The organism is Novosphingobium nitrogenifigens DSM 19370 (assembly GCF_000192575.1).
Classification (GTDB): Bacteria; Pseudomonadota; Alphaproteobacteria; order Sphingomonadales; family Sphingomonadaceae; genus Novosphingobium; species Novosphingobium nitrogenifigens.
This window is the reverse complement of sequence record NZ_GL876926.1, coordinates 408,994-524,336: the sequence shown is the minus strand read 5'-3', so window position 1 is coordinate 524,336 and position 115,343 is coordinate 408,994. Positions and strand designations below refer to the sequence as shown.

Sequence of the window (115,343 nt, the reverse complement as noted above, 5' to 3'; positions counted from 1 at the left end):
AGTGCAAATAAAAATCCAAAACTCTACGGAGTTACCGAAACTAACGCGAAATAAATCACATATCTAAAGTCTAAAATTATAATGCAATTACGGCCGCCGTGAAAAAATGTAGATAAAGTAATTACGCGATATTTTGCTTAAGCCAATTCAATTGCACCATATATTTTGCATGATTATTTTTCACGCATTCAATATGTGCATAATCTACCTGCTTTTTATAAGTATAATCACCTATTCATTATACTGCACCAGACCTGTATCTCTCTCACTTAAGAACCGAATCGGAATCGAGAATTGATTCAAATCCGGACCGGCACATGACCACGCCGACTTTGGGGGCAAATTTGAAAATTCTCTGCTCAAAACGCAACCACGAGACCAAGGAACGCCTCATGAACTAATTTTAATTCGCGGAGAGGGGGTTTTTGGAAATATTATTTCATTTCCTATCCGGGAATTAGAGTGAGTTTAAATGCATGACGCATGCGTCGCACCTTGCAAATTTGGCATTCCCTGAAGAAGGGAAAGAATACCCTGGCGAGATGATCGACCTTTTCTCTAAGGCCCTTCAAATTGACCAAGATGCTCGCCGGGAATTCAACCTGAGCCTTCTTAGTCACGAGTTCAGGCTTATCCTACAAGTTCTCGTGAACAAGTCCTTCATCATGAAGGATGCTTGGCTTTCATCGACCTTGTCCAACAGAGCATTCCATGAGATGATAAAAAGGTTGGAAAACAACAATATCGTGCAATGTGAAAAAAAGTCCGAGGACAAGAGGGCAAAGGAAGTAATGCTCAGCAAGCAGATTTCTGATTGGCTGAACCTTGAGATCGCAAAGAATACAAATAATTAAATAGTTTTGCGATTTACTTTTATGAATATGGAGGCTTTATAGTTACGGGGGACTGCAAATATGAAAAATGTCAAATTAGAAGATCAAGTAATTCATTTTGGATTGAAAAAAAAACAATTCCGTCCAATCCGAACCGAACGATAGTCAAAAGGACATATTTGCAGGCCTATCTGATTTGGCCGAAAAAATTTATTTGGAAAGAAGATTCCGGGAGAAATTTTTCCCTGGGTCCTTTTTTGGAGAGCCTGGCTGGGACCTCCTGCTCGATATCTATATGGCAACCACGCAAGACAAGAATATCAGCATCACAAGTGCTTGCCTTGGCGCCAACGTTCCAACGACTACCGCCCTACGCTGGATTTCACTCTTGGAACGTCATGACATGATAACCCGCCACGACGATCCGGCCGACAACAGGCGTTCATTCGTGCGCCTCACTCCGAACGCCTATCACCGGATGACGAACTTTCTCTTCGCGACATTGTCCAAGAGCAAGAATGGGTCCTGGCAATAATCCCCGCACTGCTCGCCATACTGAGAGAAGCAATGTCGCCATTGGCGGCGCGAGACGGCGTCGCGTGGCGACAGAGGCTTCATAGCGGGGCATAATATCTCCGCATTGGATGATGGCGCCATGCCTCCCCACCCAGGTGCGACGCTTGCCGCGAAGGCCATCAGGCTTCAGAGCCCCTCCTCCGTCCTTGCAGGAATTGCCCAACGCCGCCCTTGCGAGCTTGACACCGATCCCCTGACCACTACTGCCGCACAGCTCCTCGCGGACGATGTTCCTCAAGGCGGCGTGGAACCATCTTGGGGTACACACCATGCGCGGCACCTTGATCGCACTCGCGCGCAAACATCGTCCTCCCGTTGCGCCGGAATGAGCGTTCCGGCTTGACAATCGCACGATTGGCTGGTCTAGGGCCGCCTTCCACGCGAACCCCCGGCGGTCTTCCGTCCGGGACCAAGGTCCGATTGGCCCCGCAAACCCGGTGAAGCGGAGGCCGCATGATGTGCAATGGGCGTCATGGTGCGATTCCGGGTCTTCGTGTGCGACGGCAATGGGCCGTTGCCAAAAGCAAATGAAAGGAACCTCGCGTGTCGAAGCGTAAGGCCTCTAAGTACAAGATTGACCGCCGTCTTGGTGAAAACATCTGGGGTCGTCCCAAGAGCTCAGTCAACCGCCGCAGCTATGGCCCGGGTCAGCACGGTCAGCGCCGCAAGGGCAAGCTGTCGGACTTCGGCATCCAGCTCCGCGCCAAGCAGAAGCTCAAGGGCTACTACGGCGACGTGACTGAAAAGCAGTTCAAGTCGACCTATCAGGAAGCGTCGCGCATGAAGGGCGACACCGGTCAGAACCTCGTCGGCCTGCTCGAACAGCGCCTCGACATGGTCGTGTACCGCTCGAAGTTCGCTCCGACCATCTTCGCGGCTCGCCAGATCGTCAACCACGGCCACATTCGCGTCAACGGCGTGAAGTGCAACATCGCCAGCCGTCGCGTTCGCCCCGGCGACGTGATCACCCTCGGCACCAAGGCCAAGGAAATGGCCCTGATCGCCGAAGCGCAGGCTCTGCCGGAACGTGACGTTCCCGACTACGTCCTCATCGACGGCACCGACAAGGTGACCTTCGTTCGCGTCCCCAAGCTCGACGAAGTGCCCTATCCGGTGAAGATGGAACCGAACCTGGTCGTCGAATTCTATTCGCGCTGATCAGCGGTTTACATCGCACAAAAGCAGGAAAGGCGGGGTTTTCACCCCGCCTTTTTTTGTTGCCCGAAATCCTGCCCTGCCATCTATGGCCCCGCTGTCCGACATGATCCGCCCATGTCGGACCATGTCGGATAGTGGCCTTATCGCTGCAGGTAATCGCGCCGGAAATCGGCGACAAAGGCCGCAAAGCGTCCTTCGGCGATCGCCGCGCGCATCCCGGCCATCAATTGCTGATAGAACCAGATATTGTGCTCGGTCAGCAGCATGGCGCCCAGGATCTCGCCCGACCGGTGCAGGTGATGGAGATAGGCGCGGCTGTATTTCGCACAGACCGGGCAGCCGCAGCGCGGATCAAGCGGCTCGGTATCCTCGGCATGACGCGCGTTGCGCAAGTTCACCGGCCCGTTCCAGGTAAAACCCTGACCATTGCGACCCGACCGCGTCGGCAAGACGCAATCGAACATGTCAACGCCACGCTCGACCGCGCCGACCAAGTCGTCGGGCTTGCCCACCCCCATCAAATAACGGGGACGGTCGGCAGGAAGCTGTGACGGCGCGAAATCGAGCGTTGCAAACATCGCTTCCTGCCCTTCACCCACGGCGAGGCCGCCAATGGCATAGCCATCGAAACCGATGTCGCGCAGGGCGTCCGCGCTGTGCCCGCGCAGTTGTTCGTCAAGGCCGCCCTGCTGGATACCGAACAGCGCCGAATTTACGGCATGTTCGCCCCCGGCATCGAACCCGGCCCGGCTACGCCTGGCCCAGCGCATCGACATTTCCATCGAACGCGCGATCACGTCACGCGGCTGATCGATCCGCGGGCATTCGTCGAAAGCCATGACGATCGAGGAGCCCAGAAGACGCTGGATCTCCATCGAGCGTTCGGGGCTCAGCATGTGACGCGAACCGTCGAGGTGACTGGCGAACGTCACGCCTTCTTCGGTGATCTTGCGCAGCGAAGCCAGGCTCATGACCTGATACCCGCCGCTATCGGTCAGGATCGGGCGATCCCACCCCATGAACTTGTGCAGCCCGCCCAGCCGCGCCATGCGCTCGGCACCGGGTCGCAGCATCAGGTGATAGGTATTGCCCAGAATGATGTCCGCCCCGGCGGCACGCACATCCTCGACTTTCATCGCCTTGACCGTGGCAGCCGTGCCCACCGGCATGAAGGCCGGCGTGCGGATCTCGCCGCGCTTCATCCGGATCACGCCGGTGCGTGCCTTGCCTTCGGTGGCATGGATCGAAAAGGAAAAACGGGTCATGGTCAGGGCTCGAAAAACGGGAGGACTGCGGCCTTTAGGCTCGTTCGCCATGAGGTGCAAATGACCTTGCTCGAATTTCTCGCGCCCGTTCCTGTTGATCCCTGGCTTTACGGCGCACTCACGCTGGTGGCCGTGGCAACCGGAACAGTCGATGCCATTGCGGGCGGCGGTGGCCTCGTCATGATGCCGGTGCTGGTCTCGACCGGATTGCCGCCCCATCTGGTACTCGGCACCAACAAGCTGCAATCCATCTGCGGCACGGCGGTTGCGACATGGCGCTTCCGCCGTGCGGGGTTCCTCTCCCTGCGCAAGGGGGCCATGATGGCCCTGCTCGCCTTTGCAGGCGCTGTCGTCGGCGCCCTTCTGATCCGCCGGATCGACGCCCACGCCCTGCGCCTCATCGTCCCGCTGTTCCTGATCGGGGTGGCACTCTACACCATTTTCTCGCCGCGCATGGACGATGGCGAGCGACGCGACCTCTTGGGCGACAAGGGCTATGCACCGCTGGCGACGGGGATCGGCTTTTACGACGGTTTCTTCGGCCCCGGCGCAGGCCAGTTCTATGCCGCCAGCCTCGTATCCCTGCGCGGGATGGGTCTCACGCGCGCCATGGGCCTCACCAAATTGCTCAATGTCATGAGCAATCTGGGAAGTCTGGTGGTCTTTGCACTGGGCGGACAGGTGATCTGGCCGCTTGGCCTCGTCATGGGGCTCGGCGCCATGACCGGCGCCGTCATCGGCAGCCGCCTTGCGACGCGCCACGGCGCACGGGTGATCCGCCCGCTGCTCATTACGGTCAGCCTTGCCCTGACCGCGCGGCTGATCTGGAGCTGGTTTACCGCCTGACCCATCGCCAGCCTACCCCATTGCCAGAACGAGATTGCGCACTTGCGGATAGACCTGGTTCGCCCATTTCGAACCGGAAAAGACGCCGTAATGCCCGACGCCGGGTTGCAGGTGATGCCGCTTAAGATGGGGGCGCAGGCTGGTGCACAGAAGATGCGCGGCGGCGGTCTGCCCCACCCCGCAGATGTCGTCGCGTTCACCCTCGACAGTCAGCAGAGCGGTTTGCCGGATCGCCCCACAATCGACCCGTTCGCCGCGATGGATCAACTCGCCCTTTGCAAGCAAGGCCCGCTGGAACACACGATCGATGGTTTCGAGATAGAACTCGGCAGTCAGGTCGAGCACCGAGAGATACTCGATATAGAAATCGCGGATCTTGCGCGCGTCGGCCTGCCGATCCTCGGCCAGTGCCTGATAATATTTGCGGAACTGGTCGAAATGGCGGCCCATGTTCATCGACATGAACGCGGTCAGCTGGACGAAGCCGGGATAGACCCGACGCCCCCGACCGCGATAGCGCATCGGCACCTGCGAGATGAGATTGGCCTCGAACCATTCGAGCGAGCGTTGATTGGCGAGCTCGTTGACCACCGTGGGCGCCTCGCGCGTGTCGATCGGCCCGCCCATCAGGGTCATCGTGCGCGGCTGGCACGGATCGCGCTGTCCCGCCATGACGGCAACCGCCGCCAGGACCGGCACGCAAGGCTGGCACACCGCCAGGACATGGCTGCGCGGTCCCAGATGCCGCAGGAACTCGATCACATAGTCGGTATAGTCCTCGAGCCCGAAACGCCCCTCGCTGGTCGGCACTTCGCGGGCGTGGCGCCAGTCGGTGATATAAACGTCGTGATCGCGCAAAAGCACTTCGACGGTATGGCGCAGCAAAGTCGAATAGTGACCGGACAGCGGGGCGACCACCAGCATTTTGGGCTGGGGCGTGTTGACCGCATCCTTGGCGAAATGAAGGAGGTCGGCAAAGGGCAGCGAATTGACCACTTCCTCGCGCACCGGCACCATTTCGTTCCCGACCGGAACCGCCTTGATCCCGAACGCGGGACGGGAATTGAGCACCGCTGCCAGCGCATGGGTATCATGGAGCGCATGGAAACGGCGAAACCAGTCGTTCTCATCGGCATCGGGCCAGAGCCGGTCGCGCATCGAAAGGATACCCCGCGACAACGCGCGAAAGGGTTCCGTCGCATCGGTCAGGGCCTGATAAGGTGCATACACGCAGCGTCCCTCCTCAAGAGATGAGTCGGTAAAGGGCTGACAGATTGCCTGACCTCATGCTGCGCTGCATCAATGCGCTTGGCAAGGGCCGCGCGACATGGTTTCCTTCAAGGGTGGTACATCCCGGCAGCAAGGGGTCACGGTCATGGCGAGCATAAAGACGATCGACAGCGTCAAGTCGCGAGCAATCCTGACGATATCGAGCAAGACCTATTCGGCCTGGTCGCTGCGCGGATGGCTGTTGTGCCGTCTTGCCGGACTCGATGTGGAAGAAGACCGGGTCGAGCGCAGCGCCGCCGACCGCGCCGAACTCCTCCTGCTCAGCCCGTCGGTGCTGGTTCCCCGGCTGACGCACGAAGGGGCGAGCGTTTGGGACACGCTGGCGATCGCCGAATACCTCAACGAACTGTACCCAAAGGCTCACATGCTGCCCGCCGACCGGATTGCCCGCGCCCATTGCCGGTCGATCTCGGGCGAGATCCATTCGGGCTTCACCAACTTGCGTTCGGCCCTACCGATGAATCTCAAGGTCCGGCACAAGAGCTTCCCGATCTTCTCGGGCGCGAGACCTGACATCGAACGGATCGAGACGATCTGGCAGGAATGCCTTGCCCGTTATGGCGGCCCGTTCCTGTTCGGTGACCGCCCGACTATCGCGGACGCCATGTATGCCCCGGTCACTACCCGTTTCCGGACTTATGCGGTCAAGCTGAGCAAGCCGAGCGATGCCTATTGCGACACCATCGCGGTGTGGGAACCGATGACGATCTGGCAGGCCGGAGCCGAGGCGGAAGCGGAAGACCTCGAGGAACTGGAAGTCGAGTTCTGATCAAGCCCCCGTGCTTTTTCGTATGTGCAGAAACACTTTATAACAATTCAGACCATTACCTGAAAAACCCGATGGCTACCTCCGTCGTATTCCAACGAACGGAGCACTCATCATGATCGTCTCTCTGGTTGCAGCGGCATTGACCGTCACCGCTTCCCCGGCGGCCGCGCCCGCTTCCACGGGCCTGATCGGTTGCCATCCGCACCCCGGCAAGATCGTCGCCTGCGTCACCCCCTATGGCGGGCCGCGCATGGCACCCAAGCCCAAGGCAGCCAAGCCCGCAGTCGAAGCCCCCAAGGACCGCGAAGCCGAACAGGTCGCGCCGACCCCGGTCAAGAGCACCGAACAGATCGCAACGACGCCTGCCACGGGGGCGTGATGTTGCCCCGCATTCCGAAGGGGCGAACCGCCTTCGCCTTTCGGAAACGGGATCGCGACGAGGGCCATCCGTTGCAACGAACCCTCGCCATCGACCTTGCCTCGCCGAGCCGATTCCGGTCGGCCACAGACAAGGTCCATCCCGACACGGACTTTTGCGCATTCCCCGATGCGCTTTTGTCTCATGACCGGACCTGACCCGGTCATTGCGACCTGGACGCCGGGCTGATCCCCCCCTGCCGAACAGCCCGGCAACCAGGCCTTCAACAAGAGATCGCCGCGATCCCGTTCGCGACGCGTCTCTGACCTGGTGGCCGGGGAACGCTTTCCGGTCCTGTTCCCCGGCCGCCCTTTCCCATTCCCCTTTGTCCGCGAGCGTTTCCTCCCGATTGCGATGACAGCAAAATCCATTCTTCTGGTCGAGGATGATCCGGCCCTTCGCCTGCTCACCGCGCGCGCGCTTCGCGCGCATGGCTATGACGTCGGTACCGCCAGCACCGGCGCGGAAATGTGGGTCGCGCTCGAAAGCGGGGCCGTCGATCTCATCGTGCTCGACATCATGCTGCCCGGACAGACCGGCATCGAGCTGTTCCGACGGCTCCGCCGCGACAGCGATGTTCCGGTCATTTTCATTTCGGCGCGCGGCAGCGAGGACGACCGCGTGCTCGGGCTGGAACTGGGTGCGGACGACTATCTGCCCAAGCCGTTCGGAACACGCGAACTGATTGCCCGGATCGGCGCAGTGCTGCGGCGCGGGCAAGCCGAGGATGAACGCCCGGCTCGGGGACGCGATCTGGAATTCGACGGCTGGAGGCTTTCGCTCGGACGCCACGAATTGCGATCGCCCCAGGGCGCGCTTGTCGATCTGACCGGCGCAGAGTTCGATCTCCTCGCAACCTTCCTCAACCAGCCGCAACGCGTGATCGGACGGCAACGGCTGATCGAGCTGTCCCGCACACGCCAGTCCGACAGCTCGGACCGCAGCATTGACGTTCTTGTCAGCCGTCTGCGCCGCAAGCTGACCGGTCCGTCGGGCAATGCCCCGATCGTGACCGTTCGCGGCGTCGGATACATGTTCACTGCCGAAGTCGCGCGCCATTGACGCGCCTGCGTGCATGGATGCCAAGCGTGTCCGGTCTTCCGGCGCGGATGCTCGCCATTCTGGCGGTCGTCATGCTGCTCGATTTCGGCGTCAACGCCGTGCTCTTCCAACGGGCGGGCAACTTTGCCCTGCATGAAGAAGAAGCCCAATCGCTCGCCGAGCGTCTGGCGAGTGCCTATCGCACGCTCGATGCCGCCCCGACACGCGAACGCGCCGCGCTCGCTCGCGAACTCGGCAGTGAGACGCTTACGCTGCGCTGGACGCCGCGTGCCCCACGCCCGGTCGCATCGATCGATCTCGCCGCGCTCAAGAACCAGTTGATGCAATACGATCCGGTGCTCGCCAATGCCCGGCTCGAACTGCAACTTCAGCCGGTTCATATCCGCAACGGGCTCGACGGCAGCATGGGGCTGTCGGACGGATCGCTCGTGCTGTTCCAGAGCAAGGCGCACGACACCTGGCTGCTTCAGGTCGGGCAGATCGTGCGCATGTTGCTGCCGACGGTGGTTCTGGCAGTCCTTGCATGGTTTCTCGTCTTTGCCTCGCTGCGCCCTTTACGCCAGCTCGTCCGCGCCAGTCGCCACGTGGGGACCCCGCATGCGCGCCCGATCCCGCTTTACGGCCCGCCCGAAGTCCAGACTCTGATCCGGGCCTTCAACGCGATGCAGCAGCGGATCGACAATCTGCTCGACAGCAATACCCAGACGATGCTGGCCATTGCCCATGACATGCGCACCCCGCTGTCCCGTGTGCAGTTGCGGCTCGACGGCATTCCGATCGAACCGGCCGAACGTGCTTCGCTCGACGCGGACCTTGGCGAAATGCGCGACCTCTTCACCTCGTTGCAGGAATTCGTGCAGGCCGATCAGCCGGCCGCCGGGAAAACCGCGGTCGATCTTGCCGCCATGGCCCAGACACTTGTCGATGGCGCACAGGATTGCGGTCAGGACGCGCGCTATGAAGGGCCCGATCAACTGGTGACCGATCTCCGCCCGTTGCCGGTGCGGCGCGCGCTTTCCAACCTCATTGACAATGCCCTGCACTATGGCGGTTCGGCACTTGTCCGGATCGAGGCCCTGCCCGATGCCGTCATGCTGACCGTCGAGGACAGCGGCCCGGGCATTCCCGACGAAAGCCTCGGCAAAGTGCTGCAACCCTTCATCCGGCTCGATTCGGCCCGCGCGCGCAATACCGCCGGGATGGGGCTTGGGCTTGCGATCGTCGATCGGGTGGTTCGGGCCGAAGGCGGAGTACTTACCTTGTCGAACCGTCCCTCGGGCGGACTGAGCGCAGCGATCCGGCTTCCCCGCATTTCTTCGCACCAGCAATAATTCCTTACAGGACAGCGCATTCCCGGAAAAAACGAATCGGTATCTCATGGTCAACGCCCCGAACGCGGGGCCCTCTCAAGGATTGGAGAGAAGCCATGAATGAACTGATCGGTCGCGTCTTCAGCTTCGAGAAGCAGGTCTTTCCGGAAAGCGGCGAACTCTTCGCCAAGCTCGCCAATTTCGGCCAGAGCCCGAAGGCCCTGATGATTTCCTGCGCCGACTCGCGCATCGTCCCCGAACAGATCCTGCAGGCCGAACCCGGCGAACTGTTCGTGTGCCGCAATGCCGGCAACATCGTTCCGCCCTTTGCAACCATGAACGGCGGCGTGTCCTCGACGGTGGAATATGCCGTTGCCGCGCTTGGCGTGCGCGACATCATCGTCTGCGGCCATTCCGACTGCGGCGCGATGAAGGCTCTGGCCTACCCCGAAGGGCTCGAGCGCATGCCCAATGTCGCAGCGTGGCTGCGTCACGGATCGGCTGCCGAACACATCGTTTCGACCTGCCATCCGCACCTTGAATCCTCGGCCCGCATTCGCGCGGTCAGCCTGCAGAACGTGATTGCCCAGCTTGCGCACTTGCGTACGCATCCCTCGGTCGCGGCGGCGATTGCGCGCGGCGACATGGCCCTGCACGGCTGGTTCGTCGATATTCACGCCGGACAGGTTCTGGGCCTCGACGGCGAAACCGGCCAGTTCATCCCGCTCCGCGAGGATCAGCCGCTGCCGGTCGCCCTTCCCGCCCAGCGGCGGATCGCCACCGAACCCGCATTCGCCGAAGCGGCGGAATGATCATGCCGGGGCCGACACCAGTGTCGACAAGGCCCCGGCCCACTCTTGTCGGCGGTCCGGTCTGACGCGTCCCGCCGTCGACACGACCGGCCCCGTGGGCAAGCACGGGGCCGGTCACCTTGTTTCAAGCGTCCCTTGCTTCAGGCGTCCCTTGTTTCAGGCAAGGCTCACCGGAACGAGCCACTGAGCGACAGACCGAACGTGCGCGGATCGTTGTAGATCCCCGCGCGATAGTTCGACGTGTCGATCGCGCCCACCAGATTGCGCTGATCGGTCAGGTTGCGGGCAAAGGCCGCGATCTCGACGCGCCCGATGTCGTATCCCACGCGCAGCCCCAGTTCGTAATTGCCGTTCGCGGTATATTCGACCGTCTTGTACGGCACGAAGCTGGTGTAGCCCTGCATGTTGAAATCGCCCGAGACAAAGGCCTTTCCGGGCCCGGTGGGGATATCATAGCGCGCGCCGATGTTCAGGTTGTAATGCGGCGCATTGGGCAGCGGATTGCCATTGATCTGCGCATAGATGTTGTTGCCGACTTTCACCGTCGGATTGAGCACCGTTTCCGAAGCAACGCCTCCGGCGGCACCGACCTGCGCATAGACATTGGTGTCGTCGATTTCGGTGTGCAGCAGGCTGAACCCGATATTGAACCGCAGGTTGCGGGTGGGGTGCGCGTCGAACTCGGCTTCGGCGCCATACCCGACGGCCTTGTCCGCGTTGAACAGAACGCCGTTGCCGTTGCTGTCGTTGCCGTTGAGCTGGATGTCCTTCACCTTGTAGTAGAACCCGGTCACGTTGAAGTGTGCGCGGTTACCCCAGAACGCGCTCTTGATCCCGGCTTCGTAGCTCGTGTTCTTTTCCGAATTGGCGGTCGTGAACGGCGAGTTGAACACCGCCGAACGCCCCTGAATCGTGGGCCCGCGGAAGCCGCGCGCGACGCGGGCATAGAGGCTGACCTCGTTCGACACGCGATAGAGCAGGCTGCCGTCCCAGCTGGGCTCGGTATCGGCAAGACGCACGAACCGCGCGCCCGTGAAGGTCGAGACATTGGCGACCGTGTTGGCCGTCTTTTCGAGCGTGGTGCTCTTGGTATCGTTGGTGACGCGCCCGCCCGCAGTGACAGTCAGGCGATCGGTGATCGCATAGCTGACCTGGCCAAACACGGCCCAGCTGGTGTTGACGTCATGCAACAGGACCCAGTTGTTGGGATTGGGCGTGGTGCCGAGGGCATTAGAGGTCAGGAAATAGGCGCGCTGGTCGAACTCGGTCGCATCGCGCGTATCGAAATAGATCCCGCCGATCTGCCACTTGAACCGCCCCTTGTCGGGACTGGCGAGGCGCACTTCCTCGCTCCATTGGTTGAGTGAACGCAGGCGTCCTTGCGATTCCCCGCAACCGACCGAACAATAGCTGGGCGAAACCCCGCCGAAATTGGCTGCCGCACCGCCATCGGTATCGCCGCGGCTGTATCCGTGCGCCGCTTCATAGGCCGAAATCGAGGTCAGCCTGGCAAAGCCGAAATCATAGTCGGCTTTCACCGAGAAGCCGCGCGTGTGATAGGCCTGCGGATTGTTCTGCGCTTCGTCATAGGCGACCTGGCGCTGGTCGAAACCGGCGGGAACCGCATTGGTGCCGACCTTGATCGAACCGCGATAGAAGATCGAGGCATTGCCCGCATATTCGCGGACATGACCCGACAGGCGCAGGCTGAACTGGTCGTTCGGCTTGGCAAGGATCTGCAGGCGCAAGTCCCGCTCGTCAAAGCCGCCCATCACATTGTGCCCGCCGACCGTGCCGTCGTCGCTCGGCCCGGCGTAGGTATTGCTGATCCAGTTGTCGCGATGTTGGTAAAGGCCCGAAAGGCGGAAGCTGAGCTTGTCATCCTCGGCCAGCGGCCCGCCGATCCCGGCGTCGGCATTGATCGAATTGAACGTACCCCAGGTGACCGAACCCTGCCCCTGCCAGTTGGCGGTCGGCTGGTTGGTATCGAACTTCACGATCCCGGCAGTGGTGTTGCGCCCGAACAGCGACCCCTGCGGCCCGCGCAGCACTTCGGCACTGGCGACATCGAAAACCGGATTCGACTTGAGCACCACATGCTCTTCGATCACGTCGTCCTGAATAACCGAAACCGGTTGCGAGGCGCCGAGGTAGAAGTCGATATTGCCCAGACCGCGAATGTAGAAGCGCGGAAAGATGCGGCCCGTGCTCGATTCGACATAAAGATCGGGCACCTTGCCCGACAGCGACAGTAGCGTGTCCGCCCCCGACCCGTGGAAGTCGGACAGCGTATCGCCTTTCAGAACCGCGACCGAAACCGGCACTTTCAGGGTATCTTCCGACCGGTGCTGCGCAGTGACGACGATCGGCGCTTCGACCGAAGCGTCGGTCGCGGCCGCATCGGCCGGAGGCGCCGTCTCGGCCATGGCGGGCACGGTGAGCAGCACCGAAACACCGCAGAACAACGCGGCCCGAAATGGATTGTGCAACATGATAACCCCATGATTTTTGCCGGCCGCCGGATTTGCGGCGCGGTCCCCATCATGTCCTGCGGCTAGCCGCGCGGGGTTTCAGGTTTGTTGCAATTAATACCGGTTTTCAGGAGAGCAGCAGACTCGCGTCGCCATAGCTGTAGAACCTGTATCCCTCGCGGATCGCATGGGCATAGGCTTCCTGCATCCGGTCGAGCCCCATCAGAGCCGAAACCAGCATGAACAGCGTCGACTTGGGCAAATGGAAATTGGTCATCAGCCCGTCGATGGCGCGGAAGGTGTAACCCGGGGTAATGAAGATCGAGGTGTCCCCGGCAAAGGGACGGATGACCCGGTCCTCTCCCGCCGCGCTTTCGAGCAGACGCAGGCTGGTGGTGCCGACCGCGATCACGCGCCCGCCGCCAGCACGCACGGCATTGAGGCGATCGGCCGTTTCCTGCTCGATCCGGCCCCATTCGGGATGCATGGCATGGTCGCTGGTATCCTCGGCCTTGACCGGAAGGAACGTGCCCGCCCCCACATGAAGCGTCAGCGTCTCGTGCCCGATCCCGGCGTCGGCCAAAGCCTCGAGTAGACCGGGCGTGAAATGCAGAGCTGCTGTCGGAGCCGCCACTGCGCCGTCACGGGCGGCGAACATCGTCTGGTAATCCTGACGGTCAGCGGCATCGGTCGGACGCTTGCTCGCGATATAGGGCGGCAAAGGCATGCGCCCGGCCCGTTCGAGCAGGATCTCGACCGGCTCGTCCCCCTGGAAGGCCAGAGTCCAGCTGCCGTCGGGGTGGCGCACTTCAGCAAGCGCCATCACCCCTTCACCGAAGTCGATCGTGTCGCCGGGAGAAAGCCGTTTTCCGTTGCGCACAAAGGCCTGCCAGCGGCGAAGATCCTCGCGCTTGTGCAAGGTGGCCCCGATCCGGGCCTGTCCCCGCATGCCTTCGAGTTGCGCAGGAATGACGCGCGTGTCGTTGAAAACGAGCACGTCGCCCTTGCGCAGCAGGCCGGGCAGATCGCGCACATGCAGATCGCCGAGCGCCCCCTTGCCCGGAACATGCAGAAGCCGCGCGGAATCGCGCGGGCGCGCCGGACGCAGGGCTATGCGTTCGGGCGGCAGGTCGAAATCGAAAAGGTCAACGCGCATGAATCAGACAAGAATTCGGCAAAACGAGTGCCGCCTTATTGGGATCGCGAATGGTTGAGCATGTCGCTGGTGATCGGCGCGGCCGAAACCGGAGCCGCGTCTGCAGCGGGCGGAGCCTTGTGATCCGCCGCGATCGAGGCTTGCACGATCTTGGTCGGATGCTGCGGCGGCTCACCCCGGACGATGCGGTCGACCGCATCCATGCCCGAAATCACGCGACCGAAATTGGTGTATTTGTGGTCGAGCGCGGTGCGGGGATAGAACACGATGAAGAACTGGCTGTTGGCCGAGTTCGGATCGTCGGTCCGCGCCATCGACACGGTGCCGCGCCCGTGGGGCACATCGTTGAATTCCGCGTCGAGGTCGGGCAGCTTCGACCCGCCCTGTCCGGTTCCCGTCGGGTCCCCGGTCTGGGCCATGAAGCCGTCGATCACGCGGTGAAAGATGATCCCGTCGTAGAACCCCTGCCGCGCCAGCGTCTTGATCCGCTCGACATGATGGGGCGCCCATTGCGGCATCAACCGGATCGCGACGCGACCGCCATTCGAGAGATAGAGGACGAGCACGTTTTCGGGATCGTGGCTCTCGTCCGCATCGATCGCATAGGGGATCGTGGAGGAAGCCGTGAGACGGTCGATCTTGATCGGCTTGACCTCTTCCTTGCTGGGGTCCCTTTGCTGGGCAAGGACCGGCGTGGCCGCAAGCGAGGCACCAAGCGCAAGGGCGGCAAGAACACGCAAACGCATCAAGGAGTTTCCTGTCGATAGTCTCAACCCAGCGCGGATAGGGCACCGCTGCTGAGCCTGCAATGAACATTTGCCGGAATGCCCGCGCCCTTTCACAAGGGCAGCCCCGGCCCCACGCCGGGGGATACGATCCAAAGTCGGGACGCGCTCAATAGTCGCCGAGGCGCCCCTGCATCTCGATCCGCTCCACCACATCGTCGCGGACTTTGTCAGTGACGAAATGGCTGATGTCGCCACCGAACTGGGCGATTTCCTTGACCAGCTTCGACGCGATCGGCTGAAGACTGACATCGGCCATCAGGAACACCGTCTCGATCCGGTTGTTCAACTGCTGGTTCATGCCCGCCATCTGATATTCGTATTCGAAGTCGGCGACGGCCCGCAGCCCCCTTATGATCACGCTCGCCCCCTGCTTTTCTGCGAACTTCATGAGCAGGGCGTTGAAGCCGACCACTTCGACATTCTCGATCCCTTGCTCTGCCACTTCGCGCGTGACCATGGCGATCCGCTCTTCAGGCGTGAACAGGGGGTCCTTGGACGGGTTGGTCGTCACCCCGATGATCAACCGGTCGACGAGCTTGGCCCCGCGCCGGATGATATCGAGATGACCGAGAGTGATGGGGTCGAAAGTTCCGGGGTAAACCCCGATACGCTGCCGTTGTCCTGCCACGCTTTTCAGCCTTTCCATCCCCTTGACGGCCCGCCCCCTTGTCGCGGAGGCTGTGACCCTGGGCCGTAGAGAGCGTTCCCTTAGCGGTCACGCTCCACGATATAACGAGCGACTGCCCGCAAAAGCTCGGCTTCCTCACCATAGGAGTTGAGGAATTCGATCGCCTGATCGACGAGGACCCGGGCCTGCGAGCGTGCGCGGTCGATGCCGAGCAGCGAAACGAAGGTTTCCTTGCCTGCCTCGGCGTCCTTGCGCAGGGCCTTGCCCGCCGCTTCCTCGTCGCCTTCGGCATCGAGGAGGTCATCGACGATCTGGAACGCCAGACCGATGTTGCGGGCATAGCCGCGCAAATGCGTGCGGCCTTCGGGCGGAACGTGCCCGAGGATCGCACCCATTTCGACGGCCGCCGCCAGCAGGGCGCCGGTCTTGAGCTGCTGCAAACGGGTCACGGTCGCGAGATCGAACGAGGCGGTTTCAGCCGCGATGTCCATCATCTGCCCGCCGACCATGCCGTTGATGCCGCTGGCATGGGCCAGCGTGCGCACGAGTTCGATGCGAACGAAAGGATCGCCGACAAGGTCCGGATCGGAAAGGATTTCGAACGCCAGCGCCTGCAACGCGTCACCGGCCAGAACGGCCGTTGCATCGTCATAGGCAAGATGCACCGTCGGCTTGCCGTGGCGCAGCGAATCGTTGTCCATGCACGGCATGTCGTCGTGGATCAGCGAATAGACGTGAATCGATTCGAGCGCGGTCCCGACGCGTACCGCAACGGACCGGTCCACTCCGAACAGGCTCGCGACGGCCGTCACCAGCAAGGGGCGCAGACGCTTGCCACCGCCGATCGCGGAATAACGCATCGCTTCGTAAAGACGCGCGCGCGGATCCTCGGGAACCGGCAGCGTAGCATCGAAGCAGGCGTCAACTTCCTGCTGAATGCGCACGAGGGCGTCCTTGAGCAGGGAATCGGGGCGTTGGTTGGTCACGGTATCGCTCATGCCTGGTTCTCGTCGAAAGTGCGGGTTCCGGTCGCGCGGCCATCGCGATCGGCGACAATCGCCTCGATCCGTGCCTGGGCCGCGTCGAGGCGGGCCTGGCAATGCGCGCGCAGGGCATCGCCCTTCGCATAAAGTTCGATCGATTCGTCCAGAGGCGCCTCACCGCTTTCGAGGCGACGCACCACGTCTTCGAGAGCCTTGAGCGCTTCCTCGAAAGAGAGCGCGCTGATTTCGGATTGGGTTGTCATCGGGGCGACCATTGACGGGCCGCGCGCAAAGGGTCAAGCCCGCTGCCCGGACGCAAGGCTTCGCTGCGGGCAAACCACACCCCACAAACAAGCGCTCGACGATAAAAAACCGGGTGCCGCTTTGCCGCGTGATAGTCTAGAGGCGCTGGCCATGTCTGCCATCACGCCCGAAACCGTCGCCGCCCACGGTCTGACCGAGGAAGAATATGCCCGCGTGCTCCACGCACTCGGACGCGAGCCGAACCTTGTCGAGCTCGGCATCTTCTCGGTGATGTGGTCCGAACACTGTTCGTACAAGTCGAGCCGTGTTCACCTGAAGAAACTGCCGACGCAGGCCCCCTGGGTCATCTGCGGTCCGGGCGAGAACGCGGGTGTCATCGACATCGGCGACGGACAGGCCGCCATCTTCAAGATGGAAAGCCACAACCACCCCAGCTACATCGAACCCTACCAGGGCGCAGCGACCGGGGTCGGCGGTATTCTGCGCGACGTCTTCACCATGGGCGCCCGGCCGGTCGCCAACATGAACGCCCTGCGCTTCGGCCGCCCCGACCACCCCAAGATGAAGCATCTCGTCCAGGGCGTCGTCGCCGGGATCGGCGGTTACGGCAACTGCGTGGGCGTGCCCACCGTCGGCGGGGAAACCAATTTCCACAAGGCCTATGACGGCAACATCCTGGTCAACGCGATGACCGTGGGCGTCGCCGACACCGACCGCATTTTCTATTCGGCTGCAACGGGCCTCGGCAATCCGATCGTCTATGTCGGGTCCAAGACCGGCCGCGACGGCATTCACGGCGCAACCATGGCCAGCGCCGATTTCGACGACAAGAGCGACGAAAAGCGCCCGACCGTGCAGGTCGGCGACCCCTTCACCGAAAAGCTCCTGATCGAAGCCTGCCTCGAACTGATGGCAACCGACGCGATCGTCGCCATTCAGGACATGGGCGCGGCCGGCCTGACTTCCAGTTCGGTCGAAATGGCGAGCAAGGGCGGCGCGGGCATCCGTCTCGACATGAACAAGGTGCCCTGTCGCGAAACCGGCATGACGCCCTATGAAATGATGCTTTCGGAAAGCCAGGAGCGCATGCTCATGGTCCTCAAGCCCGGCAAGGAGCCGATGGCAGAGGCGATTTTCCGCAAATGGGAACTCGACTTCGCGGTCATCGGCGAAGTCACCGACACCGGCCGCATGGTGCTCGAATGGAACGGCGAGGTCGTTTGCGACATTCCGCTCGACCCGCTCGCCGACGAAGCGCCGCTGTATGAACGCCCGCACCTTTCGCTCGACGACTACAAGGTCTGGGCTGCGGTCAAGCCGCTCGGCGAAGTGCCTGCGAGCGAGGATCTCTCGGCCGATCTTCTCAGCCTGATCGGCAGCCCCGACCTTGCCAATCGCCGCTGGATCTTCGAACAGTACGACAGTCAGGTCGGCGCCGACACCCTGCAGAAGTCGGGTGGCGACGCGGCCGTCGTACGCGTTCACGGGTCGCAAAAGGCGCTCGCGATCAGCACCGACTGCACCCCGCGCTATTGCTATGCCGACCCCTATGAAGGCGGGAAGCAGGCGGTCGCGGAAACCTGGCGGAACATCTGCGCGGTCGGCGCGACGCCGCTCGCGATTACCAACTGCCTCAACTTCGCCAACCCGCAGCGCCCGGAAATCATGGCCCAGATCGTCGAAGCCCTGCGCGGGATGGGCGATGCCTGCCGTGCGCTCGACTATCCGATCGTGTCGGGCAACGTCTCGCTCTACAACGAATCGAAGGCGACCGGCGGCGGCAGCGCGATCCTTCCGACTCCGGCCATCGGCGGTGTCGGCCTGATGATCGACCACGAAAAGATGGCGACCATTCCCTTCAAGGCCGAAGGCGAAACGATCTGGCTGATCGGCGGAATGCCCGGCCATCTGGGGCAGTCGCTGTGGCTGCGCGAAGCCCATGGCCGTGAAGACGGCAACCCGCCGCCCGTCGATCTCGACGCCGAACGCCGCAACGGCGAATTCGTGCGCCAGTTGATCGCCGACGGCAGCGTCACTGCCGTTCACGACATTTCCGACGGCGGCCTGCTGGTCGCGCTTGCCGAAATGGCCATGTCCAGCGGCATCGGTTGTTCGGTCGAAGGCATTGCCGACGCCGCGACCGCCTTTGGTGAAGACCAGGGCCGCTATATCGTGACCACCCCGGCCGGCGTCGAACTGTCGGCCTCGGGCGTCTCGGTGCAGCGCCTCGGCGTGACCGGCGGCAGCGCGATCAAGGGTGCGGGAACGACTGTGTCCGTCGCCGCGCTCAAGGAACGCAACGAAGCGTTCTTCCGCGACTGGATGGAAGCCTGATCAGAAAGAGGGAGCCGCGACCGCGCGGCTCCCTCTTTCCGAAACTTCCCCATGAAGGCTCAGGCAGCCTGAGGCAATGCGCCCGAATCGCCGCCGGACAGATCGCGTCCGAGCAAATTGTAGGGATCGATTCCCATCCCCTTCCAGATCGCATGGGCACGCCGATACTGCATCGGCGGCGCGATCTTCAGACGGCGACGCACGTCCTCGATCGGCAAGGGCAGGAGATCGCCGATCGCCTGTTCGCACAAGCGCGGACATCCCTGCCCCGACTTGTGCGCCTCACGAACCGCACGCAGCACGGGCGCCGGACTTGCCACCGTCTTCCTGATGTTGAACGCGGCCATATAGCCGATGAACAAGTGTGCGGGGCTCGGCTGCTGCCCATAAGTGAACGCCAGCACGCATGCTTCGCCAAGCGCATCGCGCCCATAGCCGGTCAGGACATGCAGCAAGTCGTGCACGTCACGCACCCGGTTGAGGTACCATTGGAACCGGTCGTGGAACGGCGGCTTGCCTTTGGCGAATTTGGCGAATTCATCCGCCAGCCCTTGCGCGGTCAGCCCTTCGCTTTCCATGAAATCGCAATAGGCATGGGCAAGAGACCCCGGCGCCATGCGCCGCAAGGCCGCGTGATCGTCGAGCAGCGCCGGGAGGAACGGCTCCCGCCCGGACAAGTAGCGCCCCTGCGGACTGAGCAGAAAACGAGTCGCCGCGCCGCGCATCCCGCTCCACGGCAGAGCCTCGAAAATCGGAAAGACTTCCTCGGTCCGCTCCTTGTCCTTCAACAGGCGGCGAAAATGATGAAGCGCCTTGCCCGGGCGCATGCGCAGCACCGGGCGACGGTCATCGAACAAGGGCAAGTCGGCAAAGGGTAGGTCGGTTGCGGCGGTCATGACGGATCAACCTCTTGAACCGCCGCAACTTACATTGATGTAAGCAGATTCGTCAATCGCGGACCCAACGATCCTGCGGCACGCCGTAAAGATCGAGAATCGCAGTCAAATCGCCGCGATCGATGCGACCGTCAGCCGCCGCGCGGGCCTTTGCCTTGGCACGATAGGCAATCCCGTGAGTCGCCGCAACAATCATGGGAATGTCATTGGCGCCGTCACCGGTCGCAAGACTCACGGTCCCCTCGCCCAGACGCGCGACTTCTTCCAGCAGTACCGCGCGCTTGACCGAGCTGTCGACGATGTCGCCGATCACATGGCCGGTCAGGACGCCGCCTTCAACCGCAAGCCGGTTGCCGACCACGCGATCGAAGCCCAGCGCTGCCGCGACGGTGTCGGCAAAAGAGTGGAAGCCCCCCGTCACGAGCACGGTATGGGCGCCCAGCGATTTGAGCGTGCGCACCAGCGTCGCGGCACCGGGCATCGGGCGAATGCGTTCATCGAGACACTGCTCGATCGCCCCGGCCGAAAGCCCCTGCAAGAGACCGACCCGCTCGCGCAAGGCGGCAGCGAAATCGAGCTCACCCTGCATCGCGCGTTCGGTGATCTCGGCAATCTGCGCCTTGATCCCGGCGAAATCGGCGAGTTCATCGATGCATTCCTGCCCGATCATGGTCGAATCCATGTCCGAGATGAACAGCCCGGGCAACGTGATCGGCCCATTGGAAATCAGCAGGTCGGAATCGGGGAAATGCGCGTCGAGAATGCCGCGAACGGTCTCGGCATCGCTCTCGGCCACTTCGAGTTCGAGCACGTCGGGATTGGAATCGAGCATTCCGGCGCCGGTCACTTCGCCGCCTTTCTCCTCGATTTCCTCCATGGCGAGCGCAAGCCGGTCACCAAGCGTTTCCGTGTCTGCTATCAGGCGGGCAATGAGCACCGAATATTCCCCAGATCAAAATGGCCTGCACGCACGCGCACAGGGGCCGAAGCCGCGGCTCGCGCTCATCGCAGGGCCGACCGCCAGCGGCAAGAGCGATCTTGCCGTCCGCCTCGCTCTTGCCGAGCGCAGGCGAGGGCGAGAGGCCGTCGTCATCAACGCCGACAGCGCCCAAGTCTATGCAGACCTTGCGATATTGAGCGCCCGCCCGACCGATGCGGACATGCACGACATTCCCCATCGCCTGTTCGGCGCCTGGGACGGCGCGCAATCATGCTCGGCAGCCGATTGGGCCGACGCGGCACGACGCGAAATCGCCGCCGCCCACGCCATGGGCGCGCTCCCCATCCTTGTCGGCGGCACGGGCCTTTATATCCGCACGCTTCTCGACGGGATCGCGCCGATCCCCGCAATCGATCCCGCCATTCGCGACGCGGTCCGCGCGATGCCGGTCGCGCAGGCGTGGGAAGCCCTGCAAGGCGAAGATCCCGAACGGGCCGCACGCCTCGCGCCCGCAGACAGCACCCGTATCGCGCGGGCACTCGAAGTGGTCCGATCAACCGGGCGCCCCCTCGCCGCATGGCAGGCCGAGCGCGAAGGCGGGATCGGCGACAGCGTCGACCTTTCGTCCGTGGTGCTGATGCCCGAACGGACATGGCTTTACGCCCGGTGCGACCGCCGCTTTGCCGCGATGTGGTCGGATGGGGCGATCGAGGAAGTGCGTGCCTTGCTGGCACGACGACTCGAACCGGACCTGCCGGTCATGCGGGCGATCGGCGTGCGCGAAATCGCCGCCTTTCTCGCCGGAGAGACTTCTGCCGAATCGGCAATCGCATCCGGGCAACAGGCGACGCGCAACTATGCCAAACGCCAATACACCTGGTTGCGCCATCAGATGCCGGAAAGCTGGCCTCGCCTTTCGCACGAAGATTACGCCAAAAACGACCGCATGGAAATATTGTTTCACATTTAGCCGCTTGACATGCATGTTTATGTCACGTAGCACGCCTCTCAATTGCCCGGACAGGCCTTTGCGCCGGTTCGGGTGCCCGAGAGGGAGAGACGGCCCGGCGCTGCAACCGCGTGCGCCGGGCCGAAATATTTGGCTCTGCCGCCATGCGGACAGAGTCGGATCGCCCCTGCCTTGGGTGGAAACAATTGGCGTCGTTCCCGTTGCGTCGCCGTGGATTTTCACTGTTTTTCGCCAGCGGATGCGGCTATCGCCCCGCCTTCGCCTGAATTGAGGAATCTTGCCCGTGACTACCGAGCGCAGCGGCGCTGAAATCCTGGTCGAAAGCCTTGTCGCCAAGGGCGTCGAATTCGTGTTCGGCTATCCCGGCGGCGCGGTGCTGCCGATCTACGACGCGCTGTTCGGCGATGAACGCCTTCGCCACATTCTGGTCCGCCACGAAGCGGGCGCCGCCCATGCCGCCGAAGGCTATGCGCGCGCGACCGGAAAGCCCGGCGTCGTTCTCGTCACCTCAGGCCCGGGCGCGACCAATGCGGTCACCGGCATTGCCGATGCGTTCATGGATTCGATCCCCATGGTCGTCATCACCGGGCAGGTTCCGACCGGCCTCATCGGCACCGATGCGTTCCAGGAAGCCGACACCGTCGGCATCACCCGTCACTGCACCAAGCACAACTACCTGGTGAAGGACGCGTCCGAACTCGCCGCCGTCATCGACGAGGCGTTCCATATCGCGACCTCGGGTCGTCCCGGCCCGGTCGTCGTCGACATCCCCAAGGATGTCCAGATCGCGAGCGCCCACTGGACCGGCCACGCCCCGCAGCGTCGCACCCGCTATGCGCCGCAGACCGCAGGCAGCGCCGAAGACATCGCAACCGCCATCGACATGATCGCGAAAGCCAAGACTCCGGTTTTCTACACCGGCGGCGGGGTCATCAATGCCGGACCGGAAGCCAGCCGTCTGCTGCGCGATTTCCAGAAGCTGATCGGCGCGCCGGTCACTTCGACCCTGATGGGCCTCGGCGCGTTTCCGGCCGGCGATCGGGCGTGGCTGGGCATGCTCGGCATGCACGGCACGTTCGAAGCCAACATGGCGATGAACAAGGCCGACCTCATCATCGCGCTCGGCGCCCGCTTCGATGACCGCGTCACCGGTCGTCTCGATGCGTTCGCCCCCAACAGCCTGAAGATCCACGTCGACATCGACCGCGCCTCGATCAACAAGACCGTCCGCGTCGACCTGCCGATCATCGGTGACTGCGGAATTGTTCTCGAACAGCTGATCGAGGCATGGCTGGAAGCGGGCCACGCCAAGGCCGATCTCACCGAGTGGTATGCCCGCATCGATGGCTGGCGTGCGCGCCAGAGCCTGGCCTATCCTTCGCGCGGCAAGGAAATCATGCCGCAAAAGGCAATCGAGCGCCTTTACGAGATGACCCGCGACCGCGAACCGGTCATCAGCACCGAAGTCGGGCAGCACCAGATGTGGGCGGCCCAGCACTTCCATTTCGCCAATCCCAACAAGTGGCTGACTTCGGGCGGCCTTGGCACCATGGGCTATGGCCTGCCTGCCGCAATCGGCGCACAGGCCGGGTGCCCGGATGCACTGGTCATCGACATTGCCGGTGACGCCTCGATCCAGATGAACATCCAGGAACTGGGCACCGCGACGCAGTACCGCCTGCCGGTCAAGGTCTTCGTGCTCAACAACGAATGGATGGGCATGGTTCGTCAGTGGCAGGAGCTGACTTACGAAAGCCGCTATTCCAATTCCTATTCCGACAGCCTTCCCGACTTCGTGAAGCTGGCGGAAGCCTATGGCTGGAAAGGCATTCGCATCACCTCGCTCGACGAACTCGACGCCGGGATCCAGGCCATGATCGATCATCCCGGCCCGGTCTTCGTCGACTGCCTGGTGGTCAAGGAAGCCAACTGCTTCCCGATGATTCCCTCGGGCGCGGCGCATACCGAAATGATCCTCTACGGCGACGAAGTTGCCGGAACGATGGACGACGACGCCAAGGCGCTGGTCTGAAAGGTTGGAATAGAGCCATGAGCACCCCTCTCGCCGAGGCGCAGGAGCGCCACGTCCTGACTTTGACTGTCGATAACGAGGCAGGCATCCTGGCCAAGATCGCGGGCCTGTTCACCGCGCGCGGCTACAACATCGACAGCCTGACCGTGGCCGACATCACCGACGACCACGATGTCAGCCGCATCACCATCGTCACCCACGGTCCGCCCTCGATCATCGACCAGATCCGCGCCCAGCTCGAACGGTTGGTGCCGGTGCACAAGGTCGTCGATCTCACCGAAATGGGCCCCTACATCGAGCGCGAACTGGCGCTGATCAAGGTCGTCGGCACCGGCAACAGCCGTGTCGAGGCCCTGCGCGTCGCGGAAATCTTCCGTGCCAAGGTCGTCGACACGACGACCTCCAGCTTCGTGTTCGAACTGACCGGCGCGCCGGACAAGATCGACACTTTCGTCGCGTTGATGAAAGAGCTCGGCCTTGTCGAAGTGGGCCGCACCGGGGTTGTGGGCATGGTGCGCGGCAACAAGGCCGCCTGACCCAAACTCATCACATGATTTCAAGACCTTAAACGAACCATTCAAGAACGGATCCGACATGAAGGTTTACTACGACGCCGACGCCGATCTCAACCTGATCACCGGGAAGAAGGTCGCCATCCTGGGCTATGGCAGCCAGGGCCACGCCCACGCGCAGAACCTGCGCGATTCGGGCGTCAAGGAAGTGGCGATCGCGCTGCGTCCCGGTTCGGCCAGCGCCGCCAAGGCTGAAGGCGCCGGTTTCAAGGTCATGGCGAACGCCGAAGCCGCTGCCTGGGCCGACGTTCTCATGATTCTCGCGCCCGACGAACATCAGGCCGCGATCTATGCCGACGACATCCACGCCAACCTGCGCCCCGGCGCGGCGCTGGCCTTCGCACACGGCCTCAACGTTCACTTCGGCCTGATCGAACCGCGCGCCGACGTCGACGTGATCATGATCGCGCCCAAGGGCCCGGGCCACACCGTTCGCGGTGAATACGTGAAGGGCGGCGGGGTGCCCTGCCTCATCGCCATCGCGCAGGACGCGACCGGCAATGCCCACGACATCGCCCTTGCCTATGCTTCGGGTGTCGGCGGCGGCCGTTCGGGTATCATCGAAACCAACTTCAAGGAAGAGTGCGAAACCGACCTGTTCGGCGAACAAGCCGTTCTTTGCGGCGGCCTGACCCACCTCATCCAGGCTGGTTTCGAAACCCTGGTCGAAGCCGGTTACGCGCCGGAAATGGCCTATTTCGAATGCCTCCACGAAGTGAAGCTGATCGTCGACCTGATGTATGAAGGCGGCATCGCCAACATGCGCTACTCGATCTCGAACACGGCCGAATACGGTGACATCACCACTGGTCCGCGCCTGATCACCGCCGAAACCAAGGCGGAAATGAAGCGCGTCCTCGAAGACATCCAGGCCGGTCGCTTCGTCAAGAACTTCGTGCTCGACAACCGCGCTGGCCAGCCCGAGCTGAAGGCTGCCCGCAAGGCTGCCGCTGCGCACCCGATCGAACAGACCGGCGCTCGCCTGCGTGCGATGATGCCCTGGATCGGTGCGAACCAGCTGGTCGACAAGGCCAAGAACTGATCCTTTTTGCCCCGGGTTTTTCCCGGGGGATCAGGACCAGACGGAAAACCCCTCCCCTCCCGGGAGGGGTTTTTCTTTTGCGAGGCCCCCGCGTCCAAGAAATATCCCGCCAATTGAACGAGGCGCGCGTATTCAATCTGGACAAGTGAAACGCAATTGCCCATAGCCTGTCGCCATGGCGCGCGAACTGGACCTTACCCTGCGACTTATTCGCCCTTGGGCGTAAGCTGACGCGCCGGTCTCGCGGCGCGCACGGCGCCCAGGGGACTCGACTACCGAAAAGGTAGGCATCGACAAGGCAGATGGTCCGGGACCGTTGACTGGCGCACGCCGCTCTTCATTCCCGCTCCTGGCCATCGGCATATTTCCGCAACATTCCGGTTCCAGAGCACACACCCATGACCATGCTGAAAGACCCCTCGGTCAAGTATCGCCCGTTCCCGCAGGTTCCGCTGACCAATCGCCAGTGGCCCTCGCGCACGATCACCAAGGCTCCCCGCTGGCTGTCGACTGACATGCGCGACGGCAACCAGTCGTTGATCGACCCGATGGATGCCGAAAAGAAGTCGCGCTTCTTCGACCTGTTGCTCAAGGTCGGGGTCAAGGAAATCGAAGTCGGTTTCCCGAGCGCGGGCGCGACCGAATATGATTTCATCCGCGGCCTCGTCGACACCGGACGCATTCCCGACGACGTTCTGGTCCAGGTGCTGACCCAGTCGCGCGAAGACCTGATCCGCACTTCGTTCGAAGCCCTGGCTGGCGCCAAGCAAGCGATCGTCCATGTCTACAACGCGGTTTCGCCGTTGTGGCGCGAAGTCGTGTTCGGCATGACCCAGTCGCAGATCAAGGACATCGCCCGTGCCGGTGCGACGTTCCTGCGTGATCAGGCCGCCCGTTTCCCGCAGACCGACTGGCATTTCGAATACAGCCCGGAAACCTTCTCGACCGCCGAGATCGATTTCAGCATCGAATGCTGCGAAGCGGTCATGGAAATTCTGCAACCGACGGTCGAAAAGCCGATCATTCTGAACCTGCCCGCAACGGTCGAGGCGGCAACGCCCAACGTCTATGCGGACCAGATCGAATATTTCTGCAACAACCTGCCCGGCCGCGACCGTGCGGTGATCTCGCTGCACACCCATAATGACCGCGGCACCGGCGTTGCGGCGGCTGAACTGGGCCTGATGGCGGGCGCCGATCGCGTCGAAGGCTGCCTGTTCGGCAATGGCGAGCGCACCGGCAACTGCTGCCTCGTCACCGTCGCCCTGAACATGTACACGCAGGGCATCGACCCCGAACTGGACTTCTCGGACATCGACGAAGTGATCCAGACGGTCGAATACTGCAACCAGCTGCCCGTGCACCCGCGCCACCCCTATGGCGGCGAACTGGTCTTCACTGCCTTTTCCGGCAGCCACCAGGACGCGATCAAGAAGGGCTTCGCTGCGCAGGAAAAGCGCAACGACCAGATCTGGTCGGTGCCTTACCTGCCGATCGACCCGGCTGACTTGGGCCGCAGCTATGAAGCGGTGATCCGCGTCAACTCGCAGAGCGGAAAGGGCGGTTTTGCCTGGGTTCTGGAACAGGATCAGGGCCTGAAGCTGCCCAAGAAGATGCAGGCGCATTTCAGCCGCCATGTTCAGGCTCTGGCCGACGAACTGGGCCGCGAATTGCAGGCCGGCGACATCTGGCAGGTCTTCCGCCGCGTCTATCGCCTCGACGCACCGCAGCACTTGCAGCTGATCGACTATGAGGAAGCCAAGTCGGCTGACGGCACCCGCGTTTTCGCCGGCAAGATCAGCGTCGACGGCAATGTCCAGTCGGTCAGCGGTCGGGGCAACGGGCTGATTTCCTCGGTCGTCGCCACGCTCAAGGAAGGCTTCGGCATCGACATCGACGTCCGTGACTATTCCGAACACGCCCTGACCGGGGGCAGCGACGCCCGCGCGGCGGCCTATGTCGAATGCGTCACGCCCGATGGCCGGGCCGTCTGGGGCGTCGGCATCGACGAGGATGTCGCGACTGCCAGCGTCCGCGCGATCCTCTCGGCGGCAAACGCCACGCGCATCTGAAAAATCCTTCGTGACGGGGCGGCATCGCAACGACGTCGCCCCGTCACGAACACGCAATCATATCCGGTTGCAGAGCCCGCACATTCGGCCATAGTTCCCGCACCAGTCCCGCGCAGACGGGACCGTTAATACGGGAGTGACCATGCCGGAAGCCGTTCTCGAGCCGGATCTGCCGATCATCGATCCGCACCATCACCTGTGGGACTTGCGCCCACTCCTCCCCCAATTTCCCGAACCGCATCATCCGTTCATCGCGGCGATCGCACTGGCCCCCCATTACACGTTCGACCAGCTGCTTGCCGACACGTCGAGCGGTCACAACATCGTCGGAACCGTGTTCATGGAGTGCGGCGCCTTTTACGATGCCGACTGTGCCCCCGCATTCCGCAGCGTCGGGGAAGTTGCCTTCGTCAACGGGGTCGCGGCCCAAGGCGCAAGCGGACTGTACGGCCCGGGTCGTCCCTGCGCCGCGATCGTGGGCCACGCCGATCTCACGTCCGGAGATGCGGTTCGCCCGGTTCTCGAGGCGCTCGCCGCCGCCTCTCCGCGCTTTCGCGGCATCCGGCATCAGGGCGCCTGGGACGCCGACCCGACGGTGCTCGGTCCGCCCTTTCACGCGCCGCCCGGACTCTATGCCTCGGACGCCTTCCGCGCCGGGTTCCGTCACCTCGGCGAATTGGGGCTGACGTTCGACGCCTGGGTTCTCGAACCGCAACTCGACGACGTGATCGACCTCGCGCGGGCCTTTCCCGACCAGCCGATCGTGCTCGACCATTGCGGGACCCCGCTCAACATCGCGGGGTATCGCGGCCACTTGCACGAACGCTTCGACCTGTGGCGGGAAAAGATCCGCACACTGGCACAATGCCCCAATGTCTCGGTAAAGCTCGGCGGGCTGGCCATGGCCTTTTGCGGGATGCCGGAACAGGGCCCTGGCGCCGGAATGAGTTCGGAAGTGCTCGCCGCCTTGTGGCGCCCCTATCTCGAAACCTGCATCAAGGCGTTCGGGCCGGATCGGGCCATGTTCGAAAGCAATTTTCCGGTCGATCGCTGGGGCGCGGACTACCGCACTTTGTGGAACGCTTTCAAACGCGTGGCGGCGGGGTGTTCGGCGCCAGAGAAGCAGGCGCTGTTCGCGGGAACGGCGGCGCGGATCTACGGCCTTGGTTCCCTGATCGAAGCCCTTGGCGTTTGACAAGCGGGAGGTCGTCCGCCTAATGATTTAATCAGTCACTTAAAACACAAGCGAGAGAGTGTGCCGATGCCCCTGCCCCCCGTGTTCGCCAACTTGCGCCTGCCGGTGATCGCTTCGCCGCTGTTCATCATTTCCTGCCCCGAACTGGTGATCGCGCAATGCAAGGCCGGGGTCGTCGGCAGCTTTCCCTCGCTCAATGCTCGCCCGCTCAGCCAGCTCGACGAATGGCTGCATCAGATCACCGAGGAACTTGCCGCGCACAATCGCGCCCATCCCGATCGTCCGGCGGCCCCCTTTGCCGTCAACCAGATCGTGCACAAGACCAACAACCGGCTTGAGGACGACATCGCCCTTTGCGCCAAGTGGCAGGTGCCGTTGATGATCACCTCGCTCGGCGCGCGGGAAGACGTCTATCAGGCTGCCCACAGCTGGGGCGGGATCGTACTCCATGACGTCATCAACGACCGCTTTGCCCGCAAGGCGATCGAAAAGGGTGCAGACGGCCTGATCCCGGTTGCGGCAGGTGCCGGAGGCCATGCCGGAGCCCAGTCCCCCTTCGCGCTGGTGCAGGAAATCCGCCAGTGGTTCGACGGCATCATCGCCTTGTCCGGGGCGATCGCGCATGGGCGCTCGATCCTCGCGGCACAGGCCGTGGGCGCCGACCTTGCCTATATCGGCTCGGCCTGGATCGCGACGCATGAAGCTCGCGCGGCCGACACCTACAAGCAGGCCATCGTCGACAGTAGTGCTGCCGACATCGTCTATTCCAGCCTGTTTACCGGCGTTCACGGCAATTACCTGCGCTCGTCGATCGTGGCCGCAGGTCTCGACCCCGACCACCTGCCGGAAAGCGATCCGTCCAAGATGAACTTCGGTTCGGGCGGCAATACCGATGCCAAGGCATGGAAGGACATCTGGGGATCAGGCCAAGGGATCGGCTCCATCACCGCCGTCGAAAGCGTTGCCGAGCGCGTCGCCCGATTCACGAGCGAATACCGGGATGCCGCCGCCGCCCTTGCGAACAAGAGCGCGCCCTATCTCGCGTAAGAGAGATGCAGTCAGGCCATCGCCGGCTCGGTCTCCATCCACAGGGATTCAGCCATGCGGTCAAGGTGGCTGAAATCCAGGGCGGGGTCGCGTGCATTGAGCGTGCGCCCTCGCCAGCTGCCCGGATTGAGCAGGCGACGGCGCAAGGCGCGCTGCAACAGGTCGATGCGCATCAATGCTTCGACCGAGGCACGCTCGCTGCGCCGCCCCCGTCGCGCCTTTTGCCAACCGGCCTCGATCTGCCCCATCCGTTCAAGGACGAGTTCGTTATAGGAACGGTGCGGCCCCCGATGCAGCGGCAGGCCGAGCCGCAAGGCTTCCTCGTCCGTGGCAGGCAGCAACATGCCGTTCCGCCGAAAGTCGTGAAAGCCGATACGATCGGTGCCGAGACAATCGATCAATTGCCCGATCCCATGCCGCGCCATGGTTTGACGCGGCAAGACGTGATGGCGCTGCAGGCCCGAACGGTACCCACGTGTGCCAGGAATATTGACCGACCGGAACGACAGTTCCGTGCGCGTCGACCTCATGGACTGGTCATCTCCAGCCCCCCCGGATGCGGAAGTCACGCTGCGCATTTACGGTAAACAAAATATTGCCGGCGCCCGGGATATGCCGCTTGGCACCAAATCGGTTCTAAAGAACCCGGGCTTTGAGGCTGTTTCGACTGTCAGGCTCCACCCAAACGGGTCCGAAACCGACCAAAGTCACTTCGCGGGGCGCATCGACACGCCCATGCGCGACGAGCCAGTCGACCAGGCGAATGGCCACACGCAAGTCGCCTTCCCCCGGTTTTCCGTCCTTTCCGGAAAGGATAAATTCCTGACCGGTGAAATAGGCCAGCCCGCGACTGGCAATCCCGCCGTCCGCGCGGACAAGCCCGGTCAGTGCCAATGCGGGAAACGGACCGCCTTTAAGCCAGATCCCAACCGCCTCGACGAACCATTCCGGCCTCATGGCAATTTGCGCAGGGAGCCAGATCACGGCCCTGACCCCCGGCATCCGCGCCAATGCCATGACAAGCCCGGACAGGATCCTGACGACCGGTTGCAGGTTCCCCGATCCGGCCAGATGCGGCCCGGGCGCCAAAGTGACCTGCGCCAAAGTGCTCGCGGCAAAGTCGCGGGGCAACCCGATCAACTGCATGCCGCCCCGCACCTCGCCTGCTTTCGCCGGCGCCAGTCCGCAACAGTCGAAAGTCAGGCCATCGCAGAGAATCTCGGCCCAACCACCGGACGCATCCTCGTGACTGAGCGAGAAAGCCCGTCCGCGCTGGGACAAGGTTCGCAACCCGTCGATGCCGGGACGCGCGTCGGACGCGAACAGCAAGCCCGCCACGGGCGCAGCGCGCGACGAAACGGCGGCACGGTCCTCGTGTCCGCTGTGACGCTCCTGCTTGTCCCGTTCGTCGGCTGGCACCTTGTGACGACCCCGCGTAAATCCCGGCATTGTGCGACTGCACCGGCGATTGCTGTACCTGCGAGCAGAATGTCAGAAAATTCCAAGTTGCAAGCCCGCTGCCAGCGATCGTCCCAAATCATGACAGGTTGCGATTTCGTCGGGATGAACGGTCTTGGCCGCAAGAATGCTTTCCGCCGTGTCTGCGTGAAGGTTGACGATGAGCGAAGGCGCCACGCGCCGAAGTCGCCAACCGGTGACGATACGGTCGATCTGCGCCTCTGCCCCCTGCCCCGCCGAACCGGCGGCGATGGCCGTGGCATAAGGACGCCCCTCGATCCTGCCGATTACGGAATAATAGCTAAGGTCGAAAAAAGTCTTCATCTCGCCGGTCATCGACCCGAGATTTTCGGGACAGACGAAGAGGTAGCCGCCTGCCGACAGGATATCTTCCGGCCCGGCATGTCCTGCCGCGACCAGCCGCGCCGGACCTTCCTCCAGCGCGCCCGCAAAAGCTGCAGCAGCCATTGCCCGCGCGGCGCCGGTGCGGCTGTGCCACACGATCAGCAAGCCACCCGTGGCGGCCGGGGCCGGATTACCCACAGCCACCCCCACATCTTGTCCACAGGCCTGTCAACAACCGTCCCCGCTTCCCAATGCGCCACCGATCAGTCCACCCAGACCGCCAAACCCGCGCTTTTTCCGGGGCTGGCATGGCTGATCGGACTTCCGCTGGCGGGAATCGCCGTCATCCATCCCGTTCATGCCCGGCATTCCGGGCATGAAGCTGGTCATGGAGCGATGGCGAATGCGCGCTTCCCATTGAATATGCCAGACCGCACGCGGATCGGTCGGTCGCGGCGGATAGGCAAAGCTTTCTTCCGGTCCATAGGCGATCATCGTCGTCATCATGAAATTGGGGGCTGCGGCATGGACTTCGGCCGGGATCGTGCACGTCGAAGCCTGAGGCGGCAGCACGGTGCGCCCCGCGACCAGCGGCGCGACTGTCGCCGGAGACAACCAGTCGGAGAGGCCGCCGCCGAACTCGCGACTTGCCGATGACGTCCACCAGACCAGATCCTCGACCTGTCCACCGCCACTGCCTTTTCCACCCATCAGCGAGGCATAATAGCCCGTCGCATCGGCAAGTGGCGACCATTGCATGATGATGGCGCCCGAAGGTTGCCCCTGCGACGTCACGCGCAAGGGCGCCATGAAGTCATGCGTCAGGTTAAAATTCATGTCCGGCGCATAATTGGCAACGACGCGATGAGCGCCGGGCAGCGCACTGTCGGGCGAAAGCGTCTTGCGGTCGTCCGTATTGGGCCAGACGCCATAGGTGCGACTCGTCGTGGGACTGACCCAGCGATCAAGCGGCACTTGCGTCGACCACAGGTCCGCAGGCATCTGCCCGGCGGCAACCTTGGCGAAATCGATCACCACCGGCTGCCCGGCCGGGGCATGTTCCCCACATCCCCAGAAGATCAACATGCGGCCGCGCGGACGTTGAAACTCACGTTCGCCGGGCAGCGACGGCGGTGAACTCTTGACCGGCTCAGGCGTCCGCAGCGGAACGGACGGGCCGAGCCGGACTCCGGCGGGCATGAAATGATCGCCCTTGGGAGCCTGTCCCTGCGATGCGGTCGTCGATCCCAGTTCCAGCCAGAGTTCGTGCAAGGGGCCGCGTCCACCGCCTCCCCCCATGGCCATACCGAAACCGCCCTTCATCCCGCCACCCATCGCGCCCAAACCCGATGTCGTGCCCGCACGCATGTCGTACCGCGCGATCGGCCCCGTCGTACTTTGCGCCGCCTCGATCCCGTCGACCGCAGCAAGAATGCCCGCACCCGCCACCACGAATGCAGTGACAGACGCAACGGCCGCAATCGACCACTTCCTCTTTCCGGACATGTCGTTCCCCCTTCCCCCAAGATGCACGCGTCACGATCCGGCGACCGCATCGCAAGCGGTCGAAACGGTCCTGCACGCGTGGAACCTGTTCATCCGGCCCTGGTCCTGAGACTCCTGGCCTGTATTTCTATTGGAACGACCCGGGCGCGAGCATACAGCCACCGCCCCATCGAGCGCCATGCTCTTTTGCTTGGCGCGTTTAGGGCCTAACGCTGGGGGCGATGAAACCCGTTACAGCGATCGATCAATCCCTTTCCGGCCAGGCATGGCGCTGGCGCGGCGGCAATATGGACGTTGCCGCCGACAATCCCGGCAATCTCGGCGACAATCTGGTCGACCAGTTGCTGCTCGCACGCGGGGTCGAGCGTTCCGACCTCGACCGGCACCGCCGACCGACCCTGCGCGATTTCCTGCCCGATCCGTCAATCTTTCGCGACATGGACAAGGCTGCGACTCGCCTTGCCGACGCCATCGGCCGCAACGAGGCCATTGCCGTCTATGGCGACTATGACGTCGACGGCGCGACCAGTGCGGCCCTGCTCGTGCGTCTGCTCGCATCCTGTGGCGTCCGCGCGCGCCCTTATATCCCCGATCGCCTGCTCGAAGGATACGGCCCCACGGGAGAAGCCCTCGTCCGACTGGGAGCCGAAGGCGCCAGCCTGATCGTCACTGTTGATTGCGGCGCCATGGCCTATGAAGCGCTGGCGATGGCCGCCGATGCGGGCGTGGAAGTCATTGTCGTCGACCACCACAAGTGCGCCGCCGAACTTCCCCGCGCCATGGCTCTCGTCAATCCCAATCGCCTCGACGAAAGCGACGAAGCGGCAGCCTTCGGCCACCTTGCCGCCGTCGGAATGGCATTCCTGCTGGCCGTGGCGACTCTGCGCGAATTGCGCGCACGCGGCTTTTTCGGTGATCGTCGTCCGCCCGATCTCATGAGCCTGCTCGATCTCGTCGCACTGGGAACCGTGGCTGACGTGGCTCAACTCAGGGGCCTCAATCGCGCGCTCGTGGCCCAGGGGCTCAAGGTTCTGGCCCGGCGCGAGAACACCGGCCTTGCCGCGCTGATCGACGCCAGCCGTCTCAACCGCAGCCCGACGTGCAGCGATCTGGGCTTTGCTCTTGGCCCCCGCATCAATGCTGCAGGCCGGATCGGGGATTCCTCGCTCGGCGTGCGCCTGTTGACGACGGCCGATCCGGACGAAGCGCGCGACATCGCCGCACGCCTTTCCGAACTCAATGACGAACGCCGCGGTATTGAACAAGCAGTGCAGGAAGCAGCCGAAACGGCTCTTGCTCGTCAGGAAGGCCGCGCGGTTCACGTCCTTTCGGGCGAAGGCTGGCACCCGGGTGTCATCGGCATCGTCGCGGGACGTATCAAGGAAAAGACCGGCAAGCCGACCGTGGTCATTGCGCTCGACGCGGACGAGGCTGGAAACGGCAAGGGATCGGGGCGCTCGATCGCAGGCGTCGATCTGGGCGCGGCGGTCATTGCCGCACGGGAAGCGGGCCTGCTCGTTGCCGGTGGCGGCCATGCCATGGCCTGTGGGCTGACCATCGCGCCTGACCGGCTCGAAGAATTCCACACGTTCCTCGAAGAGCGGCTGACCCGCGATGTTGCGCGAGCCCGCGCGGCGCAGACCTTGCTCATCGACCTGTCTCTCACGCCCGGCGGGCTGACCCCCGATCTCGTCGAGACACTCGATGCGGCAGGACCGTTCGGCGTCGGCTGGCCCGGCCCGCGCGTGGCCGTGGGGCCAGTGCGCCTGATCAAGTGCGACCTTGTCGGTACGGATCACGTCCGCATGGTCGCTGCCGGACGCGACGGGCGCTCATTCAAGGCGATCGCCTTTCGTGCAGCGACGACCGATCTCGGGCAAGCCTTGCTCCACGGATACCACGGCCGCCATTTCTGGCTCGCCGGACGCGCGCGCATCGACGATTGGGCCAGCCGTCCGGCGGCCGAACTCCATGTGGAGGACGCGGCATTCGCCGATTGAGGTCGTCGCGACGGCCTCTCCCACGGCTTGTCTGTGGAAAACGATGTCGGCGTGGCGATAAAATGTCATGAGTTTGAAAACAGGGTTGACGGGGCAAGGAAGTGCCAATAGAGGCGCGGACCTGCCCTGCGGCACCAGCCCAGTGGCCCCTTCGTCTAGCGGTTAGGACGCGGCCCTTTCACGGCTGAAACACGGGTTCGATTCCCGTAGGGGTCACCATTACTTCCGATTGGAGCGACGGCTCTGCGGAATAATTGGGACGGTATTACAGTGGCATGCCTTCATGGCCCCTTCGTCTAGCGGTTAGGACGCGGCCCTTTCACGGCTGAAACACGGGTTCGATTCCCGTAGGGGTCACCATAGGCTTTTCGGATAGCGATCCGAAACACTCTCACCAAACGAGAGACCAGCCCCCATCTGGTGACAGACCCGAAACACTGCGGATGCGCGATACAACGCGCGGCGGGTTTTCCCGGTCCGGGTACGATCATGGATCTCCCAGCGTTCTTCGCCATCCATCCTTTTCTCGCCATCGGCATCGTCGCTGCACTCGTGGCGTTCGGTGCAGCTTTGCGCGACTGGATGAACACGCGCCGTCGCGATCTCGACAAAGTGTCGCTGATTTCCTGGGGCATGGTTTCGACGCTCGCCCTGATTCTGGCCATCGTCTGTTTCGCAGTCAGCCTCCGCTCGGGCATCTGATTCGCCAAACGATCACACGTCCGATTCGATCATCCGGTAATCGGGAAACAGGCGCGGTAAGAGAAAGATCGGAACGTTCGATTGCGCAAACGCGCGCGACGTGTTCCCGCCATGCACCTCGTGCAGGCACAGGCCCTGTCGATCGAGCAGATAGCCGCAACGGAAACGAGCATGGGCCGCCCGCGAAAAGGCGCCGTCCTCATCGAAATCCTGATCGGGAAAGCCGATCGCTTCCCAGACCGTCCGGCGATAGGCAAAACCGAAGCCCCAGCCGAGTTCGGTCCCCGCCAGGACCGTCGGGTCGTCGATCACGACCAGTTCGACGCCGATCCCATCACAGACATGAAACGCACCGCAAGGAACGGTCAGATCCCAATAGCCAAGGAACATGGCCCGGCGATCGAACAGGAACCATCCGCGCAAGTTGATGAAATCCGCCCCCATGCCCGAGATGGTATCGACCATCGTCGCCACGTAGTCCGGGCTGTAATAGTCGTCATCGTCGACATGGACGATGATCTCGCCACACGCCATGGCCACCAGGGCATTGCGCTTCGCCCCGATCGATCGGCGCCGACAATCATGAACATAGCGCAAGCGCGGATCGGCAATCTCGGTCAGGACTGGAGACGGCAAAGTGCTGTCGTCCAGAACCAGCCATTCGATATCGTCACAGGTCTGCGCCAGAACGCAATCGCGAAGGCGCGCATGGAAATGATGCCGCTCGTATGTCGGGGTGATGATGCTGACCTTGACCACGATGGAATGTCACTCCGCGCATCATGCCCCATTGCCCGATGCGGCAACGGTCTCGCCGTCCGCCCATTCCGTTTCAATGCGGAACCACCCGGTTTCGGTGGCGTATGACGCCCTAATCCTCGATCATGCGCGCCAGGGCCGCACTGATCGTTTCCGCAAAAGCCGGGTCCTGCCCGGGCAGGCGTTCGACGAAACGAGCGGCAATTCCTTTCCGATCGGCCAGCACCAGACCACGATCAGGGCCCAGTACGGTCAAGGCCGTGGCCCAGGCATCGGCAAGCATCGCATTGTCGTGAAGCACACTGACCGAGGCTATCCGGGATGGAAGCGGCCTTCCGGTCGAAGGATCAATCGTGTGAAGCCCCCGCACATAGTCTCCCGATGTCGCCACGGACGCCTGATGCAATCCGATCCGTAACGGCGCCAGAACCGCGCCGGGGGGCGATTCGAGATCGACCCACCACGGCTGTGCATCCGGCCTCAGCCCACGGGCGACCAGTTCGCCGCCGATTTCGACAAGCGCGTCCTCGATCCCCAGTTCGCCGAGCAGATCGGCCACCGCATCGACAGCAAACCCCTTGGCAATGCCCGAGAAGTCTAGCCAGAGCCCGCCGGGCTGACACAGGCGCCGCGTTTGCGGATCGAACGCCAACCGTTGCCACCCTGCCTGATCGAATGCGTCCTTGAGGTCGGTAGGGGACAGGTCCGCGCGCGCCGGTTCCGCACCGAACCCCAGCAGAGCCGCCGCCCGCCCATGGGTCGGATCGAAGGCCCCTTCGCTCCGCCCGGCAATGTCGAGCGCAGTCCCGATCACTTTCGCGAAATCGGTAGGCAGGACGATCTCTTCGCCCGCTTCCATCCGATTGAACCTAGAGAGAACCGATCCCGGCTCCCACTGGCTCATTTCCGCAACAATGGCGTCGAGACGGCGCCCGATCGCGGTCCGCACATCGTCGGGCCCGACCTTTCCGCGCGAGACGAACCGCACTTGCCAGAACGTCCCCAGGGCTTGACCCGCAAGCATCTCGACAGGCAGCTTCGGATCGCATCGTCCAAAGGCATCGGGCGCAACCTTGTCCGGCAATGCGATCCGAAGCTCCGTGACTGTCACGGGGTCATGACTTCCAGCGTGACGGCCGTGTCCATCTTGCGAACTTCGGCCTTCTTTTCCGACGGATTGTGGTCCTCGGCTTCGGCGCCAAGCCAGTACATCCCCGCGCTCGGCCACTTGATCGTAACCACGCCATCGGGACCGGTGGTGAAGTCGCGCTCTCCCAGATCCTCGCGATAGCGATCGCCACCGGGGATCACCGTCACTTTGACGTGCGCGGCCGGCTTGCCATCGACAAGGAAACGAAAGCGCGCCGTTTCCCCGGCCGCCAGTTCGTTGGGATGCGTGAGCGGATCGAATTCAAGCCCCTTGCCGACCGGCTTGAGCACGGTCGTGGTCGGCGCGCCGAGCGTCACGTATGTCGCGGTCGTGCGGACGACCTCGGTCAGATGGATGTCGGTTGCATCGGCGGGAATATCCTTGAACGCGACAGGAGGAAGACGGGGAGCCTCACCAGCCGGTCGCCGTTCGCCTTCCCCGCCACCGGGACCACCGGGACCACCGGGACCACCGGGACCACCGGGACCACCGGGACCACCGGGACCACCGGGCCGTCCACCGACGCGGCGCTCTTGTCCATTCTCCTTGAACGTTCCGGTGATCATCGTCTGATCGCTGGCCACTTTCCACGTACCCTGCTGATCGAGCTTCAGGTCGAAGACTGACCGGAAACGCCCCTGCATCGCATTGGCCAGCGCCGCCGCCGATCCGTCGGCCTTCCATGCCGTGATCGATCCGAGCTGGATCGGTCGATGATCGAAGAAGAACAGGTGATCCGATCCAGCCGCGTCGAACGTGACGGTTGCCCCCTCTCCTGAAAGACTGGTCGAAGAGGGAAGGATAAAGGGATCGTCGGCCCGCGCGATACCCGGCACGAACAGAGCGGCGGCCAGAATGGCGCCGAACAGAGGCTTCATGAATGGAACTCCTTACCGCGCCGACACGACAACAGCGCCCAGTTCGGTCTTGCCCGAACCGTGCCCACCACCACCGGGAACCGTAACCGGCACGCTCACCAGTTCGCGACCGCCATGTTCGCGCCCCGCTTCAACACTCACCACATAGTTCCCGGGGGCCAGTCCCGACGGCAACGGGATCGTGTACGTTCCCGGTCCACGCGTCGCGCCGCTCACGCCGTCGGCGGGCAGCTGCAGCATCCGGCCCGACTTGCGCCACCAAGAGCGCAGCTCCGAGAGCCATTTGGTACCCGGTTCGTTGCCACCGCGATGGATGTCATACCACACGAACAGGCTGCGCGCGGCGCCGCCTCCGGCCGGCTCGATCCACCCGGCGACATAGGGCTTCTTGTATTCCGCGATGGCCAGACGCGGCAGAGTGACCGTGACGGTCCCCGCATGGGCCGCCGGAACCGCGACGACCGCGCCCGCGACAAGAGTGAGCATCCGTGATTTCATGGGCGGCGATGCCTTTCAATGGACAAAGAAAATCAGCAAAAGCAGGGGAATCGCCACACCCGCGCCGACCAGAGGCCAGGTCTTCTTGCGGTGATTGGCGTGGAACTGGAGCAGCAACAGGCCCGTTCCCGAAAACAGCAGGACCGCCGCCGCGAACGCATCGATGAAGAGACGCCAGACCAGTCCGGTATTGCGCCCCTTGTGCAGGTCATTGAGCGACGCGATCAGCCCCTGATCAGTGGTCTCGGATTTGATCTCGCCGGACATCCGGTCGATGCTGACCCAGGCGTCCCCGCCCGCGCGCGGCATCGCCACATAGACTTCGCCTTCATTCCATTCGGCCGCCCGACCGGCAGGGTCGAGCCCGACTTCCCCCGCCACGGCTCGCGCCACGACAGCCGGGAGCGGTGCATCGGATGCGGACGGCGATTTCTGCACCAGCGACAACAGCGACGGTTGAAGCTTGCCCCCGCGATCGACGACCCGCGGCGTCGCCGGGATCAGGTCCGCATGATTGAGTGTCAGCCCAGTCAGAGCGAACATGAGCATTCCGGCCAGTGCGACTGCCGCACTGATCCAGTGCCATGTATGGATTTGCTTCAACCACCAGCCACGCGAAATGCGGCGTTTGCGGGGAGGCTGAGAAGGCGAGAGAGGCGCGTTTCCGTTCACACCGCACGCTTAGGCGCAAGGCCTTGTGCCAGCAATGCTATTGCAAGTGATTATCACAAACCGTTACACTTTTACAAACTTTGCGATGCCCCGACCGACAGATCCCCCTGCGCACGCAAACCCCCTGCACAGACGAAAGTCGCCCGGAGAAGGATTGTCAGAATTCGGTCATGAACGGCTTGTACCGAGCGGTCCCTCCTGAGACGATAAGCGGCCCATGAACGCGCTTCTTCCCAACAATTCCGAATCCGCGCCATCGAGCCAGCCCGCGTCAGGCGCCAAGGCTCATGCAGGCTTTCGCCTGTCCGGCCCCCCGTGGTCCGGGATCGTCGTCGCCCTGATCACCGGGGTGGGGATGCTGGTGGCCAATGCCGATCCCGTCCTGATCGTGGCGGTCATGATCCTCTGGCTCGGCTCGCTCTGGCTTTCGCAACCCGAACCGGTGATCCAGGTCCGCGTGGCACAGGAAGGCAGCGTGTCGAGGCAGGCCATGGTCGACCTGATCGAACCGTTCGGCGTTCCGGTCATGATGCTCGAAGGACAGCGTATCGTCGCGGCCAACGCCGCCTCGCGCGAGGAACTGGGGCAACATATCGTCGGACAGGACGCGCGCATGGCCCTGCGCCATCCCGAAGCGATCACACTGCTCGACAGCCCTGAAGGCACCGTCACCGTGCGCGGCCTCACCAGCCCGCGCAGCATCTGGCAGGTCCGTCGCGTCCCGATCGACAAGTCCTATTCGCTGATCGAGCTGGTCAACCGGACGGCCGAGGCCGACATCAGTCGCGCCCATACCGATTTCGTCGCCAATGCCAGCCACGAATTGCGCACCCCCCTCGCCTCGATCATCGGCTATATCGAAACGCTTTCCGATCCCGAGGCAAAGATCGACGCAGCGACGAGCGCCCGCTTTCACGCGACCGTCCTGCGCGAGGCGAAACGGCTCCAGCATCTGGTCGAGGATCTGATGTCGCTGTCGCGAATCGAGGCCGAAAAGCACGACATCCCGCGCGACCGCGTCGACCTCGGGCAATTGGCCGCCTCGATCGGTGCCGAAGTCGACGCGACCCTTGGCGAAGAACGCATCATCGTCTCTACCGACGAAGCGATCGTCCAGGGCGACCGCCAGCAACTCGATCAGGTAATCCGTAACCTGATCGACAATTCCATGAAGTACGGCGACCCCAAGCAACCCGTCGAAGTGCATGTCGCACGAGACGGGCGCGAAGCCGTCCTCAGCGTGACCGATCACGGCGAGGGCATTCACCCCGACCACATTCCCTATCTCACCCGTCGTTTCTATCGCACCGATCCGGGCCGCAGCCGCATGGCCGGGGGCACCGGCCTTGGCCTTGCCATCGTCAAGCACATCGTCGAGCGCCATCGCGGCAAACTCGACGTCACCAGCAAGCTAGGCAGCGGCACGACGGTCACGGTTCGATTGGGACTCGTCTCGATGCCCTTGAAAGATCAGGCCCGGGACGAGCAGACACCAGACAGGGAATTGTCATAACACCGTCACAATGGCACCGCATGCCGGGGCGTCTTCTATCACGAAGAGAACGTCCGCCGCGCGAACGAGGGAAAGTTATCCGGCGATGAAAGCTGATCTCCCCACTGGCAGGTTCCGCTCCGGGCAGCGCGCTTCGCGCGCGCTCTTCCCCGTTCTGGCAAGCGCGCTCACACTCGCGCTCTCGGGATGCGACAGCGGCGACGTCGTGCGCGATCAGGTGCGCGCTGTCGGCTCCTCCACAGTCTATCCCTTTGCCAAGGCCGTTGCCGAGGAACTCGCCCGGTCGGACAGCACGCTCAAGTCGCCGATCATCGAATCGACCGGCACCGGTGCCGGCATGAAGCTGTTCTGCGCCGGGGTCGGCCCGCAGTTCCCCGACATCGAGGACGCCTCGCGGCGGATGAAGAAGTCCGAATTCGACGAATGCGCCCGCAACGGCGTGCGCGACATCGTCGAGATTGAAGTGGGTCTCGATGGTGTCGCCTTTGCGCGGAGCCAGGCTGGCGGCGATCTGCCGCTGACGCCCGAACGGGTCTATCGCGCCCTTGCCAAGAACCCCTATGGCCACCCCAATACGGCGCGCACATGGCACGATGTCGATCCGGCGATGCCCTCGATCCCGATTCTCGTCTATGGTCCGCCATCCACGTCGGGGACTCGCGACGCGCTCAAGGAACTGATCCTGACCCGAGGGTGCGACAGCGACCCGGCGATGAAGGCGCTGGCGACCAGCGATCCGGCACGCCACGGCACCATCTGCGGCGAAGTGCGCGAGGACGGCGCCTATGTCGACGCGGGTGAGAACGACAATCTCATCGTGCAGAAGATCGAGGCCAATTCCGATGCCATCGGCATTTTCGGCTATTCCTACCTCGAACAGAATGCCGATCGCCTGACCGGCCTCACCATGAGCTCGGTTCGGCCCTCTTATGCGACAATCGCCGATTTTTCCTATCCCGGCGCCCGCCCGCTCTACATCTATGTAAAGAAGGCGCACTTGCGAGCGATCCCCGGACTTTCCGCCTATGTCACTGAATGGTCAAGGATGTGGAGCAAGGGTGGAACTCTCGCCCGGCTCGGCATGGTCATCGCGCCCGATGATGTTCTGGCCGGAAGCGCCCGCAAAGTCGCCGAATTGCCGTCACTCTCCTCAGCCGATCTGAAATAACCATTCGCATCCCGGAACTGGCCCGTTTCACCCGAAACAGTCCAGACGCCCGCACCAGATCAGGAAACGTCCGCAACCATGTCGCCAGCCATCCTTACCCTGCTTGCTTTCGGGCTGAGCCTTGTCGGCTGGCTGGTCGCGAGGGCTCGGGCGCGCGCATTCCGTCTGGCAAGCCCCACCGGACGAACCCATTCGCTGCCCGGCTTTCACGCCTGGTACGTCGGCCTGTGGATCGCGGTTCCGACGCTTGTCTTCGTGCTGATCTGGAACGGGGTTTCCCCCGTGCTGATCCGCCACGAAGTGCTCGCGACGCCTGCGGCCTCCTCGCTTCCCGCCTTCGGGTTCGAACGCCAGTCGCTCCTGTCCCAGGCCCATGCGGTCGCGACCGGGGCGGCACGGGCGGTCTTTGATCCGGCCGCCGAGGCATTTGTCATCCCGTTCCGGGCAGCGATCTTCCGCTATCAGGTGATCGGCCTTGTCCTGACGATCGTGATCGCCTTTGCTGGCGGCGCTCACGCCTTCCTGCGACTGCGCCCCGACTTTGCCGCACGCACCCATGTCGAACGGGCCGTCATGGGGCTGCTCTTGCTGGCCTCTCTGGTAGCAATCCTGACAACGGCCGGTATCATGCTGAGCCTTATCTTTGAAACGATACGGTTTTTCCGCCTCGTCTCCCCGACTGATTTTCTCCTCGGCCTGCATTGGGCCCCCGACCCGATGAGCGTGGGCGTTCCGGATGGACACCAGTTCGGCGCCATCCCGCTGTTCTGGGGGACGATCTACATCGGCGCCGTCATTGCCATGGTCGTCGCGATCCCGCTCGGCCTGATGAGCGCGATCTATCTCACCCAATATGCGACGCATCAGGTCCGCAGCGTGGTCAAGCCGCTGCTCGAAATCCTCGCCGGGGTTCCGACCGTGGTCTATGGCTATTTCGCGGCGCTGACCGTTGCGCCCAAAATCCGCGATTTCGCGCAAGCTGTCGGCATCAACGATGCCTCGACCGAAAGCGCCATGGCCGCAGGTCTGGTGATGGGCGTGATGATCATTCCCTTCGTCTCGTCGATGGCCGACGACGCCATTGCCGCAGTCCCCAACGACATGCGCAACGGCAGCCTCGCACTGGGGGCAACCCGCGCCGAAACCATCCGCCGCGTACTCATTCCCGCCGCCCTGCCCGGGATCGTCGCAGGCATGATGCTCGCCGTCAGCCGCGCGATCGGGGAAACCATGATCGTCGTCATGGCCGCCGGTGCCACCGCCAATCTGACGGTGAACCCGTTCAAGGCCATGACCACGGTCACGTTCCAGATCGTCGCCATGCTGACCGGCGAAGGCAGTTTCGATCACCCCGCGACTCTTTCCGCCTTCGCGCTGGGCATGGCCCTGTTCTTGGTCACGCTGGCGCTCAACTTCATCGCTCTGCGCGTCGTCAAGCGCTACCGCGAAGCTTATGAGTGAGGCCCCGTTGCCCCAATCCACCGCCTCGTCCCGCGCCCGCTTCGACAGCGAGGCCGCAGCACAAGCCGCCGCCGTTCGTGCGCGCCGTCACGAACGGATGCGCGCGGGTCTGGCGCGCCGCCATCTCGACGATCGGCTGTTCCGCTGGGCGGGATTTGCCGCCGTCGGCTTTTCCGCGCTAATTCTCGTCCTGTTGCTCGCCTCGATGTCGCTCAACGGCCTCGCCGGGTTCGAACGGTACGAGATCCGCCTCGATCTCCCGGTCAAAGGCGAATTGCTGGTCGATCCGTCGCGGCTGGCCCAGCCCCAGCCTCTCGACGCTCTTGAAGTCGGCGGCCTTCCCGCGCTGATCGATGCGGCAGCCGAACGGCAGTTGGGTGACGGAGGCTCCGCTCTCATCGCCGATACCGGCTGGCGCGACGCGGGCGCGGAACTGGTCGCCCATCCCGACCTTCTTGCCGCGCGCAGCATTCCTCTCACTGTTCCCGCAAGCGATGAACTGGCCAATGCGGCACGCGGCAGCGGTGCTCCCGAGCTTCAGGCCCGCGCGCGCAAGCTCATGGCTTCGGGCGTTCTCGTCCACAGCTTCGACTGGGGTTTCCTCGCCCGCTCCGACGCCACCAGCCCGCAGATGGTCGGCATCTGGGGCGCGCTCAAGGGTTCGATCATGACCATGCTGGTCACGCTCGCTCTCGCCTTTCCCGTCGGCGTGCTCGCGGCTCTCTATCTCGAGGAATATGCGCCCCGGAACCGCTGGACCGATCTCATCGAAATCTCGATCAACAATCTTGCCGCGGTGCCCTCGATCATTTTCGGCCTGCTTGGCCTTGCCGTCTTTCTCGTGATCTTTCCCAACGATCGCTCCGCCCCGCTGGTGGGCGGCATGACGCTTGCTCTGATGACGATGCCGGTGATCGTCATTTCCGGGCGTAACGCGATCAAGGCCGTGCCCCCCTCGCTCCGCGACGCAGCCCTCGCCGTCGGTGCCAGCCCGTTGCAGGTCGTCTTTCACCATGTCCTGCCCATGGCGCTGCCCGGCATTCTTACCGGCACGATCATCGGCATGGCGCGCGCGCTCGGCGAAACCGCTCCACTGCTGATGATCGGGATGCGCGCTTTCGTTGCCTCGCCCCCGGCCACGCTGACTTCGCCCGCGACGGTCCTTCCGGTCCAGATTTTCCTGTGGTCGGACGAAATCGACCGCGGCTTTATCGAACGCACCAGCGCGGCGATCATCGTCCTGCTGGTCTTCCTGCTCGTCATGAACGGTCTTGCCATCTACTTGCGCAACCGCTTCGAGAAACGGTGGTAACATGAGCGCATCCGTCCCTGCCCAGCCCGACGCCATCGACAGCACGTTCGGAACGGTTTCCGCCTTTCCCGAACCGGTCGAAGGCCCCAAGATCGCGGCCCGCAACGTCTCGGTCTATTATGGCGAGAAACGCGCGATCGAGGATGTCTCGATCGACATTCCCAAAAGCTATGTGACCGCCTTCATCGGCCCGTCGGGTTGCGGCAAATCGACGTTCCTGCGTTCGATCAACCGCATGAACGACACGATCCCCGGCGCCCGCGTCGAAGGGCAGATCCTGCTCGACGGCGAAGACATCTATCGCTCGGGCATGGATATCGTCGAACTGCGCGCACGTGTGGGCATGGTGTTCCAGAAGCCGAACCCCTTCCCCAAGTCGATCTATGAAAACATCGCCTATGGCCCGCGCATCCACGGCATGACCAACAGCCGCAGCGAACTCGACGGCATCGTCGAAAGCTCGCTGCAGCGAGCCGGGCTCTGGGACGAAGTCAAGGATCGCCTCTCCGACAGCGGCACGGCCCTTTCGGGTGGTCAACAGCAGCGCCTGTGCATCGCGCGGGCTATCGCCATTGATCCCGAAGTGATCCTGATGGACGAACCCTGTTCGGCACTCGACCCTATCGCCACTGCGCGAATCGAGGAACTGATCGACGAATTGCGCGGGCGCTACGCCATCGTGATCGTCACCCATTCGATGCAGCAGGCCGCGCGCGTGTCGCAACGCACAGCATTCTTCCACCTTGGGCGGATCGTCGAATATGGAACGACGTCTGACATCTTCACAAACCCTCGTGAAGAACGCACCAAGGACTATATCACCGGTCGATACGGATAAGGACCCCATGGTGGCTGAACATACCGTCAAGGCTTTCGACGACGACATCACCCGCCTGCGTGGCCTGGTGGCGGAAATGGGCGGCCTTGCCGAACTGTCCATTGCCGAAGCGATGGACGCGCTCGTCAGCGGCAACGAGGAAATGGCCGCCGGCGTCATCGCCCGCGACCGCCGGATCGACGCTCTCGAAAGCGAAGTGGACCGCTTGTCGGTCAGAGTGCTTGCCCTGCGCGCGCCGATGGCCGACGACTTGCGTGAAGTGATTGCCGCGCTCAAGATCGCGGGCGTGATCGAGCGGATCGGCGATTATGCCAAGAACATCGCCAAGCGGGTCGGTCACATCGAAGGGCGCAAGCGGTTCGAACCGCTCACTCTTCTGCCGATCATGAACGAAATGGCTGGCGACATGGTCCATGACGTCCTGACCGCCTATGCCGCACGCGATCCGGTTGCCGCCGCCGAAATCGTCCGCCGCGACGTCAAGGTCGATGCGTTCTATGACAGCATCTTCCGCAACTACGTCTCCTACATGGTCGAAAACCCGGCAACGATCAGCAGCGTGGCGCAATTGATGTTCGTCGCCCGCAATATCGAGCGCATCGGCGATCACGCCACCAACATTGCCGAAATGGTCCATTACGCGGCAACGGGCACTTATCTGCCCGAGCGCGAGGACGTTCCGCCACCCGCCTGACACGACCTGCGCCGGGTTTCGTTCGAGATTGGAATTCCGGCGTAACGTCCAACCGAAAGGCCGGAGGGAGTTCGTCACCACGCTGTAACATTTGTCGTGTCTGCGCAGATCGCCGGTCATGCAAGTGTCAATGATTGCACCGTGGTCGGACCAAAACAGGGGGTTGCAGATGTCCGCGCCAAAGTTGTTGCTGGTCGAGGATGACACCGCACTGGCCGAGCTGGTCGAATATCGCTTTCGCGGCGAAGGCTATGATGTCCGGACGACCGCGGACGGTGACGAAGCCCTGCTTCTGGCCGCAGAGGACACGCCCGATCTCGTCCTGCTCGACTGGATGATCGGCGGCACCAGCGGCATCGAGGTCTGCCGCCGCCTGCGTCGCCAAAAGGCGACCGCCCACGTCCCGATCATCATGCTGACTGCACGCAGTGACGAGGACGATCGCGTTCGTGGGCTCGAGACCGGAGCCGACGACTACGTCACCAAGCCGTTCTCTCCGCGCGAACTGATCGCCCGTGTCGGTGCAGTGCTGCGCCGCGTTCGCCCCGCTCTTGCCGGTGAAACGATCACGGTCGGGGATCTCTCGCTCGACCCCACCGCGCACCGCGTCACGCGCAAGGCGCAGTCGATCAAGATCGGTCCGACCGAATTCCGCCTGCTGCGCCACTTCATGGAACACCCCGGCCGAGTCTTTTCCCGCGGCCAGTTGCTCGATGCCGTCTGGGGCAGCGGCAGCGACATCGAATTGCGCACCGTCGACGTCCATATCCGGCGCTTGCGTCAGGCGATCGCCATTCCCGGCGCGCCCGATCCGGTCCGGACAGTCCGCTCGGCGGGTTACGCCCTCGAAGGGGTCTGATTACCTGTCGATCCGGGCAAGACCCGCATTGTAATCGAAATAGGCGGGTGCGCGTGCGCATCCGCCCTGCCTCACATAAACGCAATAGTGGCGCGGATCGGCCGGATGAAGCGATCCACCGCACGACAACTCGCGATAACCACCGCGTCGAAGGTCATCAGCAACCACCCCCGGGGCAATCGCAACGTTGTAAGCGCTTTTCAACATGGGCGGATGGTCCGTACGCACCGCCAACCATTCATCGATCATCAGGACCGGAACCGGCCGATCAATGAACGTATAGGCAGGCAAAGGCACATCGGGATGGCGATAGATCCCGATCCCGCATACCGCAGGAACCTGCCCGGCCTGGCGCAGCGCCTGCGCTTCGGTAGCCCCCAGCACCCAGTATTCAAGGAAAGTGGGGCTCGTCCCGACCAGCACCGACAGCGCCAACCACAAGGTACAGAGCGCAACGACCGGACGCCCCGGCGAGCCGAAACGCCGTACCGCAAGGTCGAGCAAGTCGACCGAGCCGATCGCAGCCAGCAGGATCAGCAGGCACAGCCCGAGAGTGATGAAGCGGAATTCCTTGTGCGGAATAAGCGCCATCGTCGCGATCTCGACCAGAGCCGCACCCAGCAGGACCGGATAGCGCCGCGCCCCGAACACGATGGCAGGGACCAGCAGCACCGCCCCGACGTGCCAGCCCTCGAACAGGCGCTCGAAATACCACCACGGCGGCGCCACGCCGAACATCTCGCTCTTGCCCTGTACGAGATTGACCGCGAAATTCCGCCAGATCCACAGGAACGGAGGCTCCCCCATCACGGCATTGGCCGCAGCATCGAGCGCGAAACCCGTCAGAACGCCGCCCACCAAGGCCGGATAGCGACGGGGCTGCCACCCCACCATTCCCAGCACCGCAAAAGCGACCGCCGGAGCGAGTTGCAGGCGCAGCATGACCGCGACGCCACAGAAAAACCCCGCCAGCACATCGCGCTTGCGCAGATCCGATGGTTCGGAAACGAGAACGAAGGCAGGCAACAACAAGGTCAGCGCAAGGCCGTCGCTCGACGTTCGCGGCGCGAAATAGACGATCTCGACCCAGGTCGCCGCCACAAAAGCCGCAACGAACCCGTGACCCCGCCCGACGCGCAGCCCCAGGCGATAAAAGGCCCAGACAACGCCCAGCGAGGCCAGCGCCAGCATTTCGCGCGCCAGCAGGACATGAAGCCCGCTTCCCGGCGCCAGTGCCCGTCCCAGCGCGACCGGCGGCATCAACAGAACCGGCATCAGCCAGCTCCGAATACCCGCGCGTATGTCCCAGGTCCTGATCCACAAGCCGGTCAGTTCGCCATAGGCGGGTTCGAGATATTGCCAGACCTCGTCCTCGTGATGGACGATCGGCAAGGCGCCAACAACCAGACGAGCGACCAGTGCCAACCCGACGATCGCCATGAGGGCCGTCGCATCTCCGGGCCGTCCCGCCCGCTCGCCATGGCCAAGCCACGCGCGCAACCTGTCCGTCAGCGATGGCACGACCACTTGTCCCGACCCTGTATTCCCCACGATCCGGCCAGCCCTCAGGCTATTCAGGCAAGGCCGATCCAGCGTGAAATATCAATATCATCGATCGTGATCCAGCGCTCGACGTAATTGGCGTAATAGAGCGCGAAAAGGACCAGTGCGAGAACGGTCGCCCGCCGGGCAATCCGCCGGGGCGAAAAATTGCCTGGAGCACTCAGAACTTGCCCCGGCACTCGCTCGAGACCCAGTTCATCATGGGTACGCACGCCAAAAGGCATAACCAGAAAGGCCGACATCACCCAGAACAGCGAGAAAATCGCAAGGATCGATGTCCAGCGCACGCCCAGCCTCTCCTGTTTTCCGCATGGGATCAGGAGAGGCGCCGAGACCTTGTCAGGCCGCGCGCAACATCACCTGAACCACCGGTTTCTTGCCGATCCAACGATAGGCACACCGCCTTACAGCAAGACGAACTGCTTCGGCAACGGCGAGCCGATCACGACGACGATCGCCTTTCAGCCCCCTCACCGCCTCGGACGCATCGACCTGCGCTTCGGCGATGAAGGCCTCCATGTCCTCGTCGAGCGGAATGCCGATCGTCGCGACATCGATCGGCGAGACCTGCTTGCCCTCAAGATTGACTGCAAGGGCGACCGTCACCAACCCCAGCTGCGCGAGCTTGCGCCGCGCGACGATCGCCTCGCCATCGGCGGGCGTGATGATATCGCCGTCGAGCACGAGCCGTCCGGCGCGAACTTCGGTGATCTTGTGCGGACCGTTCGGTGCCAGACGGACGAGATCCCCGTTCTTTTGCAGGATCGTGCGAGCGATCCCTTCGGAACGTCCGAGCCGGGCCTGCTCGTCCATGTGGCGGATCTCGCCGTGGACAGGGACAAGCATCTGCGGCCGCAACCACTCATAGAGCTTCATGAGTTCGGGACGTCCGGGATGTCCGGACACGTGGATCATCGACTGCCGATCGGTCACGATGCGGACGCCTTTGGCGACAAGGGCATTCTGGACACGCCCAATGGCCAGTTCATTGCCGGGAATCTGGCGGCTCGAGAACACAACAGCATCCCCGGCTTCCAGCTTTACGGGATGCTGGTCTCCGGCAATGCGGGCCAGTGCCGCGCGCGCCTCACCCTGCCCGCCGGTCGCCAGGATCAGGACTTCACCGCGAGGCAGATCCATCGCGTCGTCCATTCCGACGGTCTCGGGGAAATCCTGCAGATAACCGCTCGCCTGAGCCACCGAAATGATGCGGTCGAGCGAACGCCCCGCCACGCAAAGGCGGCGCCCGGTCGCTTCGGCAACTTCAGCAAGCGTCTGCAATCGGGCAACGTTCGACGCAAACGTCGTGACGACGACCCGACGCCCTTTGAGGGAATCGATCGTTTCCAGCAGCCCGGCCCGCACAGCCCCTTCCGAACCGGAAGCCTTGGGATTGAAAACGTTGGTCGAATCGCAAACGAGCGCGAGGATGCCCTCGTCCCCGATCGCGGTCAGTTCCTCTTCGGTCGCAGGCGTTCCGACACGCGGCTCATCGTCAAGCTTCCAGTCGCCGGTATGGAAGACCCGCCCGTAAGGGGTATCGATCACCAGCGCATTCCCCTCGGCAATCGAATGCGCGAGCGGAACGTAACGAATATCGAACGCTCCCAACGAGATACGCCCGTTGTTTTCGATCACGTGGAGTTCGACATCCCGGTCGATCCCGGCCTCGACCAGCTTCTCATGCACGAGCCGGGCAGTGAAAGGCGTCGCGTAAATCGGAACGCCGAGTTCCTGCGCGAAATAGGGGACCGCGCCGATATGGTCTTCATGCGCGTGCGTGAGGACGATGCCGAGAAGATCGTCCGAGCGTTCCTCGATGAACTCCAAATCCGCAAAGACAAGTTCGACCCCCGGATACCAGGGGTCGGCAAAGGTCATGCCGAGGTCGACCATCAACCACTTCCCCTCGCAGCCGTAGAGGTTGACGTTCATACCGATTTCGCCCGAGCCACCGAGCGCGCAAAACAGCAATTCCTTACCTGGCTTCACGTAGATTCCTGATCAGTCAAAAGTTCTTGTCAGCCTCTCGCCCGTTCGGCGAGGAGCGCGAGCCCGTCAAGAGTGAGATCGGTCTCGACGTGATCGAAAATGGTCGTGTGTTCATGGAACAGAACCGCCAGACCGCCCGTCGCGATGACTTTCGCGGGCCGTCCGATCTCGGCACGAAGTCGTGCGATCAACCCTTCCATCATCGCGACATAGCCCCAGAACACACCGATATGCATCGCGTCTTCGGTATTGCGCCCGATGACGCTCGCATTGCCGCGCGGGGCCTCGATCGCGATACGCGGCAGTCGCGCCGCCGCATTCACCAGGGCTTCGAGAGAGAGGTTGATACCCGGCGCGATGATCCCGCCCTTGTAGGTCCCCTCCGCATCGATGACGTCGAATGTCGTCGCAGTGCCGAAATCGACCACGATCAGGTCACCGGGGAACCGGGCATGGGCCGCAATCGCATTTACGGCGCGATCGGCACCAACCGAGCGCGGCTGATCGACATCAATCCGGAACCCCCAGGCAACCGGGGGCTCACCTGCGATCAACGCATCCCGATGAAAATACTTGTTCGACAACACCTGGATGTTGTGCAGTGCGCGAGGAACGACCGTCGACACGATCACCTGATCGACCGCTTCGGCCTCGAAGCCCTGCAACCGGAACAGTTGCAGCAACCATACCGCATATTCATCCGCCGTGCGCCGGGGATCGGTGGCAATACGCCAACGCCCAAGGATCTCACGTCCATCGATCAGCGCAAACACGACATTGGTGTTTCCAACGTCAACCGCGAGCAGCATCATTCCCCCACGAGTTCAATATCGCCCGCGTGGATCGCACGCCTTTGGCCATCCGCCAAGTGGAGAAGTGCAGCCCCATCAGGGGTTAACCCGGCGAACCCGCCCATGATCGCTCCGCCGGACGGATCGCGCACCGACAACAGCGTTCCTTTGCGATGGGCATAAGCGAGCCAATCCTCACGCAGCGAAGGCCATTCGCCGCGATGCCAGCATTCAAGAGCGGACCGCCATTGTGCGCTCAGGGCAAAGGCGAACGAATCGCGTGACACCGCATGGCCAAGGCTCGCGAGGGAAACGGTCTCCCTGCCCTCGACCTCTGGCGCCAGTACCAGATTGACGCCGATCCCGACAACGATGCAGTCACCCTGACGCTCCAGCAGGATGCCAGCGAGTTTCGCGCCCCGCACAAGAACATCGTTGGGCCACTTCAGAATGGCGCCGGACAACAATCCGCAGACATCATGAAGCGCACGAATGACCGCGACGCCCGCAACCAGGGAAAGAGTCGGTGCTGGTGGATCCCCGGCACGGAGCCACGCAACGGTCGACCCCATGAAGTTGCCGAAACCGTCGTTCCAAACCCGTCCGGCGCGACCTCGTCCCGCCGACTGCCGATCCGCAACCAGCCAGTTCCCTTCAAACGGCAAATCGCCCCGACCAACCCGTGCGAGAAGCTCGGTGTTGGTCGAAGCGATTTGTGAAACCGTCTCAAGGGAACCAGTCAGGGGATCGCGTCCAACCTGATCAGGCTCCATCGGTTCAGACTACGTGGAACAGCGCAGCCGCAGCGTTGCCGGCAAGCCCACCCAGCCACTTCGTGCCAAGATAGCCAAGCGGCGAGATCGCGATCGAAGCAAGCGCCAGCAGGACCGTATTGGCAAAGTCACCGTTGCCACGAACCTTGTCTGCCGGTTCGTCGAAATACAGCACCTTCACCACCTTGAGGTAGTAGAATGCACCGATCACCGAGGCTGCGATACCAACTGCGGCGAGCAGCACCAGATGGGCCTGAACCGCAGCCTGGAACACCACAAACTTGCCCCAGAAGCCGAACAGCGGCGGGATGCCCGCCAGGCTGAACATCACGATGGCAAGCGCGGCGGCGAGGCCCGGACGGGTACGCGAAAGCCCCGCCATGTCCGAAATCGCTTCGATCGGATCGCCGTTTTCGTCGCGCAGCAAAAGAACCGCAGCAAAGCCGGCCACCGACGTCACGACATAGATAGCAAGATAGACCAGCATCGCCGAAGCACCGGCCGGCGTACCGGCCGCAAGACCGATGAGCATGAAGCCGACGTTGTTGATCGACGAATAGGCCAGCAGACGCTTGATGTTGTTCTGCGTGATCGCGCCAAGTGCCCCGATGATGATCGAGAAGAGCGAAGCGAAGATCACGATCTGGTTCCACGCCGAAACGTGCGCACCGAATGCGTCGAGGCTGACGCGCATGAGCAGCGCAAGCGCAGCCGCCTTCGGAGCCGTCGCGAAGAAGGTCGTCACCGGGGTCGGCGAACCTTCATACACGTCCGGGGTCCACATGTGAAACGGCGCCGCGCTGATCTTGAACGCAAGACCGGCGAAAACGAAGACCATCCCGAAAGTCGCACCGATCGAGAGCGGACCAGCGCTCAGAGCCGTGCGAATGCCTTCGAACGAGGTCGTTCCGGTGAACCCGTAGGTCAGGCTGACACCGTAGAGCAGGATGCCCGAAGCGAGCGAACCGAGCACGAAGTACTTGAGGCCCGCTTCCGCCGAGCGGCCGTCCGAACGCAGCATGGCGGCAAGGACATAGGACGCAAGGCTGTTGAGCTCGAGACCGATGTACAGCGTCAGCAGGTCACCTGCCGAAACCATGATCCCCATGCCGAGTGCCGCGAAGAGCACCAGCAGGGGAAATTCGGCACGAAGCGCGTTGAAGCGTTCGAAAAACGACGGTGCGACAATGAGGGTCACACCAGCGCCGAGATAGATCAGCAGCTTGGCAAAGGAGGCAAAGGCATCGACGCGCAGCTGCCCGTCGAACACGAAAGCCGCCTTGCCGCCAACGCCGCCTGCAAGAGCGGGGACGGCAAGAGCCGCCGCCGCAACCAGCACGACAAGCGCCGCAACCGAGATTGCCCGGGCGGCCTTGTCACCGCCCCAAGCCGCGACCAGCAGCAGGACCAGTCCTGCGCCGCTGATCAGTTCCTCCGCCGAAATGGCGGCCAGCGAATGAGCGAAATCCATTACTTCGCTCCCTTCAGCTGGGCCGAGGCAAGTGCTGCAGCAGCAGCCGTCGCGGTCCGTTCGGCACCGGTCTTCACGTCAGCATCTCCCTTGGGCTTGGCCATGGCGACACGCGCCTCCAGAGCCCCGATATCCTTGCGCATCGGCGCGAGGAAGGATTCAGGATACACGCCCATCCACAGGACGACAGCGGCAAGCGGGATCATCATGGCCCACTCGCGGAAGTCGAGATCAGGCAACTTGGCGGCATCGGCATTCGCCTGTTCGCCAAAGATCACGCGACGGTAGAGATACAGCATGTAGGCAGCACCCAGGATGATCCCGGTCGTCGCAATCAGCGCGACCCAGCTCGATTCCTGATAGACACCCAGCAGCGAGAGGAACTCACCGACGAACCCGCTCGTCCCGGGAAGACCGATCGAAGCCATCGTGAACAGCATGAAGAACAGCGCGTAATAGGGCATGTTCACCGCGAGACCGCCGTAGCGGGTGATTTCGCGAGTGTGCAGGCGATCGTAGATGACACCGACACCAAGGAACAGAGCGCCCGACACGATCCCGTGGCTGAGCATGACGATCATCGAGCCTTCGAGGCCCTGGCGATTGAAAGCGAAGAGACCGACCGTGACGATCGCCATGTGGGCGACAGACGAATAAGCGATCAGCTTCTTCATGTCGTTCTGAACGAGCGCGATGAGCGAAGTGATCACCACCGCCGCCATCGACAGACCCCAGATCAGCGGCGCGAAGTGCGCCGAGGCAACCGGGAACATCGGCAGCGAGAAGCGAATGAAGCCGTAACCACCCATCTTCAGCAGAACGCCGGCAAGGATGACCGAACCACCGGTAGGTGCCTGCACGTGAGCGTCGGGAAGCCAGGTGTGGAACGGCCACATCGGCATCTTGACCGCAAAGCTGGCAAAGAACGCAAGGAACAGCCAAGTCTGCGCGGCAGGCGGGAAGTTGTAGGCCATCAGGGTCGGAATGTCGGTCGTGCCGGCTTCATTGACCATCCAGAACATCGCGATCAGCATCAGGACCGAGCCGAGCAGCGTGTAGAGGAAGAACTTGTAGCTGGCGTAGATGCGTTCCGCCCCACCCCAGATCCCGATGATCAGATACATCGGAATAAGGCCGGCTTCGAACATGATGTAGAAGAGGAAGAGATCCTGCGCGACGAACACGCCGAGCAGAAGCGTTTCAGTAAGAAGGAACGCAGCGTAATATTCGCCTGCGCGCTTCTCGATCGAGTTCCAGCTCGCGCCGATGCAGATCGGCATGAGGAACACGGTCAGGACAATCAGCAGGAGGGCGATGCCGTCGATCCCGAGCTTCCAGTCGAAGCCCGAGAAAAGAGCGGCATGTTCCTGGAACTGCCATTGAGCGCCGCCAATGTCGAAGTGCGTCCAGAGCACCACGCCGAGCGCGAAGTCGATGAGCGTTGCAATCAGTGCCACGACCCGTGCCGTTTCCCGCCCCGATTTGAGGCAGAGAACGGCACCGACCAACGGTACCAGCAACATGAGCGAAAGGATCGGGAAACCGGTCATCGTGCAATCACCCAGCTGATCGCGCCGACAAGGCCGACGAGCATGACCAGCGCATAGCTGTAGAGGTATCCGGACTGGAGCCGAGCGGCCCCGCGGCTGGCACGAGCGACAACCCAGGCGGCGCCGTTCGGACCGAAGCGGTCGATGATCCCGATGTCGACGACCTTCCAGAACACCCGGCCCAGCGCCATGGCGGGACGGACGAAGATCAGGTCATAGAGTTCATCGAAGTACCACTTGTTGAGCAGGAAGCGGTAAAGGAAGCCGAACTGCGCCACGAAAGCCGCAGGGAAGCCCGGATTGAGGATGTAGGCAAAGATCGCGATCGCAAAACCGGTCAGCATGACGCCTGCAGGCGCAAGCTTCACCCATTCCGGCACGTGGTGCGCGGCGTGGATCAGGCTTTCGTCGAAAACGAGCGCCCCCTTCCAGAATTCGCCGGTTCCCTCGCTGAGGAAGTACTGGGCGAACGCAAAGCCACCGAAAACGGCACCAACCGTCAGCACCGCAAGCGGCACCAGCATGTTGAGCGGGCTTTCATGCGGATGATATCCGGCAGTCCCGTCGCTTTCACCGTGGCCGTGCGCATGGTCATGACCGTGATGATGATCATGGGCATGGTCGCCATGGCCATGAGCGTCGTGAACGGCATGCTGGATATGTTCGGACTGTTCCCAACGTGCCTTCCCGAAGAAAGTCAGGAAAATCAGGCGCCAGCTATAGAAGCTGGTCAGCAGTGCTGCGAAAATACCCATGGCGAAAGCGAAGTGGCCGAGTTCCGTACCGTGAGCGTATGCCGCCTCGAGGATCGCATCCTTCGAGTAGAAGCCAGCAAAGCCGAACACGTCATCGATACCAACGCCGGTGATAGCGAGCGTACCAGCCATCATCGCGCCGAACGTCAGCGGGATCTTCTTCCACAGACCGCCGTAGTACCGCATGTCCTGCTCATGGTGCATCGCATGGATCACCGAACCCGCGCCAAGGAACAAAAGCGCCTTGAAGAATGCGTGGGTAAAGAGGTGGAACATGGCCGCGCCATAAGCGCCGACGCCTGCCGCGAAGAACATGTAACCGAGCTGCGAACAGGTCGAATAAGCAATGACGCGCTTGATGTCGGTCTGCGTCGTGCCGACCGTCGCGGCAAAGAAGCAGGTGATCGCACCAATGAAGGTCACGACGTGCAGCGCGGTCTCGCTCATTTCGAAGAGCGGCGAGAGACGGCACACCATGAATACGCCAGCGGTGACCATGGTCGCCGCGTGGATCAGCGCCGACACCGGGGTCGGACCTTCCATTGCGTCGGGAAGCCAGGTGTGAAGCCCGAGCTGCGCCGACTTGCCCATCGCACCGACGAAGAGCAGCAGACAGATCACCGTCGCCGTTTCGAAACGGAAGCCCAGGAAGCCAATGGTCGAGCCCGCGAGAGTGGGCGCATCATGAAGGATCTGCGGGATCGACACCGTCTTGAAGACAAGGAAGATACCGAACATACCCATCATGAAACCAAGGTCACCAACGCGGTTGACCACAAAGGCCTTCATCGCCGCCTTGGTTGCACTCGGCTTGCGGAACCAGAAACCGATCAGAAGGTAGGACGCAAGGCCCACCCCTTCCCAGCCGAAGAACATCTGCACCAGGTTGTTCGCAGTCACCAGCATGAGCATGGCGAAGGTGAACAGCGAGAGGTACGCGAAGAACCGGGGCTGGTCGGGTTCCTCACTCATGTACCCCCACGAGTAGAGGTGCACGAGCGCCGAAACGCTGGTGATCACGACCAGCATGATCGCGGTCAGAGTGTCGACGCGAAGCGTCCACGAGAAGTCGAGATCGCCCGACTTCACCCAATCGAGAACCGGCGTGATGCTTTCCTGGGCGTGACCGCCCAGAAAGCTCAGGAAAATCGGCCAGGACAGGGCGCAAGAGAGGAAAAGGGCGCCGGTGGTCACAAGCTTAGCCGGCACAGCGCCGATCTTCTTGTTGCCGAGCCCGGCGATGATGGCCGCTGCCAGCGGCGCGAAGACGATAGTCTGGATGGAAGACATCGGTTTTCTCTCAGCCCTTCATCCGGTTGACGTCGTCGACCGCAATGGTGCCACGGCCACGGAAGTAGATGACGAGAATGGCCAGACCAATCGCCGCCTCGCCCGCCGCAACGGTGAGCACGAACATGGCAAAGATCTGTCCGACGAGATCGTGAAGGTACGCGGAGAACGCGACCAGATTGAGGTTCACCGACAAGAGGATCAGTTCGATCGCCATCAGGATGATGATGACATTCTTGCGGTTGAGGAAGATGCCGAGGACGCCGAGCACGAACATGATAGCGCTCACGACGACGTAGTGGCCGATACCGATCACAACGAGACCCCCTTGCCGACTTCGGGTTGCAGGTTGATCGTCGCCTCTTCGGGGCGGCGGGCGATCTGCTTGGCAATGTTCTGGCCACGCACACCGCTACGCTGGCGATGCGTCAGGACAATGGCACCGATCATCGCGACCAGCAGGATGAAACCGGCGGCTTCGAAAACGAAGAGATACCGGGTGTAGAGAAGAGCGCCGATCGCAGCGGTATTGGACAGACCCGCAGGGACCGCCGTTGCCGCGCCCGCCGTGCCGATCGCCATGTCGCCGGCGCTGCGCACCAGGATGCCGACGAAAAGCTCGACGAAGAGAACCACCGCAAGGATCACACCGAGCGGCGCATTCCGGATGAAACCGGCGCGAAGTTCGGCAAAATCGATGTCGAGCATCATCACCACGAAGAGGAACAGCACCGCGACGGCGCCGACGTAGACGATGATCAGCAGCATCGCGATGAATTCGGCGCCAGCAAGGACCATAAGTCCCGCCGCGTTGAAGAACGCGAGGATCAGCCAGAGGACCGAGTGGACCGGGTTGCGGGCGAGGATCGTGACCGCGCCCGACACGATCATCAGCGTCGCGAAGAGATAAAAGGCAAATGCCTGGATCATGATGCGGCCCCCTTACCGGTACGGTGCATCGGCTTCGAGGTTGGCAGCGATGGCACGCTCCCACTTGTCGCCGTTGGCGAGCAGCTTGGCCTTGTCATAAAGCAGCTCCTCGCGGGTTTCCGTGGCATATTCGAAGTTCGGACCTTCGACGACGGCATCGACAGGGCACGCTTCCTGACAGAAACCGCAGAAGATGCACTTGGTCATGTCGATGTCGTAACGCGTGGTGCGGCGCGAGCCGTCATCACGCGGTTCGGCTTCGATCGTGATCGCCTGCGCCGGGCAAACTGCTTCACACAGCTTGCACGCGATGCAGCGTTCTTCGCCGTTGGGGTAGCGACGCAAAGCGTGCTCACCCCGGAAACGCGGCGAAATCGGGTTCTTTTCAAATGGATAGTTCACCGTCGCCTTGGGCCTGAAGAAATACTTCAGGGTAAGCCAATGCGCCTTGACGAACTCCCACAGGGTCCAAGTCTTGACGATCTGGGCGACGGTCATGCGAAGTGTCCGGTAGCCATGAGGTAGCCGCTGACGAGGAACACGAACAGCAGCGAAACGGGCAGGAAGATCTTCCAGCCAAGGCGCATCAACTGGTCATAGCGATACCGGGGAACGGTCGCCTTGACCCAGCTGAACACGAAGAAGCCGAAAGCAATCTTGAGGATCAACCAGATCCAGCCCGGGATGAGATAGAGAACGGGAATTTCCAGCGGCGGAAGGTAGCCGCCCCAGAACAACGTGGCGTTGAGCGCACACATCATCAGGACGTTGCCGTATTCACCGAGCCAGAAAAGCGCGAAAGCCATCGACGAATATTCGGTCTGATAACCTGCGACGAGTTCGCTTTCCGCTTCGGTCAAGTCAAACGGTGCACGCTGTGTTTCAGCCATCGACGAAATCAGGAACATCACCCACATCGGGAACAAAAGCGGATTGCACCAGAACCCGTTGATGAAACCGAAGCCGTGACCGTGCTGTGCCTTGACGATGTCGTTCAGGTTGAAGCTGCCCGCCCAAAGGACGACGCAGATCAGGATGAACCCGATTGAGACTTCATAAGAAATCATCTGGGCCGAAGCGCGCATCGCCGAGAAGAAGGGATACTTCGAGTTCGACGACCAACCGGCAATGACGATCCCGTACACACCCAGCGAAGAAATCGCGAGAATATAGAGAAGGCCGACATTGATGTTGGCGAGAATGGCGCCCGAGTTGAACGGGATAACCGCCCAAGCCAGAAGCGCGACCGTGAAAGTCACGATCGGGCCAATCAGGAAGAGTCCCTTGTTCGCCGCAGCCGGAATGATGGTTTCCTGAAGGAAAACCTTGAGACCGTCGGCGAACGACTGAAGCAGACCGAAAGGCCCGACGACGTTGGGACCGCGGCGCAGGGCCATCGCGGCCCAGACCTTGCGGTCGACATAGATGACCATTGCCACCGACAACATGACCGGCAAGGCGATCAGCAGAATTCCGCAGATCGTCGAAATGGTCCAGGCCCATTCATAGGGCAGGCCAAGTCCCTGGAAAAACGGGGTCATTCCGCGGCCTCCGCCTGAATTTCACCGTGGATGAGTTCGGCCGAGCAGCGCTGCAACGTCGGGCTGGCGCGACCAATCGCGTTGGTCAGGAAACGATCCTTGACCGGATAGGCAATCACGCCGGAAGCACGCTGTCCTTCCGGAGCGGCCGGAAGGTCGCCGTAATGAGCAAGCGCTTCGACGCCAAGTGCGGGAACTTCGGCAACCATGGCTGCGCGGAGTTCTTCAAAGCTGTCGAACCCAACCGAAACGCCGAAAGCGTCCGCAAGTGCACGCAGGATCGACCAATCTTCGCGGGCTTCACCCGGAGCGAAGACGGCCTTTTCCGCGTACTGAACGCGACCTTCGGTGTTGACGTAAGTACCGTCCTTTTCCGTGAACGCCGCACCGGGGAGGATGACATCGGCAGCGTGCGCCGCCTTGTCACCATGATGGCCGATGTGAACGATCATCGAATTGGCGAACTTGGTCCAGTCGACTTCATCCGCGCCGAGCGAGATCACGACCTTGGGCTGCGCCGCAACGATATCGCCAATGCCGCCCTTTTGCGCGTAACCGAGCATAAGCCCGCCCATGCGCGCGGCGGCAAAATGCAGCACGTTGAAACCGCTCCAACCTTCGCGAACGAGATTGAACCGGGCCGAGAAAGCGAGACCCGAAGCAAGACCGCCCTTTGCAAGGGCGCCGCCACCGATGATGATCGCCGGCTTGGCTGCCGCAGCAAACACCGCCGCGACATCTTCGGGCAGGTTGTCGATCACCGAGGCGTCGTCACCGAGATGGGTTGCCGCGTAAGTCGGATCCCACGAGGGACCGATGATGAAGACCTTCGCGCCCCTCTTCACCGCCTTGCGCAAGCGGACGTTGAGAAGCGGTGCTTCATCGCGGATCTGGCTGCCGTAGATCAGAACGGCGTCAGCCTCCTCGATACCGGCGAGCGTCGTGTTGAACGCAACGGCCGCAAGGTTCGAGGTGTCATAGGCAAGCCCGGTCTGACGTCCTTCGAGGAGACCCGAACCCAGCGCCGAAGCAAGCTTCTTCGCTGCGAACATGGTTTCGCAATCGACGAGGTCGCCCGCGATCACCGCAACCGAGGAACCGGGGTTGATCTTTGCCAGCGCCGACAGCACTTCGCCCCAGCTTGCCGCCTGCAGCTTGCCTTCATGGCGAAGCCAGGGACGATCGAGGCGACGATGGACAAGCCCGTCAACGAGGAAACGAGCGCGATCGGCCAGCCATTCCTCGTTCACGTCGTCGTTCGTGCGCGGAACGACGCGAAGCACTTCACGACCACGCGAGTCAATCCGGGTGTTCGCACCGAGCGCGTCGGACACGTCGATCGAGAGCGTCTTCTTGAGTTCCCAAGGACGCGCTTCGAACGCGTAAGGGCGGCTCGTCAACGCACCGACCGGGCAGAGGTCGATCACATTGGCCGAAAGCTCGTGCTTCGCAGCCTGCTCCAGATACGTCGTGATCTGGGTGCTTTCACCGCGATAAAGCGCACCGATTTCATCGACGCCCGCGATTTCCTCGCTGAAGCGCACGCAACGGGTACAGTGAATGCACCGCGTCATGACCGTCTTGATCAACGGCCCCATGTTCTTCTCGGTGACCGCGCGCTTCGCTTCGTGATAGCGCGAACCGCCACGGCCATAGGCCATCGACTGGTCCTGAAGGTCGCATTCGCCGCCCTGGTCGCAAATCGGGCAATCGAGCGGGTGGTTGATGAGGAGAAACTCCATCACCCCTTCCCGCGCCTTCTTGACCATTTCGCTGTCGGTGCGGATTTCCTGCCCTTCGTTCGCCGGAAGAGCGCAGGAAGCCTGCGGCTTGGGCGGTCCAGGCTTCACCTCCACGAGGCACATGCGGCAATTGCCGGCGATCGAAAGCCGCTCGTGATAACAGAAACGAGGGATTTCCTTGCCGGCGAGTTCGCAGGCCTGGAGCACGGTGGCTCCGGCCGGGACCTCGATCTCGACGCCGTCTACTTTGACCTTTGGCATTATTCGGCAGCCTCCCGAACAGCACCGCGTTCAGCGATGCGACGTTCGATTTCGGGGCGGAAATGGCGGATCAGGCCCTGAATCGGCCAGGCCGCCGCGTCACCCAAAGCACAGATCGTGTGTCCTTCGACCTGCTTGGTGACATTGAACAGCATGTCGATTTCCTCGACAGATGCGTCGCCGGTACGCAGGCGTTCCATGACACGCCACATCCAGCCGGTGCCTTCGCGGCACGGCGTGCACTGCCCGCAGCTTTCGTGCTTGTAGAAGTACGAAAGGCGCGAAATCGCGCGAACAATGTCGGTCGACTTGTCCATCACGATGACAGCAGCAGTCCCCAGACCGGAACCAAGCGCGCGAAGCCCGTCGAAATCCATCGGCGCGTCCATGATCTGCTCGGACGGAACCAGCGGAACCGACGAACCGCCCGGAATGACGGCCAGCAGATTGTCCCATCCGCCGCGAATGCCACCGCAGTGACGCTCGATCAACTCGCGGAACGGGATCGACATCTCTTCCTCGACCACGCACGGCTTGTCGACGTGCCCGGAGATCTGGAAAAGCTTCGTCCCCTTGTTGTTATCGCGCCCGAAAGACGAGAACCAAGCCGCGCCGCGACGAAGGATCGTCGGCGCAACCGCGATCGATTCGACGTTGTTCACGGTTGTCGGACAGCCATAAAGGCCAGCGCCTGCCGGGAACGGAGGCTTGAGGCGGGGCTGCCCCTTCTTGCCTTCGATGCTTTCGATCATCGCGGTTTCTTCGCCGCAGATGTAAGCGCCCGCGCCGCGGTGAACGAACACGTCGAAATCGTACCCCGACCCCGATGCGTTGCGACCGATCAGGCCCGCGTCGTACGCTTCGCGCACGGCCGCGAAAAGCGTCTCGGCCTCACGGATGTATTCACCGCGAATGTAGATGTAGGCCGCACGGGCCCCCATCGCGAAACCGGCGACCAGTGCCCCCTCGACCAGCTTGTGCGGGTCGTGGCGAATGATCTCGCGGTCTTTGCACGAACCGGGCTCGGATTCGTCGGCGTTGATAACGAGAAAGCTCGGACGGCCGTCGCGCGATTCCTTGGGCATGAAGCTCCACTTCATGCCGGTCGGGAAGCCTGCGCCTCCGCGCCCGCGCAGACCGGAGTCCTTCATTTCCTGGATGATCGCATCGCGACCGCGTTCCAGCAGCGCCTTGGTATTGTCCCAATCGCCACGCGCACGCGCCGCAGCAAGATTCCACGGCTGGAAACCGTAGAGATTGGTGAAGATGCGGTCCTTGTCGGCAAGGGCCATGGCTTACCACTCCCCTCGATAGTCGTGGTTCTCGGTCACCATCGCAGTCAGCGAGGTCGGCCCGCCAACCGGTTCGACAGTGTGGCGACCGGGTTCCTGTGTCCCGGCCTTCGGCTGGCGACCGGCAGCAAGTTCGTCGAGAACGAAATTGAGCCTGTCGGCCGTCAGGTCTTCGTAATTGTCGTCGTTGATCTGCACCATCGGTGCCGACGAGCAATTGCCCATGCACTCGACTTCGGTCAGCGTGAACAGGCCGTCCTTCGTCGTATGCCCCTTCTTCAGCCCGCGCGCGTAGCACGCCGAGAGGATGTCATCCGACCCACGCAGCATGCACGGCGTCGTTCCGCAGACCTGCACATGGAAGCGGCCGACGGGCTGGATGTTGTACATCGTGTAGAAGGTGGCGACTTCGAGCACGCGGATGATCGGCATGTCGAGATAACGCGCGACATATTCCATCACCGGCATCGGCAGCCAGCCCTGAGTGTTCTCTTCCGCGCCGACCTGGCGCTGAGCGAGATCCAGCAGCGGCATGACCGCGCTGCGCTGCCGTCCGGCAGGATAGCGAGCCACGATTTCCTTCGCCTTTTCCGCATTTTCAGCGGTCCAGGCAAAGCTGCCCCAGCGGGCAACAAGTTCCGGCGTTACCGGTTCGGGATGACGATCAGCCATCTTAGGCAAAATCCTTGAAGCAGGGAGACGCGGTCGGGGTCATGTTCAACGCCCCGCCCGCTTGAGCCAAAGCCCCTGGCTGCACTGCACCAGTTCGTAGCCGCCGATAAGGGCGACTACCATGGGCATCCAGGCCGGGGTCGGCGTTCCGTTCCAGGTGGCGAGAAAATACACGGCGGAAACCGCCAGCCCTACCAGGCAGGCGATGACCGACACTTGTCGCACCGCCGCCGGGCTCACCGGTCGCACTCCCCGAACACCACATCGATCGCCCCCAGAATGGCCGTCGCGTCGGGAAGCATGTGCCCCTTCGACATGAAGTCCATGGCCTGAAGATGCGAGAAAGCGGTCGGCCGGATCTTGCAGCGGTACGGCTTGTTGGTGCCGTCGCTGACCAGATAGACGCCGAATTCGCCCTTGGGGCTTTCGGTCGCGACGTAGACTTCGCCAGCGGGAACATGGAAGCCTTCGGTGTAGAGCTTGAAGTGATGGATCAGCGATTCCATCGAGCTCTTCATCTCGCCGCGCTTGGGCGGAGCGACCTTGCGATCGCTGGTGAGCACCGGACCTTCGGGCATCTGCTCGAGGCACTGCTTCATGATGCGGGCCGATTGCCGGACTTCCTCGACACGGACCATCATGCGGTCATAGCAGTCCGAGTTGGTCCCGACCGGGATCTCGAAGTCCATGCGGTCATAGACGTCGTAAGGCTGCGCCTTGCGAATGTCCCAGGGAATGCCCGCACCGCGGATCATCGGACCCGAGAAGCCCCAGGCCAGCGCATCTTCCTTGCTCACCAGAGCGATGTCGACATTGCGCTGCTTGAAGATGCGGTTGTCCACCACCAGGCTCATCGCGTCATCGAACAGTTCCGGCAGGCGCGTATCGAGCCAGTCGGCAATGTCGGTCAGCAGCTTGAGCGGAACGTCCTGATGCACCCCACCCGGACGGAACCAGGCCGAGTGCATGCGAGCGCCCGAAGCGCGTTCGAAGAACGTGAGGCAGTCTTCGCGAATTTCGAACAGCCACAAGTTCGGAGTCATCGCGCCGACGTCCATGACGTGGCTGCCGATGTTGAGCATGTGGTTGCAGATACGGGTCAATTCCGCAAACAGCACGCGCAGATACTGCGCGCGCAGCGGAACTTCGACGTTAAGCAGCTTTTCGATCGCCAGGACATAGGAATATTCCATGGCGAGCGGCGAACAGTAATCGAGACGATCGAAATACGGCAGAGCCTGAAGATAGGTCTTGTATTCGATCAGCTTTTCGGTGCCGCGGTGCAGCAGACCGATATGCGGATCGATCCGCTCGATGATTTCACCATCAAGTTCCATGACCATGCGCAGCACGCCGTGCGCTGCCGGGTGCTGCGGTCCGAAGTTGATGGTGTAGTTGGAGATGACTTCGTCGCCGGTGGTCGGCGACTCTTCAAGCGTAAAGCTCATACCTTCGGCCCTTCCGCCTTTTCATCGCCGGGCAGCACGTAGTGCGGCCCTTCCCACGGGCTCTGATAGTCGAACTGGCGCAGATCCTGCGCCAGACGGACCGGTTCATAGACGACGCGCTGATCCTCTTCGGAATAGCGCAGTTCGACATACCCGGTCAGCGGGAAGTCCTTGCGGAACGGATGCCCCTGGAAACCGTAGTCGGTCAGGATGCGGCGAAGGTCGGTGTTGCCTGCAAAAAGCACGCCGTAAAGGTCGTAGGCTTCACGTTCGTACCAACCGGCATTGGGCCACAGCGTGGTCACGGTCGGGACCGGCGTGGCTTCGTCGGTCGAGACCTTGACGATCAGACGCAAGTTGCGCGTGACCGACAGCAGGCAGTAGACCACTTCGAAACGCTCGGCGCGCGAGGGATAGTCGACCCCCGCGATGTCCATGAGCTGCTGGAACTGTTCTTTGTCACGCAGCGTGCGCAGGACGTTTTCGATTTCGTCCCGCTTCACCGTCAGCACGATTTCGCCGTGTTCTTCCTTCGAAGCGACGATAACATCCCCGAGACGGGAAAGCAGGCTGTCGAGAACGCCTTCAAACGAAGCGTAACGCGGTGCGGAATGGAGAACCTTGGTCATCCCTTGCTCCCTTTCTCAGCGTTCCAGCGTGCCAGCGCGGCGGATTTTCCGCTGCAGCTGCATCACGCCATAAAGAAGCGCTTCGGCGGTCGGAGGGCAACCGGGGACATAGATGTCGACCGGAACGATGCGATCGCAGCCGCGCACGACCGAATAGCTGTAGTGGTAATAACCACCGCCATTGGCGCACGAACCCATCGAGATGACGTACTTGGGATCCGACATCTGGTCATAGACCTTGCGGAGCGCCGGAGCCATCTTGTTGCACAAGGTGCCGGCCACGATCATCACGTCAGACTGACGCGGAGACGCACGCGGAGCCACGCCGAAGCGTTCCATGTCGTAACGCGGCATGTTGACGTGGATCATTTCCACCGCGCAGCACGCGAGACCAAATGTCATCCACCACAGCGAACCGGTACGGGCCCACTGGAACAGTTCCTCGGTCGAGGTGACAAGGAAACCCTTGTCGGAAACCTCGGCATTGAGGCTGTCGAAAAAGGCCTGATCCGGCGCGAGTACATTCGCGCCGCCGACCGTTGCGGGAGAAGTCGCCATGTCGTTCATTCCCAATCCAGCGCCCCCTTCTTCCAGGCATAGATGAAGCCGATCACCAGTTCGAACAGGAACAGCATCATCGTCGCCCAACCGGCCCACTGCGTTTCCTTCAGGCTTACCGCCCAGGGAAACAGAAAGGCCGCTTCAAGATCGAAGATGATGAAGAGGATCGCCACCAGATAGAAGCGAACGTCGAACTGGCTGCGCGGATCTTCGAACGCGGGGAAACCGCATTCATATTCCGACAGCTTCTCGGTGTTGGGGTTATAGGTGCCGGTAAGGCGCGACGCGCCGATGGGCAGGAATACGAAGGCCGTGGAAAGTGCCAGCGCGATACCCAGAAAGATGAGGATCGGCAGGTAACCGGCCAGATAGGAGGTTTGATCGACCAAGGGGCTGACTCGCCTTTTTAAGTCTATGCGTTGGCCCCTAGTCCCGCAGGGCGCGGGGCGCAAGTGGGGCGGTACCCCTAAAAGGTCTAATAGGCCAACCTTTTTGGGCAGCGCAGCATAGGCATATCCGCGAAAACCCTTGGATTTCCGCGACCTTTGTCGCAGCCATGCGGCTATGCAGTCCCCCGCCCCCAAGGGCGAAAAGGCCCTGCGCTAACGCATCTGCATCGCAAGTGTACGCCTGGTAGCCTTGCCGTAAGGCGGTGCGAGTCCGGCCAGAGCAGCGACGTTGAAGCGTGGCTGGCGGTAGACCGAACGCGCATGGCTGAACGTGCGAAACCCCTCGATCCCGTGGTAGCTTCCCATGCCGGACGGTCCGATCCCGCCGAACGGAAGGTCGTCGGCCGAGACATGGAAGATGACGTCATTGACCGTGACGCCCCCTGAAATCGTCCGGGTCAGCACGACCTCCCTCTCCCGCGCATTCTCGCCGAAATAATAGAGCCCAAGCGGTCGATCGTGTTCGTTGATGTAGGCGATCGCCTCCTCGATCGAGCGATAGGCCATGATGGGCAACACAGGGCCAAAGATTTCCTCCTGCATCACGGCCATGCCGTCATGCACGCCCTTGAGGATCGTGAGTGGAAGCTTGTTGCCGTTGCTTGCCGCAAAGTCTTCCCCTCCCGGATTGACGACGACGGCCTCCGCACCTTTGCCTTGCGCATCCGCAATCAAGCCGAGCAAGCGGTCGCGATGGCGGCGATTGATGATCGAGGTATAATCGTCATTGGCAAGAAGGCTCGGATACATCCGCGCAACGCTTCGCGAGATTGCCTCGACGACCTGCTCCTGCATGTCTTCGGGAACCAGGAGGTAGTCGGGGGCCAGACAGATCTGCCCCGCATTCATCATCTTGCCCAACGCGATACGGTCGGCGCTGCGCGCGACGTCGGCGCTCCGGCCGAGAATGGTCGGCGATTTCCCACCCAGTTCAAGTGTCGTCGGAACAAGGTTCTCCGCAGCAGCGCGCAGCACATGCTTTCCGATCGAGGTCGCCCCGGTAAACAGCAGGTGATCGAAAGCAAGGCCGCAGAACGCCTGGCCGACATCGGCACCACCCACGATCACGGCGACTTCCTCCTCAGCGAAATAACGCGCGAAGAGATCGGCCATGAGGCCGCTGGTGCGCTCGGTAAACTCGCTGGGCTTGATCATGGCACGATTGCCCGCCGCAAGGACTTGTGCAAGCGGCGCCATGGTCAGCCCGACAGGGAAATTCCACGGCGATACGATGCCGACCACGCCCTTGGGCTCGTAACGCACCTCGGCCCTCGCCCCGAACAACCCGAGCGGAGCCATCACACCCCGTCGCTCGGGCCGCGACCAACGGTTCAGATGCTTGCGCGAATAGCGCACCATGCCGAGGGACGGCGTGATGTCGGTAAGCATCGACTGTTCATGGCTGCGATGGCCGAAATCGTCGCTCGTTGCCTGAGCCAAGGCAGCGCCATGCTCTTTGAGCAGCCGGGCAAGGCGCTCCAGGCGGTCGTGCCGGACGGCCAGCGGCTCGGGGCGCGCAGCAACGAATGCCTGTTTCTGCGCGTCCAGCACGGCCTGCATCGCGGCCCCCGTCGCTCTCCCCACCACCAAGCCCGGCAGCGGCGCAGCACCATCCATACCCTCACCCCTTCTTGCGCCGGTCTGTCCCCCAGATCGCGAGCGACTCGGGGCGACGACATTGCCTGCAACGCGAAGACCGCCCAAGCCGTAACGGCAAGGAATGTTCCCAAGGGCAGTGCCGTTTGCCCGCCGATCTTACGCCCTGCGGCAGGTATGGCAACTGCCGCCACCAACCCGATGACACTCGCCCCGAGCAGAGTCGAAACCACGCCCCCGACGCCGACCCAAAGGCCGATCGCGCCCAGAAGCGGTGGGTCCCCGCCACCCATGCCGTCCCGCCCCCGCGCAATGCGATAGGCCCGCGCCACGCACCATGGCAGGCCATATCCGAGCGCCGCGCCGCCAAGCGCCAAGGCTGGAGACGGAGCCGGTGCAATCCCGGCCAGAGCAGCAGCCCCCCCCGGTCATGCCAAGAAAAATCATGAGACCACGCGGAAGCCAGAGGAACCGGGCATCGAGCAGGGCGAGCACGAGCAGTTGCCAACCGAAGACCGCCACAAGCAACGCGGACGCGCCGTTCCACAGTCCGACAGCTACCATTGCAATGATCATCGAGGCGATCTCGGCAAGCAGTTGCCAGCTCCCGATCGAACCGCCGCACGACCGGCAGCGTCCATGCTGAACGATCCAGGAAACGACCGGCACCAGTTCGGCAGGATCGAGCGGACGCCCGCAATGATCACAGGCCGAGCGTCCGCGCAGGGGAGACAGTCCGCGCGGCAACCTTTCCACCACTGTGCCGAGGAAGCTGCCGATGACGGCTCCGGGTATCGCCGCCAGCGCCACCAGCAATGTCCGCGCAAGCATTCTTCAGGTCCTTCGCCGAATTGCAAAGATCATGGCGCATCTCTACATGTGAATTGAAGGAATGGTCATCCTCGCCGGATGCCATTCCCGGAAGGGATTTGAGAAGAGGACTTTACGCATGGCCCAATTTTCCGCCTCCGACCCGGTTGTCATTCTGTCCTACGCCCGCACGCCGATGGGTGCGATGCAGGGTGCGCTTGCCGATGTTTCCGCAACCGATCTGGGCGCAACGGCAGTGAAGGCCGCCGTCGAACGCTCTGGCGTTGCTGCTGAAAAGTTCGACCGCGTCTACATGGGCTGCGTGCTTCCCGCCGGTCTCGGACAGGCTCCGGCACGTCAGGCCGCAATCAAGGCCGGCCTCCCCAAGTCGGTCGAGGCAACGACCGTCAACAAGGTCTGCGGTTCAGGCATGCAGACTCTGATCATGGGTTCGGAAGCCTTGGCTGCGGGCACCATCGACTTTGTCGTCACCGGCGGCATGGAGTCGATGACCAACGCGCCCTACCTCCTCAAGAAGCATCGTTCGGGCGCGCGCATCGGCCACGACACCGCCTATGACCACATGTTCCTCGACGGGCTCGAAGATGCCTACGAAGCGGGCCGCGCCATGGGCACGTTCGCACAGGACACCGCGAACGCCTATCAGCTGACCCGCGAACAGCAGGACGAATACGCGATCGAGTCGCTGCGCCGGGCAAAGGCGGCCGTGACCGACGGGCTGTTCAAGGACGAGATCGCCCCGGTGACCGTCAAGTCGCGCGCCGGCGAAACCATCGTCGACACCGACGAAGCACCGGGCAAGGGCAAGCCGGACAAGATCCCTTCGCTCAAGCCCGCATTCGCCAAGGACGGCACGATCACGGCCGCCACATCTTCGTCGATCTCGGACGGCGCCGCCGCCCTGGTGCTGACGCGCCAGTCGGTTGCCGCTGCCGAAGGCGTGACGCCGGTGGCCAAGGTCGTGGCGCTCGCCGCGCACGCGCATGAGCCCAAGGATTTCACCACCGCTCCGGTCGGCGCGATCCAGAAGCTGCTCGCCAGCGCGGGCTGGTCGGTTGCCGACGTCGATCTGTTCGAAGTCAACGAAGCCTTTGCCTGCGTCGCCATGTTCGCGATGCATGACCTCGGCATTCCGCACGACAAGGTCAACGTGAACGGCGGCGCGACTGCGCTCGGCCACCCCATCGGGGCTTCGGGCGCGCGCATCATCACCACGCTGATCGCGGCCCTCAAGGCACGCGGCCTCAAGAAGGGCGTCGCCAGCCTGTGCATCGGCGGCGGCGAAGCAACGGCAGTGGCCGTCGAACTCGTCTGATCGAATGAAACGGGTCCGGGGCGCCGATCAGGGCGCTCCGGCTCCCCACACCGCGTCCTGTCGGACATAGCCCTGACGGCCGTCGATATCGACTTTGCACCAACCGGCGGAACAATCCCCGATCCGCGCGATCACGCCAGGCGCAGCGCGCCATAGCAGCGCTCCCGATCCGTCCTTGTTTTCACGGATTTCGGCGATACCGCCCTTGACGATGCCGGTGTGGGCCTTGCGCGCCACGAACTGCGTCAACATCCACCCGCGCGCGCCTTCGGAATCCTCGACCAGCACCCAGCCTTCCATCTGGCGCAGGACCTTGAGCGGGACACCCGCGCGCACATAGACCCAGTTGATGCGATAATCGCGGCCTGGACCGACACGCATGTTGGTCAAACTGTTGCGCAGCGAGACCCAATAGGGGGCCCCGCCATCTTCTGCCGCATGAACCGGCGCCGGACGCAGGGAAACGACCGCGCCCGTGGCGGCCAGCACCGTCAAACATGCAGCCAGAGCCGCGCGAAGGCGCAAGACGGGCCGAACTGTCGTGGTATCGCTCATGTGCACTCGCATGATGGCAAAAGGCGATACAGCATCGTGCGCACAGGGCAACCGGCGAGCGATGTCCGGCGGTGGAAAGACGACGTCCGGCAAGAATGCTTGACCCTTACCCGGTACGCGTCATAGCCATAGCGATACCATGCCGAGCCATAGCATCCGCCACACCGGTTCCGGGGCCACTGCCCTCCCTGCCGCCGAAACACGACGGATCGCGGGAAAGCCGCGCGTTGTCGTGACGCGCCGCCTGCTGCCTGAAACCGAGGCGCGGATGGGCGAATTGTTCGACGCGGTGTTCAACACCGACGATCGCGCCATGAGCCGCGACGAACTGATCGCCGCCATGGCTGATGCCGACGTGCTTGTCCCCACGTTGACCGACACGATCGATGCGGATCTCATCGCTTCCGCACCGCCTCGCCTGCGACTGATCGCCAATTTCGGCGCGGGCATCGAGCATATCGACCTCGGTGCGGCGCGCGCGCGCAAGATCATGGTCACGAACACGCCCGGCGTCTTTACCGACGATACTGCGGACATGACCCTGGGCCTGATCCTGTCGGTTACCCGGCGTCTCACCCACGGCGCCCGTGTCCTCCGCAACGGGCAATGGCAAGGGTGGGCGCCTTCGACCCTCCTCGGCCATCGCGTCGGCGGGCGAGCGCTCGGTATCGTCGGGATGGGCCGCATCGGACAGGCCGTCGCCCATCGCGCGCGCGCCTTTGGCCTCAAAGTGATCTATCACAATCGCCACCGGGTTCCCGAGGCGCTCGAGACCATGCTCGGGGCGCGCTACGAACCCGATCTCGACGCGCTTGTGGCAGCAGCGGACATTCTCACCCTGCATTGCCCGGCGACCCCGGAAACACGCCACCTGATCGACGCGCGCCGCATCGCTCTCATGAAACCGGGTGCGCTCATCATCAACACGTCGCGCGGAACCATCGTCGAAGAGGAAGCGATGATCGAAGCCCTCGTTTCCGGTCATCTCGGCGGCGCTGGTCTCGACGTGTTCGAACATGAACCCCTCGTCGATCAACGCCTGCGCGATCACGACAACGTCGCAATCGTCCCCCACATGGGCAGCGCCACGGTCGAAGGCCGCATCGCCTCGGGCGAAAAGGTGATCGCCAATATCCGCTTCTGGGCCGACGGCCATCGCCCACCCGACCAGGTGCTCGAAGGCTGGCTCTGAAACCACCGCAACGGCCGGAATTGCGGCCCGGATTTGGTGCAACGACATCGACAGAGCGCTAGCCCACCGTTAACCCGACATCATGCATGGAACGGACGAAAGCCCGTTCCAAATGGCATGGGCAATTTGTCGGCGGGCCGATCAAGGCCTGCAAAACGGGGTTCGAACGTTTCTATGGGTACCAAGCCCCATGCGCGTCCGCTGCGCATTCCTGGCGCGCTGCTTGCCGTTGCAGCGGCACTCGCTCCATCGCTTGCTCATGCACAAGTGGACGGCACCGACGTCGTCGACAGCGGCGACACCGCGCTCGTGCTCGGCGCTTCCCTCATCGCGATGCTTGCCCTGCTTCCGGGAATCGTCCTTCACCATGGCGGACGGCTACGCTCGCGCGCGTTTCTCGCGACCGCCACCGAAACGGGCGCCATCGCCGCCATCGTCTCGCTGCTGTTCGTTGCGGCCGGATACACGATTGCCTTCGGGACCGTCACCAACGGCTGGCTCGGAGGCGGCAACGCTTGGATGCTGCTCGACCTCGGCAATGTGCGCGGCTCCTCGAATGTGCCGGAAAGCGCCTTTGCCGTGCTGCAACTCGCCCGCGTGCTCTTTGCCGCGACGCTCTTGACCGGCGCATGGGCCGAACGCGGCAATATCGGCTGGATCGTCCCCTTCACGGGCTTGTGGAGCGTCATGGTCTATGCTCCGCTCGCGCACTGGATCTGGGGCGGCGGGTGGCTGGCGTCGCGCCTCGGCACCATCGACTTTTCCGGCGGCCTCGTCCTTCACACGTGCGTCGGGGTGTCGGCGCTCGTCGTCACGCTGCTTGTCGGTCATCGCGCGCGACTGGGCCGCGATGGCGAGCCCCACGCCCACGCGCCGGGCCTCGCGCTTGCCGGTACCGGGCTGGTATGGGTCGGACTGCTCGCGCTGTCCGCAGCCGGAGCCCTTGCCGCGACCGACGACGCGGCCACAGCACTTCTCAACAGCCAGGTCGGCGCAGCGAGCGGCGCGCTCATCTGGCTGCTTGCCGACGCCTTGACCGGCGGAAAGGCCAATCCCCTCGCCCTTGCTCGCGGCGCTCTCGTGGGCCTTGCGGCGACCAGCGCGGGCGCCAATGCCGTTCAGCCGGGTTCAGCCATGGTTCTGGGTGCGTGCGGCGTCCTCGTGGCCTGGTCCGCAAGCCGCCTCCTGCGGCGCCTGCAGATCGATGACGCGGTACAGCTCTTTTCGGTCCACGGCCTTGGCGGGATGACGGGTGCAATCCTGACCGCCCTCTTTTCCGCCCAGAAACTCGGCGGCATCGGTTATGCGGCCGGGATGGACGCGCCACGCCAGCTCATGGCCCAGATCGTCGGCGCGGGCGTGGTCGTCGCCTGGAGCGCGATCGGGACCGCAATAGCAGGATTGATGGTGGCGATGCTGGTGCCGATGCGGATCAGCGAAGCGGCGGAAACCGCCGGAGTCGATCAGGCCAACCACGACACCGAAGGCTGGAACTTCGACTAGGGAATCACCGGCTCGTCGATGCACTCCGCATCGACGAGCCGGTACCGGACTCAATCACCGGTCAGGATACGATCAACCAATTGTTTCACAGTTGGCGTGAAGTTGTTGGAATAAAAGGGATCCTGCTTAAACCGATAAGCCGCATGACCCGCGAACATCAGGTTTTCCTGCACATCGCCGCCATGGGCGATGTCCTGCAAGGTCTTCTGGATGCAGAAGCTGCGCGGGTCGGCAAGACGGCCGGTCGAGAAGTCGTCGTGATCCTTCCACGCCGAGAAACTGCAATGCGACAGGCATCCCATGCAGTCGGCCTGATCGACGCGAATGGTGTCCCGTTCCTCCGTCGTGACGAACACAACCGTGTCGTCGGGCGTGCGCAGGGCATGGACATAGCCTGCCGCGACCCATTCGCGTGCGCGTTCGAGATCGGCCGGAGCCACCCAGAAATTCTTGCCGCGTCCGCCGACATCGAGTTGCACGGTGTGCTCGCCCGCTTCGACTTTCGAATAAGGGATCTGGCGATGGCTGCGCGCCTCGAGATTGCGCAGGAACGGATTGCGCACTGCCGAGGAAAAGAATCCCGTCGGCGAGAAACGGTGAAGCAGCACGTCACCGGGCTCGAGCGTACGCAGGTGATCCTTCCACGCCAGCGGAATCGGACTTTCTTCGGTAAGAAGCGGCCGCGTACCGAACTGGAAGGCAATGCTGCCCAGTTCGGGATTGTCGATCCAGTCGTTCCACTCGCGCAGGAACCAGACGCCACCGGCCATGACGATCGGCACTTCGTCCGACACGCCTTCGGCGCGCATGGTGTCGCGCAGCGCCTTCACGCGGGGATAGGGATCCTCCGGCTTGCGCGGATCTTCGGCATTGGAAAGGCCGTTGTGACCACCGGCAAGCCAGGGATCCTCATAGACCACCGCCGCCATGAGGTGCGAAACCTTGTGATAGGCGCGCTTCCACAGGGCGCGGAAAGCGCGGCCCGAGGAAACGATCGGCAGGTAGTTCACATTGAACCGTCCGGCGATCTCGGCGAGCTTATAGGGCATGCCCGCACCGCAGGTTACGCCGGTGACAAGACCGCGGGTCTTTTCCAGCACACCTTCGAGAACAGCCTGTGCGCCACCCATTTCCCACAGCACGTTGATGTTGATCGCGCCGCGGCCGCTGGCGACTTCATAAGCGCGGCGGACCTGTTCGACGGCACCGTCGATGGCATAGCGGATAAGCTGCTCGTGGCGCTCGCGACGGGTCTTTTGCGGATAGAGCTGGGGAATGGCCTGCCCATCGGCGTCGTAGCTGTCCGCATTCACGGCGCTGACCGTGCCGATTCCGCCCGCGGCTGCCCAGGCGCCTGAACTCATATGATTGGTCGCGGCAACGCCCTTGCCCCCTTCGAGCAAGGGCCAGACTTCGTGACCGCCATAAAGGATCGGTTTCAATCCCTTGAAAACAGACATAAAACTCTTTCAAACCCGTCGCCTTCGACGCCACCATCAACGTCGCCGACACAATTGCGAACCCACCCCGGCCACATGGCCCCCGGCTTCCCGACTTCGAAAAGATCGATTGGGAAACCCATGGTTAGGATCAAAATAGGCGAAGCGAAAGCCCGTTGCCACAAAATTGCCCAAATTGGCGATGCCGAATTCAAGATTCTCGTCTCGCGCAGGGACAATGCCCCCAAATGCAACGCGCCGCGCCCCCAAAAAGGGAGCGCGGCGCGCGGGTTTTCAGGGCGTGACAATCCCGGACGATCAATCGTCGTCTTCGACCGCCACCTTTTCGCCGGTCACGCGTTGCGACAAGGCAGCCGCCATGAACGGATCGAGCGCACCATCGAGCACTTCGGTCGGATTGGTGCTGACGACACCCGTCCGCAGATCCTTGACCTGCTGATAGGGCTGAAGAACGTAAGAGCGGATCTGATGGCCCCAACCGATCTCGGTCTTGGCCGCGTATTCCCCGCTTGCCGCCGCCTCGCGCTTGGCAAGTTCAGCTTCGTAAAGACGCGCGCGCAACATGCCCATGGCCGTGGCGCGGTTCTTGTGCTGACTGCGGTCGTTCTGGCTGGCGACGATGATACCGGTCGGAACGTGGGTGATGCGGACTGCCGAGTCCGTCGTGTTGACGTGCTGCCCACCCGCGCCCGACGCGCGATAAGTATCGACTTTCAGGTCGGCCGGATTGATCTCGATATCGATGTTGTCGTCGATTTCGGGATAGACCCAGACCGAGCTGAACGACGTGTGCCGCCGTGCGGAGCTGTCATAGGGGCTGATGCGGACCAGACGGTGCACGCCGCTCTCGGTTTTGGCATAGCCATAGGCGTTCTCGCCCTTGATCAACAGGGTACACCCCTTGATTCCCGCAGCTTCGCCCGCGTGATAATCGACCAACTCGACCTTGTACCCATGGCGCTCGGCCCAGCGGGTATACATCCGCTGCAGCATTTCAGCCCAGTCCTGGCTTTCCGTCCCGCCGGCCCCGGCGTGAACTTCGAGGAAGGCATTGTTGGCATCGGCTTCCCCGGCAAGGAGAGCCTGAACCTTGTCCGCGTCGGCACGTTCGGCAAGAGCGGCAAGCGTTGCCAGCCCTTCGGCCACAGTGTCCTCGTCGCCTTCCATTTCGCCCAGTTCGACGAATTCGATCGCGTCGGCCATTTCCTGACCGATCTGCTTGACCGTACCGATCGCGGCATCGAGACGCCGACGCTCGCGCATGACGGCTTCTGCCTGCTTGGGATCATCCCACAGCTTGGGGTCCTCGACACGCGCATCGAGTTCGTGGAGGCGACGCACGGCGCGGTCCCAGTCGAGGAACTTGCGAATGAGCGCCAAAGCGCCTTCGATGCGGTCGATATGGGCCTGCCCTTCGGCACGCATGACGTCATTTACTCCCTTGAACCGGCATCCGCCGGCAGCTTTCCACAAGCGACAAGCTGCGCCGCTTAACGAAGCGGCGCAGCTTGTAAAGCAGGTTGTCGCGAAAGATCGGCAGGGCCGTCAGGAATCAACCGCAGACCCTGGCCCGGACATCAGTGGCGAGCGGAAAGTTTGCGCACCGCCTCCAGCGTCAATTCGACATGGCCGCGATAATCCATGTCCGAATGGACCAGAACGATCCGCCCCTTGCGATCGATCACGTAACTCGTCCGCTTGGCAAGCCCGCTGGTTCCAAGAGCGACGTCGTAGGCCTTGATGATGGCGGGACTGGCCGAAGCGACCGGAAACTTGTCGCGGCATTCTTCGCTCGAAAACTTGCGCAAGGTCTCGCCCTGATCGTTCGACATCCCGATCACGCTGGCTCCCGCCTTGGCAAAGTCAGCCGTCGCCTCGGCAAAGGCATGGGCTTCGAGCGTGCATCCGGGCGTGAAAGCCTTGGGGTAGAAATAGAGCACCACCGGCCCCTTCTCCAGCAAGTGCTTGAGCGAGACGGAGAAGGGCTTCCCACCGAGCGCCCCCTCGGTCGTGAAATCAGGAGCCCGGGCACCCACGGCAAGTTCCGCATGGGCACACAGCGGCGACAAAAGGGCCGCAGTGGCGGCAAGAGCGGCGAAGAAGCGATGTGGGATCATGGACGAAACAGTATCACACCCCGCCCGCCTCTCAAGCAGCAACCTCAGTCGCCGCCATCCTCGACGACATCACCTTCACCAGTGGTATCCTCGACCGCCGCTGCGCCGCCATACCGCGCAGCCCGCGCCTTACGCAGAGCGTCGAGCACGGCTTCCCGCGTCGAGATCTGAAGGTCACGACTGGTCCGGCGCGGTTCGCTGTCAGGTTTGAACGCTTCCCAGATAATCCCGGCCTTGGGCTCGCGGTCCGCAGGGGTACCTTCGAATACCCGCTTGCCCGACACGCGGTCGATCTTGACCATGCGAACGCCCTCGGGGGCCGCGAAGGGAACATCCTTCCACTTGTCGCGCGTTGCCTGAACGAACTGCTTGAAGACCGGCGCGGCGATGCGCCCGCCCTGGGCATAGCCGCCCAGACTGCGCGGCTGGTCATAGCCGAGATAGACACCCGCCACGATCTGCGGCGAGCCACCGACGAACCAGACGTTGGTCGGACCCGAAGTCGTGCCCGTCTTGCCGAAAAGCGGAAGGTCGAGATCACGCAGGCTGGCCGCAGTACCGCGCACCACCACGCCTTCGAGCATGTGAACGACCTGATAAGCGGTCCGCGAGTCCAGCGCCTGTCGTCCGGTCGGCTTGAAGCGCGGCATCGGACGGCCGTCCCACTGCGCCATGCTGCACGTGTCGCAAGCCCGGCGATCGGCGCGCCAGATCACCTTGCCGTTGCGATCCTGCACGAAGTCGATCAGCGTCTGATCATGCAGGCGCCCGTGGTCAGCAAGCGTCGAATAGGCATTGACCATCCGCGCGACGGTCGTGTCCCCAGCCCCCAGCGCGATCGAGAGATAGGGCGAATAATTACCGATCCCGACCGAACGGATCGTGCGCACGACTTTGTCCATGCCGATGTCATTGGCGATGCGCACGGTCATCAGGTTGCGCGACTGTTCCAGGCCCCAACGCATCGTATGACTGCCCGAAGCGCCTTCGTCGCCGAAATTGCGGAAGCATTTCTGCCCTAGCGCCGCCCCCTGATAGACGCAGAACGTCCCGTCGAGGACCATCGTCGTGGGCGTCATGCCATTGTCGAGCGCAGTTGCGTAGACAAACGGCTTGATCGTCGAACCCGGCTGGCGATTGGCTTGCGTCGCGCGATTGAACGACCCCAAACGCGCGTCGAAACCTCCCTGCATGGCAAGGACGCGACCGAACTCGGGCGCCTGAACGACCATGCCGCCGGACACTTCGGGAATGACCTTGAGCACCCAGCCGCTGCCGCTCGGCGCCACGGCAACCACGTCACCGGGCTTCACCCCGTCGGCAAGGCCATAGACATTGCCGGTCGTATTGTCGGCAAAACCGATCGTGCCCGACCCGCCCGACTTTTCGACGATCACGCCGACACGCCAGTCGAGATAACGGATCGACAGATTGCTGCCGACGAGTTGTTCCTGCCAATGCGCCGGATCGACAGTCGCGATCGGTCCATGCCAGCCACGCCCGGCGGCATAGCGCAAAAGCCCTGCCCGCAATGCATCCTGTGCCGCACTCTGCAGACGGGTGTCGAGCGAAGTGCGCACCCACAGGCCACCGGCATAGACGCTGTTGGGCCCTTTGTCGGCGTTTTCGCCGAACTGGTCGATCAACTGGCGCCGCACTTCTTCAAGGAAGTAGCCTGCGTCAGCGGTGTAACTGTCGGCCCTGCGCACCACCAGTCCGAGCGGCTGCGCCTTGGCCTCGGCGGCTTGCCCAGGCGTCGCCCAACCGTTCTTGACCATCTGGTCGAGCACCCAATTGCGACGGACGAGCGCCTTTTCGACATTGCGGGCCCGGCCATAGGTTTCCGGAGCCTTGGGCAGAATGGCGAGGAACGCCATCTCGTTCAGCTTGAGATCGCCCACATCCTTGTCGAAATAGGCGCGCGAGGCAGCCTGAACGCCAAAGCTCTGGCGACCGAGCGGGATCTCGTTGAGGTAGAGCTCGAGAATCTGCTCCTTGGACAGAACGGATTCGATCCGCATCGCAAGAACCATTTCCTTGAGCTTGCGCGTGATCGAATATTCGTTTCCGATCAAAAGGTTCTTGGCCACCTGTTGGGTAATCGTCGAGCCGCCGCGCGCGCGCGATCCGGTCCCGTACTTGGTGACATAATCGACCACCGCTCCGGCAAGCCCGGTGATGTCGACCCCGTGATGCTGAAAGAACGACTTGTCCTCCGCCGAAAGAAAGGCGTGGATCAGCGGTTCGGGAAAATCGACATAACGCAGCTGCACGCGCCGCTCGCGCGCATAGGACGAAACGATCTCGCCATCCGCGCCGCGCACCATCGTCGGCAAGGGCGGCTGATAGGACAGCAGCTTGTCGGTATCCGGAAGCGTGCGGATCAGCGCGAACCAGATGACGCCGTAAAGCGCGACAAGCACCACGACCATGACCAGGATGCGCCGCAGCCAGCGCCCGCGCAGCATCCGTCCGGCAAAACCGGCGGCCTCGCGGCGGATGCGGTAAGAGGCGGAACCGTCATGGGAGGGCTCACCGGAATTGTCTTCGGGCTGGATATCGTCGGCCATTGTGGCGGCGCCTTAGCACGCGGGCACGGCGCAGCGCCAGAGCACTCGCCGCGTCCCGGAACGGGTCACAGGCAACATCAGGTCACGGGCAACATCGGGTCATTGACAAGATCGGGTCACTGGACACCCGCCCGGCTTTCCTGCCGCGCCAGAAAGATCTCGACCGCCTGCGCCACCGCATGCCCGAAACCCTCGCGCCAGGTCCGCGTGGTCATTGCGCGGGCATCCTCGGGATTGCTGACATAGCCCGCCTCCAACAAGGCGGACGGCAAATCCAGCGACTTGAGAACGACGAAAGCCGCTTCGCGCAAGGGCGGGTCGCGGAAACGGAAATGCCCCTGACCTTCCCGCTCGACGAGTTCGCCAAAGGCGCGCGAAGTGTCCCGCATATGCTGGCGAGAAAGATCGACAAGGAAGTCCGATACTGCCCCGCCCTTGCCGTCGAGCGAGACCCCGTTCACGGTATCGACCTTGTTTTCACGGGCCGCCAAAGCATCGGCCAGTGCGTCGGACCCCTTGTTGGAAAGGGTGTAGACCGTCGCCCCGGCAGCATCGGGACTGTCCGCCGCATCGGCATGGATCGACAGGAAAAGATCGGCGTGCAGGCGGCCTGCGATCCCCGACCGCTCTTGCAGCGCCAGAAAGCGATCGTCGTCGCGGGTCATGGCAACCCGCACGCGCCCATCGGCGAGCAAGGCATCACGCACCGCCCGGGCCAGCGCAAGCGTCACGACTTTTTCGTGGATACCGTCCGGGCCGCTGGCCCCTGGATCATGCCCGCCGTGCCCGGCATCGATCACAACGAGCGGGCGGCTCGCGTCGGCAGGCCCCTCGATCCGGGGCAGGCCGATCGCACGCGTGCCGTCGGGAAGCGCAATCCGCACGACATAGACAGGGCGCGCCAGGCGCGAGGCGATCTCCGCCCGCATGAACAGGACAAGGCAGAGCAAGGGCACGAGAAACCCTGCAACGACCAGCAAGACGCGAAGGCGCGCGCCACCGGCACGGCTTTCCCGCTCCGCTTCGGCAAGGCAGATCGAATTCCCGGAATCACTCATGCTCTCGTCGGAATTGTCTCGGCGCGCCCGGCTCACTCCACCCCTACCCTTGCATGACGGGCATGCCGCCTCTCTCTTCGCAACCGGCCTATGCATCGCGATACAGCTGAGCGCAAAGACTTCATTGCACTCGGGCGTTCAACAATCGGGAGCAAGAAAGGTGGCAAAATACCGTCGCTGCGGCCCGAACCCCTGCAATTGTTTTAATTGCCGCTTTGCAATTGCAATGCTAGCACCCCACATACCGGAGAATGCCAGCACCGGCACCAGCCGCCCCGTTGCCGCAGGATGCGCCCTTTTCGAAAGAAGCGGCGCAGGGAGCGTGGGGCGACATGAGAAGGCCCGTTGGCAGGAAAAGCCGGACAAGAACGCGGGGAAAGCCGACAGGTTTCCTGCCCCTCACCCGCGCCAGAGGTTGATGCCGTGATGATGAGCCGACTTTCCATGCTGCCGAAGCGCCCCACCGGGGCCCTTCTGCGCTGGGCGTTCGGCGCGCGCCTTTCGCCGCGCAACGTCATCGAGGCAGATGCACACCAACCGCCGCCGAGCGGCGAGCAGACCGGGCGAAATCCCGTGCTCCGAACCGGCAAACCCCAATTCGCGACGCGCCCCGCAGGCAGGACACCTTGCCCGGACGGCGATCGCGCCATCGCAATGACCCGCGCCCAGTTCCCGGGATACGTCCCGCGGCCGCGCGGCTGGAGATTAATTGATGACCACGCGCATGCTTATCGATGCGCGCCACCAGGAAGAAACCCGGGTGGCGGTGCTCAAGGGCAACCGGATTGAAGAGTTCGATTTCGAGTCCTCCGATCACAAGCAGATCAAGGGCAACATCTACCTTGCCAAGGTAACCCGCGTCGAACCGTCGCTTCAGGCGGCTTTCGTCGATTTCGGCGGTAATCGGCACGGATTTCTCGCTTTCAGCGAAATTCACCCCGATTATTACCAGATTCCCAAGGAAGATCGCGAGGCGCTGCTGGCCGAAGAAGCCAGCCACGCCGAAGCCGAAGCAGCCTTGCGGGCTGCCGACGAAGATGACGAGGACGACTTTGCCGAAGGCGATGCCTTCGACGACGGCGAAGGCGTGACCGAAGTCGACGGCACCGAAAAGGACCAGGTCGCCACGATCGAGGGCGGCGTGATCGAAAACGGCGATGATGCCGAAGAAGCTGCCACCGAGGAAGGCGAGGAAAGCGACGACGGACGCCGTCGTGGTCGTGGCCGCCGCCGTCAGGGCCGCGCCCAGACCAAGGAAGCCGACGAGCTGCGGGCACGTCGCCTTGCCCTGCGCCGCCGTTACAAGATCCAGGACGTGATCCAGCGTCGCCAGGTCCTGCTGGTCCAAGTGGTCAAGGAAGAGCGCGGCAACAAGGGTGCAGCGCTCACCACTTATCTCAGCCTTGCCGGGCGCTATTGCGTGCTCATGCCCAATTCGAGCCATGGCGGCGGCATCAGCCGCAAGATCAACTCGGCGGCCGACCGCAAGCGGCTGAAGACGATCATTTCCGAGCTCGAACTGCCCAAATCGATGAGCTGCATCGTCCGCACAGCCGGGCTGCAGCGCACGAAGCCGGAAATCAAGCGCGACTTCGATTACCTCGCCCGCCTGTGGGACGAGATCCGCGAACGCACGCTTCATTCGAGCGCACCCGCGCTCATCCATTCGGACAGCGACCTGATCAAGCGCGCGATCCGCGACATCTATAACCGCGAAATCGAGGAAGTCGTGGTCGAAGGCGAAGCGGGCTATCGCGCCGCCAAGGATTTCATGAAGCTGCTGATGCCCAGCCACGCCAAGCGGGTGAAGCAGTACGTCGATCCCGTTCCGCTGTTCCAGCGGTACGGTGCGGAAGACCAACTGACCGCAATGTACGATCCGGTCGTGCAGCTGCGCAGCGGCGGCTATCTGGTCATCAACCCGACCGAAGCACTGGTGTCGATCGACATCAACTCGGGCCGTTCGACCAAGGAACACGGGATCGAAGCCACCGCGCTTTCGACCAATCTGGAAGCTGCCCGTGAAATCGCCCGCCAGTTGCGCCTGCGCGACATGGCCGGACTGGTCGTCATCGACTTCATCGACATGGAATACGGATCGAACATCCGCAAGGTCGAGAAGGCGATGAAGGAAGCGCTCAAAGACGACCGCGCCCGCATTCAGGTCGGTCGCATTTCCGGCTTCGGCCTGATGGAAATGAGCCGCCAGCGCCTGCGCACCGGCGTTCTTGAAGCGACGACCCGTGCCTGCCCGCATTGCGACGGATCGGGGCTTGTCCGCACGGCATCCTCGGCCGGGCTTTCGGCCCTGCGCATGATCGAGGATGAAGCCGCCAAGGGACGCGGCAGCATCGTCACGCTTTACGCCAGCCAGGAAGCGGCAATCTACGTCCTCAACGCCAAGCGCGGCGACCTTGCCGAGATCGAGGACCGCTACGGCGTCACCGTCGAAGTGATCCCCGAAGGCGAGAACGAAGGCGCCAAGATGCGCGTTGCCTCGCGCGGGCCGAAGCCGGAATTCACGCCGCGCTTTGAACCGATCGTGGAACTGGTCGAAGAAGACGTCGCCGACGAGGAAGACGAATCCGACGTCGACGCCGAGGACAACGACGACGAACGCGGCGAGAGCCGCGACGGCGACAACGGCGAAGGCTCCGGCCGTCGCAAGCGCCGCCGCCGCCGCCGTGGCCGCAACCGCGACCGCCGCGAGGATGGCACACCCGAAGGCAGCGAAACCGACGATGCCGACGGCTCCGATGAAGGCGACGAAGCGGGCGAAGACGCCGGTGACGATACCGAAACCGGTGCATCAGCCGAAGGCGAGAGCGCCAGTGACGGTGAAAACGGCGGCGAAGGCCGTCGCAAGCGCCGTCGCCGCAACCGTCGCCGTCGCGGCAATCGCGAAGGCCTGCCCGCCGGTGAAGAAAGCGCCGAGGGCGAGGACGCTGGCGAGTACGAAAGCGACGACGCGAACGGTGACGCCGACGAAAGTCCGGCAGCCGAGGTCGCAACGACCGAAGCCGTGGCAGTGGAAGTCGTTGTCGCGCCTGTCGAAGCGGAAGTCGCCCCGGCGACCGAGGCAGCGCCCGAGCCCGTCGTCAGCGAGCCCGAAGCTCCGGCCAAGCCCAAGCGCACCCGCCGCAAGAAGGCGGAAACCGTGACGGCAGAACCGGCTCCGGAAGCAGCGCCAGAAGCAGCGGTTGCCGAACCCGAAGCGACTGTCGAAGCTCCGGCCAAGCCCAAGCGCACCCGCCGCAAGAAGGCCGACATCGAAGCCGCAGCAGCAGCCGAGGCCGCAGAAGCCCCGGCCGAAGCCCCCGCCAAGCCGAAGCGTACGCGCCGCAAGAAGGCCGACATCGAAGCTGCAGCAGCAGCCGAGGCTCCGGTCGAAGTCGTGGCCGAACCTGTGGCAGCGGTCGAAGCACCCGCCGAAGCCTCTGCCGAAAGCGCAGGCGAAGACGATAACCAGCAGCCGCGTCGCGGCTGGTGGCAGCGGACCTTCGGCGTCTGACACTCCTTGATCCGAGCCCTTTTACCGAACACCTCGGTAAAAGGGCTCGGTCCTTCCGCAAACTCTTGCGAAGGAATTTGGCGGCTCTGCGACATCGGGATAATCTCGCCCCATGTCCGACATGTCCCCTTCCCCCCTTTCCATCGCGATCTGGCAGCAACCGGGCCTTTGCGGCGCACCCGACCAGATGATCGACCGCCTCGAGACGCTGCTCGAGAATGGCGAAGCGGGCCACCCTGACCTCCTCCTGCTTCCCGAGCTTTGGACCAGCGGCTATTTCGATGCCCCTGCCGTCGCTTCGGCGAGCGAACCGCGTGACGGGCCCTGGCAGACCCGCATCGCAGCCCTTGCCCGACGCCATCATCTTGCCATCGCTTACGGCTACCCTGAAAGTGCGGACGGCGATCGCTACAATGCAGCCATCCTCATAGGGCCGGATGGCGAAACTCTGCTCGAATACCGCAAGGTCAACCTCTGGGGCGATTACGAACGCGACCTGTTCCAATCGGGCGATCACCCAAGCGGCCTTGCAATGCTCAATGGCTGGCGGATCGGATTTTCGATCTGCTACGATACCGAATATCCGGAAACCCTCCGCGACCTCGCCTTGCGCGGCGCCGATATCGTGCTTGCGCCAACCGCAGTGGGTGCGGAATTTCCCCTTGTTGCCGAAGCGGTGATCCGCGTCCGGGCCCTCGAAAACGGCGTGTGGCTCGCCTTTGCCAACCGCTCAGGCGACGAACGGGGATACCGTTTCGACGGGCAGTCGACGATTGTCGGCCCTGACGGGATCGTTCGGGCCCGCGCGGAAACGGATGACGCGATCATCCATGCACGGATCGACCGGGCCGCCATCGCTGCGGCGCGCAAAAGCACACCCTATCTCGACGACAGGCGATGGGCGGCCCCGATCCTTCCGACCCCGGCCTGATCCCGGTTTTGCCCGTCGGTTTCAGCGTCTCAGACCAAATGGTGTGCATGCATGCACCAAGAGCCCCTTGCCCCGCGCGTCGGTTACGCTAAGGACGACTCAGTTGTTAGCGCGCGCGAGATGACCCCGTGCGTGCAGACGAATGCGAATGACAGTTAGTCAGATACGACTCCCCCGCGCGTCGGCCAATTTCGGCCTGTAGCGCCAAGCCGACCGGATTTGCGCGGACGGCATGGACCCGGGGTTGGCGGATCGTCGAAGAAGGGTTTGGACATGGCGACTTTCACGCTTCCGAAGAATTCCAAGATCACCGGCCAGTCGCGTCATCACCCCGCGACGACCAACGGTCGCATCCGGAAGTTCAAGGTCTATCGTTACGACCCTGACAGCGGTGAGAACCCCCGCTACGACACGTTCGAGATCGATCTCGACCAGTGCGGCCCGATGGTTCTCGACGCGCTCATCAAGATGAAGTCGGAACTCGATCCGTCGCTGACCTTCCGCCGTTCGTGCCGTGAAGGCATCTGCGGTTCGTGCGCGATGAACCTCAACGGTCGCAACGGGCTTGCCTGCACGACCGCGATCGAAGACCTCAAGGGTGAAATCCGCATCACCCCTCTGCCGCACATGCAGGTGATCAAGGACCTTGTTCCCGACTTCACCCATTTCTATGCGCAGTACGCATCGATCCGTCCCTGGCTGCAAACCGTTTCGCCCACGCCCTCGGGCAAGGAACGCCTCCAGTCGCCTGAACAGCGCGAAAAGCTCGACGGCCTTTACGAGTGCATCCTGTGCGCCTGCTGCTCGACCTCGTGCCCGAGCTACTGGTGGAATTCCGACCGTTTCCTCGGCCCTGCCATCCTGCTGCAGGCCTATCGCTGGCTGGCTGACAGCCGCGACGAAATGACCGGGGAGCGTCTGGACGAACTCGAAGACCCGTTCCGCCTCTATCGCTGCCACACGATCATGAACTGCGCCAACGTCTGCCCCAAGGGCCTGTCGCCGGCGCGCGCAATCGCCGAAATCAAGAAGATGCAGGCCGAACGCGCGATCTGATCGCATTTCCCGGTTCCCTGTCGTGACCACATCAGGCACCGGTTTCATCTACGAGCCAGCCGCGGATCATCCCGGCTGGCATTCGTGGAATTTGGCCGACCAGACTCGCTTCAACGCGCAGGTCATGGGTCGGATGCTGGTCCGCAAGGAAGAGACACCCGCAGGAACCCCTGCCGTCCGCCTGCGAATGCTACCCGAACGCCGCCACAGCAACCTGCTCGATGCAGTTCATGGCGGCGTCACTCTCGCGCTGATCGATATTGCCCTTTTCGCGGGCATGCGGCTGATCCTCGATGGGGATGCGGCCGGTTCGGTCACGCTGGACCTTTCCACACAATTCATCGGTGCCGGGCGTGTCGGCGAACCCCTTGACGCTGTCAGCGAAGTGCTGCGCGAAACCAAGAGGCTCGTCTTCGTACGCGGGATCGTCGAACAGGAAGGCCATCTGGTCGCCGCGTTCCACGGCACCGTGCGCAAGCCTTCCGGACGTTGAGACACCACACATGCGCGTTGCCGACCGTTATGCCCAACTCGTCGCTGCCGGAGAGCTTCGCCCGGATCCCGAACAGGCCGCCGCAGCCGCGCGCCTCGATCGCCTGCAACAGGAATTGGAACATCCCGTTCCTGCCACCAGCCTCGTAGGACGCCTGTTCGGACGCAAACCCGCTCCCTCGCCCCGCGGCGTCTACATGTGGGGCAGCGTCGGCCGCGGCAAGTCAATGTTGATGGACCTGTTCCACGACAACCTTGCCGTCACGGCCAAGCACCGGGTCCACTTTCACGAGTTCATGCTCGACGTGCATGCGCGGCTGCGGGAAGAGCGCAAGAAGGAAGGCGGCGACCCCATCCTTCCCGTCGCCGCCGCGATCGCTGCGGAAACGCGCGTCCTGGCTTTCGACGAAATGGTCGTGAACAACAGTGCCGACGCCATGATCATGAGCCGCCTGTTCACGGCCTTGATCGTCCAGCACGACGTAACCATCGTCACCACGTCCAACCGCGCGCCCCGCGACCTTTACAAGAACGGGCTCAACCGCGAGCATTTCCTGCCCTTCATCGCCCTGATCGAAGAACGGCTCGACGTCCTGACGCTCAACGGCCCCACGGACTATCGTATGGACCGCATGCAGGGGGTCGGCACCTGGCACACTCCGGTCGGCCCGGAAGCTACTGAAAAGGTTCGTGAGGCCTTTTTCCGCCTGACCGACTATCCGCCCGAAGACAGCGCCAATGTCCCCTCGGCCGAGCTCGATGTCGGCGGCGGGCGCATGCTTCACGTCCCCAAGAGCCTGAAAGGCGTCGGCGTTTTCAGCTTCAAGCGCCTTTGCGGCGAAGCCCGCGGCGCCTCGGACTATCTTGCCATCGCGCGGAAGTATCACACGGTCATCGTCGTCGCGATCCCCATGCTCGGGCCTGAACGGCGCAACGAAACCATGCGCTTCATCACCCTGATCGACGCGCTTTATGAGCACAAGGTCAAGCTGATCGCGACGGCTGCAGCCGAACCGGCAAACCTTTACGATCACAGCGGCGGCGGCGATGACGAAGGTCGCTTTGCCTTTGACCGCACGGTCAGCCGACTGATGGAAATGCAGAGCCAGGATTACCTCGCTCTCGGTCACGGCGAAGACTGACCTTCCTGCCGTCGCTGATGACTGCATCCTCGGACATGAAGACCGAGGATAGCACCCCTGCGCACCCTGCGATCGGACACCACAGCCACCATAGCGACTCGAACTGGGACACCATTCGGAGCGCAAAAAGAAAGAAGCCCATGCAATGCATGGGCTTCTGTTCTCCGCTCTTGTGCGGCTGACAAATCCGCCTGTTTCCAAGCGCTTGCCATCAATTCCTTCAGCACGAAAGTGCTTTTGTGATCAGAAAAAGAGCCACTTCCACATTTGAATTTCCTCCATCCACCGTGAGGACCTTTCAATATCACTAACGCCAATGGTTAACAAGAAGTTACCTTCCTGCTGAAGGTCGCATGCCTGCACACGCAATCGTATCCAGGACGCTTCGAGACGGTGCCGCATTCAGCGACCCGAATGCAGAGAACCGCCATTTCAGATGAGGAAATCCGCCACTTTAACTACGGCTGGCGGTCATGGAGAGGGGCGCCGGTGGCTCGCATCGGGCAAAATGCAAGGAGCGACGAGCGTACCAATTCGAGACTCATCGGCTGCCCCCAATTGCGCGCAGCACGTGGGAGGAGCGTTTCAGCACCCACAGCCGACATCCCGAACCTTATGATTCGGAGAGAAATATTCGATTCAAGAGGAAGAAGGCGTATCCCGTGGACTTGCGGAGGAGATGACGGAATTCGAACTCGACAATCACGAGCCCACTCCGCCCCCCGCTCCTCAGCAACTATCGGGAAAATCAGACTCCCCGAAGTCTCGCCATCCGACTGGCATCGTAATGGCGTTCGAACCCAGCGAACGCCTCTGGCTTGCCGAGATAATACCCCTGAGCATGATCGCAACCGAGATCCCTAAGCAGAGCCAGTGTCGAGGCATCCTCGATACCCTCGGCAACCACGGTCTGGCCAAGCGCATGGGCGAGCTGGATCGTGCTGGCAACGATCGCCCGATCGCGGTCGCTTTCGATGATCCGAGCGACGAAGCGACGGTCGATCTTGATCTCGTCGCTCGGCAAATCCGCCAGATAGGCAAGACTGGCCTCTCCCGTGCCGAAGTCGTCGATCGAAAGCAGGAAGCCCATCTTGCGCAGTTGGCTCAGGTTATGGAAGGCGGCCGCGCGATTGCCAAGGCTGGCAGTTTCGGTAACCTCGATCGTGATCAGGCCCGGATCGATCTTTCGGCGGGACACGATATCCGAGAAGTTCCGCACGAGGTCCGGCTTGTCGACCATCTGGGCCGAGAGATTGACGCTCATCTGAAGCCGCTCGCCCTTCGCGTTGATCGCGAGGGCTGCAGTAATTGCATTTTCGAGCACCCAATACGTCAAGGCATCGATCCGCCCTGCCCGCTCGGCCTGCAAAATGAAGGCATTGGGTGCGATCGGACCGCGCGTCGGATGATTCCAGCGGATCAGCGCCTCGGCACCACAGATACGCCCGGACCCAATGTCGTACTGCGGCTGGAAAGCGAGCCAGATGTCGCCGTTGCGTAAACCTTCGTCGATGCGCGCGTGCAGCGACAGCTCCCACGGCGCCTCGACCAGGCGATGAGCTTCGAACAGTTCGATCGCCCGTCCATTGGCGAGCGCCTCGTTCGCGCTCGCAAGCGCGCTGTTCACCCGGGTAGGCGCATCGACACCTTCATTTCGATCCACGCCGAAATGGATATTGGTATCGAACGTGTGTGGGCCGATCTGCAGCGGCGTTGCGAAGAGTGCGCGCAGCCCCTCCAGGTGGCTGAGCTGCATGTCAAGCGGGCGCGCTTCCTCGGTCCAGGCAAAGTGACCACCGTCGGAATGGTAGATGGTCTCGCTACCCGATCCCACCGAGATACGTCGCGCGATCTGCTTGGCACATTCTCCGTGGAGATCGTGAGGCAAGGTCGCCAACATCTCTTCATATCGGGCAACCACCGCAACGATCACATCGCGCCCGACCGGAAGCGTGCTGGCGGAAAGGGCCAGCATGTTCGGGAGCCCTGACACGCTCGTATGCTGAATACGACGTGTGCGTTTTTGCCAAAGACGGACTGCAGCAAACACAAACACGCAGATCATTGCCGTATCTGGATAGGAAACCAAACCTTCCCAGCGCAAAATGACCGGCAGCAGGAATACTACACCAAGCACGCCCACATAAGCACACAGCTTAATCCAGGCATTTCTCGAAGCATGCCCAATAATAAGGGAAATAAATGCAATTGATAATACAAAAATCCCACTCAAATTAAATGAGAATGGCCTCCTAAGTGCAGAAACTCCCGCAATGTCAAAATATACGGGCGACGCAAGCCTGTGTCCAAAATACCCATATGAAACACCCTGCTCAGATGCCGACAACCCAGAAGCAGATAAAATTACCTTCTTGCCATCCAATGACGAGAGGGGCGTTCGTCCGGATAAAATCGAAGACGCAGAAATCTTCGACACCTGCAACGGATCAACAGAAAAATCTGGAAAATATTGGGATTGAAATCCAGCCCTTCTCCCCGAAAGCTCAGAACTTAAACTTGGATATTCGACACCATCAACTTCTACAGAATATGTTCCACGTTGAACAAAATATACAAAATCAACAATCCAAGTCGAAATCACAATGGGGTGATTTCCAACTTCCCACTTTTCCGGGAACTCAAATGCATCTCTATCAAAGCGGTCCGGCTTTTTTCCGCGAACCACGAAAGATGCGTTACGGGGTAGCTTGGCGAACGCAGCGCGAAGCACATTAACATCAGTTCGGCTCGCCGGATTAGTTCTGAAATCGACAAACAGGCGTGCGATTTTTGCCTGACTCACAAGGTTGAGAAGACGCGCCTGCGCCCCCACACCCTGATCTGCAATATCGTCAACATCCACGATAACAATATCGCTTGGCGCAGGATTCTGCCAAAGCTTGTAGACGACGTTCCAGTACATGTGAGCCAATGGCTCGCTCGCTCCCGGCACAGCCTGAGCAAGCGCTAGAAGCAGCGCCAGCCACAGGGGTGATCTCAGGAGTTTCCGCATCGGTGTTTCGCGCCAGTCCTCTTCACTGGACGGATTAATCCGAATTGGTTGACATCCCCTTACTCCGGTTACCGACTATCAACCAAGAGAACCTTTGCCAAACTGCGAAAATTACCAATTCATGGACACGCCAGTAGGCATTCCCGTCAGGCCGCGGAAAGGTGAACAAGGCTCTTTTCGAGCATCAGCAATTGCCAAAGCGAACGGCTCGTATCAGCCTGCCCCGACTGGTGCGCATCGATCAGGGCGGCGATGGCATTCATGTCGAACCAACCGGTTCTTGCCAGCACGCCGTCGCGAACGATGGCGCGGGCGCTGTCGGCCAGAGGTCCCCGGAACCACGCCGCAATCGGCGTGACAAAACCCATTTTCGGGCGGAACAGGATGTCTTCGGGCAGATAGCGCCGCATCACGTCCTTGAGCAGCCACTTGCCGGTCATGCCTCGCACGCGCAGCCCCTCGGGAAGGCGAGCTGCAAATTCGATCAGGCGATGATCCAGCAAAGGTTCGCGGGCCTCCAGACTGACCGCCATGCTCGTGCGGTCCGTCTTGGTCAGGATGTCGCCCGGCAGATAGAACTTGAGATCGGCATATTGCGCCCGGTCGAGGCCGCTGCGCGCAGGCGCGCGCCGCATCAGCTCGACAAAAGGCGTCTCTGCCCGATAATCGCCGCGCAACCGACGGAAATCGGGTGAGTAGAGCACATCGCGGACTTCGGCCTGCGTCATCGTCAGGGCACGCGCATAGCCCTCCTCGCTGCTGCGCGACAGGCTGAGCAGTGTCGCCCGCGCCCGCAAGGGGCGCGGGGCCCAGGCGAGCGGCGGATAGGCCGCCCCCAGAGCACCGAACAAAGGCCCCCGCACGGCCTGCGGCAACCAGTCACGCAACTGGCTTTCTCGATGCTGAAACGCTTGCCGCCGATAACCGGCAAAGGCCTCGTCCGCTCCGTCACCCGACAGCGCCACGGTCACATGTTCGCGTGCCAGTTGGCACACCCGCCATGTCGGCAAGGCCGAAGCATCGGCGAAGGGTTCATCGAACATTGCAGCCAGACGATCGATCATCGCAAAATCGTCGGTTCCGACGGTGCGCGCGTAATGTTCGGTGTGGAACTGCTCGGCGATCCGGCTCGCGTACCCGGTTTCATCGAGCGCCGAGACATCGAACCCGATCGAACAGGTCTTGACCGGCTCCCGGCTGGCCTCCGCCATCAGCGCAACCACACTGGAACTGTCGACCCCGCCGGACAGGAATGCCCCCAGAGGAACGTCAGCCGTCATCCGGGACGTGACCGCATCCCGCAAGCGGTGCAACAGTTCGGCGCCGAGATCGGCGGCACCTGCCCGCGACCGCTCGGAAAAGTCGACATCCCACCATTGCACCGGTGCCGAGGCGCGCACATCATGGCGCAGCAAACGATAGTGCCCGGCCGGAAGCTTCTCCACACCCCGGATGATCGAGCGATGATCGGGAACATAGCCCCAGGCCATGAAGTCCTCCACCGCGAGCGGATCGATATCTCTCCGCAACGAAGGATGGGCCAGCAACTGCTTGAGTTCGGAGGCAAATATCAGGCTGCCGTCGGGCAAGGTCGCCGTGATCAACGGCTTTACCCCCAGCCGGTCACGCGCCAGCAACAAGGTCTTTTGCCGAAGATCGTAAAGCGCGAAGGCAAACATGCCGTGGAGCCGGGAAAGGCAGTCGACGCCCCAATGCTGCCACGCGGCAATGATGACTTCGCTGTCCCCGTCGGTATGGAAAACCGCGCCTTTCGCCTGCAATTCCCGACGCAACTCACGGAAATTATAGATTTCTCCGTTGAAGACGAGCATCACGGAGCCATCGCTCGATGCCATCGGCTGCGGCGATCCGGCAAGGTCGATGATCGCCAGACGCAAGTGTCCGAGCCCCACCCCCGGCGCTGTCCAGGTACCCCGGCCATCGGGACCGCGATGGGGCGCTGCTGCCAGCATGCGCTCGATCCGTGCCGGATCGACGGGCTTCTGGCCTTCGCAATGAAAAATCCCGGCGATGCCGCACATGGCGCGCCCCTTCCTATCGCTGTCCGGACAGGTGGTCCATCCATGCATCGACCGGCCCGGTCGCGGCGAGGAAGGCCCGGATCGCGACGACCGGATCGGCCGCGCCCCTGTCGCTTGCCGATACGATTAGAGTCGATGTCGCACGACGCCGCAACAGCAGATGATCGGCCATGACATGCAGCCTCAGGGCAAGGTTGCTGCCGTTTAGCAGCTCGCCACTCCTGTACCAGGTGACGCACCAGCGATGCTCGGGGCCAGGCGCCTGAACGATGTCGCTCTTGCCCGTGCCGAATGCGGGCCCCGCGCGCTCCCAGGCCCATCGGGTATTGGGCGGCAAGGCGCCCTGCCCGAACCCTCCAGCCTCGCGTCCTTCCCCCTGCCGGTCATAAAGCGCAAAGGAAACGTCCACCGCCTGCCCCGCCGCGTTCCGATAAGTCAGGCGCAAACGACGATCCGCGCCCCCGTGCAAGGGAAGCCAGACTGAGCCCCCTGCCGGTGCGACGCGTTGCCATCCCGGCACCGTCGGCGCGCCCAGCCGTTCCGGCAGAGGCGCCGCGAGTGCTTCGGCCATGGCACCCCAGCCAAGGAACAACCCGGCAATCGTTACCAGAAGACCAAGTCCGACCATCGGGCCTGTCGAGAATGCCTTGAGACGACACACCAACGGGCATCGCGCAATCGCCTCGGGATTGATCATCGGTGCGTGGATCGGACGGTCGAAGAACCGCCAGCCCACAGCCATGCACAAGCCCATGACCACCGCGAAAAAGACCCAGCCGTAAAAGACGTGATCGAACCCGGAAGCAAAGGCGATCCCGTACCACCCCGCGATCCAGATCGTGCCGAACGCCCTTGCCCCGTTTGCAAGGACCGGAACGACAAGCGAGACGGCCATGAAAGCCGCCCGCCGTTGCCAGCGCAGAAAGCACACATTGGCGACAAGCGCGCCATAGGCAATCATCGCGATCAGGAACTTCACCCCCGAACACGCCTCGGCGACTTCGAAATAGCCTGCGGGCGTCGTGATGAAGACCCCGTCGATCGCAGCGGGGATATGGGCCATGCCAAGGAAGATCATGGTGATCTTCGCGGTCAGTGTCTGCAGGAACGGGATCATCTCGTCCCCGACGGGAACGAGGAACAGCATGTAGAACAAGGGGAACAAGAGTCCCGCGACAACCTCTGGCCCCATGACCACGGCAAGCGAAGCCTGCGCCATGACCACCACGCCCAGTTGTCGGGCAAGCGACAAGCCCGCAAAATCGCCGAGCAGCCAAAAGAACCCTGCGCCCGCAAAAACCACGAGCCCGGGCCACCAGGTCTGCGGCGACAGGCGCAGAACTTCCTCGCGCCGCTGCGCAACCAGCCAGGCGAGGATGGGGGGAACGAGCAGGATATGGTTGTAGGTCGAACTGCCCCACCACTGACCGACCATGTCGCGCCAGTCACCGAAGAACAGAAGCCCCAGCATGGCCCACGACAGGGCAAGGCGCGCAAGCGCACCACGCCAGAGCGGCGACAACGACCGCAACGCGGCAGGAGACCCGAATGCCTCAGGCTGCATCGGCCCACCCCATCACACGGGGAAGATCGGCCAGCGCGCATTGCCAGTTCGCCTGTTCGCGAACCAGACTTTGCGCAGCGCCACCCATCGCGCTTGCCCGTGCAGGATCGGCAATCAGCTCGATCGTCCGGGCAGCCAGAGCCGCCGCAGTATCTGCAACGGCAAAATGCACGCCGTCCTGCGCCGGTATTCCCGTCGCCGCACCCGAGGTCAGCACGACCGCGCGCGCCATGGCCATGGCTTCGAGCACCTTGTTCTGTACCCCGCGTGCAATGCGCAAGGGTGCGACGACAACGTCCGCACCGGCAAGCCACGGGCGCACATCGGGCACGGTTCCGGTCACCCGGGTGCCGTTCCGTCCTTCCAGAGCACGGACTTCGGGCGTCGGCGAGCGCCCGACGACATGGAACCGCGCATCGGGATAACGCCCGACGATCATCGGCATGACTTCTTCGGCGAAGAAGCGCACCGCTTCGACATTGGGAGCGTAATCCATCTGCCCGGTGAAGACGATATGCGGCCCGCCCGTGCCAAGGCCGGGAGCGGGCAAACGGTTGTCTGCGGAAAAGGCGTCGGCGTCGATGCCGTTGCGCATGACTTCGACCGAAACCCCGACCGGATCGGACAGGCGCGACAGGAACAGCTGTCGTTCGTCGGCCGTCACGAACAGGGAAACATCCGCGCGATGGGCAACGCATTCCTCATAGCGGGAGAGCAGGACGTTTTCGCGACGGTAAAGCCAGCGCAGCGGGAGCGATCCCGCGCCGTCGGCATAGGCCGCGAACTTGGCGGAATCGACGTCGACGAAATCCATGACCACCCGTCCGCGAAAGTCGCGCGGCACATATTGCGCCATCTGCCCGGAAAACACGAAGATCGCCTCGATCGGACGGGTCGCGATCAGCTTGCGCACCCAGCGGTCGAGCTTGCGCGAGGAAAAGGCAACCACACTGACCGGCAGGCCGGTCACGAGTGCCATCATGCCCGCAATCGGCAGGGTCTTTGCGCGTGGAGCCAGGAAATGGCTTGCCGAAACTCGGGCCAGAACGGGTTCGTGAGCCAGATCGGCTTCGCCCTCGATCAGGCAGCCGACATGGACTCGCGCCCGTTCCGAAAGCGCGTGCAGGATGTGCCACGACCGGATGCGATCCCCGCGATCGGGCGGATAAGGCATGCGATGGGCCAGAAACAGAACTTCGCCGACCGGTTGCGTCGTCATGGCATTCCCGTTCACGCCAGCCCGTTGGCGATGAAGGGGCCAAGCACATTGGCGATCGGCAGCGGCAGTTTCTGCCACAAACGTATCCGCGCCTGATATTTGGGGCTGAGCGGATTGACGTCGCGCGGAGACATGCCGTCGGCCGTCCAATGCGCATAGGCAAGCGGGTCGGGCACGAACCCCCAGTTCCGCTTGAAATGATAGGCGCCGCTGTCGGTCTTGGAGCGACCGAAATCGAAGCGGTCGCAGCCCCGGCGGCGGGCATGGCACATCAGCGCATAATACATGACGTCATTGGCGCGCAGGGCCCGCGCGGCAAAGATTCCGCCCCCCCAATAGGGCATCACCGCACCGCGATGGTAAAGGCTGAGCACCGAGGCTACCGGCTGTCCATCGGCAAGGACGGTCAGAATGTCCGCGTCCTCGCCAAAAGCGTCGAGCACGGCCTCGAACAAGGCGCGTGGAAAAACCGGAGTGCCAAGATTGCGGACGGACTGGGCATAGACCGCGTAATGCATGGCGCGATCCTCTGCCCCGCTTCCGACGCGAATGTCCATCGCATGGGCAAGGCCCTTGCGCACTTCGGCGCGTTGCTTGCGTGGAACCGCCACCAACTGCGCTTCGTCGTCGGGCGCCAGCGGGCACACGAAACCGGCATGACTACCCGTCTTGGCATGCCACCCTTCTACCGAGGGCAAGGGACCGCCCCGCAATTCGACCGTTGGACAAGACAGTCGCAAGGCGAGTTCACTTGCGCCCTGTGCCAGCGCGTCGACATGGACGGCATCGCCGACGACCCCGCCGCCGACCGCAAAGCCGGTCGATACCAAGGCCCGCCCGAACAGTGGCGAATGCACGGCATGAAGCGGCAGAAGCGCGCCGATTCCTTCATCGTGCTCGACCATCAGGACATGAGTGCGATGACCGCTCGCCCGCTCGACCGCTTCGAGCCATTCCAGCCGATGAAAGGCCGTCGCGTCCGGCGCTTGGGCAAGAAAACGCGCGATTGCGCCGCGATCCCCGGCATCGGCAAGGCGCACCTGCGAGCGCACGGGCATGCTGTGCACGGTCATGCGAGGCGCTCCGCCTCGATTGCGGCCAGACGATCCATGCGTCCCCACGGAAAATCGGAAAGCAGGCGCTTGAGCTTCCCCGCCATCGCGTCGAGCCGGGTGTAATGGCGCAAGCGCGAGCGCAGCGGCGCATCGGCGACACGCGGTTGGCCGGGGTCGATTTCCCACGGGTGGAAATAGGTCAGCGCAGGATGTCCGGCGCGATTGACCTGCCCGATGGCCCAACGCGACACCGCATAAGGCAGGAGACGAAAGAAACCGCCTCCACCCGCCGCCATGCGACGTCCGGCCAACTCGGCCGTCGTGACCGGAATTTCGACCAGATCGGCCCCGGCAACCGGACGGAAGGCAAAGCGCGGAGCCTCGCGCCAGCCATAGTGGTCGTGATGAATCGGCGCGACACTGGAGGAATAGCGATAGCCCTGCTCGGCCAGCACTTCATGAGCCCAGGGCGTGCGCGCATCGATCGAGAAACTCGGCGCGCGATAGCCGATGACCGCGCAACCGGTAATGTCCTGCAACACGTCGCGAGCGCGGATCAGGTCGTGCGCAAAACCGTCGCGATCGAAAGTGAAGACCCGCGCATGGTCCCAGCCGTGGCTGGCGATCTCGTGCCCCTCGCCCGCGATCCGGCGCATCATCGACGGGCACCGTTGCGCCACCCAACCCAGCGTGAAGAACGTTCCCTTCACGCCCGCGTCGGCGAACATACGCAAGATGACGTCGCAATTGCGCTCGACTCTAAGGTCGAGGCGGTCCCAGTCCGCGCGATCGATCACATGCTCGAACGCGCCGACCTGAAACCAGTCCTCGACATCGACCGACAGGCCGTTGACGGGTGCTGGCGGCATCACCGAAGCCCCTTCATCGTTTGCGTCAGGCCGCGCGAGCCGTCGCGTTTTCGCTTTCCAGCCACTCGATCAGCATGGTGAGGACATGGCGGATCGCCTCGTTCTGATCGCTGGTCCGCGTTTCGAGCGATTCGATACGGCGCGTGAGATCGACGATCGCGGCAAGCAGGGGTTCGAGATCGGGCTCGGGCGGGCTGGCCACTGCTTCGGAAGGGCGCATTTCGGCCAGTTCCATGACGGCCTGCTGCAATTCGGCGATCTGTTCGTCGCGCTGGGCAAGGACGCGGGTCAGTTCTGCCGCGATCATCACCTGGAGTTCAGGGCTTGCAGCTTCGACCGCAACGGCGGCCGCCGCATTGGACGAGGGTTCCGGCGCGGCTTCGTCCACATGCCCCGGCGATGAAGCCTCGACCACGCCCTCGTCGCCGGCGAGATCAGCGATCACTTCCTCGAGCATGTCGACGTCGAGCATGTCCGCCTTTTCGACCGATCCAAGCAGGAGCAGCCGATTGACGAGCTGGTTGATCCGGCGCGGCACGGCGCCGCTCGCTTCGGCAAGGCGCTCATAGACGCCCGGCCCGAACGCGGGACGCCCGCTCCAGCCGACATGCTTGAGCCGGTGTTCGACATAGGGGCCGACTTCATCGGCTTCCATCGCTTCGAGATGGTGCGTCGCGATCACCCGCTGGCGCAGCTGTTCAAGCGCGGGTTCGGCCAGAAGCTCGCGAAATTCGGGCTGCCCGAGCAGGACGATCTGAAGCAGCGGGTGCGAGCCGAGATGGAAGTTCGACAGCATCCGCAATTCTTCGAGCGCCTGGATCGAAAGATTCTGCGCCTCGTCCACGATCAAGAGCGAACGGCGTCCGGCGCGGGCTTCTTCCTGCAGGAATTCCTCGAGCATGCCGAGCACGGCGGCCTTATCGAGCGCGGCTTCGGCCGAAGGGGCAACGATACCGAAAGCCTGCGCTGCCAGCCGGACCAGTTCATTGGCATCGAGACGGCTGGTAACGATCTGGGCGGCGGTCAACCGCTGGCGATCGATCGAGGCCACAAGGTGGGCCGCCAGCGTCGACTTGCCCGCACCGACTTCGCCGGTGATGACGATGAAGCCCTCCCCCTGCGCAAGACCATAGCCGAGATAGGACAGCGCCTTGCGATGCGTGAGGCTCTCGAAATAGAATTCCGGGTCGGGGGCAAGCTGGAACGGGCGTCCGCTGAAGCCATAGAATTGATCGTACATCGAAATTTGCCCCTTAGCGGAAGATGTAGCGAAGCCCAAGCCGGGCAAGGATATCAAGTTCGTCCGGCGTCAGCTGGCGATTGACACCCTCGATGCCGAGCGAAGCCGTGCCAAGCAACTTTTCGGTGAACTGACGGTTGAGAGAACCGATCACCCCCCAGTTCGCCGCGTCGCCCGCATAAACCCGGTCGCTGCGATAAAGCGCGCCGAACGCGGTCAGCCCATAGCTCGATCGCTGATCAATGGGGCCGGAAATGCCTCCGGTCAGGTACCAGTTGCGATCGACGCGCCCGTTCGCCTCGGCCAGCACCGTGCCCGACGCAGCGATATAGCGACGCCATGCATATCCCGCGCCGACCATTGCGTGAACGTGTCCGAACTGCGTTCCATAGGCAATATTGACGCCGCGCCCGCGGAAAATCGACGACGCTGCCGAACCGAGCACGCCATTGACGCAACCGCCGCTACTTGTGCCAACAGCACAGCCGCCGATGTCCCCGGTAAAGGGATTGCGGGACACTTCGAAATCGGTCGGCAATTGCTGCACCGCATTGCCGATGCTGCTGCCGAAACCGGAAATCCCGTCATAGACCGAAACCGTCAGCGAACTGCGCCGGTCCGGGTTGTACGAAAACGACCCGTAATAGGTCATGCTGTCATAGCGGTGACCGACATAGAACGACGCATTGGTCCGCCGGCTGGGCCGCCACATGACCCCGACGTCCCAGGTCAGTCCGTCGGTTTCATAGGCCATCTTGCGCGGCTGGGTCATGTCGGTGACATAACGCCCATTGGCCCCGACCACAGGATTACCCGAACTGTCGCGCACGGCATCGCGCTGCGACACCTCGACACGCTCCCAACCGATGTCCCCTACCAGCGCCAGCGATCGCGTCAGCGGCTGAACAAGCTGAACGCCTGCGCGCCAGTCCAGCAGACGTTGATCGAGATTGGAGACATCCTCGCGCAGATAGCCCCCGTTCACGCCAAACCCGAACGGCAGCACCATTCCCGGTCGTACGCTCGCTGACAAAGAGCCCTGCTGCGACAGCGAGTGATCGAAGACGTCAAGCGCGCCGCCGCCGCTTGCCGGGACATAGGAATGCAGCGACCCTATCTCGGTATAGCCGACGCTGTACCCCGCATTGATGGCAACCACCCCGGCATGGGTGGTCAGCGCCGGGCCGCCATAGACCGACCAGATCTGTCCGGTCGAACCGTTGTTGGCGAGCGTGTTGAGCAAAGTACCCCCGGTCGGCGTGAACCCGGTCCGGGCGGCAAGGCCACCGACTTCGAAATAGAGCGTTCGCGGCAGGATCTCGCGCCGGACCCGGGCAAGCCCCGAGACCGCGTCCGAGCCACCGTGCGCGCCCGCTTCGAAAAAGCGATGTTCGTAGCGGATCGAGGCGGCGCCTTCGGTCCGGCGCCCGCCGAAACTGACATCCGCACCCGCGGCCAGCGTCGTATAAGTCACGACGTCGTCATAAGGGGTGAGTTCGGCAAGGAGGTCCTGATCGACTTCCAGATAAGGGCGGATCTTCGTGCGGCGTTGCGGCTTGATCGGCGAGCCGGGGCGACCTCCGGGGGCATGGGGCTGCTTTGCTGCCGAAGTGCCGTCGCCTTCGCCCGTCACGGTGTCGTCGCCGAGCCCGGTCGAGCCGTACGACAAGGTTCCGCCGGTAGCTGTGCCTGTCGTCTGGGCAAGCGCCGTCCCCGCCAGACACAGTGGAGCCAGCGCCATCAGCGCGTGCCTTCCGGCAATGCTGTGGTGGAGCCCCCGCATGTGACTTATTCCTTGTACCCGTAATACGTGCCGAACCGCCGCCCGGTCGGTGAAAACCGCGTGGCGTTGAGCAACAGCTTGATGTCCGCGCAACCCGAAAGAAGATTGATCGCATCGCGCAGAGCCGCTTCACCGGTCATGTCCGCGCGCACCACCATGACGGTCTGTCCGACATGCAGTGCCAGTTCGCTGGCAGGTGATGCGGCCAGAACCGGCGAGCTGTCGAAAATAACGATCCGGTTGGGCGAATGCGCCGTGAGTCGGGCCAGCACCTGACTGGTATGCGCCGAAGCCAGCAATTCAGTATCCACACCGCTCGCATTGCCCGCAGGCAGGACGAACAGGCCGGGAATGTCGGTGCCAAGAATGCAATCCTCGACCGCGACCTGCGGATCGGACAACGCATCGAGCAGCCCCGGACCACCGGGAAGCCCCAGTGTCGAAAGCACCGAAGGCTTGGCGAAATCGGCATCGACCAGAAGGACTTCGGTATCCTTTTCCGCCGCCATCGACAGCGCCAGATTGACCGCGCAAAACGTCTTGCCCTCGCCGGGCAAGGCGGAGGAAACCAGAATGCGCTCACCGCGCGGCAATCCGCGTCCGGCCCGCGATTCAGCCGCAGCCAGCAGCAATTGCCGCTTGATGATGCGGAATTCTTCGAGAAGCCCGGTCACCGGGCCTTCGGGCTCGAGCAGCCCCTGTTCGCGCAAGTGACGTCGATCGATCGCATGGAACGTGCCGCGAAAGACCTGCGTGGCCGGGCGCCCTTCGATACCCGACACCGCAACCCCGGTCTGCGTCTGGGTCTGCAGGGCGGGCGCTGGAAAATCGGCGTGGAGCGACTGGAACGGCCCCGGTCCGGGCAACGGCACATCAAGCGCGACCGGCGCTGGCTTTGCCTCAGGCGCGGGCATGACTTCAGGAGCCGTCTGGGGTGCAGGCTGAAATTCAGGCCGAAGTTCAGGCTGGGGACGCGCAACCGGCTCGGTCGGGATCGGCTCGGCGACCGGCGGCAACGGCGCGACGGGCGTCGAAAGATGCAGCCAGCTTTCGGCTCCCCCCGCCCGCTCGATCAGCGAGGGCGCCCCCGACTTGCGACGGCGCGGATGAGCAGGGCGCGAAGGCTTGCCCTGGGGGATGCGGGTCTGGTCGGTCATCGCTTCACGTGCCTCCTTGCTCGTCAGCTCAGGCCACCAGACGGCGTTTCATGAATTCAAGCGCCAGCAAGACCGCCAGCACCAGCACCAGCCCGGCGACACCGCCACCGAACCATTTGACCTGCCGCCACTGCTGCACGCGACCGGCATGGGTCAGGGCCAGCGTCACCGATCCAAGGACCGGCAATCCGACCGCCCGTTCCAACTGCGCCGTCGTGCCGAAGCTGCCGCGCAGATAGCCGACCGCATAAGCGACACCGCAACCCGCAGCGATCCCGACCGCCAGCACCGCCATCAGCAGCAACGGACGATTGGGGGCAGACGGTCCGCGCGGCGAGGTCGGCGGGTCGATCACTTCGAACTTGATCGCATCGCGTTCGTTCTCGACTTGCCCGCGCAGACGCAGCGCTTCGCGGTCGCGCAGCAGCTTGTCATACTGTTCCTTGAGCACGTCGTAGTCTCGATTGATCCGCGAGGCTTCGGCCGCGACCGCCGGTTCGCTGTATTGCTGCGTCGTGAGCTGGGTAATGTCCTGCTCAAGCGAAGCCTTGCGCGCCTGCAGCGCGACGACGCTCGCCTGCCGGTCCGCCTTGATCGATTGCAGCGAGGAATAGGCAGGATTGGGCGTGCCGCCGTGTCCGCCTTCGCTCGCCGCCGCGCGAGTGAGCTGTGCGATCTGCGCCTTGAGCGCGATGACGTCAGGATGGCTGTCGGTCAGGCCCCGCGCGCGCATGGCGCCAAGGTCCACTTCAGCCTGCGCCAAGGCGCCCTTGGCCCCGCCGCTCGTCCCGGGAATAGCGATCGTCGGAGGAATGGAGGCCAATTGCCCGTTGATCGAACCAAGCGCGCCTTCGGCGGCGATGAGATCGGATTCGACCCCGCGCAATTCGCCCCGCGTGGCTTCGAGCCGGGCACTGACAGTGCCCGCCCCTTGCGCGGCTGCCGGGTTCTTCGCCTCGAACTGCTGGCGCTTCTGCTCGGCGGCTTCGAGGTCGCGCTGACGATCGGCAAGCTGCTGGTCCATGAAGGCGAGCGTGTCGCTCATCTCGCCGCGCCCACCCGCCAGGTTTTCCTCGCGAAAGATGTCGATCATCTTCTGCGCGATGTCCTGCGCAAGCTTGGCGTTCTGCGCGTCGGTATATCCCCCGCTGCCCGAAGTCGCGGCGATCTCGAACAGGTTGTCCTGCTGGCTCGTGACTTTCACAGCCTTGGACAGCGACGCAACCGCGCCTTCCATCTGCTTTTCGGTGGAAACCTTTTCGCCCAGACGGGTCGCGCGCACGACCTTTTCCAGATTGACCGCACTGGTCAGCGTCTGCCGCACGCGATCGATGTCGCGGTGACGATCCGCGCCGATGCCGATCTGGTCGGACAGCACATCGTCGAGCTGCACGAAAATGCGGGCATGCGATTCGTACTGATTGGGAATGGTCGTGACCATCAGCCAACCGCCCAGACAGACGAGCCAGGCTACCCCGAGCGCAAGCCAGCGCCGGTTCCAGATACTGAACAGCGCAATGCGCAATTGATCCTGAAGACTGGCCATCCCCGCCCCGCCGTTCAGAACGCGCTTTCGGGGATGATAATCACATCGCCCGGCATCAGCATGACATTGGCGCGCGTGTCACCCTTGCGCAGAAGATCGCTGATCTTGATCGCGTATTCCTTCTGCTTGCCGGTCTGCTTGTCGAACCGGACCAGCCGGGCACGGTTGCCCGCCGCATATTCCGACAGGCCGCCGACCGCGATCATCGCATCGAGCAAGGTCATGTTGGCACGATAGGGCAGCGAGGCGGGCTTTTCGGTAGCACCGACCACGCGGACCTGCTGGCTATACGTGCCCGAGAACTTGTTGACGATGACCGAGACGATAGGTTCCTGAATATACTGCGAAAGCTGCAGCCGGATGTCCTCGGCGAGCATCGAGGGCGTCTTGCCCACGGCAGGCATGTCGGTGATCAGCGGCGTCGTGATGCGGCCATCGGGGCGCACCTGCACATTCGCGCCCAGTTCCGGGTTGCGCCAGACGAAGATGGTCAGATCGTCGAGCGGGCCAATCACATAGTCCTCGCCCGGCCCTTCCTGCAGCGCGACGAACGAGGCCGGAGGCAACTGCGCGGTAGGACGCGAACCGGAACAGCCCGACAGGGTCAGGGCAGCCGCAACCGTCGCGGTCATGGCCACGGCGCTGCCCCGACGCACCGCGCGTCCAAAGCCGTCAGAGTGGACATTGCTCGACATCGACCATCCTTTGCAAACGCGCTTGCCGCCCCATCGATCCCCTGCTCGGATCTCTACCGGATCCGGTTGTCCCGACTGTCTTGCAATGAGACGGGAGAGACGAACATCTACGGTCCGATATGGGGAAAAAGGGTGAAGATACCGTTTAGACTCTTCTCCCCCCCGGCCCCGCTGGCAAGCGGAAACCACCCCGCACCGCAAGATCGTCCTGTTTCAGGACAGATCGCAAGAACGGATCATGCACCAAGACCAGGAATTTCGTCCTCGTGCCCCACCAATACTTGCCGCGCGGGGCCATGTCCCAGAAATTCCGACGGGCTCGCACTGGCCCCATAAGCTCCGGCACAGAACAGCGCTACAAGATCGCCGGGTTCCGCGTGCGGCAAGGCAAGCGCGTCGCCAAGACGGTCGAGCGGCGTGCACAGGCACCCCACGACATGCGCAACTTCCTCGGCCGGAGCGGCAAAACGGGTGGCGACGGCACACGGATAGTTGCGACGGATGATGCTGCCGAAATTCCCGCTGGCGGCAAGCTGATGATGCAACCCGCCATCGACGACGAGGAACGTCTCGCCCCGGCTGATCTTGCGATCGAGAATTTCGGTGAGATAGACCCCCGCTTCACCGACCAGCCAGCGCCCCAGTTCGAGAACGAAGCGTGTCTGCGCGAGCGACGCGGGCAAGGATGCCAGCCTTTCGGCCAGTTCGGCACCAATCCTGTCGATGTCTAGCGGGTGCTGTCCGTGGAAATAGGGAATGCCAAAACCACCGCCCAGATTGCACACCGGCACCGCGACACCAGCTGCGTCGGCCAGCCGGGCCACGCAATCGATCGTTGCCGCTTGGGCAGCGGCAATCGCCTCGCTGTCGAGCGACTGGCTTCCCGCATAGACGTGGAAGCCGCGCCACTCGGCCCCGGACGCGACGATCCGCCGGACGAGATCGGGGACCTGATCCGCGTCGATCCCGAATGGTCGGGCGCCTCCGCCCATGCGCATGCCTGCGCCCGCCAGTTCGAAATCGGGATTGACCCGGATCGCCAGCCGCGGCGCAATGCCGAGACGCGCACCAACCTCGATCGCCCGGTCGAGTTCGCGTGGCGATTCAAGATGCAGCGTGACCCCGGCCTTCACTGCCTCGACCATTTCCCCGTCACGCTTGCCCGGTCCGGCAAAGCCGATCCGGGCGCCGGAAATGCCCACCGATGTCAGCAGAGCGAGTTCACCGCCCGATGCGATGTCGAACCCATCGACATGCCCGGCCATGAACGCGAGCAAAGGCGCAAAGGGATTGGCCTTGACCGCATAATGGATGCCCAGCTCCGACGGCATCGCGGCGCGCAAGGCCGCCACGCGCCCGGCAATCCGGCCCGCGTCATAAACGAACAGCGGCGTCCCGCCCGCACTTGCGACCAGATCGCGCGCACCGACCCCGGCAATGACCAGCTCGCCATGATGCGCGACATAGCCGGGCGGGATCGGCCCCATCGGTTTCTCGGACAGCGTCATGATCGGACCTTATCGAGCAAAGCCGATAATTCCCGGTAAAGCCCCTCGCGATCGCATTTGCCGTTGGGATTGACCGGCAGACGCTCGCGCCAGTGAACCGCGCGGGGAACCATGAAATTGGGCAAGGTGCGCGTCATCGCCGCGATCACGGCCGCGCTGTCACCCACGCCGCACGCGACGAGATGAATGGCCTGCCCCAGCGCGTCATCTGGCAACCCGAGCGCGACGACATCTCCGACCAGTCCCGTCGCAAGGGCGGCCTCCTCCACCTCTTGCGGGCTGACACGATTTCCGGCGGTCTTGATCATCGCATCGCGGCGTCCGACGAAATGGAGAAGCCCTTCGCCATCGCGACGAACGCGGTCTCCCGACCAGACGGCCATGCCTCCCACGCGAGAAAACACGGGAGCCGGACGAAACCGCTCGGCGGTACGAACGGGATCGCGCCAATAGCCTTGCGCGACCAGCGGCCCGGCATGGACAAGCTCGCCCTCTTCGTCGGGACCGGCCTGCGTACCGTCATCGCGGACCACCATGACTTCGGCAAAGGGAATGGCATTGCCGATCGAAGTCGGATGATCGTCGATCAGCGCGGGATCGAGAAAGGTCGACCGAAACGCTTCGGTCAGCCCGTACATTGCGTAAAGGTCAGCCGTCGGGAACAGTTCCCGCAAACGCCGCACCAGCCCTTCGTGCAAGGCGCCGCCGCTATTGGTCAGACGCCGCATTCCCCGCACCGCCTCGTCCGGCCAGTCGAGCCCGGCCAGTTGCTGCCACAAGGGCGGAACCCCCGCGAGCGTCGTGATCCCATGCCGCGCAACCGCCCGCACCAGATCGCGCGGGAGCAGGTAATCGTGCGGCACCACCGCAGCCCCGGCATACCAGGTCGAGAGCAACTGGTTCTGGCCATAGTCGAACGAGAAAGGCAGCACCGCCAGAACCCGGTCATCGGCGGCAAGGCGCAAGTAATGCGCGACGCTCACGGCGCCCAGCCAGAGATTGGCGTGGCTGAGCATCACCCCTTTGGGACGCCCGGTTGACCCGCTGGTATAGAGCAGTGCCGCCAGCGTGTCGGGCAATGCCGAGGACGGAGGCAGAATGGGCGCCGCATCGAGCACGGCAAGGACCTCACCATCCTCGATCGCAATGGCTTCGCCGAAATCCCCCGGCTCAAGCGTCGCCAGCCGTCCGGCATTGGCGATCAGCAGGACCGCCCCCGCATCCCCCACGATATGCGCGACTTGCGCCCGCTTGAGCAGCGGATTGATCGGCACATGGACCAACCCTGCCCGCGCCGCCGCCAGCGGCATCAGCGCGGCAAGCTCGCCTTTGGGCAACCATGTGGCGACCCTCGCGCCCGATCCGGTACCGGCCACGCTTGCCAACCAACCGGCAAGCTGGCCTATACGTCGATTTAACCCGGCGTAGTCCATGACTTGCCCAGCCAGCACCAATGCCGGGGCATCATCAGCCCCGCAAAGGGCGAGATGGTCGAGCGGCCGTGGTTCGGGATCCGGTATCCGGGGCAAGCGGCAAGGCTCCGTGACGAATGGGGCAACAGGACAGGCAGGAACTCGGGGTTTGCACAGGGTCTATCACGCCGATCTCGCGCAAGCGCAAGCAGACCCCGCCCTTGCCGCGCTTTTCGCAGCCGGGCCGCGCACGACGCCGTTCGATCGGCTCGACTGGTTCCGCCTTTTGGGCGAAGAATGCCTTGCCCCAAGTCCGTCATTCCTCGCCGTTGCGCGCGAGGGCGATGCGGTAGCCGCGCTGCCGCTCTGCCGCGACCGCCTCGGGCTCTCCGCAATGGCGAACTGGTACAGCTTCATCGCCCGGCCCTACTGGACGGCGGATGGTGCGCCGCTGCTGGCCGCCATCCTTGGCGACCTTGCGCGCGAGGGCGCCTTGTCGTTCGCCCCCCTGCCGCGATCGGAAGCCGCGATCATGCTCACGGCCGCCCGCAAGGCAGGCTGGATCGGCTGGTTGAGCCAGACCGACAGCAACCATATCGTTTCGACACGCGGCCGCGATTTCGCAACGTGGTGGGCCCAGCGTCCCGGCGCCCTGCGCGAAACGGTCCGGCGCAAGCAGCGCAAGGGGCGTGTCGCGATCCGCATCTCCCGCGAATTCTCGGCCACCGACTTGGCTGCCGACTGGGCCGCCTATGAGGCGGTCTATGCCCGGAGCTGGAAACCCGAAGAAGGCCAGCCCGCGTTCCTGCGCCGCTTTGCCATGGCCGAGGCAGCAGCGGGACGCTTGCGGATCGGCCTTGCGACGATCGACGGCCAGCCCGTTGCGGCCCAGTTCTGGACCGTCGAAAACGGAACCGCGTACATCCACAAGCTCGCCCACGACGACCGCGCCCGTGCCCAATCACCGGGAACCCTGCTCAGCCACGCCCTGTTCGCCATGGCGTTCGACGAGGATCGCGTCGCCATGGTCGACTTCGGCACCGGCGATGATCCCTACAAGCGAGACTGGACCGAAGACGTCCGCCCGCGCTATCGGCTCGAAGCCTTTCATCCCCGTGCCCTGGCGCATTGGCCCCGCCTTGCCCGCCTCTGCGCACGGCGGCTTCTGCGCCCCCGCGATTTTGCCGCCCTACCATCGCCCGACTTGTTCGGAACCGACCGGCCGCATAAGGCGATCGGGCGATAAGCAAGGAAATCCACGCGCTTGGACAACGCTGTATCCTCTCCCGATCTCGCCTTGCGCGAAGTGCTCGACGCCGTGCTGGCGCTTGGGACCGCAAGGCTTGCGGCGCTTGGGACCGACAGCCCCTTGTTCGGCGCCATTCCCGAGCTCGATTCCATGGCGATCGCCACGCTGTTCGGTGCGATTGAAGAGCGTTTCGACCTGTTCCTCGACGATGACGCGATCAGTGCCGAAACGCTCGAGACCTACGGCACCCTGCTCGATTTCGTCCGCGCGCAATGCGGCTGCTGATCGATTCCTGGCCCTGCCCCGGACCGACGGGACAAAGCGTCGAATTCGCGCTGTCATTCGATCGCGGACGGGATCGCCGCCTGTTGATCGTGCCGCCGTTGTTGGAAGAGATGAACAGGACCCGGCGCATGTTGGCAACGACCATGCGCGAACTCGATGCGCGCGGGATCGACAGCTTCCTGCCCGACCTGCCCGGCACCAACGAAAGCCTTCAGAGCTTTTCTGCGCAAAGCCTCCACGGCTGGCGTACCGCCATGGCGCTGGCCGCCCGTCACTTTGCCGCCAACCGTGTCCTCGCCCTGCGCGGCGGGGCGCTCGTCTTTCCCAACACGCTGCCCGGATGGGTGCTCGAACCGGTCATGGGCGCAACTTTGCTGCGGCGAATGCTGCGCACGCGCGTGCTCGCCTCGCGTGAAGCCGGACGGCACGAAGACAGCGCCACTTTGCTTGCACAAGGACGCGAAGAAGGGATCGAGCTGGCCGGGTATTACCTCGGCCCCGCTCTTGTCGCGGGGCTGGAAAGCGCCCGTCCGCTCGACGAGGGGCAACGCGAGATCCGCATGACCGAACTGGGCGGAAGCGCGTTGTGGTTGCGCGCCGAACCGGGCGAGGATGCCGCGCAATCGGTGCGGCTTGCGCAAATCGTGGCAGAGGAATTCGACGCATGAGCCGCCGGGCCATCCCCTTTCCCTGCGCGCGGGCCATGCTGCACGGGATGCTCGATTGCGCTAATGCGCACGGCAGCACCGGATTGCTGATCGTCTCGGGCGGCAACGAAATCCGCGCCGGGTCCTTTGCCGGACAAGCCCACCTCGCCGATCGTCTTGCCGAGGAAGCAGGCGTGCCGGTGTTCCGCTTCGATCGGCGCGGGGTCGGCGACAGCGAGGGCGAAAATGCGTCGTGGCGGGGATCGCGCGACGACATTGCGGCCGCGCTCGCCGCCTTTCGCACATCCCAGCCCGGCCTGCGCCGGGTCATCGGTTTCGGCACCTGCGATGCAGCAAGCAGCCTGATGCTTCATGCGGCAACCTTGGCGAATGGGCCGACCGGCGGGTTCGACGGACTGGTGCTCGCCAATCCCTGGACCATCGACGAGACGGTCGAGGATGCCGAGGCGATCACCCATTCCCCGCAAGCCTTGCGACAGCGCTACCTTCGCCGTCTGGCTGATCCGCGCGCGCTCCTTCGCCTGCTGACCGGGCGCGTCAACCTGGGCCGGCTGGCTCGCGGCCTGGTCCATGCCAGCGGCCATGATGGCGAGCAGACGACCTCGGCGCTGGCCGCCTTGTTACACGACAGCCTTGCCGCGTTCGGGGGCCCAACAACGATCTTGGTCGCCAAGGGCGATCGCGTCGGACAGCGCTTCCTGTCCGACTGGCCCGCCGATGATCCCCGCGTCGTTCTTCACGACAGCAGCAGCCACAGCTTTGCCAATGATGAAGCAACAGCCAGCCGCGCGGGCGACTGGCTGTTCGAACGTCTGATCGAGGCTACGGCCTCGAGACACTAGGGCGTTTCAGGCCTCAGCCTTTCGCGGCTTCGAAATCGCGCTCGGCAAGGAAGCGTTCGGCATCGAGCGCGGCCATGCAGCCGGTTCCCGCCGCCGTCACCGCCTGACGATAGGTGTGGTCCATGACGTCGCCGCACGCAAAAACGCCGGGGATCGCGGTACGGGGCGTTCCAGCCTCGACAACGATATAGCCCGATGCATCGAGTTCCAGCTTGCCCTTGAACAGGTCGGTCGCGGGCGCATGGCCGATCGCGACGAACGCGCCGTCGGTCGCCACCTGCGACTTTTCGCCGGTCACGGTATCGACCAGTTCGACCGTCTGGAGCCCGGTTTCACCTGCGAAACGCTCGACCGCCTTGTTCCACAGCACGCTGACCTTGGGATGCGCGAACAGGCGATCCTGCAGGATCTTTTCAGCACGCAGCGAATCGCGACGATGGATCAGCACGACTTCGCTGGCATGGTTGGTAAGATAGAGCGCTTCCTCGACTGCGGTATTGCCGCCGCCGATCACCACGACCTTCTTGCCGCGATAGAAAAAGCCGTCGCAAGTGGCGCAGGCCGAAACGCCCTTGCCCGACATTTCCTGTTCGCCCGGCACACCCAGCCAGCGCGCCTGCGCGCCGGTCGCGATCACCAGCACGTCGCCTTCATAAACGTCGCCGCTGTCGCCGATGGCGCGGAACGGCCAGCCGTCAAACTGCACCTCGGTGATCGTGTCCCACAGCATCCGGGTGCCCACATGCTCGGCCTGAGCCTGCATTTCCTGCATCAGCCAGGGGCCCTGGATCACGTCGCGGAAACCGGGATAGTTCTCGACGTCCGTGGTGATGGTCAACTGCCCGCCCGGCTGAAGCCCCTGCACCACGATCGGCTCCATGCCTGCGCGCGCGCCATAGATCGCGGCAGTGAGACCGGCGGGGCCGGAACCGATGATAAGCATGCGGGTCTTGTGGGTGGTTGCCATGAATTCCTCCGTTCGGGCGCCAGATAGTCATCCCGCCCCGGAATTGCCAGTCTGGCCGCGCCCCTCAGGCAAACCCGTGCCCGAGGAACCGCTCGGCACACCCGGCAAGCAAGGCCGTCCCCACCGGAAGCACGCTTTCATCGACCATCATGCGCGGCGAATGGATGCCGCAGCAACTCGCCGGGTCCGCTTCGGAAGGAGCAACGCCAAGGAAGAACATCGCCCCCGGCACCTTTTCGAGGATATAGGCAAAGTCCTCTGCCCCCATGATCGGATGCGACAGGCGATGAAACCGCGCCGGGGCCCCCAGTCCGGACGCCACTGCTTCGCCAAGATCGACCGCGCGGGGATCACAGACCGTGACCGGAAACCCCTCGTGGATGGAGACCTTGGCAGCAAGGCCATGCGCCGTCGCGATCCCGCTGGCCAGCCGGACGAACGCCTCGTGCAACGCCATCCGGTTGCCGCCCGACAAGGTACGCATGGTTCCGCGCAGGATCGCGGTGTCGGGAATGACATTGTGCGCCGTGCCCGCGTGGATCTCGCTGACCGTGACGACGACCGGGTCGGACACCGGGAACCGCCGCGTCACCATCGCCTGGATTGCGGTCACGATCTCGCAGGCGACCGGCATCGGGTCGAGCGCCTGATGCGGCATCGACGCGTGACCGCCCTGCCCGGAAACGACGATCTCGAAGCGGTCTGCCGAAGCCATCAGCGGCCCCACACGCCCCGCGATCAACCCGTGCGGCTGATCGGGCATGATGTGGAGAGCAAAGGCAGCGCCCGGCAACGGATCGATCAGCCCGTCATCGAGCATGTAGCGCGCTCCATGCCAGCCTTCCTCGCCCGGCTGGAACATGAACAGCACTTCGCCCGCAAAACGGTCGCGGCTTGCGGCCAGAACCTCTGCCGCCCCAGCCAGCATCGCGACATGGGTATCGTGCCCACAGGCATGCATGGTCCCGGGAACGGTGGAAGCAAAAGCGAGCCCGGTTTCCTCTGCCATGGGCAAGGCATCGGTATCCCCACGCAAAAGGACCCGCCGCGTTTCGCCCTCGGCACGCGCGGTTCCGGTCAACCGTCCGACAAGGCCGGTGGTCGAGGGGCCCTCGCGCCATTCGATCGGCAGATGCGACAGCGCCTCGCGCACCTTGTCGCGCGTGCGGGGATTGGAAAGGCCCAGCTCCGGTTCGGCATGGATTGCCCGTCGCAAAGCCACGATACGGTCGGCAAAGCCCCTGGCTTCCTCGAGGATGGCGGCATGCAACACGGTATGGGTTCCTTTCTGCCAAGGACCAGGCCTTGCCCCCAAGCTCATAAATGGTGTCATCGAGGCGGCAAAGCGCGAATATGGGCGCCCCTCCGCCGACAACAACGGCCACGACCCTTGCAGGGGGGGCTTGCGCCCTGTAGAGCGCTGACCCCAAACAGTTAGCCAAAAAACCAGCCATACCCGCAAAGGACGCCCATGGCCGCCCAGTATGCCTACGTCATGAAGAACATGACGAAGACCTTTCCCGGTGCGCAGAAGCCGGTACTGAACAACATCAACCTGCAGTTCTACCAGGGCGCCAAGATCGGTATCGTCGGCCCCAACGGTGCGGGTAAGTCGACCCTGATCAAGATCATGGCCGGGATCGACACCGATTTCACGGGCGAAGCGTGGCCGGGTGAAAACATCACCGTCGGCTATCTCGAGCAGGAGCCCGAACTCGACCCGACCAAGACCGTCCTCGAAAACGTCAAGGACGGCGCGCGCGAAGTCGCGGATCTGGTCGATCGTTTCAACGAGATTTCCAACATCATGGCCGATCCGCCCGAAGACGCGGATTTCGACGCCCTGATGGAGGAAATGGGCGAGCTTCAGGGCAAGATCGACGCGGTCGACGGCTGGACGCTCGACAACCAGCTCGAAATCGCGATGGAAGCGCTGCGCTGCCCGCCTTCGGACTGGGCGGTGGAAAGCCTGTCGGGCGGTGAAAAGCGCCGCGTGGCCTTGACCCGCCTGCTGATCCAGAAGCCGTCGATCCTGCTGCTCGACGAACCGACCAACCACCTCGACGCCGAAAGCGTCGAATGGCTGGAAAACCACCTCAAGGAATATGCCGGCGCGGTGCTGATGATCACCCACGACCGCTACTTCCTCGACAACGTGGTGGGCTGGATCCTCGAACTCGACCGCGGAAAGTACTTCCCCTACGAAGGCAACTACTCGACCTACCTGGAAAAGAAGTCCAAGCGCCTCGAACAGGAAGATCGCGAAGCCTCGGGCCGCCAGAAGGCGATCAACGACGAACTCGAATGGATCCGTCAGGGGCCCAAGGGTCGCCAGACCAAGTCCAAGGCGCGTATCAAGAAGTTCGAGGAACTCGTCGCCGCGCAGGACAATCGTTCGCCCGGCAAGGCCCAGATCGTCATTCAGGTGCCCGAGCGCCTTGGCGGCAAGGTCATCGAGGCCAAGAACATCTCGAAGTCCTATGGCGACAAGCTGTTGTTCGAGGACCTGTCGTTCATCCTGCCCCCGGGCGGCATCGTCGGGGTGATCGGGCCGAACGGCGCGGGTAAGTCGACCCTGTTCAAGATCATCACCGGCAAGGAACAGCCCGACACCGGCACGATCGAGATCGGCTCGACCGTGCGTCTGGGCTATGTCGACCAGAGCCGCGACCACCTCGACCCGGCCAAGAACGTCTGGCAGGAAATCTCCGACGGCCTCGACTACATGAAGGTGAACGGACACGACATGTCCACCCGCGCCTATGTCGGCGCGTTCAACTTCAAGGGTCAGGACCAGCAGAAGAACGTCGGCAAGCTCTCGGGCGGTGAACGCAATCGCGTCCACATGGCCAAGATGCTCAAGACCGGCGGCAACGTGCTGCTGCTCGACGAACCGACCAACGACCTCGACGTCGAAACGCTGGCCGCGCTCGAAGAAGCGATCGAAAACTTCGCGGGCTGCGCCGTGGTCATCAGCCACGACCGCTTCTTCCTCGACCGTCTCGCTACGCACATCCTGGCCTTCGAAGGCAACAGCCACGTCGAATGGTTCGAAGGCAACTTCGCCATGTACGAAGAGGACAAGCGCCGCCGCCTCGGCGATGCCGCCGATCGTCCGACGCGCCTTGCCTACAAGAAGCTGACGCGCTGATCGTCCAGCCGGACGGACAGTTCGACACCGACGCAAGGCCTCGCTCCCTTAACCGGGATGCGGGGCCTTACTCGTTTTGGGCCCCATGTCGGCGCCCCACCCTCGACTTTCGTTCATATCGGGACACCCGAAGCTGAACATTTGCTATCCGCCGGTTCAGCATCGGTGCATGGTGAAAAGAGCATCTCCATGACTGGGAACCGACTCATGAAACCGGCCGATGCCGTCGTGAAATCGCCGGTTTCCGCGAAGAGAAATTCAACAGGGACCGCCCGGTGCAACGCCGTGGCCGGGAGACAGATGATGGGACAGAAAATCCGCTCGACATCGACCACGAACCGCACGGCCACTGCGCTCGGCCTCGCGGCTGCGGCACTTGCGCTGGTCGCGCTGCCCGGTGCCGCGATGGCAGAAGACCGCGGCCACGGCGGCGGCGGTGGTGGATGGGGCGGCGGCCAGCAAGGCGGCGGTCATGGCGGCGGTGGCTGGAGCGCTCC

At 63.0% G+C, this 115,343-nt stretch carries 98 protein-coding genes, 2 tRNA genes and 4 pseudogenes; 41 read left to right on the top strand and 63 right to left on the bottom strand.

The window, feature by feature from the left end; genetic code table 11:
• Positions 1-476: 476 nt before the first annotated feature.
• A complete protein-coding gene (locus Y88_RS02720) occupies positions 477-854 on the top strand; it encodes a hypothetical protein (RefSeq protein ID WP_018075209.1) in 378 nt (125 codons plus the stop codon).
• A 1,098-nt stretch (positions 855-1,952) separates the two neighbouring features.
• Positions 1,953-2,567: a 30S ribosomal protein S4 gene (rpsD, locus tag Y88_RS02710; RefSeq protein ID WP_008066047.1), complete on the top strand. Its 615-nt coding sequence runs from the start codon at positions 1,953-1,955 to the stop codon at positions 2,565-2,567.
• Positions 2,568-2,707: 140 nt separating this feature from the next.
• On the opposite strand, the gene tgt is transcribed toward rpsD, so the two are convergent.
• Entirely contained in the window at positions 2,708-3,832 is a 1,125-nt protein-coding gene (gene tgt, locus Y88_RS02705) for a tRNA guanosine(34) transglycosylase Tgt (RefSeq protein ID WP_008066045.1), read from the bottom strand.
• Positions 3,833-3,892: 60 nt separating this feature from the next.
• Here tgt and Y88_RS02700 point away from each other — a divergent pair, with 60 nt between their 5' ends.
• A complete protein-coding gene (locus tag Y88_RS02700) occupies positions 3,893-4,678 on the top strand; it encodes a TSUP family transporter (RefSeq protein WP_008066043.1) in 786 nt (261 codons plus the stop codon).
• A gap of 12 nt (positions 4,679-4,690) precedes the next feature.
• Here Y88_RS02700 and Y88_RS02695 read toward each other — a convergent pair whose 3' ends face one another.
• Positions 4,691-5,908, bottom strand: a complete 1,218-nt coding sequence (locus tag Y88_RS02695) for a polyhydroxyalkanoate depolymerase (RefSeq protein WP_008066041.1) — start codon at positions 5,906-5,908, stop codon at positions 4,691-4,693.
• Between the two features lie 145 nt (positions 5,909-6,053).
• Here Y88_RS02695 and Y88_RS02690 point away from each other — a divergent pair, with 145 nt between their 5' ends.
• The 5 genes from Y88_RS02690 to Y88_RS02665 all read left to right on the top strand — a co-directional run bounded on the left by Y88_RS02690 (position 6,054) and on the right by Y88_RS02665 (position 10,339).
• The gene (locus tag Y88_RS02690) at positions 6,054-6,737 is read left to right on the top strand and encodes a glutathione S-transferase (RefSeq protein WP_018075212.1); all 684 of its coding nucleotides are present in this window, start codon (positions 6,054-6,056) and stop codon (positions 6,735-6,737) included.
• Between the two features lie 112 nt (positions 6,738-6,849).
• On the top strand, positions 6,850-7,116 hold the full coding sequence (locus Y88_RS02685) for a hypothetical protein (RefSeq protein WP_008066033.1): 267 nt from the start codon (positions 6,850-6,852) through the stop codon (positions 7,114-7,116).
• 393 nt (positions 7,117-7,509) lie between these two features.
• Positions 7,510-8,217, top strand: coding sequence for a response regulator transcription factor (locus Y88_RS02675; protein WP_026166752.1), 708 nt, complete (start codon positions 7,510-7,512; stop codon positions 8,215-8,217).
• Positions 8,218-8,243: 26 nt separating this feature from the next.
• Positions 8,244-9,548 (top strand): ATP-binding protein, encoded by a 1,305-nt coding sequence (locus tag Y88_RS02670; RefSeq protein ID WP_008066018.1) that lies wholly within the window; start codon positions 8,244-8,246, stop codon positions 9,546-9,548.
• A 95-nt stretch (positions 9,549-9,643) separates the two neighbouring features.
• Complete coding sequence (locus Y88_RS02665) at positions 9,644-10,339, top strand: carbonic anhydrase (protein ID WP_008066016.1); 696 nt, start codon at positions 9,644-9,646, stop codon at positions 10,337-10,339.
• 167 nt (positions 10,340-10,506) lie between these two features.
• Here Y88_RS02665 and Y88_RS02660 read toward each other — a convergent pair whose 3' ends face one another.
• The 6 genes from Y88_RS02660 to Y88_RS02635 all read right to left on the bottom strand — a co-directional run bounded on the left by Y88_RS02660 (position 10,507) and on the right by Y88_RS02635 (position 16,628).
• Entirely contained in the window at positions 10,507-12,831 is a 2,325-nt protein-coding gene (locus tag Y88_RS02660; protein WP_008066014.1) for a TonB-dependent receptor, read from the bottom strand.
• 106 nt (positions 12,832-12,937) lie between these two features.
• Complete coding sequence (gene queA, locus Y88_RS02655) at positions 12,938-13,966, bottom strand: tRNA preQ1(34) S-adenosylmethionine ribosyltransferase-isomerase QueA (protein ID WP_008066012.1); 1,029 nt, start codon at positions 13,964-13,966, stop codon at positions 12,938-12,940.
• A 35-nt stretch (positions 13,967-14,001) separates the two neighbouring features.
• Complete coding sequence (locus Y88_RS02650; protein WP_008066011.1) at positions 14,002-14,712, bottom strand: peptidylprolyl isomerase; 711 nt, start codon at positions 14,710-14,712, stop codon at positions 14,002-14,004.
• Positions 14,713-14,860: 148 nt separating this feature from the next.
• Positions 14,861-15,400: a pantetheine-phosphate adenylyltransferase gene (gene coaD, locus Y88_RS02645; RefSeq protein WP_008066009.1), complete on the bottom strand. Its 540-nt coding sequence runs from the start codon at positions 15,398-15,400 to the stop codon at positions 14,861-14,863.
• 62 nt (positions 15,401-15,462) lie between these two features.
• The gene (locus Y88_RS02640) at positions 15,463-16,380 is read right to left on the bottom strand and encodes a polyprenyl synthetase family protein (RefSeq protein WP_008066007.1); all 918 of its coding nucleotides are present in this window, start codon (positions 16,378-16,380) and stop codon (positions 15,463-15,465) included.
• Positions 16,377-16,628 carry an exodeoxyribonuclease VII small subunit gene (locus Y88_RS02635; protein WP_026166754.1) on the bottom strand — a complete coding sequence of 84 codons (252 nt, stop codon included), beginning with the start codon at positions 16,626-16,628 and terminating at the stop codon, positions 16,377-16,379. The genes Y88_RS02640 and Y88_RS02635 overlap by 4 nt, the downstream gene beginning before the upstream one ends.
• Positions 16,629-16,779: 151 nt before the next feature.
• Between Y88_RS02635 and purL the strand changes: the two genes are divergently transcribed.
• Positions 16,780-18,963 carry a phosphoribosylformylglycinamidine synthase subunit PurL gene (purL, locus tag Y88_RS02630; protein WP_008066001.1) on the top strand — a complete coding sequence of 728 codons (2,184 nt, stop codon included), beginning with the start codon at positions 16,780-16,782 and terminating at the stop codon, positions 18,961-18,963.
• A gap of 59 nt (positions 18,964-19,022) precedes the next feature.
• Here purL and Y88_RS02625 read toward each other — a convergent pair whose 3' ends face one another.
• Both Y88_RS02625 and serB read right to left on the bottom strand, forming a co-directional pair.
• A complete protein-coding gene (locus tag Y88_RS02625; protein ID WP_008065999.1) occupies positions 19,023-19,859 on the bottom strand; it encodes a Coq4 family protein in 837 nt (278 codons plus the stop codon).
• Between the two features lie 52 nt (positions 19,860-19,911).
• A complete protein-coding gene (serB, locus tag Y88_RS02620; protein ID WP_008065997.1) occupies positions 19,912-20,796 on the bottom strand; it encodes a phosphoserine phosphatase SerB in 885 nt (294 codons plus the stop codon).
• On the opposite strand from serB, the gene miaA reads away from it, so the two are divergent.
• The 7 genes from miaA (at position 20,789) to Y88_RS02585 (ending at position 29,729) form a co-directional block, all read left to right on the top strand.
• Positions 20,789-21,769: a tRNA (adenosine(37)-N6)-dimethylallyltransferase MiaA gene (miaA, locus tag Y88_RS02615; RefSeq protein ID WP_008065995.1), complete on the top strand. Its 981-nt coding sequence runs from the start codon at positions 20,789-20,791 to the stop codon at positions 21,767-21,769. The two genes, serB and miaA, sit on opposite strands and share 8 nt — an antisense overlap.
• Before the next feature lie 283 nt (positions 21,770-22,052).
• The gene (ilvB, locus tag Y88_RS02610; RefSeq protein ID WP_008065993.1) at positions 22,053-23,801 is read left to right on the top strand and encodes a biosynthetic-type acetolactate synthase large subunit; all 1,749 of its coding nucleotides are present in this window, start codon (positions 22,053-22,055) and stop codon (positions 23,799-23,801) included.
• Positions 23,802-23,818: 17 nt separating this feature from the next.
• Positions 23,819-24,337 carry an acetolactate synthase small subunit gene (gene ilvN, locus Y88_RS02605; protein ID WP_008065992.1) on the top strand — a complete coding sequence of 173 codons (519 nt, stop codon included), beginning with the start codon at positions 23,819-23,821 and terminating at the stop codon, positions 24,335-24,337.
• Positions 24,338-24,395: 58 nt separating this feature from the next.
• Complete coding sequence (gene ilvC, locus Y88_RS02600; RefSeq protein ID WP_008065990.1) at positions 24,396-25,415, top strand: ketol-acid reductoisomerase; 1,020 nt, start codon at positions 24,396-24,398, stop codon at positions 25,413-25,415.
• A gap of 398 nt (positions 25,416-25,813) precedes the next feature.
• The gene (gene leuA / locus Y88_RS02595) at positions 25,814-27,487 is read left to right on the top strand and encodes a 2-isopropylmalate synthase (protein ID WP_008065987.1); all 1,674 of its coding nucleotides are present in this window, start codon (positions 25,814-25,816) and stop codon (positions 27,485-27,487) included.
• Between the two features lie 142 nt (positions 27,488-27,629).
• On the top strand, positions 27,630-28,682 hold the full coding sequence (locus Y88_RS02590; protein WP_018075216.1) for an amidohydrolase family protein: 1,053 nt from the start codon (positions 27,630-27,632) through the stop codon (positions 28,680-28,682).
• A gap of 66 nt (positions 28,683-28,748) precedes the next feature.
• Complete coding sequence (locus Y88_RS02585; RefSeq protein ID WP_026166755.1) at positions 28,749-29,729, top strand: NAD(P)H-dependent flavin oxidoreductase; 981 nt, start codon at positions 28,749-28,751, stop codon at positions 29,727-29,729.
• 11 nt (positions 29,730-29,740) lie between these two features.
• On the opposite strand, the gene Y88_RS02580 is transcribed toward Y88_RS02585, so the two are convergent.
• From Y88_RS02580 to Y88_RS02565, 4 genes are all read right to left on the bottom strand, one after another.
• Positions 29,741-30,259, bottom strand: coding sequence for an AHH domain-containing protein (locus Y88_RS02580; protein WP_081458626.1), 519 nt, complete (start codon positions 30,257-30,259; stop codon positions 29,741-29,743).
• A 106-nt stretch (positions 30,260-30,365) separates the two neighbouring features.
• Positions 30,366-31,178: a hypothetical protein gene (locus Y88_RS02575; RefSeq protein WP_008065978.1), complete on the bottom strand. Its 813-nt coding sequence runs from the start codon at positions 31,176-31,178 to the stop codon at positions 30,366-30,368.
• Between the two features lie 42 nt (positions 31,179-31,220).
• Positions 31,221-31,730 carry a flavodoxin family protein gene (locus tag Y88_RS02570; protein ID WP_018075219.1) on the bottom strand — a complete coding sequence of 170 codons (510 nt, stop codon included), beginning with the start codon at positions 31,728-31,730 and terminating at the stop codon, positions 31,221-31,223.
• Between the two features lie 30 nt (positions 31,731-31,760).
• Positions 31,761-33,038 (bottom strand): hypothetical protein, encoded by a 1,278-nt coding sequence (locus Y88_RS02565; protein ID WP_232280888.1) that lies wholly within the window; start codon positions 33,036-33,038, stop codon positions 31,761-31,763.
• A gap of 221 nt (positions 33,039-33,259) precedes the next feature.
• Here Y88_RS02565 and recJ point away from each other — a divergent pair, with 221 nt between their 5' ends.
• The 4 genes from recJ (at position 33,260) to Y88_RS02545 (ending at position 35,740) form a co-directional block, all read left to right on the top strand.
• Positions 33,260-35,038: a single-stranded-DNA-specific exonuclease RecJ gene (gene recJ, locus Y88_RS02560; RefSeq protein WP_008065966.1), complete on the top strand. Its 1,779-nt coding sequence runs from the start codon at positions 33,260-33,262 to the stop codon at positions 35,036-35,038.
• Positions 35,039-35,182: 144 nt separating this feature from the next.
• Positions 35,183-35,257, top strand: a tRNA-Glu gene (locus tag Y88_RS02555).
• 66 nt (positions 35,258-35,323) lie between these two features.
• Positions 35,324-35,398: transfer RNA gene (locus Y88_RS02550), tRNA-Glu, on the top strand.
• Positions 35,399-35,527: 129 nt separating this feature from the next.
• The gene (locus Y88_RS02545) at positions 35,528-35,740 is read left to right on the top strand and encodes a hypothetical protein (protein ID WP_008065964.1); all 213 of its coding nucleotides are present in this window, start codon (positions 35,528-35,530) and stop codon (positions 35,738-35,740) included.
• A gap of 12 nt (positions 35,741-35,752) precedes the next feature.
• On the opposite strand, the gene Y88_RS02540 is transcribed toward Y88_RS02545, so the two are convergent.
• The 5 genes from Y88_RS02540 to Y88_RS02520 form a co-directional block, all read right to left on the bottom strand.
• Positions 35,753-36,499: a glycosyltransferase family 2 protein gene (locus Y88_RS02540; RefSeq protein WP_008065963.1), complete on the bottom strand. Its 747-nt coding sequence runs from the start codon at positions 36,497-36,499 to the stop codon at positions 35,753-35,755.
• 112 nt (positions 36,500-36,611) lie between these two features.
• Positions 36,612-37,610 carry an FAD:protein FMN transferase gene (locus Y88_RS02535; RefSeq protein WP_018075220.1) on the bottom strand — a complete coding sequence of 333 codons (999 nt, stop codon included), beginning with the start codon at positions 37,608-37,610 and terminating at the stop codon, positions 36,612-36,614.
• A complete protein-coding gene (locus Y88_RS02530) occupies positions 37,607-38,527 on the bottom strand; it encodes a DUF4198 domain-containing protein (RefSeq protein ID WP_018075221.1) in 921 nt (306 codons plus the stop codon). The genes Y88_RS02535 and Y88_RS02530 overlap by 4 nt, the downstream gene beginning before the upstream one ends.
• Positions 38,528-38,539: 12 nt before the next feature.
• A complete protein-coding gene (locus Y88_RS02525; RefSeq protein ID WP_008065961.1) occupies positions 38,540-39,013 on the bottom strand; it encodes a DUF2271 domain-containing protein in 474 nt (157 codons plus the stop codon).
• 27 nt (positions 39,014-39,040) lie between these two features.
• Positions 39,041-39,646, bottom strand: a complete 606-nt coding sequence (locus Y88_RS02520) for a PepSY-associated TM helix domain-containing protein (protein ID WP_026166757.1) — start codon at positions 39,644-39,646, stop codon at positions 39,041-39,043.
• Between the two features lie 268 nt (positions 39,647-39,914).
• Between Y88_RS02520 and Y88_RS02515 the strand changes: the two genes are divergently transcribed.
• From Y88_RS02515 to phoB, 7 genes are all read left to right on the top strand, one after another.
• Positions 39,915-41,210 (top strand): ATP-binding protein, encoded by a 1,296-nt coding sequence (locus Y88_RS02515; protein ID WP_008065959.1) that lies wholly within the window; start codon positions 39,915-39,917, stop codon positions 41,208-41,210.
• Between the two features lie 85 nt (positions 41,211-41,295).
• A complete protein-coding gene (locus tag Y88_RS02510) occupies positions 41,296-42,378 on the top strand; it encodes a substrate-binding domain-containing protein (RefSeq protein ID WP_008065958.1) in 1,083 nt (360 codons plus the stop codon).
• A gap of 78 nt (positions 42,379-42,456) precedes the next feature.
• A complete protein-coding gene (pstC, locus tag Y88_RS02505) occupies positions 42,457-43,839 on the top strand; it encodes a phosphate ABC transporter permease subunit PstC (protein WP_008065957.1) in 1,383 nt (460 codons plus the stop codon).
• On the top strand, positions 43,832-45,151 hold the full coding sequence (gene pstA / locus Y88_RS02500) for a phosphate ABC transporter permease PstA (RefSeq protein WP_018075223.1): 1,320 nt from the start codon (positions 43,832-43,834) through the stop codon (positions 45,149-45,151). Before pstC ends, pstA begins: the two co-directional genes overlap by 8 nt.
• A 1-nt stretch (position 45,152) precedes the next feature.
• Positions 45,153-45,989: a phosphate ABC transporter ATP-binding protein PstB gene (gene pstB / locus Y88_RS02495; protein WP_008065955.1), complete on the top strand. Its 837-nt coding sequence runs from the start codon at positions 45,153-45,155 to the stop codon at positions 45,987-45,989.
• A 7-nt stretch (positions 45,990-45,996) separates the two neighbouring features.
• On the top strand, positions 45,997-46,683 hold the full coding sequence (gene phoU / locus Y88_RS02490) for a phosphate signaling complex protein PhoU (RefSeq protein WP_008065953.1): 687 nt from the start codon (positions 45,997-45,999) through the stop codon (positions 46,681-46,683).
• Between the two features lie 169 nt (positions 46,684-46,852).
• On the top strand, positions 46,853-47,542 hold the full coding sequence (gene phoB / locus Y88_RS02485; RefSeq protein ID WP_008065951.1) for a phosphate regulon transcriptional regulator PhoB: 690 nt from the start codon (positions 46,853-46,855) through the stop codon (positions 47,540-47,542).
• Here the strand turns inward: phoB and Y88_RS02480 are convergent, their stop codons facing one another.
• The 23 genes and pseudogenes from Y88_RS02480 to Y88_RS19475 form a co-directional block, all read right to left on the bottom strand.
• Positions 47,543-49,063, bottom strand: coding sequence for a glycosyltransferase family protein (locus Y88_RS02480; RefSeq protein WP_157132570.1), 1,521 nt, complete (start codon positions 49,061-49,063; stop codon positions 47,543-47,545). It abuts the gene before it with no gap.
• Between the two features lie 53 nt (positions 49,064-49,116).
• Positions 49,117-49,392: a DUF1467 family protein gene (locus tag Y88_RS02475; protein ID WP_008065947.1), complete on the bottom strand. Its 276-nt coding sequence runs from the start codon at positions 49,390-49,392 to the stop codon at positions 49,117-49,119.
• Positions 49,393-49,444: 52 nt separating this feature from the next.
• Positions 49,445-51,097, bottom strand: coding sequence for a ribonuclease J (locus tag Y88_RS02470; protein WP_008065945.1), 1,653 nt, complete (start codon positions 51,095-51,097; stop codon positions 49,445-49,447).
• 29 nt (positions 51,098-51,126) lie between these two features.
• Complete coding sequence (locus tag Y88_RS02465) at positions 51,127-51,906, bottom strand: type III pantothenate kinase (RefSeq protein WP_026166758.1); 780 nt, start codon at positions 51,904-51,906, stop codon at positions 51,127-51,129.
• Positions 51,906-52,661 carry a biotin--[acetyl-CoA-carboxylase] ligase gene (locus Y88_RS02460; protein WP_008065941.1) on the bottom strand — a complete coding sequence of 252 codons (756 nt, stop codon included), beginning with the start codon at positions 52,659-52,661 and terminating at the stop codon, positions 51,906-51,908. Before Y88_RS02460 ends, Y88_RS02465 begins: the two co-directional genes overlap by 1 nt.
• A 4-nt stretch (positions 52,662-52,665) precedes the next feature.
• Positions 52,666-54,132, bottom strand: coding sequence for an NADH-quinone oxidoreductase subunit NuoN (gene nuoN, locus Y88_RS02455; protein ID WP_008065939.1), 1,467 nt, complete (start codon positions 54,130-54,132; stop codon positions 52,666-52,668).
• Positions 54,132-55,682, bottom strand: coding sequence for an NADH-quinone oxidoreductase subunit M (locus Y88_RS02450; protein ID WP_008065938.1), 1,551 nt, complete (start codon positions 55,680-55,682; stop codon positions 54,132-54,134). Before Y88_RS02450 ends, nuoN begins: the two co-directional genes overlap by 1 nt.
• The gene (gene nuoL, locus Y88_RS02445) at positions 55,679-57,727 is read right to left on the bottom strand and encodes an NADH-quinone oxidoreductase subunit L (RefSeq protein WP_008065936.1); all 2,049 of its coding nucleotides are present in this window, start codon (positions 57,725-57,727) and stop codon (positions 55,679-55,681) included. Before nuoL ends, Y88_RS02450 begins: the two co-directional genes overlap by 4 nt.
• A 10-nt stretch (positions 57,728-57,737) precedes the next feature.
• A complete protein-coding gene (gene nuoK / locus Y88_RS02440) occupies positions 57,738-58,043 on the bottom strand; it encodes an NADH-quinone oxidoreductase subunit NuoK (protein WP_008065935.1) in 306 nt (101 codons plus the stop codon).
• Positions 58,040-58,657: an NADH-quinone oxidoreductase subunit J gene (locus Y88_RS02435; protein ID WP_008065934.1), complete on the bottom strand. Its 618-nt coding sequence runs from the start codon at positions 58,655-58,657 to the stop codon at positions 58,040-58,042. Before Y88_RS02435 ends, nuoK begins: the two co-directional genes overlap by 4 nt.
• A 12-nt stretch (positions 58,658-58,669) precedes the next feature.
• Complete coding sequence (nuoI, locus tag Y88_RS02430) at positions 58,670-59,155, bottom strand: NADH-quinone oxidoreductase subunit NuoI (RefSeq protein WP_008065933.1); 486 nt, start codon at positions 59,153-59,155, stop codon at positions 58,670-58,672.
• A complete protein-coding gene (nuoH, locus tag Y88_RS02425) occupies positions 59,152-60,198 on the bottom strand; it encodes an NADH-quinone oxidoreductase subunit NuoH (protein WP_008065932.1) in 1,047 nt (348 codons plus the stop codon). Before nuoH ends, nuoI begins: the two co-directional genes overlap by 4 nt.
• Positions 60,195-62,201, bottom strand: a complete 2,007-nt coding sequence (gene nuoG, locus Y88_RS02420) for an NADH-quinone oxidoreductase subunit NuoG (RefSeq protein WP_008065931.1) — start codon at positions 62,199-62,201, stop codon at positions 60,195-60,197. Before nuoG ends, nuoH begins: the two co-directional genes overlap by 4 nt.
• Positions 62,201-63,493 (bottom strand): NADH-quinone oxidoreductase subunit NuoF, encoded by a 1,293-nt coding sequence (nuoF, locus tag Y88_RS02415; protein WP_008065930.1) that lies wholly within the window; start codon positions 63,491-63,493, stop codon positions 62,201-62,203. Before nuoF ends, nuoG begins: the two co-directional genes overlap by 1 nt.
• 3 nt (positions 63,494-63,496) lie before the next feature.
• Positions 63,497-64,165, bottom strand: coding sequence for a complex I 24 kDa subunit family protein (locus Y88_RS02410; protein ID WP_008065929.1), 669 nt, complete (start codon positions 64,163-64,165; stop codon positions 63,497-63,499).
• 45 nt (positions 64,166-64,210) lie between these two features.
• A complete protein-coding gene (locus Y88_RS19695) occupies positions 64,211-64,339 on the bottom strand; it encodes a hypothetical protein (RefSeq protein WP_008065928.1) in 129 nt (42 codons plus the stop codon).
• A gap of 62 nt (positions 64,340-64,401) precedes the next feature.
• A complete protein-coding gene (locus Y88_RS02400) occupies positions 64,402-65,613 on the bottom strand; it encodes an NADH-quinone oxidoreductase subunit D (RefSeq protein ID WP_008065926.1) in 1,212 nt (403 codons plus the stop codon).
• A 5-nt stretch (positions 65,614-65,618) separates the two neighbouring features.
• Positions 65,619-66,242: pseudogene (locus Y88_RS02395) on the bottom strand (NADH-quinone oxidoreductase subunit C); the annotation flags it as partial.
• 15 nt (positions 66,243-66,257) lie between these two features.
• On the bottom strand, positions 66,258-66,809 hold the full coding sequence (locus Y88_RS02390) for a NuoB/complex I 20 kDa subunit family protein (protein ID WP_008065914.1): 552 nt from the start codon (positions 66,807-66,809) through the stop codon (positions 66,258-66,260).
• Entirely contained in the window at positions 66,806-67,192 is a 387-nt protein-coding gene (locus Y88_RS02385; RefSeq protein ID WP_008065913.1) for an NADH-quinone oxidoreductase subunit A, read from the bottom strand. The genes Y88_RS02390 and Y88_RS02385 overlap by 4 nt, the downstream gene beginning before the upstream one ends.
• Before the next feature lie 213 nt (positions 67,193-67,405).
• Positions 67,406-68,869, bottom strand: coding sequence for a coniferyl aldehyde dehydrogenase (locus Y88_RS02380; protein ID WP_081458625.1), 1,464 nt, complete (start codon positions 68,867-68,869; stop codon positions 67,406-67,408).
• Between the two features lie 224 nt (positions 68,870-69,093).
• Positions 69,094-69,225, bottom strand: a pseudogene (locus Y88_RS19480) (prepilin peptidase); the annotation flags it as partial.
• Between the two features lie 235 nt (positions 69,226-69,460).
• Positions 69,461-69,604, bottom strand: a pseudogene (locus Y88_RS19475) (prepilin peptidase); the annotation flags it as partial.
• Between the two features lie 193 nt (positions 69,605-69,797).
• Here Y88_RS19475 and Y88_RS02375 point away from each other — a divergent pair.
• Positions 69,798-70,994, top strand: a complete 1,197-nt coding sequence (locus tag Y88_RS02375) for an acetyl-CoA C-acyltransferase (protein WP_008065909.1) — start codon at positions 69,798-69,800, stop codon at positions 70,992-70,994.
• Between the two features lie 27 nt (positions 70,995-71,021).
• On the opposite strand, the gene Y88_RS02370 is transcribed toward Y88_RS02375, so the two are convergent.
• The gene (locus tag Y88_RS02370) at positions 71,022-71,549 is read right to left on the bottom strand and encodes an SH3 domain-containing protein (protein ID WP_018075228.1); all 528 of its coding nucleotides are present in this window, start codon (positions 71,547-71,549) and stop codon (positions 71,022-71,024) included.
• Between the two features lie 139 nt (positions 71,550-71,688).
• Here Y88_RS02370 and Y88_RS02365 point away from each other — a divergent pair, with 139 nt between their 5' ends.
• Together Y88_RS02365 and Y88_RS02360 are read left to right on the top strand one after the other, a co-directional pair.
• On the top strand, positions 71,689-72,741 hold the full coding sequence (locus tag Y88_RS02365; protein ID WP_008065906.1) for a 2-hydroxyacid dehydrogenase: 1,053 nt from the start codon (positions 71,689-71,691) through the stop codon (positions 72,739-72,741).
• Positions 72,742-72,915: 174 nt separating this feature from the next.
• On the top strand, positions 72,916-74,244 hold the full coding sequence (locus Y88_RS02360; protein ID WP_008065904.1) for an ammonium transporter: 1,329 nt from the start codon (positions 72,916-72,918) through the stop codon (positions 74,242-74,244).
• A 50-nt stretch (positions 74,245-74,294) separates the two neighbouring features.
• Here Y88_RS02360 and Y88_RS02355 read toward each other — a convergent pair whose 3' ends face one another.
• From Y88_RS02355 to Y88_RS02335, 5 genes are all read right to left on the bottom strand, one after another.
• A complete protein-coding gene (locus Y88_RS02355) occupies positions 74,295-75,704 on the bottom strand; it encodes an NAD(P)H-dependent flavin oxidoreductase (protein WP_008065903.1) in 1,410 nt (469 codons plus the stop codon).
• 297 nt (positions 75,705-76,001) lie between these two features.
• Positions 76,002-77,129 carry a peptide chain release factor 2 gene (gene prfB, locus Y88_RS02350; protein ID WP_008065902.1) on the bottom strand — a complete coding sequence of 376 codons (1,128 nt, stop codon included), beginning with the start codon at positions 77,127-77,129 and terminating at the stop codon, positions 76,002-76,004.
• A 152-nt stretch (positions 77,130-77,281) separates the two neighbouring features.
• Complete coding sequence (locus Y88_RS02345; RefSeq protein WP_008065891.1) at positions 77,282-77,821, bottom strand: peroxiredoxin; 540 nt, start codon at positions 77,819-77,821, stop codon at positions 77,282-77,284.
• Between the two features lie 44 nt (positions 77,822-77,865).
• Positions 77,866-80,391 carry a penicillin-binding protein 1A gene (locus tag Y88_RS02340; RefSeq protein ID WP_008065890.1) on the bottom strand — a complete coding sequence of 842 codons (2,526 nt, stop codon included), beginning with the start codon at positions 80,389-80,391 and terminating at the stop codon, positions 77,866-77,868.
• 116 nt (positions 80,392-80,507) lie between these two features.
• Complete coding sequence (locus Y88_RS02335) at positions 80,508-81,449, bottom strand: N-acetylmuramoyl-L-alanine amidase family protein (RefSeq protein WP_008065889.1); 942 nt, start codon at positions 81,447-81,449, stop codon at positions 80,508-80,510.
• Positions 81,450-82,161: 712 nt separating this feature from the next.
• Here Y88_RS02335 and Y88_RS02330 point away from each other — a divergent pair.
• The 5 genes from Y88_RS02330 (at position 82,162) to zapE (ending at position 88,581) form a co-directional block, all read left to right on the top strand.
• Entirely contained in the window at positions 82,162-84,960 is a 2,799-nt protein-coding gene (locus Y88_RS02330; RefSeq protein ID WP_018075229.1) for a ribonuclease E/G, read from the top strand.
• A gap of 112 nt (positions 84,961-85,072) precedes the next feature.
• Entirely contained in the window at positions 85,073-85,891 is an 819-nt protein-coding gene (locus Y88_RS02325; RefSeq protein ID WP_008065886.1) for a nitrilase-related carbon-nitrogen hydrolase, read from the top strand.
• Positions 85,892-86,164: 273 nt separating this feature from the next.
• Positions 86,165-86,947, top strand: a complete 783-nt coding sequence (locus tag Y88_RS02320; protein WP_018075230.1) for a succinate dehydrogenase iron-sulfur subunit — start codon at positions 86,165-86,167, stop codon at positions 86,945-86,947.
• A 22-nt stretch (positions 86,948-86,969) separates the two neighbouring features.
• Positions 86,970-87,440: a PaaI family thioesterase gene (locus Y88_RS02315; protein WP_018075231.1), complete on the top strand. Its 471-nt coding sequence runs from the start codon at positions 86,970-86,972 to the stop codon at positions 87,438-87,440.
• Positions 87,441-87,450: 10 nt separating this feature from the next.
• Positions 87,451-88,581, top strand: coding sequence for a cell division protein ZapE (zapE, locus tag Y88_RS02310; RefSeq protein WP_008065883.1), 1,131 nt, complete (start codon positions 87,451-87,453; stop codon positions 88,579-88,581).
• Between the two features lie 748 nt (positions 88,582-89,329).
• Here the strand turns inward: zapE and Y88_RS19100 are convergent.
• The 13 genes from Y88_RS19100 to Y88_RS02245 form a co-directional block, all read right to left on the bottom strand.
• The gene (locus tag Y88_RS19100; protein ID WP_157132569.1) at positions 89,330-91,594 is read right to left on the bottom strand and encodes an EAL domain-containing protein; all 2,265 of its coding nucleotides are present in this window, start codon (positions 91,592-91,594) and stop codon (positions 89,330-89,332) included.
• 146 nt (positions 91,595-91,740) lie between these two features.
• Positions 91,741-93,636 carry an XrtA/PEP-CTERM system amidotransferase gene (locus Y88_RS02300; RefSeq protein ID WP_008065881.1) on the bottom strand — a complete coding sequence of 632 codons (1,896 nt, stop codon included), beginning with the start codon at positions 93,634-93,636 and terminating at the stop codon, positions 91,741-91,743.
• 13 nt (positions 93,637-93,649) lie between these two features.
• On the bottom strand, positions 93,650-95,200 hold the full coding sequence (xrtA, locus tag Y88_RS02295; protein ID WP_232280887.1) for an exosortase A: 1,551 nt from the start codon (positions 95,198-95,200) through the stop codon (positions 93,650-93,652).
• Entirely contained in the window at positions 95,190-96,419 is a 1,230-nt protein-coding gene (locus tag Y88_RS02290) for a TIGR03087 family PEP-CTERM/XrtA system glycosyltransferase (protein WP_211207058.1), read from the bottom strand. The genes xrtA and Y88_RS02290 overlap by 11 nt, the downstream gene beginning before the upstream one ends.
• An 11-nt stretch (positions 96,420-96,430) precedes the next feature.
• Positions 96,431-97,492 (bottom strand): FemAB family XrtA/PEP-CTERM system-associated protein, encoded by a 1,062-nt coding sequence (locus Y88_RS02285; protein WP_008065877.1) that lies wholly within the window; start codon positions 97,490-97,492, stop codon positions 96,431-96,433.
• Entirely contained in the window at positions 97,489-98,343 is an 855-nt protein-coding gene (locus Y88_RS02280; RefSeq protein WP_018075234.1) for an XrtA system polysaccharide deacetylase, read from the bottom strand. The genes Y88_RS02285 and Y88_RS02280 overlap by 4 nt, the downstream gene beginning before the upstream one ends.
• Positions 98,344-98,368: 25 nt before the next feature.
• Positions 98,369-99,583, bottom strand: coding sequence for an XrtA/PEP-CTERM system-associated ATPase (locus tag Y88_RS02275; RefSeq protein WP_008065873.1), 1,215 nt, complete (start codon positions 99,581-99,583; stop codon positions 98,369-98,371).
• Between the two features lie 13 nt (positions 99,584-99,596).
• Positions 99,597-101,366, bottom strand: a complete 1,770-nt coding sequence (locus Y88_RS02270) for a hypothetical protein (RefSeq protein ID WP_008065871.1) — start codon at positions 101,364-101,366, stop codon at positions 99,597-99,599.
• 5 nt (positions 101,367-101,371) lie between these two features.
• On the bottom strand, positions 101,372-102,523 hold the full coding sequence (locus tag Y88_RS02265) for an AAA family ATPase (RefSeq protein ID WP_008065868.1): 1,152 nt from the start codon (positions 102,521-102,523) through the stop codon (positions 101,372-101,374).
• 28 nt (positions 102,524-102,551) lie between these two features.
• The gene (locus tag Y88_RS02260) at positions 102,552-104,069 is read right to left on the bottom strand and encodes an XrtA system polysaccharide chain length determinant (protein WP_008065866.1); all 1,518 of its coding nucleotides are present in this window, start codon (positions 104,067-104,069) and stop codon (positions 102,552-102,554) included.
• Positions 104,070-104,083: 14 nt separating this feature from the next.
• Positions 104,084-104,701, bottom strand: a complete 618-nt coding sequence (locus Y88_RS02255; RefSeq protein ID WP_036500034.1) for an XrtA/PEP-CTERM system exopolysaccharide export protein — start codon at positions 104,699-104,701, stop codon at positions 104,084-104,086.
• Between the two features lie 299 nt (positions 104,702-105,000).
• The gene (locus Y88_RS02250; protein WP_008065862.1) at positions 105,001-106,272 is read right to left on the bottom strand and encodes a pyridoxal-dependent decarboxylase, exosortase A system-associated; all 1,272 of its coding nucleotides are present in this window, start codon (positions 106,270-106,272) and stop codon (positions 105,001-105,003) included.
• Complete coding sequence (locus Y88_RS02245) at positions 106,269-107,801, bottom strand: acyl-CoA ligase (AMP-forming), exosortase A system-associated (RefSeq protein WP_026166763.1); 1,533 nt, start codon at positions 107,799-107,801, stop codon at positions 106,269-106,271. The genes Y88_RS02250 and Y88_RS02245 overlap by 4 nt, the downstream gene beginning before the upstream one ends.
• Before the next feature lie 52 nt (positions 107,802-107,853).
• Between Y88_RS02245 and Y88_RS02240 the strand changes: the two genes are divergently transcribed.
• Genes Y88_RS02240 through Y88_RS02225 form a run of 4 tightly spaced genes read left to right on the top strand, consistent with a single transcriptional unit; the run spans position 107,854 to position 110,728 of the window.
• Complete coding sequence (locus Y88_RS02240) at positions 107,854-108,930, top strand: GNAT family N-acetyltransferase (protein ID WP_008065857.1); 1,077 nt, start codon at positions 107,854-107,856, stop codon at positions 108,928-108,930.
• Between the two features lie 18 nt (positions 108,931-108,948).
• On the top strand, positions 108,949-109,218 hold the full coding sequence (locus Y88_RS02235; protein ID WP_008065855.1) for a hypothetical protein: 270 nt from the start codon (positions 108,949-108,951) through the stop codon (positions 109,216-109,218).
• Positions 109,206-109,886, top strand: a complete 681-nt coding sequence (locus Y88_RS02230) for an alpha/beta hydrolase family protein (protein ID WP_008065852.1) — start codon at positions 109,206-109,208, stop codon at positions 109,884-109,886. The genes Y88_RS02235 and Y88_RS02230 overlap by 13 nt, the downstream gene beginning before the upstream one ends.
• Positions 109,883-110,728, top strand: a complete 846-nt coding sequence (locus tag Y88_RS02225; RefSeq protein ID WP_008065850.1) for a hydrolase 1, exosortase A system-associated — start codon at positions 109,883-109,885, stop codon at positions 110,726-110,728. Before Y88_RS02230 ends, Y88_RS02225 begins: the two co-directional genes overlap by 4 nt.
• 13 nt (positions 110,729-110,741) lie before the next feature.
• Here the strand turns inward: Y88_RS02225 and trxB are convergent, their stop codons facing one another.
• Both trxB and Y88_RS02215 read right to left on the bottom strand, forming a co-directional pair.
• Positions 110,742-111,695, bottom strand: a complete 954-nt coding sequence (trxB, locus tag Y88_RS02220) for a thioredoxin-disulfide reductase (protein WP_008065847.1) — start codon at positions 111,693-111,695, stop codon at positions 110,742-110,744.
• Between the two features lie 64 nt (positions 111,696-111,759).
• Positions 111,760-112,968, bottom strand: a complete 1,209-nt coding sequence (locus tag Y88_RS02215) for a M20 metallopeptidase family protein (protein WP_018075238.1) — start codon at positions 112,966-112,968, stop codon at positions 111,760-111,762.
• 198 nt (positions 112,969-113,166) lie between these two features.
• Here Y88_RS02215 and ettA point away from each other — a divergent pair, with 198 nt between their 5' ends.
• Positions 113,167-114,846: an energy-dependent translational throttle protein EttA gene (ettA, locus tag Y88_RS02210; protein WP_008065842.1), complete on the top strand. Its 1,680-nt coding sequence runs from the start codon at positions 113,167-113,169 to the stop codon at positions 114,844-114,846.
• 300 nt (positions 114,847-115,146) lie between these two features.
• Positions 115,147-115,343 (top strand): annotated as a pseudogene (locus Y88_RS19315) (hypothetical protein); the annotation flags it as partial.

Excerpts from the sequence above, each read along its gene's own strand:
- Y88_RS02720 (WP_018075209.1), top strand. The coding sequence starts at position 477 with ATGACGCATGCGTCGCACCTTGCAAATTTGGCATTCCCTGAAGAAGGG.
- tgt (WP_008066045.1), bottom strand. The coding sequence starts at position 3,832 with ATGACCCGTTTTTCCTTTTCGATCCATGCCACCGAAGGCAAGGCACGC.
- Y88_RS02700 (WP_008066043.1), top strand. The coding sequence starts at position 3,893 with ATGACCTTGCTCGAATTTCTCGCGCCCGTTCCTGTTGATCCCTGGCTT.
- Y88_RS02690 (WP_018075212.1), top strand. The coding sequence starts at position 6,054 with ATGGCGAGCATAAAGACGATCGACAGCGTCAAGTCGCGAGCAATCCTG.
- Y88_RS02685 (WP_008066033.1), top strand. The coding sequence starts at position 6,850 with ATGATCGTCTCTCTGGTTGCAGCGGCATTGACCGTCACCGCTTCCCCG.
- Y88_RS02675 (WP_026166752.1), top strand. The coding sequence starts at position 7,510 with ATGACAGCAAAATCCATTCTTCTGGTCGAGGATGATCCGGCCCTTCGC.
- Y88_RS02665 (WP_008066016.1), top strand. The coding sequence starts at position 9,644 with ATGAATGAACTGATCGGTCGCGTCTTCAGCTTCGAGAAGCAGGTCTTT.
- Y88_RS02660 (WP_008066014.1), bottom strand. The coding sequence starts at position 12,831 with ATGTTGCACAATCCATTTCGGGCCGCGTTGTTCTGCGGTGTTTCGGTG.
- queA (WP_008066012.1), bottom strand. The coding sequence starts at position 13,966 with ATGCGCGTTGACCTTTTCGATTTCGACCTGCCGCCCGAACGCATAGCC.
- Y88_RS02650 (WP_008066011.1), bottom strand. The coding sequence starts at position 14,712 with ATGCGTTTGCGTGTTCTTGCCGCCCTTGCGCTTGGTGCCTCGCTTGCG.
- coaD (WP_008066009.1), bottom strand. The coding sequence starts at position 15,400 with ATGGAAAGGCTGAAAAGCGTGGCAGGACAACGGCAGCGTATCGGGGTT.
- Y88_RS02640 (WP_008066007.1), bottom strand. The coding sequence starts at position 16,380 with ATGAGCGATACCGTGACCAACCAACGCCCCGATTCCCTGCTCAAGGAC.
- Y88_RS02635 (WP_026166754.1), bottom strand. The coding sequence starts at position 16,628 with ATGACAACCCAATCCGAAATCAGCGCGCTCTCTTTCGAGGAAGCGCTC.
- purL (WP_008066001.1), top strand. The coding sequence starts at position 16,780 with ATGTCTGCCATCACGCCCGAAACCGTCGCCGCCCACGGTCTGACCGAG.
- Y88_RS02625 (WP_008065999.1), bottom strand. The coding sequence starts at position 19,859 with ATGACCGCCGCAACCGACCTACCCTTTGCCGACTTGCCCTTGTTCGAT.
- miaA (WP_008065995.1), top strand. The coding sequence starts at position 20,789 with ATGAGCACCGAATATTCCCCAGATCAAAATGGCCTGCACGCACGCGCA.
- ilvN (WP_008065992.1), top strand. The coding sequence starts at position 23,819 with ATGAGCACCCCTCTCGCCGAGGCGCAGGAGCGCCACGTCCTGACTTTG.
- ilvC (WP_008065990.1), top strand. The coding sequence starts at position 24,396 with ATGAAGGTTTACTACGACGCCGACGCCGATCTCAACCTGATCACCGGG.
- leuA (WP_008065987.1), top strand. The coding sequence starts at position 25,814 with ATGACCATGCTGAAAGACCCCTCGGTCAAGTATCGCCCGTTCCCGCAG.
- Y88_RS02590 (WP_018075216.1), top strand. The coding sequence starts at position 27,630 with ATGCCGGAAGCCGTTCTCGAGCCGGATCTGCCGATCATCGATCCGCAC.
- Y88_RS02585 (WP_026166755.1), top strand. The coding sequence starts at position 28,749 with ATGCCCCTGCCCCCCGTGTTCGCCAACTTGCGCCTGCCGGTGATCGCT.
- Y88_RS02580 (WP_081458626.1), bottom strand. The coding sequence starts at position 30,259 with ATGAGGTCGACGCGCACGGAACTGTCGTTCCGGTCGGTCAATATTCCT.
- Y88_RS02575 (WP_008065978.1), bottom strand. The coding sequence starts at position 31,178 with ATGCCGGGATTTACGCGGGGTCGTCACAAGGTGCCAGCCGACGAACGG.
- Y88_RS02565 (WP_232280888.1), bottom strand. The coding sequence starts at position 33,038 with ATGTCCGGAAAGAGGAAGTGGTCGATTGCGGCCGTTGCGTCTGTCACT.
- recJ (WP_008065966.1), top strand. The coding sequence starts at position 33,260 with ATGAAACCCGTTACAGCGATCGATCAATCCCTTTCCGGCCAGGCATGG.
- Y88_RS02545 (WP_008065964.1), top strand. The coding sequence starts at position 35,528 with ATGGATCTCCCAGCGTTCTTCGCCATCCATCCTTTTCTCGCCATCGGC.
- Y88_RS02530 (WP_018075221.1), bottom strand. The coding sequence starts at position 38,527 with ATGAAGCCTCTGTTCGGCGCCATTCTGGCCGCCGCTCTGTTCGTGCCG.
- Y88_RS02525 (WP_008065961.1), bottom strand. The coding sequence starts at position 39,013 with ATGCTCACTCTTGTCGCGGGCGCGGTCGTCGCGGTTCCGGCGGCCCAT.
- Y88_RS02515 (WP_008065959.1), top strand. The coding sequence starts at position 39,915 with ATGAACGCGCTTCTTCCCAACAATTCCGAATCCGCGCCATCGAGCCAG.
- Y88_RS02510 (WP_008065958.1), top strand. The coding sequence starts at position 41,296 with ATGAAAGCTGATCTCCCCACTGGCAGGTTCCGCTCCGGGCAGCGCGCT.
- pstC (WP_008065957.1), top strand. The coding sequence starts at position 42,457 with ATGTCGCCAGCCATCCTTACCCTGCTTGCTTTCGGGCTGAGCCTTGTC.
- pstA (WP_018075223.1), top strand. The coding sequence starts at position 43,832 with ATGAGTGAGGCCCCGTTGCCCCAATCCACCGCCTCGTCCCGCGCCCGC.
- pstB (WP_008065955.1), top strand. The coding sequence starts at position 45,153 with ATGAGCGCATCCGTCCCTGCCCAGCCCGACGCCATCGACAGCACGTTC.
- phoU (WP_008065953.1), top strand. The coding sequence starts at position 45,997 with ATGGTGGCTGAACATACCGTCAAGGCTTTCGACGACGACATCACCCGC.
- phoB (WP_008065951.1), top strand. The coding sequence starts at position 46,853 with ATGTCCGCGCCAAAGTTGTTGCTGGTCGAGGATGACACCGCACTGGCC.
- Y88_RS02465 (WP_026166758.1), bottom strand. The coding sequence starts at position 51,906 with ATGCTGCTCGCGGTTGACGTTGGAAACACCAATGTCGTGTTTGCGCTG.
- Y88_RS02460 (WP_008065941.1), bottom strand. The coding sequence starts at position 52,661 with ATGGAGCCTGATCAGGTTGGACGCGATCCCCTGACTGGTTCCCTTGAG.
- nuoN (WP_008065939.1), bottom strand. The coding sequence starts at position 54,132 with ATGGATTTCGCTCATTCGCTGGCCGCCATTTCGGCGGAGGAACTGATC.
- Y88_RS02450 (WP_008065938.1), bottom strand. The coding sequence starts at position 55,682 with ATGACCGGTTTCCCGATCCTTTCGCTCATGTTGCTGGTACCGTTGGTC.
- nuoL (WP_008065936.1), bottom strand. The coding sequence starts at position 57,727 with ATGTCTTCCATCCAGACTATCGTCTTCGCGCCGCTGGCAGCGGCCATC.
- Y88_RS02435 (WP_008065934.1), bottom strand. The coding sequence starts at position 58,657 with ATGATCCAGGCATTTGCCTTTTATCTCTTCGCGACGCTGATGATCGTG.
- nuoI (WP_008065933.1), bottom strand. The coding sequence starts at position 59,155 with ATGACCGTCGCCCAGATCGTCAAGACTTGGACCCTGTGGGAGTTCGTC.
- nuoH (WP_008065932.1), bottom strand. The coding sequence starts at position 60,198 with ATGACCCCGTTTTTCCAGGGACTTGGCCTGCCCTATGAATGGGCCTGG.
- nuoG (WP_008065931.1), bottom strand. The coding sequence starts at position 62,201 with ATGCCAAAGGTCAAAGTAGACGGCGTCGAGATCGAGGTCCCGGCCGGA.
- nuoF (WP_008065930.1), bottom strand. The coding sequence starts at position 63,493 with ATGGCCCTTGCCGACAAGGACCGCATCTTCACCAATCTCTACGGTTTC.
- Y88_RS02410 (WP_008065929.1), bottom strand. The coding sequence starts at position 64,165 with ATGGCTGATCGTCATCCCGAACCGGTAACGCCGGAACTTGTTGCCCGC.
- Y88_RS02400 (WP_008065926.1), bottom strand. The coding sequence starts at position 65,613 with ATGAGCTTTACGCTTGAAGAGTCGCCGACCACCGGCGACGAAGTCATC.
- Y88_RS02390 (WP_008065914.1), bottom strand. The coding sequence starts at position 66,809 with ATGAACGACATGGCGACTTCTCCCGCAACGGTCGGCGGCGCGAATGTA.
- Y88_RS02380 (WP_081458625.1), bottom strand. The coding sequence starts at position 68,869 with ATGGATGGTGCTGCGCCGCTGCCGGGCTTGGTGGTGGGGAGAGCGACG.
- Y88_RS02375 (WP_008065909.1), top strand. The coding sequence starts at position 69,798 with ATGGCCCAATTTTCCGCCTCCGACCCGGTTGTCATTCTGTCCTACGCC.
- Y88_RS02370 (WP_018075228.1), bottom strand. The coding sequence starts at position 71,549 with ATGAGCGATACCACGACAGTTCGGCCCGTCTTGCGCCTTCGCGCGGCT.
- Y88_RS02365 (WP_008065906.1), top strand. The coding sequence starts at position 71,689 with ATGCCGAGCCATAGCATCCGCCACACCGGTTCCGGGGCCACTGCCCTC.
- Y88_RS02360 (WP_008065904.1), top strand. The coding sequence starts at position 72,916 with ATGGGTACCAAGCCCCATGCGCGTCCGCTGCGCATTCCTGGCGCGCTG.
- Y88_RS02355 (WP_008065903.1), bottom strand. The coding sequence starts at position 75,704 with ATGTCTGTTTTCAAGGGATTGAAACCGATCCTTTATGGCGGTCACGAA.
- prfB (WP_008065902.1), bottom strand. The coding sequence starts at position 77,129 with ATGCGTGCCGAAGGGCAGGCCCATATCGACCGCATCGAAGGCGCTTTG.
- Y88_RS02345 (WP_008065891.1), bottom strand. The coding sequence starts at position 77,821 with ATGATCCCACATCGCTTCTTCGCCGCTCTTGCCGCCACTGCGGCCCTT.
- Y88_RS02340 (WP_008065890.1), bottom strand. The coding sequence starts at position 80,391 with ATGGCCGACGATATCCAGCCCGAAGACAATTCCGGTGAGCCCTCCCAT.
- Y88_RS02335 (WP_008065889.1), bottom strand. The coding sequence starts at position 81,449 with ATGAGTGATTCCGGGAATTCGATCTGCCTTGCCGAAGCGGAGCGGGAA.
- Y88_RS02330 (WP_018075229.1), top strand. The coding sequence starts at position 82,162 with ATGACCACGCGCATGCTTATCGATGCGCGCCACCAGGAAGAAACCCGG.
- Y88_RS02325 (WP_008065886.1), top strand. The coding sequence starts at position 85,073 with ATGTCCGACATGTCCCCTTCCCCCCTTTCCATCGCGATCTGGCAGCAA.
- Y88_RS02320 (WP_018075230.1), top strand. The coding sequence starts at position 86,165 with ATGGCGACTTTCACGCTTCCGAAGAATTCCAAGATCACCGGCCAGTCG.
- zapE (WP_008065883.1), top strand. The coding sequence starts at position 87,451 with ATGCGCGTTGCCGACCGTTATGCCCAACTCGTCGCTGCCGGAGAGCTT.
- Y88_RS19100 (WP_157132569.1), bottom strand. The coding sequence starts at position 91,594 with ATGCGGAAACTCCTGAGATCACCCCTGTGGCTGGCGCTGCTTCTAGCG.
- Y88_RS02300 (WP_008065881.1), bottom strand. The coding sequence starts at position 93,636 with ATGTGCGGCATCGCCGGGATTTTTCATTGCGAAGGCCAGAAGCCCGTC.
- xrtA (WP_232280887.1), bottom strand. The coding sequence starts at position 95,200 with ATGCAGCCTGAGGCATTCGGGTCTCCTGCCGCGTTGCGGTCGTTGTCG.
- Y88_RS02290 (WP_211207058.1), bottom strand. The coding sequence starts at position 96,419 with ATGACGACGCAACCGGTCGGCGAAGTTCTGTTTCTGGCCCATCGCATG.
- Y88_RS02285 (WP_008065877.1), bottom strand. The coding sequence starts at position 97,492 with ATGACCGTGCACAGCATGCCCGTGCGCTCGCAGGTGCGCCTTGCCGAT.
- Y88_RS02280 (WP_018075234.1), bottom strand. The coding sequence starts at position 98,343 with ATGCCGCCAGCACCCGTCAACGGCCTGTCGGTCGATGTCGAGGACTGG.
- Y88_RS02275 (WP_008065873.1), bottom strand. The coding sequence starts at position 99,583 with ATGTACGATCAATTCTATGGCTTCAGCGGACGCCCGTTCCAGCTTGCC.
- Y88_RS02270 (WP_008065871.1), bottom strand. The coding sequence starts at position 101,366 with ATGCGGGGGCTCCACCACAGCATTGCCGGAAGGCACGCGCTGATGGCG.
- Y88_RS02265 (WP_008065868.1), bottom strand. The coding sequence starts at position 102,523 with ATGACCGACCAGACCCGCATCCCCCAGGGCAAGCCTTCGCGCCCTGCT.
- Y88_RS02260 (WP_008065866.1), bottom strand. The coding sequence starts at position 104,069 with ATGGCCAGTCTTCAGGATCAATTGCGCATTGCGCTGTTCAGTATCTGG.
- Y88_RS02255 (WP_036500034.1), bottom strand. The coding sequence starts at position 104,701 with ATGACCGCGACGGTTGCGGCTGCCCTGACCCTGTCGGGCTGTTCCGGT.
- Y88_RS02250 (WP_008065862.1), bottom strand. The coding sequence starts at position 106,272 with ATGACGCTGTCCGAGAAACCGATGGGGCCGATCCCGCCCGGCTATGTC.
- Y88_RS02230 (WP_008065852.1), top strand. The coding sequence starts at position 109,206 with ATGCGGCTGCTGATCGATTCCTGGCCCTGCCCCGGACCGACGGGACAA.
- Y88_RS02225 (WP_008065850.1), top strand. The coding sequence starts at position 109,883 with ATGAGCCGCCGGGCCATCCCCTTTCCCTGCGCGCGGGCCATGCTGCAC.
- trxB (WP_008065847.1), bottom strand. The coding sequence starts at position 111,695 with ATGGCAACCACCCACAAGACCCGCATGCTTATCATCGGTTCCGGCCCC.
- ettA (WP_008065842.1), top strand. The coding sequence starts at position 113,167 with ATGGCCGCCCAGTATGCCTACGTCATGAAGAACATGACGAAGACCTTT.